This is a genomic window from Pseudomonas koreensis (assembly GCF_036668835.1).
In the GTDB taxonomy this organism is placed as follows: Bacteria; Pseudomonadota; Gammaproteobacteria; order Pseudomonadales; family Pseudomonadaceae; genus Aquipseudomonas; species Aquipseudomonas koreensis_I.
Window position 1 is genome coordinate 633160 of the sequence record NZ_JAZEVW010000002.1, and the last position, 109850, is coordinate 743009.

Below are 109850 nucleotides of genomic sequence, written 5' to 3' on the forward strand. Positions count from 1 at the left end.
TTCGCCTTGCTGAATCTGCAGCGAAGCCTTGCTCTTGTCGCCTTCCTTGTTAGGCGCATCGTTCGAGCCTTCAAAGCAGCCTTGCAGCAGCAACATCGAGCAGAAACCGAGGCATACGCAGAGGGTTTTCATGGGTGTCTCCTGACGGGATTGGGGAACATTCGGCGTTGATTACGCCGTCGCCGGTTTAGCAGTGGTTGCGCCACCGGCACCGGGTTCCAGCTTGACCTTGATCCAGCCGTGCTGATGTTTGTCGAACGCCTTGAACGCCGATATCGCATCGGTCAGCGGTTCGTCCTGGGTGATGACTTTTGCCGGATCGACGCGGCCGGCCAAGGTCATTTCGATCAGCTTGGGGATGTACTTGCGGTGGTGACAGTTGCCCATGTTCAGGCGCAGGTTCTTGTTCATCGCCGCACCGATCGGGAAGCTGTCGAACCCGGCCGGGTACACGCCGATGATCGACACGGTGCCGGCCTTTGCCACCGCCTGCACCGCCCATTGCAGGGCTTGCGAGGGTTCGTCGCCCGGCTGCCATTGCGCCGGTTCGTGGGCGCCGTGATGGGCGTGATTGGCGTCAATGCCGACCGCATCGATGGCGCGATCCACGCCAATGTCGCCGGTCAGGCGGGCGATGGTTTCGAGCGGGTCTTCCTGTTCGAAATTGATGCACTCGGCGCCCAACGCTTGCGCTCGCGCGAGGCGATCTTCGAGGCCATCGATGGCGAACACACGGCCAGCGCCCATCAGCTTGGCGCTGACGATCGCAAACAGCCCGACCGGGCCGCAGCCGAACACGGCGACGGTATCGCCGTCCTTGATCTCAGCCATTTCCGCGCCAAACCAGGCGGTCGGCCAGATGTCCGACATGGCGATGGCCTGGTCGTCGCTGATTTCATCGGGCAGTTTGATCAGGCCGATGTTGGCGAACGGGATACGCGCCTTTTCAGCTTGCAGGCCGTGGAACGGACCGGTGGTTTTTGGCCCGCCGAAGAACGAGGTGCCGGCGGTTTTGCCGTTGGGGTTGGCGACGTCGCACTGGGCGAAATAACCGGCACGGCAGTAGGCGCAGTTGCCGCAGGCGATGGTCGACGGGATCAGTACGCGATCACCGATCTTGAGGTTACGCACGTCACTGCCCAGCGCTTCGACGATGCCGACGCCTTCGTGGCCGAGGATGGTCCCGGGTTGCATGTCGGGGGCGCTGCCGCGGATGAAGTGCAGGTCAGTGCCGCAGATAGCTGAGGCGGTCAGTTTGACGATGGCATCGCTGGGGGCCTGGATTGTCGGCTCCGGCACGTCGTCCAGGCGTATGTCGCCGATTCCGTGAAAGACGATGGCTTTCATTGTCTTCTCCCGTTGGGTGGTGGGTTTATGGGTTGAGGTGCGGTTGGGCGGCAAGGTTTCATTGGGGTTTTGGGTGGGCTGATTAGTGGTCGGGTTTTCGCCTGGGATTTGTGTTGGCGCTGCCCCTCATCGGAACGCCGCCCGCCCAGCCCTCTCCCCCTGGAGAGGGAGCTGATGTGGGTTGGTCTCAGAGTTTTCGTACGACTCGGTATCGCAGGCTGGCATACCTGGCCCAATCACCGCGATCAGTCCCCTCTCTCTCCGGGAGAGGGCTAGGGTGAGGGGCTTTTGATCTTTGGGCACCGACCATCGGTAAACTCATTGGAATTTTTTCCGTACCCCCTGACTCCTTTGGCTATGAGCCTAAGGAGGAACTCATGAGTCGTACGGATATTTTCACCATTGAATACTTGCTGCACGGTCAACCCCGGACGTTTGTCATCCGCACTAAAAGCATGAGCAATGCGGATGCGTGGCATTGGGCGAGTTGTGATGCGGGTATTGCGCCGATCCCCAAACCGGGAAAACCGCCGCTGAAGGCCATTTCAAAACCGCAGGCAGAACGGTTTGGCATCACCGAGGTTAAATGGCGCGAGACCACCGCTTTGGTGTGGACGGAGGCTTCATCATGATTTCAACGACGTCATCGGCTGGCTTTTCGCGTGAGGGTGAGGACGACGAACCGGCGCGGATCAACGCCTTGTTCTACGAAGCGGACCGCCTCGAGGAAATCGCCTACCGGCTGTTCGATGAGAGCAGTCGCAATGCGGCGATGTGGGAGCATTTCAACCAGGCCAAAGCTGTGGCCGATGCCAAACGAACCGAGGCGTATCAGGCATTCATGCAGTTGCGCAGACGCTCGCGAGAGTGACCGTTTCAAATGCTGAAACAACAACACCCGCCATTCGACGGGTGTTGCAGGTATGCCGATCAGCCCTTGCTGTGTTCCGGCGATGACGGCCCTTCCTTGACGCCGCGCGGGCCGGCGATGCCCCAGACGATCAGGCCCAACACCGGGAACACGATCAGGCCGATGGCCCAGGCCGCTTTGGTGCCGACGCTTTTCTCGCTGCGAAACACGCTGACGATCGCCCACAGGTCGACCAGCAGAATGATCACCGCGACCGCTATCGAAAAGTAACTCGTTGCCTCGTTCATGGCGCACTCCTCCAATGACTGGTATGCATTGGGTTGTGCGATCAGATCAGCGTTCAAAAAATCCGCCGCCGGCCTGATCGCCGTGCACTGTTATTGGCATATCGCGTTCATGACCCGGTAACCGTCAACCAGCGGCGCCTTGCTGACGTCCAGTTCGATACGGCAACCCTGCCCCGCTTTCTCGCCCCATTTCATGCTGTAGACCTTGCCCTCACCCACCGACAACAACACCTGACCGGCCTGGCCGACCACACCGGCGCTGGCGCCTTTGTCGTCGGTGACGGTGGTGCCGAACGGCGGCAGCTTGCCGTTCTGGAGGCGTACGTTGAGCAAGACCTTTTCCGAGCGGCTGGCGGCGAAGCTGGCCTTGACCACGGCACCGCGGCGCGGCACAACGTTGGTCACGCCTTCGGCGATATCGATGTCGTTGTCCAGTTCACTGGTGTCCAGCGAAACGCGGTTTTTGCGGTACGGCGTGACGTACGGCACCAGCGCGTAACCCTTGGCGTTGGTCTTGGTCCCTGGCGCGTTGAGGATGCCGACGTCCTTGGTGTCCTTGACCTCGACCAGCGCCACGGTTTCGCCCAGGGTCTGACCGAATTCCACGCCGTCGCTGTGGCCGAGCACCGAGCCGGCCGCGCTGACCGAGGTCTGGCGGTAACCGCTGCCGACGCTGACGCCAGCGCCCAACTGGGCGAACGGTGCGCGATAGCCGATCAGGGCCGAGCCGTTGTTCCCGGCATTGTCGGAGCGGTTGGCGTTGACGTTGTAGTTGAGGTTGCCGTCGCGACCGCTCAGGCCGGCACGCTGATCGAGGCTGCCGTCATTGTTGCGCGTCACGGTGTAGGTGCCGGTGCTGCGGGTCTGGCCGATTGGCATCGACACGGTGAACACCACCTGATTGTTCTGGCCGAAATTGTTGGTCAGGGTCTTGCTGGCGTAGACGCCGTAGGTCACGCCTCTGTGCTGGGTGTTGAAGCCCAGCTGCATCTGTTTGTCTTCACGCGAGGTGCCCCAGTAGTTCTGCTTGCTCACGTTCAGATAGAACGAGCCGTAGCTGTCGAGCGCCTGATTGACGCTGGCCTCGACCTTGCTGCGCTTGGAGAAATTGTTGAAGTCATTCGGCTCTTGCAGGGCCACGGCCTCATCGAAGTCGCGATAGCCTTCGGTGGAATAGCGATAGCCAGCGAAGCGCACCGAGGTGCCGGTTTCGAACGCCTTGCCGTACTGCACGCCGAAACTCTGGCCCTTTTCCTTGCCGGCCTTGCTCACGGTGGTCGTCGTGCCTTGCGGTACGTCGGTCTGCGCCTGAGTCACGTCAAACGACACCGCGCCGAGGCTGCCCAGGCTTTTGCCGACACCCACTACACCGGCGCGATAGAAATCGGCACCGAGCAAACCGCCGTACAGCGTCAGGTCGAACGGCAAACCATAGGCCAGCGACGCCTGGGCAAACGCCGGGCGCTGGCCACCATCGACGGCGTTGTACTCACCGGCGGTGACGCTGTAGCGCCAGGTCTTCTCGCGCAGCATGTTCGCCAGCGTGGCGTACGGCTGGGTAAAGCGACGCTCGCGGCCGTCGGCTTCGGTGATGATCACTTCCAGGTCGCCACTGCCCGACGCGGCGTTGAGGTCGTCGATTTCAAATGCGCCCGGTGCCACATAAGTGGTGTAGAGCGAGTAGCCGTTCTGGCGCACTTCGACTTTCGCCTGGGTTTCGGCGATGCCGCGAATGATCGGCGCGTAACCCTGCATCGAGTCCGGCAGCATGCCCATGTCGGAGGCAATCTGCGCACCGCGAAAGGGAATGCTGTCGAACACATCGCCCGGCGTGAAGCTTTCGCCCAGGGTCAAGGTGCCCTTGATCGCGGTCAGGTCGCGCTGTGCGTAGGTGTTGCTGCGCTGCCAGTCCTGCTGGCCGTCTTCGTCCTGACGGAACGAGGAGCTGGAGCGAAAGCGCCAGTCGCCAAGGTTGAAGCCGCCGTTGGCGTAGAGGTTGTATTGCGTGCCATTGCCCCGCGCATCGCTCTGGGTGTTGGCTGCGGAGAACTGATAATTGAGCATCGCCGCGTTGATACCACGGTCCCATTCCTGGGGCGCCACGTAACCGGCAGCATCACGACGCAAAGCGATCTGCGGCACGCTGATGTCCAGCGCCAGGCGCCCGGCATCGAAGCTCACCGAGGCGCCTTCGATCAGCTCGGCGAGGTTGATGCACGCCGGGAAGGTTTCGCCCGGGGTCAGAAACGCATCGACCTTGACCCCCATCTCCTTGAGAAACGCTTCGGACAGGCAGACGCGCACTTCGCCGTCCTTTTCGTCCTTGGCGAAGGTCATGTCGCGGCGATCGAAAAAGCTCTGATTGAGGCGGATCACCACCGGGTAGGTGCCCGGGCCGATCGAGCCGCTGTTGGCGATCGCGTCCAGATCGAGATTGGGCCCGGCGCTGGCGCCGCCGAATGACTGCATGAAACTGGCGTCAAACTTCGCTGGTTCAGCAGCGCTTGCCACACTGCTCATCAGGGTCGCGAGGATCGCGACGGACAAGCGCAATGGGGTGAAAGGCACGGTGACGCAGTGAAGGTTCGAGGCATCGGTTCGCATGACAAATACTCAATACGCTGCCGCCACGCTGCGCAGGCAGCGCGTGGACTCGTTCGCAAGGAAAGGGATGAAAACGTTAAGGCGCGCTGCTTGCGGCGACTTTTTTCGGCGCGGTGTAGCCGCCGTAATCGTTGATGGCGGAGAACTCCACCTCACCGGAACTGGCTTTGAAGCCCGGCAGCGGATAACGCTGACTGCTCATCGGCGCGACCATTTTCGGCTCGTTGACTTCCAGGCTCTGGCCACCCGCGGCGACTTTTACGCCGATGAAGGACACGTGAAACACCGACGGGTTGTTGACCACCAGCACGGTCTTGCCCTGCTCTTGCGCCAGACTCCAGCGCAGTTGATCCGGGGCTTCCATGGCGCTGCCCTTAAGGCCGGCCGGGCGATAGAACAGTTTGATCCGCGTGCGCATGGCAATTTTCAGCGTGTTGGCGTCTGCCTTGCCGGCCAGCGGGATTTCCTGGGCGTTGAAGTAGAAAACCGATTCGCGGTCCTGCGGCAGATCGCCAGGGACTTTCTGGATGCGCACCATCTGCTCTTTGCGCGGGTCCAGGCGGAACAGCGGCGGCGTCGCGACAAACGGCGTGGCGGTGTTGCTGTCGTCGGCCTCGGTGTTGACCCAGGCCTGCACAGCGTAGGCCTCGGGCGTGGTGTTGCTGACCGTGATCGAAGCATCACGCTTGCTGCCCTCGTACACGATTCGCGTGCCGCCGAGCATCACCCCGGCCTGGCTGAAGCTGCTGAGCAAGGTGCTGCCGAGCAACATCGCGGCGATCGCGGTGGTCTTGAAGGGGGTGGTAAACATCGTCATTGCATTTTCCTCAAGTCAGCACGGCATCAGCGCCGTGGCGAGGGGAAGGACAGCCGGGACCCTAAGGTCCCGGCCGTTGACCGGACTTATTGGTAGTCGACGGTAAACGCAGCCTTGGCATTGGCCGGACCGGATGTCGCTGCACCGGTGGCGATGTAGTTGGCGGTAAAGCGCAGCGGCTGGGTCAAGTCCAGGTACGGCGCGGAATCCAGGCCGATCTGCACGTCTTTGCCGGTGGCGTCCTTGATCTGCACCGCGACGTTGGTAGCGACGCCAGCTTCCGGCAGCAGGCCGATCCACTGGCCGCTGGAACCCGCGTTGCCGCTCAGCGAAAGGAACTTGACCACGGCTTTCTTGCCAGTGACGTTGCAGCCTGGCGCAGTGGTGTCGATGGTCAGGGTGAACGCGCCGCCACCAGCGATCTGACCGGCCGAGGCCAGCGAAGTAGCCGGCACGCTGCCGAGGGTGACATCACCGGCACCAGCCGAACCGTTCAGGTCGGAAACAATCACCGGGCAAGTGTTATCGGTCACGCTGCCGACGAAGTTGATTTCACCGTCAGCCGCCAGAGCAGCCTGCGAAGCAGCAGCCATGACCAGCGCCAGAGACAAACCTTTGAGAGCAAAATTTTTCATGATCACATCCAGAATGATGATGGAATGTCCTTCGCCTCAAACAGGCTTCGGGACGGATAAACGACGCGCTCTCGACTGTTTATGTGTAAGTCACAACGCGTTTCGTCTGGGTCCATTATCGAGATCCGACAGGGTTGGCTATGTAGGCAAATTCCGTGCGTTTGTAGGACTTTTCCTACTGAAGAGGTAATGACAGGCAGCCATTTCCGGCCTTCGGCAAGTGGGCTGTCACAGGTGTTTTATGAGGGGTTGGGAAAGTGTGTGCGAGTACATCAGTGAGAGGCGGTCAGCCGAAAGGCCGCCATCGCTGGCAAGCCAGCTCCCACAGGGCCGAGTTTCAACTCGACTGCTGTTGATCACCGGTGACATAGACGGCTGAGGCTTGGAATCAGCCTGAAAATCAAAAACCCCTCACCCTAGCCCTCTCCCGGAGGGAGAGGGAACTGACCGTGAGGGATGCGAGAGATACGCCAACCTGCGATACCGAGTCGAACGCAAGTTTTGAACGGCCCACAAATCGGCTCCCTCTCCAGGGGGAGAGGGCTGGGGTGAGGGGCGAATCCACCGAAAATCTCCAGCCATGCGGCGCTTCTAACCACTCAACAATGAGCGTTAGCTCGAGTGCCCTTGATCTTGATCTTGCCTAACCAGCGACATCGGAAGGCTGAGTGGAGGGATTGATCCGGGCGTGGGAGCGCAGCGACCGTCTGGCGCAGCCAGACACAGCGGAAGGAGGTGCAGCGCAGCAAACCGTAGCCGCTGCGCCCGGATCGATCCCGGAGCGAAGGGACCCGAGCCTGCGAGGGCCGAACGCAGGAGCAAAGCCTTTTGGTTCCTTTTTGGCGTCTGAAAAAGGGACTCGCCGTAAGGGCGAAACCCTAAGCAGCCGTTACCGCAGCAACGGATATGTACCCGGTCTGTCAACGATAAGTCACAGTAAAACTGGCATAACCATTGGCCGTCCCCGGCTGCGGCGTCGGCCCCTCACCCGTCTGAATATAACGCGCCTTCAACGGCACCGAAGTCACCCCATTGACGATCCGCGTCAGCCGCACCGGCTGCCCCAGGTTCATCGGCGTACCGTTATCCTGCAGAACCTGAATCGCCACACCCTGCGCCGTCGAATCGCTCGACAAACTCAACACCCCGTTGGCCGCGTCGATGATGGTCGAAGTCTTGTTGCCATCGATCTGAATATTGGCGTAGTTACCGGAAAAATAACCGTTGGTATTCCCTGGATAGTTACTGCCAGCAATGCACGAGTTCAGCGTAATTGCGAACGACTGCGCCTGGGTCGTGGAATTCTTGCCGTTGAACACACGCTTTTCCCAGTTACCCATCGGCACGTTGATCTGGTTGCCCGGCGAGGCAGGCATGGAACAGCCAGCAAGGGTCACGGTGGCAGTGAACGTCAAATCGAACATCGGCCCCATGTCCGACGTCCCCGTAGCCACCAATTGATTGATGGTGTGGGTGCCCGGGGCAATGTCACCGGTCTTGATCAGTGCATAACGCATCATCGCCTGATTCATGACCGCCGTGCTGGCATTGCTACGGTTCATATTGAAGGGGATGAAACGACTCGGGTTACCCGGCGGCGGATTCCACGCAGCGGAGAAACCGGTCATATAGATCGCCAGGCCGATGCCGGGAACATTGGTCTGCAGCAACGCATTGGCCGGAACTCTCAAAACGTCCACCGGAATGTTGGCTGCCACCGGACCGATCAACGTCGTGTTGTAGAACGACGTGCCGTAACACTCCAGCGAGTCACCGAAATTGAGCTGACGCATGGTGCCATTGGTGTTCAACGTCGTGCCGATCGGCACGTCACGCGGCGCAAACACCGTGCCGCCGGCCAGCGTCAACTGCTTCACGGAATTGTTACCCGAGGCCCATGCGCACTCCGCCATTGCGGGTGCTGCCACCAACATCAACGCCGCGGCGCCAACACCGCCCAGCATCTGTAAACCGATCTTCATTGAAGTTGCCCTGCTGAGAAGGAAACGGCCGCTGAATGCAGGCTGACTGCACCCGGACGTTGTTGGCGTTTGCCAACGATGGGCGTGATTATGGGTAGCAGAAAGCGCTCATCGAAGAGCCGGCTTCCCGTTGACTTGTAGGAATTTTCTCAGGGATCGCGCCGTATTCGCCCACCCTTCCCTAGCGTCCAGTAGGCCCTCGTCCAAGTGTCAGCTCGATTGCTGTTGATCTTGATCACCAGCGCGTTGGAGGATTGGAGGCTGAAAATCAAAAGCCCCTCACCCTAGCCCTCTCCCCGAGGGAGAGGGGACTGACCGTGGTGAATGTGGGAGATACACAGACCCGGGATATCGAATTGAATCCAGCAATTGAAAAGCACACCGATCGGCTCCCTCTCCCTCGGGAGAGGGCTGGGGTGAGGGGCGAATCCAAAACAAATCCCAAGCCATGCGACGCTTCTAACCACTCAACAATGAGCGTTAGCTCGCGTGCTTTTGATCTTGATCTTGCCTAACCAGCGACATCGGAAGGCTGAGCGCAGGGATTGATCCGGGCGTGGGAGCGCAGCGACCGTCTGGCGCAGCCAGACACAGCGGACGTAGGTGCAGCGCAGCAAACCGTAGCCGCTGCGCCCGGATCGGTCCCGGAGCGAAGGGACCCGAGCCTGCGAGGGCCGAACGCAGGAGCAAAGCCTTTTGGTTCCTTTTTGGCGTCTGAAAAAGGGACTCGCCGTAAGGGCGAAACCCTAAGCCGCCGTTACCGCAGCAACGGATATATACCCGGTCTGTTCGATACAGAATCAACGATAAGTCACAGTAAAACTGGCATAACCATTAGCCGTCCCCGGCTGCGGCGTCGGCCCCTCACCCGTCTGAATGTAGCGCGCCTTCAACGGCACCGAAGTCACCCCATTGACGACACGCGTCAGGCGCACCGGCAGCCCGAGATTCATCGGCGTACCGTTATCCTGCAGAACCTGAATCGCCACACCCTGCGCCGTCGAATCGCTCGACAAACTCAACACACCGTTGGCCGCGTCGATGATGGTCGAGGTCTTGTTGCCATCGATCTGGATGTTGGCATAGTTGCCGTTGAAATAACCGTTGGTGTTCGACGGGTAGTTGCTACCGGCAATGCACGAGTTGAGCGTGATCGCGAACGACTGCGCCTGGGTCGTGGAATTCTTGCCATTGAACACACGCTTCTCCCAGTTACCCATCGGCACGTTGATCTGGTTGCCCGGCGAGGCAGGCATGGAACAGCCGGCCAGGGTCACGGTGGCAGTGAACGACAAATCGAACATCGGCCCCATGTCCGACGTCCCCGTAGCCACCAATTGATTGATGGTGTGGGTGCCCGGAGCGATGTCACCGGTTTTGATCAGCGCGTAACGCATCATCGCCTGGTTCATGGCTGCCAGGCTCGCGGAGCTGCGACTCAGGTTGAAAGGAATGAAGCGACTCGGGTTGCCAGGCGGTGTACTCCAGCTGGAGGCGAAACCAGTCATGTAGATGGCCAGGCCGATGCCGGGAACATTGGTCTGCAACAAGGCATTGGCAGGCACGTTGAGGGTATCGACCGGAATGTTGACCGCCACCGGCCCCACCAGCGTCGTGTTGTATGTGGCTGTTCCGTAGCATTGCAGCGTATCGCCGAAGTTGAGCTGGCGCATGGTGCCGGGAGTATTCAACGTACTGCCGACCGGAACGTCTCGCGGCGCGAAGACCGTACCGCCGGTGAGCCTCAACTGCTTCACGCTATTGTTGCCCGAGGCCCACGTGCAAGCTGCCATCGCTGGCGCGGCCGCCGTCACAAGCAAGGATGCGCCGAGCCAGCCCAGCAGTCTTGATCCAATGTGCATCGCCGATGCCCTCGTGAATGAAGCCGTACGCATGCATCGCGCAAGGCTCCTGAACGTGGAGATTTGACTGGCAGCGTTGCCAGCAGAGGGCGGATTATCAGAAAACGAAGGGAATGAGCCTGTAGCTTGCTTCCCACCGACTTGTAGGAAATTTCCTAGCGACCAGCGTTCTGAATACCGGCCTTTCTCAGCTGAATGAAACTTCCCTCTACGCAAGACGATCTCCTGAACATCACAAAACCGGGAGAACACCCATGAAATGCTACCTGTGCGGACTCGAAGCCCAGAAGACCGACGAGGCCCATGGCGGCCAACTCGTCGACTGTGCCGATTGCGGCATTTACCGGGTTTCAGGCTTGGTACTAAAAGAGTTGGGCGCTAAAGGATTCAATTTCGCCAAGATGCGCGATGACTTGCATCGGCAGCGCCAGTTCAACGCCACGCTGGTCGCTGAGATCAATACCGAGACCGCGATCTGGGCGTAAAAAAGCCCGGTTTCCCGGGCTTGCCGTCAGCCATGCTTGACCAGATTCAGCGCCGGTAGCGGGCCGCCGGGGAACTGTGCCAACAGGCCCTGTTGAACACCGCCCAGATCGATGCCGTAAAAGCCAAGGTCGGCGATCAGCGCCGCAACGCGCTCTTTGCTGGCGGCGTGTTCACCGGAGTAAAACAGTACCCGTTTGCCGCCCTCCGCAGCCGGGTCGCTCAGCAAAGCCGCCAACAGATGATTGAAGGCCTTGACCACGTGCGCGCCGGGCAGCATCTGCGCAACCACTTGCGAGGACGGTACGCCGTGCAGATCAACCGGCTGAAACAGCGGCGCTTCGATCGGGTTGTTGGTGTCGATCACGATGCGCCCGTCCCATGGCCCCAGGTCGCGAACCGCCTCGGGGATTTTCGACCAGTTCACCGCAAGGAAAACCATATCCGCCCGGCTGGCTTCCCGCGCCGTCACCGGTCGCGCCAGCGGCCCCAACTCGTTGGCCAGGTCGGTAAGGCTCTGCGGGCCGCGGCTGTTGGCGATGCTGACCGGCAGACCGGCGTTGACGAGCAATCGTGCGATGGCCGAGCCGATGGCGCCGGTGCCAATAATGCTGATCGTGTTCATGTTCGAGCCTCGTATTCGTATGTGAAGTTGATGAGGCTATGAGACGCTTTTTGATCTTCCACAAATAGTAGGGGGTGACTAGAATCACTTTCAATCGATGCTTGAAGGTGTGGATATGGAAACGCTGGGCAATCTGCTGTCGTTCGTTCGCAGCGCCGAGTCGGGCAGCTTTTCCGCCGCTGCGCGACGCCTGGGCCTGAGCCCTGCCGCAGTCAGCCGCAACGTCGCGCAGCTGGAAAGCAATCTGGGGGTGCGCCTGTTTCAGCGCAGCACCCGCAAACTCACCCTCACGGAAGCGGGCGAGCGTTTTCTGGCGAATGTCGGTTCTGGGCTGGACAGCGTGCAAGCCGCGATTGCCGATGTCGCCGGCAATGCCGGAGCGCCTTGCGGCATTTTGCGTCTGAGCGCGGCGCCGGGGTTCGCCAAAGATTTTCTGCTGCCGCTGATGCCCGATTTTCTCCAGCGATATCCCGCAGTGATCCCCGAATGGCAGGTCGACAACCGTCAGGTCGATCTCATCGCCGAAGGTTTCGATGCGGCCATCGGTGGTGGCATCGAGCTGGCCCAGGGCGTGGTCGCCAGAGCCATCGCTCCGGCCCATTTGATGCTCGTGGCGTCGCGCCAATATCTGGCCGATCACGGGCGTATCGAGCGTCTGGAGCAACTAGCGACGCTTGATCACCTGGCCATGCGCTCGGTGCAGACCGGCAAGGTTCGCAGCTGGATGCTGCAGAGTTCCGACGGGCAACGCGCGCCGCTGGAGATCACCCCACGCCTGCTGGTCAATGATCCGCAGGCGTTGTGTCAGTGTGCCCTGCTGGGTTTGGGCGTCGCGCTGCTGGCGGTGCCGGATGTGTTGCCGTACCTGCAGGACGGCACGCTGGAACGGGTTTTGCCGGATTGGCATGTCGACGCCGGGCAGATCTACCTGTACTTCTCCAGCCAGAAATTATTGCCGGCCAAGACCCGGGCATTCGTCGATTTTCTGGTCGAGCGTGCCCGCGCAGATTGCTGGCAAACCCGGCTCGATGCTCGCCAATCGTCAGCACACGCCAGTGCTCACATCCGGTAATGCTCCAGCAGAAAGTCGACGAACAAGCGCACTCGCGCCGGCATCGCCGGACCGCCGACGAACACCGCATGGATCGGCTCGTCATCGCCTGGATTCCAGCTTTCCAAGAGTGAAATCAACTCGCCACGCTGCAGATCCTCTTTCACGCTGAACTCGCCGATCCGCGCGATGCCGGCGCCGCCCCGCGCGAGTTGCGCCAGCGCTTCACCGCTGTTGCATTCGATGCTGCCGCTGACCTTCAAGGAAAACACCTGACCGTCGCGAATGAACGGCCAGTTGGGTTCGGCGCGGCGAAAGTTGAAGCGCAGGCAGTTGTGCCGCAGCAAGTCTTCCGGTTCCTGCGGGGTGCCGTGGCGCTCAAGATAGTCGGGCGAAGCCACCACCACCTGACCGGTGACGCCGAGTCTGCGCGCGGTCAACGGGCTGTCCGGCAAATGCCCGAAGCGCACCGCGACGTCGGCCTGGCCACCGAGAATGTCGACGACCTCATCGCCCAGGGTGAGGTCGACCACGATGTTCGGGTAACGCGCACTGAAGGCGGCAACCAACGGCACGATCGCCAGCCGCCCATGAACGAGGGCGGCGCTGACCCGCAAGCGGCCTCGCGGCACGCCTTGATCGGCGATGGCCTCCTCGACCTCGGCCATGTCGGCCAGAATACGCCGCGCGCCACGCAGAAACGCCTCGCCTTCGGCGGTAAACGTGAGCGCTCGAGTGGTGCGCAACAGCAGGCGCGTGCCCAGACGCTGCTCGGTGCGCGCGATGATCCGGCTCACCGCCGAAGGTGTCAGCCCCAAAGCGCGCGCGGCAGCCGACAAGCTGCCCTCTCGCGCCACCGTGACGAACACGTCCATTTCGCCTGATCGACCACCGACGTCCATTTGTGATTCCTGCGCAAAGGTGATTGCCAAAATCGCGGTCTACCGCCGCAAACGCTCGCATCGTAGCATTGGCGGCATAGATGAGGAGACTTTCCATGCGTATCAATCCACCCCTTGTTGCACTCGCCATTGGTGCCTTTGGCATCGGCGTTACCGAGTTCGCGCCCATGGGCATGTTGCCCGGCATCGCTGCCGATCTCGGCGTTTCCATTCCGGCTGCCGGGCTGCTGGTCAGTGCTTATGCGCTGGGCGTGCTACTCGGCGCACCGCTGATGACCCTGACCACCGGCAGAATCCCGCGACGCTATTTGCTGATCGGGCTCATGGCGATTTTCACCCTTGGCAATCTGATGTCGGCGCTGGCCACCGACTACTACAGCCTGATGGCCGCGCGGGTGGTGACGTCACTCAATCACGGTGCGTTCTTCGGGGTCGGCTCGGTCGTCGCTGCCAGCGTGGTCGCTCCGCAGAAACGCGCGGGCGCGGTGGCGGCGATGTTCATGGGCCTGACTCTCGCGACCATCGGCGGCGTGCCGCTGGCCGCGTGGTTTGGTGAAATGTTCGGCTGGCGCACGGCGTTCTGGGGCATCACCGGCCTCGGCGTGATCACCATGGCCGCGCTGTGGTTCGCCCTGCCCAATCTGCCGGCCCCAAAAGGCGCCGGAGCACTGGCGGAAATTCGCGTGCTCGGTCGTGGCCCGGTCCTCGGCGCGTTAGCCCTGACCGTGGTCGGCTCGAGCGCCATGTTCACCGTGTTCACCTACATCGCGCCGATCCTCAGCAGCGAAACCCACGCCTCCACCGCTTACATCACCGCGATGCTGGTGCTGTTTGGTGTCGGACTGACGCTGGGCAACATGTGGGGCGGCAAGGCTGCGGACCGCTCGATCGATCGCACCCTGATCGTTGCGCTGAGCGCGCTGATTGTCGTCCTGCTGGCGTTCACCGTGCTGATGCGCTGGCCGCTGCCGGCCGCCGTCGCCATCCTGATCTGGGGCATCGCCAGCTTCGCTCTGGTGCCACCGCTGCAAATGCGCGTGATGGAAGCCGCCAAAGACGCACCCAACCTCGCCTCGGCGGTCAACATCGGCGCCTTTAACTTCGGCAACGCCATCGGTGCGGCGCTGGGTGGCGCGGTGATCAACGCAGGGCTGGGTTATCCGGCGATCTCGCTCGCCGGTGCAGCCATGGCGGGGCTGGGGTTGTTGATGGTGTTGGGGGTTGTCTGGCGGTCCCGAGCGGCTGCGGCCGCAGTAGCGTAAAGAAGCAGCAGGCTGGCTACCGCACCGGATCCGTCATCGACACGAATTCCCTGTCGGAGCCAGCCTGCTGGCGATGGCCGGCTTGACCGGCACTTGCCGCCGCATGCAAAAAACGGCGACGCCAACTTATTCTCGCTTCAGCTCCAGCAACTCACCGCCCTCTTCACCCAGACGCCGCAGATACCCAGCGGCATCCAGCAACTGATAAGGAAAATACAGGCCTGGTGCAGTGGGTGCTGATCCATCAAGCCCGATCAGCCGCTCGAGCAGCATCGCCACGCTCAGCCCCGTCAGCGCTGCAGCGCCGGCTGGATGCACGAGGGCATGACGGGTATGCAGCGCTTGCCCGTTGCGCCCTTTCCCGGCCATTTCGATGAGAATTTCCGTCGACATTGGCTTGCCCGCGCGCCGGGAGGAACTGACGCCGCTGGCGAGGTTGAACTGAACGTTGGCTGCGTCGGTAGCGGCTGCCAGGCCTGCGACGTCGATCGACGAGAAGCCGCTGGCCTGCATGAGCCTACCGTCGAGCGCGCGGAAGCTGACGTTCGCCTCTTCGCCCTCACGCCATATATACGCACCCTCGCGGCGGGTCAGTGCAGCGGGGAGCATGCGGTTCAGGTGTTCGAAGTCAGTTGCCACGGTTGGCCCGCCACCGTCCTGCTCGTCGACCAAGGCATCGATGCGAATATCGCGCACCCGCGCAAAGGCTTTGCCAAGGTGCAGCGTCGCCACCGTTGTGGCACCGACCATCCATTCGTAACCGAGCACGATCGGCGCCGCATCCGGGGCATGGATATAGCGGGCGATTTGCGGCGCCATTTCGAATACGCCAGAGGAAATGCTCAGGTGCGGCACTTTGCGCGTCTGCGCGAAACGCAGCCCGGCCAGCGAGTGATCCATATAAAAAACCGCCACAGCGCTGAGCGGGCGATCGCCCAGCCCCAGGTCATCAGCGGTGGGATCGATGACCACACCCTCGGCGCCGCCCATTTCTTCAGCGGCTTGCTGAGCCTTGGCCAGATCCCGCCCGCCGATCAGTAACGGCACCTCGGGATGGGCCGCGCGCAAGGCTTTGGCGGAACGATGGCCGATGGCGCCGGAACCGCCCATGAACAGAATTGGATGCGTTGACATTGGAATCCCTCCGCGTGTTTGTCGGGTTGCAGCTTAGGGTTGGTGCGCTGCCCGGCCATCAGGGTTCCAATGCGTTGGGTTTGTTGCGAGGCTAACCGACGCATGGCCGCCACCTGCGTTCGAACGACCTGACTCACATAGAACGTTTTTCTACCCAGCGCCGATATTGCCGCGTGCGAAACGCCATACCGATCTGCTGCAAAATCAGCGCGCGCAAAGGTGACACGGTCGGATCAGGCTTTTTTGCCCGACTGAGTCGGCGCAGCTGAAACTTCACCACTGCCATGTTCGCCAGAGCGGCTATCGCTTTGTTTTTCCAGGTGATTGACGGCAGTTGTGGAGCATTGTCCTTGCCCTCCAGCCAGTCACGCGGCAGCTGCGGATCGATGGCCAGTGCCGTGCCGATACCGACCATGTCGACGCCGCTCTGCACAACGCTTTCGGCCACTGCACGACGACGGATGCCACCGGTGACCATTACCGGCATGTTCGCGACGGTTTGTATATCGCGGGCAAACTCAACGAAATAAGCTTCGCGGGCCAACGTCCTGCCATCGCGCGCCACGCCCTGCATGGCTGGCGCTTCGTAACTGCCACCGGACAGTTCCACCAGATCCACACCTGAGCCGTTGAGCAGTACAACCACCTTTTTCGCATCCTCGGCGGTGAAGCCGCCACGCTGAAAATCGGCGGAGTTGAGTTTGACCGCAACCGCGAACTCGGCCGAAACCACGTTCCTCACAGCCTTGACGATTGCCAATAGCAAGCGTGCGCGATTCTCCAGCGAGCCGCCCCACTCGTCCGTTCGCTGGTTGGTCAACGGCGACAGAAACTGGCTCAACAGATAGCCATGGGCGGCGTGGATTTCTACCCCGGTGAAGCCGGCCTGCTCGCCGAGCCGTGCCGTGTTGGCGAAGCGCTGAATAACCTCTTCGATCACGCTTTGGGTCATCGCGTGAGGCGTAGCGAAACGCTTGGACAGCTTGCCCAGATCCAACGGCACCGATGACGGCGCCCAGGTTTTTTGCCCAAGGCTGGACTGCATCTGACGCCCCGGATGATTGATCTGCAACCAGAACTGCGCGCCGCCGGATCGACCGATTTGCGCCCAGCGTTTGAACTTGTCCAGCTGTTGATCATCCTGCAACACCACGCCGCCGGGCCCGGTCATGGCGCGCCCGTCGACCATCACGTTGCCGGTGATGATCAGCCCGGCGCCCCCGTCGGCCCACGCCTGATACAGACGCATCAGTTCAACCGAAGGCGCCTGGTCGGCGTCCGCCATGTTTTCTTCCATGGCGGCTTTGGCAATGCGGTTCTTGATGGTCGAACCGTTGGGCAGGAGCAGCGTATCGAACACGTTCATGGAGCAAGTCCTCAACTGGGAATGAGGCCAGCATAAGTTTGAAGTCAACTTTAAGGTCAACGGCTTTTTCAGGGCGCATCGAGACTGATCGCACCGCACACAAAACGGCTATTGACCTTAAAGTGAGGTTTAAGGTGAGCATGCGCCGACCTGCTCGATTTGAAGATATCCCGATGATGCTTAAGACCCTTGTTTCCTCTGCGCTGGTATTGATAGGTGGTGCTTTCATGACGTTTGCAAATGCTCAATCGGCTGTCAGCAGCGATCGCCAGATCCTGGTGATCATGACCAATCACGCAAGCTATCCCTCGCGAACCGATACCACCGGGTTGTGGCTGACAGAGTTGACCCACTTCACCGATGTCGTGGAAGCAGCCGGCTACACCACGGTTTTCGCCAGCCCGAAAGGCGGCGCGGTGCCGCTGGACGAGCGCAGCCTCGGCTGGCTCTACATGGACAAGGGTGCCCGCCTGCATCTGCAGTCGCCGGCCTTTCGCGCCCGGCTGCAACACACGCTGCCGATCAGCGAAGTCGACCCGTCGCGGTTCAGCGCCATCTATTTCACCGGCGGCCATGGCGTCATGTGGGACTTCCCCGATAACCCGGACCTGCGCCGCGTCGCTGAAACGATCTACAACCAGGGTGGCATCGTCGCAGCGGTGTGCCATGGCGTGGCCGGTCTGCTGGATCTCAAGGATGAGCAAGGCCAGTTGATCATCAAGGGCAAGAACATCACCGGTTTCTCCGACCGCGAAGAGCTGTTCTCGGGCATGAAAAATCAGGTGCCGTTTTTCCTTGAGGATCGCTTGATAAGCCAAGGCGCTCGCTACCGCAAAGCCTGGCTGCCATTCACTGCCTTTGCCATCACCGATGGCCGGCTGGTCACCGGGCAAAACCCGCAATCGCCCAAAGCCGTGGCACACGCCGTGATGGCCGTGCTCAACGCTGGCGAAGGCACGCGCTGAAAGTTCATGTAGATCACACTAGCCGGAGGAAGTCCCATTGAAACCCGCAAGCGCCGTTATGACAGGATTGCTGTTCAACTCACTGGCCAACGCTGCGTTGGCCCAGACGCCTGAGCCGCCGAGCCCCACCGGCACCGCCATAATCGATATCGGCGGCCATCAAGTGCCCGTGGTCAAAGATGGCCTCTATGACCGGTTTCGCTCCAACCCGCCGTTGTCGGTGATTGCCACAGAAGTCCCGGGCGTTGATCTGAGCTGGTTCAAGGGCCTGAACAAGACCAGGGTCGATATCGGCTTCGAGTCGTACTCACCCAATTTCTACTACCGGAACAGCCGCGTGACCGCCATTTATACGGCCGACCTCGAGCGCCTGCGCGCACTGATGCCGGCCGAAGTACTGGCAACCGTGCAACCGCTGCAAGTCTGGCCGGGGCGCGGCCTGATCGCGTTCACTGCCTACACCTACGAGCATTGCGATAACGATGCGTATAACGAGGTGGCCGTGTCGATCGTCACTAACCAACCCGGCAAAGCGAATCTGGGTCCGTTCACACTGGTTGGCCAGTCGCTGTCGCAAGACTTCTGGGGTTATGTGCTCAAGTTGCCAGTCAATACCGAGCTGGCGCGGGTGCGCGGTGTCGTCGGTTACAACCTGCCGAAATGGCTGACCGGCATCGACCGCCAAGAGGATGCGCAATCGGTGATCTACACCATCACTGACAGTCAGACCGGCAAGCCGGACGTGACATTCACGGCGAAGAAACTCGACACGTTGTCCCGCGATGTCGATCTGATCACCAGCAGTTTCACCAACCTCGATCATCAGGGCCAATTGGCCTATGGCTACGCTGTCTCCCGCGAGCTCAGCCATGCTTCGAGCCGTGACGCCGAGTCCGCCACTCTGACGCTGGGCGACGGCGACTTGTCGAACTACCTTCGCTCGCTGGGGCTGGGAAAAATGTTGAAGTACGAATACGTGCCTGAGTTCCAAAGTGCGCTGTATGCGCCAAAACCACTGGCGACGCTGGTGGGCGAGCGCTGAAACCCGTTGCGCCCCTCAGGCCCGGGAAGCCCGGCGGGCGGTTGTTTTCTTCACCACTGCGGCCGCACTTTTGCCTGACGCGCCCGCCACGCCCTCCTCGCGCAGACGATTGATCAGCAGTTGCGCATTGTCTGCACAGGCCATGCCGTCGGGTTTGCTTTCGATGCCCTTGATCACCTGCAGCAGTTGCTGCTTGTTGCGGGCCAGCCGTTGCTGCAGAACTTCGATTTCCGCAACCTTTTGCTTGAGGCCGCCGAGCAACTGGTCATGCTGCCAGCCACTGGCGTTCATCGGCATCAATTGGCGGATTTCATCGAGAGAAAATCCGGCAGCTTGCGCGCCGGTGATGATCTCCAGTACCCACTCGGTGTCGGGGGCGTAATCGCGATAGCCGTTGGCTTTGCGCGCCACCGACCTGATCAGGCCGCTCGCCTCGTAGAAGCGGATGCGTGACGGTGCCAATCCGCTGATTTTCGCCAGTTCGCCGATTCTCATGCCGCACTCCCAAAATGCCCTAGACCTTAAAGGTGACTTTAAGCCTGAAGTCGCCTTTAAGGTCAAGCGCTCGGGTTGCAATGCTCCGTCGTTACGACCAAAACCCCTTATGCGGCTCAGCCGCCTCACTTTCCAGCATCGGCCCCAACACACTGACCTTGCGCTGGCCCTTGGCAAATACCTCGCGGCACGGCAAGGAGAACGTCGGGTTTTCCGGATGGTCACCGGTCAGACCCAACAACGCATGCTCCGACAAGGCATAAACCACCCTCCCGATGCCAGTCCAATACACCGCGCCGGCGCACATGCAGCAAGGTTCGGCGCTGGTGTACAACGTGCACAGTTCCAGTTCCTGCGGGGTCAGCAGCCTGGCCGCCGCAGCTGCCGCCACCAGTTCCGCGTGCTGGGTCGGGTCACCCTCCGGCGGCATGGAATTGTTCCCCGCCTCGACAATTACCTTGCCGTGACGGTCGGCGACCAACGCGGCGAACGGATGGCGACCGCGCTGTTTCGACGCCTCGGACAAGGCGATGGTCTGGCGCAGCAACGCCAGATCCAGATCGCTGACGCCGGCAGGGACGAGCTGAATGTATTGATTCATGGGTAACTCCTGGGCAGTGGAAAAACAACAGGTCAGTCGGCCAGTTCAGCCGATGTCGCGCCGATGGTTTCGGTCGATTTTTTTTCGTTGTTGAGCAGAACATTGAGCACGATGGCGGTGATCGCCCCGAGGAAGATTCCGCTGTCGAGCACCAGTTTCAGCGTCGGGCCGACGTGTTCGAACAGCGCCGGGAACGACATCGGCAGCACGCCGACACTCACCGACACGGCGACGATGATGCCGTTGCGCGTGCCCTCGAATTGCACCCGCGAGAGTTCCTGAATACCGGCCACCGTGGTCATGCCAAACATGACGATCGCGCAGCCACCGAGTACCGGTGTCGGCACCGCCGCAATCAGCGTGCCGAGTTTCGGGAACAGCCCCATCAGCACCATGATTGCCCCGGCAGCGGCCACGACGAAGCGGCTCTTGACGTTGGAAAGCGCAATCAGGCCGGTGTTTTGCGTGAACGCGTTGTAGGGAAAACTGTTAAAAAAACCACCAAGCATGGTCGACAGGCCATCGGCGCGGAACGCGTTGCCCAGGGTCTGTTGCGTGGTCGGTTTGCCGGTCAATTTACCGATCGCCAGGCAGTTGCCGGTGGTCTCGGCCATGATCACCAGCATCGCCAGGGTCATGATCAGAATCGGCACCGGCGCAAATTCCGGCGCGCCGAAAGCCATCGGCGCACTCAGCTCGAACCACGCCGCTTCACTGACCCGACTGAAGTGGGTCATGCCGCACGCCGCCGCAATCAGGCTGCCGACGAACAGGCCGATCAACACGCTGAGGTTGCCGACAAAGCCTTTGCATTTGGCGTAGATCACCAGCGTCACGCTGACCGTGGCCAGGCCCAGCAACAGGTTGGCCGGCTTGCCGAAATCCGCCGCGTCGGGATTGCCACCGCCCAGCCAGATTGCCGCCGCCGGCATCAACGAGATCCCGATGATGGTGATCAGGCTGCCAATCACCACCGGCGGAAAGAACCGCAGCAATCGGCTGAACACCGGCGCCAGGGCGATGGTGATGAAACCCGCCGCGATCACCGCGCCAAAGATCTGGCTGAGGCCGAACTCTTTACCGATCATGATCATCGGCGCCAGCGCAATAAACGAGCAGCCCTGAATCAACGGCAAACGCGCACCGAATTTCCAGAAGCCCAAGGTCTGAATCAGCGTCGCGATGCCCGAGGTCAGCAGGTTGGCGTTGATCAGCAACACCACCTGCGCCGAGGTCAGCCCCATCGCGCTGCCCAGGATCAACGGCACCGCCACCGCCCCCGCATACATCACCAAAACATGCTGCAAGCCAAACGTGGACAACTGTCGCAGCGGCAAAACCTCGTCCACCGGATGAATGCGTTGTGTGGTCATTTCACACGCTCCTGAAGGTGCGGCATCTGTTGAGATCGCGGGCATCTCAGGGGCGTTTGAAGGTCAATGCGCCCCGAGGTCGTTGATTGCGGGGCCATGGTCGAACGTTTATTACGATGAAACAAATGAGCAACCATCGCTTTTTTCGATGGCGAAAAATCGGCACACTCGGCGCTTGCTGATCCTTCTTCGATTCGGGAGTACACCGCTTGCGCTTCTCACTCGAGCAACTGTCGATGTTCGTCCAGGTCGTCAAGAGCGGCTCGTTCTCCGCCGCCGGGCGCAAGCTTGGCAAGACCCAATCAACCATCAGCGCGGCGATTGCCAACCTCGAAACCGACCTCGGCGTCGAGTTGTTCGACCGCAGCAACCGCAGCCCGGCGCTCACCGCCGCCGGCCACAAACTGCTGATCCAGGCCGAAGCCGTGCTCGAACGCTGCATGACCTTCGAAGCGCATGCCGACTGCCTCTCGGACAACGTCGAGCCCAGCCTGACGCTGGCCATCGAAACACCGTACGGGCCGATCATGCCGGCGCTGAAAGCCTTCGAGCAGGCGTTCCCCTTCGTCGACCTGATCATCCGCCACCCGGTGTACGGCGACGTCAGCGAACTGGTCAGCAGCGGCGAGGCGGTGCTCGGTGTCGCCTTCTCACAGCCCGGCTACCCCAAGGAACTGGCGTTCCAGCAACTGGGTAAACTGATCATGCTGCACGTCTGCCACCCCGACCATCCGCTGGCGCAACTCGACGATGTCAGCTTCGATGACCTGCACGTTCACCGGCGCCTGGCCTTCAGCGCCCACGCGAGCAAACTGCCGAGCAGCGAATACTTACGATCCACGCAGTTGTGGCAAGCGGAAAACTATCTGGCGTTACTGGAAATGGTCCGCGCCGGACTCGGCTGGGCCACCCTGCCCCGGCAGCTGATTCAGCGGGAACTGGCCAAGGGCGAACTGGTGGAGTTGCAACTCACGGCGTACCCGCACACCGACTGGCAGATTGGCGTGGATCTGTTATGGGCGCGGCAGCGTCCGCTGGGCAAGGCGGAGCGTTGGCTGAAGGAAAAACTGCAGGGCAACAAGGTGTTTGAACACGATCGCAATGGGCAGATCACCACGCTTTGAACCAGCGTTTCGCCGCCTTTGAACATGCTCCGCCGGATGACCGGTTCGGCAACATGAAAGTTTTCCTGCAGGCGAGATGATACTTGTACGATGTCCTACCACGATGTATTACTAGGTCTCCCAAAAATAATAAATCCACGGAGATCGTTACATGGACTCATCCCTGTCCGCCCAGCCTGACAGCCTTGACCTAGCGCAGGGCAGCACCCGCCGCAGTTTCCTGAAAAAGTCCCTGGCGGTTTCCGCCACGCTCGCCGCCGTCGGCAGCGGCGCCCTGAGCCGACTCGCCGATGCCGCCGAACCGTTGAGTCAACGCTACCCCGACCCGCTGATTCACATCCTCGACGACAGCTTCATGGAGCTGCGGATTTTCAACGCCAGCGTCGAAAAACTCGCCACCGGCATGCGCTGGGCCGAAGGGCCTGTCTGGGTCGGTGATGGCCGCTATCTGTTGGTCAGCGACATCCCCAACAACCGCATCATGCGCTGGGACGAAATCACCGACACCTTCAGCGTGTACCGCGACCACTCGAACTTCTCCAACGGCATGTGCCGTGATCGCCAGGGACGACTGATCGTCTGCGAAGGCTCGACCACCACCAACGAAGGCCGGCGCATCACCCGCACCGAAGCCAATGGCACGATCACCGTGCTGGCCGACAGCTTCGACGGCAAGCCCTTCAACTCGCCCAACGACGTCGTCTGCAAAAGTGACGGATCGATCTGGTTCACCGACCCGCCCTTCCAGACCAGCAACAACTACGAAGGCCACAAAATCACCCCGACCCAACCCCACGCCGTGTACCGCATCGACGGCGAGAGCAAAAAAGTCACCCGAGTGATTGACGATCTCAACGGCCCCAACGGCTTGTGCTTTTCTCCCGATGAAAAAACCCTCTACGTCGTCGAAGGCCGCGCCAAACCCAATCGCCTGATCTGGGCGATTGCCGTGAAGGACGACGGCACCCTGGGCGAACGCCGCAAGCACATCGAAGGCCTGGACTACGCCGCCATCGACGGCATCAAGTGCGACGAAGCCGGCAACCTGTGGTGCGGCTGGGGCGGCAACGGCGACCCGAAAGCCGACCTTGAAAAGCTCGACGGCGTGCGCGTGTTCAATCCGCAGGGCAAAGCTATCGGGCACATTTCGCTGCCGGAACGCTGCCCGAACCTGTGCTTCGGCGGGCGCGAAGGCAATCGCCTGTTCATGGCCAGCAGTCACTCGATTTATTCGCTGTTTGTGAATACGCGGGGGGCTACGTTTGGGTTGTAGAAACGCCGCGTTTAGATAATTTGCGCTGCCGTTTAAGCGACACGCCGCGTTACTGGCGCGAGGCTACAACGTCTTGCGCCATTGCCTACGACTACGCCAGAATCCGCCGGCTTGTGCGTCTGGAGGCCCGTCGGTAACTTGATCGCGTCACTGATATCCAGTGATCGGGTTTAGTAGCCCGCGGTAAATGAAGGTGTACAAGCGACCATCGAAAGGTATTCACGTACCTGCGCTATGGCGGCTGTGCGTAGGGCGCTCTCGAGCGCGCCGGCTTTCTTCTTTTCCCCGGTCTACTAACCTGCGTACAGCTGCCACCCCCTGTTTAGTAGCTCGGCGCGGCAGCCATAAAACAGGAAAAAGAAGAATGTTCAAAATCACACCTAACCCGCCCGAAACCGATTCAGTCTCACCCTACAAATCTCCCGATTCAAAGAAATTCCACGAAGCCGCCGAACGCGCCCTCGACCACTACCTCAAACCCGCCGACCAGATCATGGCGACGCCTTACCAACCCAGCACCATGTTTCTCACCAACTCAAAAACCGCGACGGAAGAATTACTGGTCAATGCCACCGAATCGCTGGGCTCGGCCTCGGTGATGCTGGCTAACGTCATCGGCACCGTTGAAGGCCCGACACGCAAGACGCTGCAAGGGATTGCACAGGTGGTGATGTTGGGGGAATTGGCGGTGAATCAAGCGCTGGATAATGTTGTGCCGGTGGATTGACGAGTGAGTTCTTTGTGGCAATGATTAGGCTGTTGCCACGGAGGGAAAGATTGCGTGACGTACCTTTTTTGCCGTTCACTCACCAACTAGCCGAGCGGTAATTACCATTTGACCTGCGCATCTATTAACAGCCTTGAAGGGCTCGGTTAATTACAGCGAAGGAATTACCAACCCCAAGCGATAAAGGAAGTCGACCATGAGTATTAAACCTGGCCCTAAAAGAACAAACGAGGACGGCACTCCTGACAAACGGCAAAGAGTCACGCCGGACAAGCAAAAAGAGCATCCAGACCTGAAACCTCATAAACATAAAAAGGGTGAATAATCTATGAAAAGCAGCTTTTCGAGCTGCTTTTTTATTCATATATCCGCCAGTTTGCGGATATTCGCCTTTCTTTTTAGCTTTTCAACCACCCTTTCCTTCCTACTCTCGGTCACCAATCTTGTTCCCGAGCGCGATGTCGAGCTGGTAAAGAATCCGATCCGCCTGATCGAATGGCAGGCGTTCCGATACTATCTCGTGCATCGCATCGAGGTATTTGAAATAGATATCGACTGAGTTTGCCAGGTATCGATCAAGGCGCGCACCATTCGCGGGTTTGCTCGGGTACAAGGGCTCGCCTGGTCGAAGCACACGATAAGCCCGATCATCGATTATTTGGAAAACTGCAGGATTGAGAAACCGGAGGATCGTCGATGCCATAGGGAGACGGATACCTGGAGATGCCAACAATTTGCGCAGCAAAGCATCTGCATGCCTGTGCGCCTTGGGCTCGAAATCACCAATACCTTTTAGCTCCTCCAGTAAGCTGGGCTCCAAGCGCGGAAATCTATTCAATTTCCACAGTACGATTTCTAACAAAACCTGGTGATCAAAATCTTTAGCGTTCAACGCATCAAGCTTCTCAGTTAGCTCGGGCTGAAAATGGTACTGCTTGATCAGACTGCTAGGGTCATCACCCCAAACGTCGCTGTAGCGTTTGATTATGTCCTCCATGCTTGATGCCCCTCTGGCTCACCTGTGTGCTATCCCGCCGCTATAACTCGAGGCTGAACGACCGCGAATGACTGAAAAAACCACGCCCCAATTTCGGTCGAAGCAGCGCTATAGCAACCCCACATCCAAAGTCAACTCCAAGCTTTTGATCCACTCCTCAGACGCGGAATATCTTGCATAATAAGCGGTTCTTTCAGCTGGACTTAATGACGAGAAAAACGGAAAGAAATAATTGTCGTTGTAGAAACCCTGAGCACCCTGCATGTCACCGCCCCACCAAGACGCCTCGTATCCATCGAAGACCAACCACGGAGGAGGAGCCGCAATTTTTTTTTCGTTTAACAGGCTTAATAGCTCAGAACTGTTGGTGATCAGCCGAATCGTAGCGCTATTGAATTCTTTGTATGAAATAGAAAATATAAGCTGCTCATTACTTAATCGATGTTGAAAGCGGGTTACGACCAATCCATTGAACGCTCTTTCATTGATAGGTGAGAACCGTTCGTTAATGAGGTTTTCAAGACCAGCTGCCTCAGCTTTGTCAATGACAAAGCTTGAGTAATAGGCCTGTATTCCTGCAGGAGTCAACGCTGAGTAAACAGGGTAATTTCGATGTCCTGCTACACTCTCAGTGATCGAAATTCCAAAGATGGATTTTAACTCTACCACCGAATAACCAACGATCTGCTCCTGAGGGGTAGTCTTGAACGCGTTCTTAATGAGGCCTAACCAGCTCATATATTTTCTCACTCTTGTAAATAGTCAGCGAGCCAAGTTGCGCCCAAGTACCCTGCAGTGCCAAATATTATTCCACCAATTGCACCACTTACAAATGCACCAGGTCCGGTTTCTATACCAACCGCAGCACCTGCAACGAACCCTATCCTTGCACCGGCCATCGCACCTCCCCAGCCACCTGCTTGTTTCACAACTTCGACAGAAATAGGTTTTACGCTTTTTTGCTTAATGGATTCTTCTGTGGCTAATTTTAAGTCGTACGCAGTGAACCCAATGGCGAAAACCCTCACGACTCTTGCACCCTTCATCAGAGCGTTGGTCACTTGATAAGACTTTGGTGTAAAAATCGCATTAGCTGGCACTTTTTCTGCTTTTACCAATACTTCTTTGTCGATATCCCTAACCCAGCTAGCAATCTGGTCGATTCTCGCCGAGTTTTTCGGAGCTATTTTTTTATAATCTTCTAAAGATTTAAGGATCTCTTCCGTTGTAACTAATTTTGCTCCAGCTGCTTTGGCTTTCTCAATATCGATATAGACGACTTTTCCGTCGAACCTTGGAGAGCCGCCGGGAAACTCGGAGCTTGTTGAAAGATAGCTTGATGGATATTTCCTGCTGCTAAACACGTGTTCTGCTACGGTCGCATTTGAGTTCGGAGCGACGGAGCGCATCCCATATTTTTCGGGCCAGACTTCGTGTTTCATCTGGAATTCCGGTAAATTTTTTGCAACAAGGTGAGGATTGTCGGGAGACGAGTAGATTTTTCTAACTAAAAATCCGTCTTTCCCGATTTCATCCACGGCGACGAAAAGATGGATGTTTGCCGGCATTGCATAGCCAGGTACATTGCTTACCGATCCGGCGTCCTTATTTGTGGGTACCTTGCAAGAAAACTCCGTCATGCTTCACCCCATTTCTCAAGCGCCGCAACTCCTGTAGTAATTTCAAGAGTTTCTTGTTTGCTCGTAGCAATTCTCGGGGTACGTCCTGACTCATCTGAAAAGCCCGTATAGACCATCCCTGACTCATCTTTGATGTGGTAAGGAACGTTAGCTAGTGGCTGACCATCAGTACCAACGATACGAAACTGCTCATCGAAGACAAGCGCCCAAAGGGGCATTGCGGAAGGAGGTGTGAAATCCGCTGGAGTATGCGAGTTACCAATTATTACGGTACCGGAGCCAGCGATGACGTTATTCCCATGGGCGCCAGTGCTACCAACGGTTGCTGCAGGTAATCCATTGATGAGCACCGTCGAAGCCACATCTCCGACGACAGGGCTGCCACATGCGCTTTTATCAGTTTGGCGAGCGGCAGCTAGCCCATCGAAGAAAACGTTTGGAGATCCAGAGGCAATAGGATTAACGCCATGGCCGGGCAGAGGGCAAGAAGTAGGATCGGTAACGCGAGCGGCAGGTTTGCCTGACATTTTTAACATCCTTGTAAAATTAATCAGAGGAATTTTGGCATAAAAGAAGGGTCGCCAACCATATGTACACCAGATGGGGCGTCGGGCGGAGGCAGTGAAATGCGCCATTTGCTTTGGCATCAGCCTTGTTTCAACGGCTGCTTCTGGCCCGATTGCTGCCGCTCACTTGTGACCGCTTTCGGCCAACAGCGAATGTTCGGGTCCGAGTTTCGATTGGCTTAGCCTCCAAAATTGAATCTACTGACCCAGACGAAAAAGGCGCCAGATTGGCGCCTTAACACTATCAAGCGATTTTGATCACGACCTTTCCAAATGCTCCCCTTGCAAGATGTTCGTAAGCTTCTCGTGCTTTCTCGAACGGATACACCTGATCAATAACGGGACGGATCTTGTGCTGATTGAGAAACTCGTTCATCCGGTCAAAGGATGAACGCGGCGCCACGGCGATTCCGCGAATGGTTGTCTGGCGGAAGATCAGTGGCATCAGATTGAGTTCAACGGTTTGTCCTGTCAAAAAGCCGATCTGCGCAATACGCCCCGATGCCTTGGTTGCTGCTACCGATTGATTGATGCCGCTGCCACCGGCCACATCCAGTAGCAAATCCACGCCCTTGCCGTCGGTTAGCTTCAGCACCTCGTCCGCCCAATTCGGGGTTGTTCTGTAGTTGATTCCCGCCACAGCCCCGAGCGCCTTTACGGCTTGCAGGTTTTGGTCGCTACTCGACGTTGCGATTACCTTCGCGCCAAGCGCTGTAGCGATCTGCACGGCAAATATTGATACGCCCCCGGTGCCTTGAACCAATACGGTCTGGCCCGACTGGATTTGTCCGAAGTCGACCAGCGAATACCAGGCCGTAAGTGCAGCAATAGGCAGTGTTGCCGCCTCTATGTCGCTCATGTTGTCCGGGGCACCGACGGCGCTGTCCTCGTGAATGATCATGTATTCGGCCAAACCGCCAGGCAACGGCGAACCGAAGCAGTAATCGGGTTCGTTCGGCCCTGGCTCGCCATCCAGCCAACGCGAGTAAAGATGCGAGTTGACGCGATCACCGACCTTGAAGCGCGTGACGTTGTCGCCAATGGCTACCACCGTGCCGGCTGCATCGCTCACGGGAATCAGCGGTTTGGGCACCAAGTGCGGTTCATAAATGCCGTCGACGATAGCCTTGTCGCGAAAGTTGAGCGAAACAGCACCGACCTTCACTAATAATTCGCCAGCCTTGGGTTGCGGGGTCGCCACCTCCTCCAACTGCAGATTGTCGAGTCCGAAATCTTTCAATAACCACGCCTTCATTACGAATCTCCCAATACATATCAATGGTCATGAACCAAGCCGGTTCAGCCTTGGGGGGATTCTTCGCCTTTGACGATCCGCAATAAATGCATGGATAAAGACATGATTGTTCTATTCTTGGGTAACAATCACCTTCGACTTCATGCGTCAGACGAACACACAGGAAAGCGTCATGGATTTGCTTCAATCAATGCGACTGTTCGCCAGGCTTGCTGAACTCGGCAGCTTTACCAAAGCTGCAGAATCCCTGGACATCGGGCGACCTCAAGTCACTCGGTACATTCAGGAGCTGGAGACGTCATTAGGCGTGCGCCTGTTCCAGCGCACCACGAGGAAAGTGGCACTGACCGCCGAGGGTGAGAGGTTTTATGAGCGCGTGCAGGAAATCCTGGCGGGAATTTCTGCTGCGACCACGATGTTCGACCGATCCGGAGCAACCCTCGCAGGCCGGCTACGCGTCGATATCCCGACCGCTTTCGCGCAACTGGAATTTATCAAAAGCCTCAAGGAATTCACCGCCTCGTACCCGGGTATCAACATGGTTCTGGGTGTAACTGACCGGGCCGTCGACTTGATCGGTGAAGGTATCGACTGTGCGTTGCGTATCGGCGATCTAAGGGACTCGTCCTTGATCGCTCGCCCTGTCGCGACGGCGACCATGGTGACGTGTGCAGCGCCCGAGTATCTGCGCGAGCATGGCGAACCCAAGACGCTCGACGATCTGGCCTCCCATCGAGGCGTCAACTTCTTGTCCGGTCAAAGCAACAGGACATTGCCTTGGCATTTCTCGGTAAAGGGTCAGGATCGAACATTTGTCAGTAGCGCCGGTATCACCGTCACCGAGTCGAATGCCTACGTTCAGTGCGGCGTTTCGGGCTTTGGAATCATTCAGGCGCCAGGAATCACCGTGGCCGAGCATCTGGACAGTGGCGCCCTGGTGGAAATCCTGAAGCCCTATCGACCAGCGCCTCGCTCTGTGTCGTTGCTGTATCCAAGCCGGACCCATCTGGCGCCACAGGTTCAGGTCTTTATTGAGTGGCTGCAACAGCGTTTTCCGCATCTTTCTCGCTGGCTGGATCCTAGGAATTTTTGAAACAGGTCTATCGCGCAAACGCACCGCGTCGTCGACAGTGCTACCCGTGTGTCTCGCAGGTATGGCCCTTTGCAACGGTTTTGCACGGGATTACCTCTGTCAGACAAATTACCGCTCGTCGCCTCGATACAGCCAGTAAGCGAAACGCTCGGGAATGCAGTTTTCGATTGGTCTGAATGTTTTACAAATTCACGAGCGCTGTACAGAAATTCTTCAACCTATTGATCTTTAGAAGATTTATTAGGTCTTTTGAGCATCCGGTCTGAAGCCTTTCCAGCTGTCCAAAGCCTGAGCTTGTCATTACTCACGATAAAGTTTGTTTCATTTGATTTCTGGAAAAAGCGGAGTTTTTACTGGCCAATTGCGAATTCCTACTACCTTCAAATGGGCTTGATCGTGCGCTTTAGGCTTAGCGCATTCCTACTATGAAGGAGCGTAGAAGATGGCCTTGGAAATTCATTCGACAGTGAAACGCCAACCACAAGGGGAATGGCGGTCGTTGAAACTGGCTGGTGCCGCGTTTTCTCTGGTGGCGGCCATAGGATTGGCTTCGCAAACCTTCGCGGCTGACGGCGAAAAGCCCAAGCCGGCTGCGCAAGTCACCAAGGCGGCGAACAATGCGTTGCTCAATGAGCTGCCGTTCAATGACAAGACCTCGTTCGAACTGGCACACAAAGGCTTTATTGCTCCACTGCCGTCGACCGTCATAAAAGGCAGTTCGGGCAATGTCATTTGGGACCCGGCCAAGTATGCCTTTATCTCAGTTGATGTCGGTCTGCGGTAACGATTCAAAACGCTGCCGCAGACCCGCGTCACCCGTATTTCGACAATGGAGCGTTCTCATGCGATTCAAGGCACTCGCTTTACCGTTGTGTGCGCTGTCTCTGGCCCTTTCCGGCTGTGCCAGCAAGTACGTCGACCCCGAGCAGTACTCCGGATTTCTCGGCGACTACAGCGTCCTGAAAGAGGAGAAATCTCCTTCGGGTGCAGCCGTCATGCGCTGGATTGATCCGAAAGTCGATGTCAGCCAATTCACCAGCGTATACGTCGAACCCAGTCAGCTCTTTCCCAAGCCGCAGCCTACCGCGAAGATTCCGCAAAAGACCCTCAATGGCATCACCCAGTATTACGATCAAACGTTGAAAAATGCGTTTTCCAGTGCGCTTCCGCTCGCCAGCGGCCCAGGGCCGGGCGTGCTGGTGGTCCGTCCGGCGATCACCGCGGCCAGTGCCAAGACCAAGGGGCTGCGTGCGTATGAAGTGATTCCGATTGCCCTGGTGGCTGCGGGCGTCAGCGCCGCCACCGGCATTCGTGATCAGGACACCAGCCTGGCGACCGAAGCCGCGTTTCTCGATGGAAGTGACAACCGACTGGTCGCCGAAGTGGTGCGCAAGGGCGCCGGCGCTGACCTCGACAACTCCGCGCAGGTGCTGCAGGCCAATGACTTCAAAGCGGTGCTCGATGTCTGGGCGCGAGACATGGTCAAGTCTTATGAACAGTTGAAAAAATAGCGCTGATCACGGCCACCTGACCTTCGCTCGCCGAGACGGGTGGCCGTTCTAACGAAAGGCGTTTTGGTCAAGGTTTCGCAGAGGACGCGTCATGCACACAAGCCGCTACGCTCGCCGGTTCCATGTTTCTTGCCTGGCATTCAGCCTGGGCTTGCTCAGCGGCCATACCTGGGCCGGGGGCATTCTGATTTACGAGGCTGGCCAGGAAGGTAACGGTCTTGCCAATGCGGGGGCGGCCGCATTGGCCACCGATCCCAGCGTGCTCATGAGCAACCCCGCCGGCCTCACCGAGCTGAGTGGCACGCAGATCAGCGCCAATGGGCAGTTGATCCTCGGTGACATGCGGTTCTCCCGGGACAGCAACAACCAGTTCGATGGCAACGAAGGCGGCAACGCCTTGCAGTACTTGCCGGGCGCCAGTTTCTTCGTCAGCCACCAGATCGATGATCGCTCGGCCATCGGCTTCGGCATGTACGGCAACTTCGGCCTAGCGCTGGATTACGATGACGATTGGGCCGGCCGCTACTTCAACCAGGAAGCGGCGATTATTGGTGTGTCGTTCCAGCCGACATTGGCGCACAAGTTCACCGATGATCTGTCCGTGGGCATCGGTCCGCGCATCATGTACGCCTATTACCGCAACGAAACGGCGATCAACAATAACCTGCTCGGACTGCGCGACAGTCCAGATGGTCAGCTTGAATACAAGGACACCGACGTCGGTGCCGGCATCAATCTTGGCCTGCTCTATCGCTTGAGCGAACGCACGCAGATTGGCCTGGCCTACACCAGCAAGATCGATCTGGAATTCAAGGACAGCCCGAGTGTGCGCAAAGTCGATAATCCGATCATCAATGCCGCACTGCAGCGTCTGGATGTCGACTCACTGGATCTGGACATGTCGGTGCCGCAAACCGTGCTGCTCAGTGTCGCCCACGACCTTGATCCACAATGGAAACTTCTCGCCAGCCTCGGCTGGCAGGACTGGAGTGAGTTCGGCGAAATCGGCGTGGAGGTCGACGCCAGTGCCACCGACGTCAGTCGAACCGCCAACCGCCAGTACAAAGACACTTGGCACGCCTCGATCGGTACTCAATATCAGGCCACGCCGCGCCTGCGCTGGAGCGTGGGTCTGGGCTATGACAGCTCGGCCGTGGATGACAAGGACCGGACCGTCGATAACCCGATGGGCGAAGCTTGGCGAGTGGCGACCGGAATCAATTACCAGATCGATGAAGGACTGGACTTACACGCGGCTTACACACTTGTGTGGCTGGGCGACATGGACGTGGATCAGACCAAGTCGCGTTCGGGCACGACTTTATCGGGCACCTACAAAAACGCCGCGTTGCACATCATCGGTGGTGGCGCGACGTGGCGGTTCTGAGAACGATTGAAAAATTACGCCTTGAGTGCTGGAACACTTCTCGTCTTGGCAAACCGGATGTTTTGATTAGTAAAGGAACGCCGAAATGAACGCGATGATGAACAAGGTCAAACATGAATTCATGAAGGTGCTTCCGCCCACCGTTTTCTTCTTCGTTATCTTGCATATAGTCGCGTTGATCCGTTCACTCATGATCAAGGGCTCGGGGGTCGATCTTCCGGTTTCAGCCTCGGTGCTGATCGCATCCCTGATACTTGGAAAGTCGGTACTGGTCGCGGATATGCTGCCGTTCATCAACCGCTTCCCCAATAAACCGCTGATCTGGAACGTCATCTGGAAGACGCTCATGTATGCATGGGTGGCGCTGATCGTCCACTATCTGGAGCGGCTTTACGACTTCTGGAAAGAAGCGCCGAACCTCATGGAAGCGAACTCGCTGCTATGGGCCTCGATGAACTGGCCGCGTTTTTGGGCGGTGCAAATATTGCTCATCACGCTGATATTCATGTATTGCGTAATCGCCGAGTTGGCTCGTGTCATCGGAAAGGATCGGCTAAAGGTGATGTTCGTGGGGCCGCTTGCGCCTATACAGCGGTAAATCTCGAACGGCTTACGGCGCATCACTGCTCGACTCCCTCGGCGATGGGTGGACGATTGGGGAAGTTACAAGTCGAAATAGAACGAGGAAATCAGGCAAGCTGTCAGGCGGCGAATAGTTGTCAGCCTTGCGAGCGCTTTATGGCATCGGCGAGCTGCGCGGCATAACAGCGTAATTTATCGAATCTTTGGTTCAACTCAACGTGGCCAGGCTTCCAGGAAAACACGCCACCGTCATAGCTCTGTCCGAGAACGAGATCATTGAATGAACCCATGCCTCCGTAGGCTGACAACAAGTAGGTAATCCCCGAATAATCAGAGTCCAGCAGACGTGCCTGTGCCTTTCGCATCCACAGACTCCAATGGGTAGCTCCATCGTTTTCAAGCAGAGTTGCGAGCTGCTCAAGAACGCTGATCAGTTCCTCGGTTTTCGGTCCCATTCTGTTTATCAACCCCGTCCAATCAGATTACGGATCATCCATGTGCCCCAGGTCCAGACGCCGGAACGCTCTGACGCACATAATAATTATCGAATTCACTGCTTTCGACGAACTGGAAGCCATGGCGGATATAAAAGCGATTAGAAGCGCTTTCTTTGAGAGCCCCAACTTTGATGGGGAGCGCAGCCGCATCCGCCACTTTGAAAATCTGAGTGAGAACGACAGAGCCTATACCCGATCCTTGCGCGCTCGGTCGCACATATAAGTGGTCGAGCGAGATTTCATTGTGGTTATGCTTGACCACTACAAAACCAACCCTCTCTCCGGATACCTCGATGTAGTGCGTGTTGCGAGCTTCAAAACCGCTAAGAAACCGCTCACGCGCACGCACCGGATCAAATCGCCCAACACGCTCCAGACTTTCGCGCATAGCCTCAATCCGGATAGCTACAAGATTGTCCAAGTCGCTTTGTTTAGCCAGGACCAAAGTGACTGGGGAATTTTGATTGGGCATATTTTGCGCTCTATTGATCATCCTGAAAGGCCAGTATAGAGAGCCCGATTCATAGGGCCCAGTTTTTGGCTTAACCGTCCAAACTCAGGTGACCGTCGCAAATGTGAATGAAGGGGGTCTTGAAAAAACCTGCGATCTCGCCACCCTACCCCCTCAAAACCAACGCCCCATCCACATACCGTTCACACAAAAAATCCACAAACGCCCTCACCTTCGGCGCCGCCAATCGCCTCGACGTGTGCAGCACCCACAACTCAGGCTCTCCCCCCGTTACCACGCCCCACTGCACCAACTCCCCACGCGCCAGTTGCACCCCGGCAATCGACTGCGGAATCAGCGCCACACCCGCGCCGGCAATGGCCGCATCGCGGACCATCAATAACGAGGAAAAGCGCATCTTCGCGACCGGCTCCAACTCCAGCACGCCATCATCGAGGCGCCAACGTGTCGGCTGGAAAGTCGTCGTCACAACGGCTGGCACGGGGCTGATGGTGCCGGGCAGCGGTTTCGCCAGATCGGGCGCGGCGACGACGACCAGTCGGTCTTTGACGAAGCAGCGGCCGACCAGGCTGCTGTCGGGTTTGGGGTTGACGCGGATGGCGATGTCGAAGCGCTCTTCGATGAGATCGACCTGGCGATCGTCCGCGACGACTTCGATTTCCACTTCAGGATAGAGCGCGCAGAACTCGGCGCTGATGCGGCCCATCGCCAGTTGCGAGAACAGCACGGGGGCAGCGATGCGCAGACGGCCGCGCGGTGTCGCGACGCCTTCACGGACTGCGGACAGGGCTTCGCTCAGTTCGCTCAGCGGACCTTCGGCGCGGCCCATCAGCAGTGCGCCGGCCTCGGTGAGTTTGAGGCCGCGCGCGCTGCGTTCGATGAGCCTGACGCCGAGTTGTTCCTCAAGGTCGGCGATGCGTCGCGACAGGGTCGCCTTGGACGTGCCGCTCGCCCGGCTCGCCTTGCCGAGCCCTTCATTGGTGGCGATGAGCATGAAATCGATCAGGGCGTTGAGGTTCATGGTGTTCCACTTTTGAAACGAAGTGTCCGCATATTGGTATCTGCGCTTTATCGGCGCAACACCTTATCTTCTGGTCATCGACAGATTCTTAACGCAGGAGATTGAACATGAGCATTCTGGTTATCGGTGCCACGGGCACCATTGGTTCATTGGTTACCGCTGGTCTTGTTGAGGCGGGCGCCGATGTCCACGCCCTGGTGCGCCAGGCGGGCAAGCGCGAGTTCCCGGCGGGCGTGACGCAAGTGGTCGCCGACCTCACCGACGTGCCATCGATGCGCGCTGCATTGGTACCGGTGCGTACCCTGTTTCTGCTGAATGCGGTGACGCCCGATGAGGTCACGCAAGCGCTGATCACGCTGAACCTCGCTCGCGAAGCGGGCATCGAACGCATCGTTTACCTCTCGGTGATTCATGCCGACCGCTTCACCAATGTGCCGCACTTCACCGGCAAATGGGCGGTTGAGCGGATGATCGAAAGCCTCGACGTGCCGGCGACGATTCTGCGCCCGGCCTACTTCATGCAGAACGATCTGATGGTGCAGCCAACCATCGAGAACTACGCCCTCTACCCGATGCCCATCGGTGCGGCTGGCGTCGCGATGATCGACGCCCGGGACATCGCCGACGTCGCCGTCGCCGAGCTGCTGCGCCGTGATCAGGCTCCCGCGGCGCTGGAGCGCATTACGCTGGAATTGGTCGGGCCACGCCCGCTCACCGGCGAATCGGTAGCGCAGGTGTGGAGTTCGGCACTGGGTCGCCAGATCACTTATGGCGGCGACGATGTGGCCGCGTTCGAAGCGCAACTGGCCACCTACGGCCCCGCGTGGCTGGCGTATGACATGCGCTTGATGATGTCGGGGATTCAGGCATTCGGCATGCGCGCCAGCGAAGGCGTTGAACGCCGACTGGAGTCGATCATCGGCCATCCGTTGCGCACGTATGAGGATTTCGTGCGCGAGGCGCTCGCCGGGGTTTAACCCTTAACGACGGGGCAGGCTTGGCACCGGCCTTGCCCCGACGTGAAGCGTCTGTTCACTCGGTGACAAGAGCGATCAACCCCGCCTCGACATAACTGCCGATCAACTCATCAAACAAACCAATATCTCCTCGACTGCGCGCTATCAATTGCGCACCCGCCACAGCCGCGTAAATCGCCCTGGCACGCGCTTTACAGCGTTCTTCATCCGCCGAACCACCGCTGACGAACACCTCGGTGAGCCACTCAATATTCGCCTCGGCAAACCGTTTGACCTGCGCTTTGACCGCGTCCGGCAGGTCTTCATATTCGGCGGCCATGAAGCTCGCCAGGCACAGCCGGTTGCCGCTTTCCAGCGAGGTGCGAAAGATCGACGGATACAGCGTCAGGCAGCGCTGCGCATCGGGATTGGCGAGACGAATGCCGTCGAGCACTTGCGCCGCATCCTGCCAATAGCGCTCGGCAACGGCGGCGCCCAGATCGGCCTTGCTCGGGAAGTGGTAGTAGATGCTGGCGTTCTTGATGCCCACCACTTCGCCGATGCTGCGGAAATTGATGCCACTGTAGCCATGCAGCTGCGCGGCAGTTTTTGCCGCCTCCAGAATCGCTTCGCGCGCGTTCACGCTCATTTTCAGGTCCTCAATGCGTTCGATCATGGCGTGGAGTGTACGCGCAGAATGTTTACCTGCCAATTGGAAGGTAGGGGTTGACACGCCGCAAGTCTGACTTCAATCTTTCACCTACCAAATGACAGGCAGGTAACCCGAAATGACTGATTTAAATGCTGTGATCGACCCTGCTTCGCTGCCGATGATGAAGATCTACGATTGGTACAACGGCCCCTACCCCGCCCGCGTTCGTATCGCACTGGCAGAAAAATCGCTGCTGTCGCGCATCGATTTCGTGTCGGTCAACTTGTGGACCGGCGAGCACAAGCAACCTGAATTCCTGCGCCTTAACTACTCCGGCACGCTGCCGCTGCTGGCGCTGCAGGACGGTACGCTGATCGCCGAGTGCACGGCGATCACTCAGTACCTCGACAGCCTCGATGACAACCCGACGCTCACCGGTCGCACGCCGGTGGAAAAAGGCCTGATCCACATGATGACCAAACGCGCCGAGATCGAATTTCTCGATGCGGTCAGCGTGTACTTCCACCACGCCACGCCGGGCCTCGGCCCACAGGTCGAGCTTTATCAGAACGCCGAGTGGGGCCTGCGCATGCGCGACAAGGCTGTGCGCGGCATGCGCTACTTCGACAACATTCTGCGGGATCGGCCCTATGTCGCTGGCGAGGACTTTTCCATGGCCGACATTGCTGTGCTGGGCGGGATGATTTTCGCGGCGCTGGTCGATCTGCCGGTGCCTGATGAATGTGTCGCGTTGAAGGCCTGGCATGTGCGGGTGCAGGCGCGGCCAAGCGTGCAGCAATGGCGGGCAATGGTTGAGCAAGGAGATGCGCAACACCGATAACTCCATAGTTGCCGCCCCGCTTCAGGGGCGGCAACGCTCAATCCTTCCGACACATTCTGCGAGCGAATGGCCTACGCTCTAGCGCAATCCTCTTGAATGCTTGCCTGATCCTCTGGACTTGCACCGCCGTGGATACCCAACGCGCGCGTGACGCCATACAGTCCGATAACAATCGCAACCGCGCCCACACGCATGCGATGCGGACTTCACAGCGCGCCAACCGCAGTGACAAACACGCTCACTGGCGCTGCGGCCCATGCTTATAAAAATGCACGTCAACCGATGATCAGGCGGGTGAACCCATGGAACTACGAATCAACCAGAAGACCGTTCAGGTCGATGCCGACGCCGACACGCCCTTGCTCTGGGTGTTGCGCGATGACCTCGGCATGACCGGCACCAAATATGGCTGCGGCCTGGCCCAGTGTGGCGCCTGCTCGGTGCTGGTGGATGGCAATGTGGTGCGCTCGTGCGTCACACCGGTGGCCGGTGTGGTTGGCCGCGACATCACCACCATTGAAGCCATCGAGTCCGATGAGGTGGGCAAGCGTGTGGTCGCGACCTGGGTCGAGCTGCAAGTGGCGCAGTGCGGTTATTGCCAGTCCGGACAGGTCATGGCCGCGACCGCGCTGCTCAAAAACAATCCCGCGCCGAGCGATGCGCAGATCGAAGCGGCGATGGTCAACCTGTGTCGCTGCGGCACTTACAACGCCATTCATGCCGCGGTGCATGAGCTGGCTGGCAAGAGGGACGCCTGATGAAAGTTTCCAGCGAAACCACCGCTCAATCCTCGTTGCCTGACCTGACCACGCCGATCAACCTTTCCCGCCGCCGCTTTCTCACCGGCACCGCCGTCGGCGCGCTGGTGCTGGGCTTTGGCCTGCCACTCGGTACACCTCGGGCATTGGCCGCCGCTGCGGCGGCCACGACCAGCGAACGCGGTACGCAAGTGCCGGCGTTTCTGGAGATCCGCCCGGACAACCGCGTGCGCCTGATGTGCCCGTTCATGGAAGGTGGCCAAGGCACCTTCACGGCGATGGCGCAGATTGTCGGCGAAGAACTCGACGCCGACCCGTCGACGTTTCTGGTCGAAGCCGCGCCGCCCGGCGAGGCGTATGTGGTGATGGACAACGGCATGCGCATCACCGGCGGCAGCATGTCGGTGCGCATGAGCTATCCGGTGATGCGCCGCCTCGGCGCCCTCGCCCGCGCCATGCTCCTGCAAGCGGGCGCCGAACGCCTCGGCGTGCCGGTGAGCGAACTGAGCACCGAACCGGGCAAAGTGCTGCACGCCGCATCCGGCCGCTCGCTGACCTACGGTGAATTGGCCGAACGTGCAATGGACCTGCCAGTGCCAGACCCGGCCAGCGTCAAGCTGCGCGATCCGAGCCAGTTCCGCTGGATCGGCAAGCCAGTCAAGCGCATCGACGCTTACGACAAGTCCACCGGCAAGGCGCTCTACTGCATCGATCTTGCGGTCGACGACATGCTCCACGCCGCCGTTCAGCACGCGCCGCGGCTGGGCATGACCGTGGGCAATCTGCGCAACGAAGAGCAGGTCAAGGCCATGAAAGGCGTGCATTCTGTGCACCGCCTGCCCGGTGCCGTGGCGGTGCTCGCCGAGCGTTGGTGGCACGCCAAACGCGCGGTCGAGGCGATCCAGGTCGACTGGCAAGAACCGGGTGCCGACAGCCCGGTGCGGGTGATGCCGGCGGATTTTTCCAGTGATGCGTATTTCAAGCGTCTGGCAGCGGAAAAAGGCCCGGCCCGTGACGATGAAAACGAGGGTGACGTGGCCGCGAGTCTGGCCAACGCGAAAACCCGCGTCGATGCGACGTATCACAACCAGTATCTCAATCACGCGCAACTCGAGCCGCCGTCCGCGCTGGCGCGTTTCAATGCCGATGGCTCGCTGGAAGTCTGGCTGCCAAATCAGGCACCCGACCTGTATCGCGCCGACATCGCCAAACGCACCGGTCTCGAACTTGGGCAAATCACTTTGCACTCGCCGCTGTTGGGCGGGTTCTTCGGTCGGCATTTTCTCTACGACTCGGCCAGTCCGTACCCGCAGGCCATCGAGCTGGCGAAGGCGGTCGGGCGTCCGGTCAAACTGATCTGGAGCCGTGAAGAAGAATTCCTGCGTGACGTGCTGCGTCCGGTGGCTGCGGTCAACTTCCGCGGTGCGTTGGACAACGATGGCTGGCCGTTGGCAATCGAAGCCATCAGCGCCACCGAAGGCCCCACCGAAGCCATCGCCGGCAAGCAAGGCGAAAAGCTTGACCCGACGGCGCTGGAAGGCTTGTCCGGCAAGTCCTATGCGATCGCCAACAAGCGCATCGCGCAGATCTACGTCAAAGGCCCGGCCATGCTTGGTTACTGGCGTTCGGTGGGCAATTCACTGAATGACTTTTTCTACGAATCGTTCCTCGATGAACTGGCTGACAAGGGCGGCAAGGACCCGTTCGACTTGCGCCTGCATCTGCTGCGTGACAATGCTCGGCTGACCACCCTGCTGCAAGCGGTGGCCGAGTTGTCGGGCGGCTGGAAGCGCGGGCCGTTTACTGCCGAGGATGGCAGCCGGCGTGCGCGCGGTGTGGCGATGGCGTCGCCGTTCGGCACCGAGACGGCGGTGATTGCCGAGGTGTCGATCGAAAACGGCCAGGTCAAGGTGCACGACATCTGGCAGGCGATCGACCCCGGCAGCATCGTCAACCCGGCAATTGTCGAGGCGCAGGTCAACGGCGCTGTGGCGTTGGGGCTGTCGCAGACGCTGGTCGAGGAAGCCGTGTGGCTCGATGGCAAACCGCGCGCGCGCAATTACGACCTGTATCCGATCCTGCCGCCTGCGCGCATGGCCAGGGTGCATGTGCGTGTGGTCGAGAGCGGTGAAAAAATGGGTGGCATCGGTGAACCGCCACTGCCCGCCGTCGCGCCGGCCGTCGCCAATGCGGTGGCCGCACTGACCGGGCAGCGAATTCGCAGCCTGCCCATGAGCCGCCACACTTTTAGCTGATCAGCGCCGGAGCGTTTATGAACAACAGCCGATTCGCAAGAACCGCTGGCTGGCTGGCCGTGCCGTGTCTGATCGCGGCAGGTCTGCTGGCCTGGTATGTCACCCGCGAGCCTGTCTCGCCTCTGGAAAAGCCACCGTTCAGCGTCGCCGACATCGACCCGGCGCTGGTCACTCGCGGCGAATACGTCGCCCGCCTCAGCGACTGCGTGGCCTGCCACAGCGTACAGGGCGGTGCGCCGTTCGCCGGCGGCCTGGAAATGGCCACACCGCTGGGCGTGATCCATGCGACCAATATCACCCCGGACGCAGACACCGGCATCGGCCGCTACAGCCTCGCCGATTTTGACCGCGCCGTACGCCATGGCGTAGCGCCGGGTGGTCGGCGCTTGTACCCGGCCATGCCCTATCCCTCGTATGCCAAGCTCAGTGATGACGACGTGCGTGCGCTGTATGGGTTTTTCATGAAAGGCGTGGCGCCGGTCAAGCAGGCCAACCAGCCGAGTTCGATCCCCTGGCCGCTGAACCTGCGCTGGCCGATTGCGATGTGGAACGGCGTGTTTGTCGACGCCGAACCCTACGCCAGCAAACCCTCGCAGGATGCACAGTGGAACCGCGGCGCCTATCTGGTCCAGGGCGCCGGGCATTGCGGCAGTTGCCACACGCCACGCGGTTTGGCGTTCAACGAGAAAGCGCTCGATGAATCCGGCCAACCGTACCTTGCCGGCGCCTTGCTCGATGGCTGGTACGCGCCGAGCCTGCGCGACGATCACAACACCGGACTCGGGCGCTGGAACGAGGCGGAAATCGTCCAGTTCCTCAAGACCGGGCGCAACCGGCATGCGGTGGTTTACGGCTCAATGACCGAAGCGTTCAACAACTCCACGCAGTTCATGAGCGACGAGGATCTGGGCGCCATCGCCCATTACCTGAAATCGCTGCCCGGCGACCCGCAACGTGATGGCCCGCCCTGGCAGTATCAGCAAGCGTCTGCCGCACCAAGCCTGGACACGCCCGGCGCGCACACTTACGCAACCCGCTGCGCGTCATGCCACGGTGTCGACGGCAAAGGCCAGGCCGAATGGATGCCGCCGCTGGCGGGTGCCACTTCGGCGCTGGCGAAGGAACAGGCATCCGCGATCAACATCACCCTCAACGGCTCACAACGGGTCGTCGCAGCGGGCGTACCGGACGCCTATCGCATGCCGGCGTTCCGCGAACAACTGTCGGATCAGCAGATCGCCGAAGTCCTGACGTTCATGCGCAGTACCTGGGGCAATCAGGCCAGCGCGGTCGATCCCGCGTCGGTCGGCAAACTGCGCGAACACACGGATCCGGCGAGCAGCAGTCCGATCATTTTGCAGATGCGTTAGGAACGTTGTAACTGGAATTGCCGGTCCCGCCTGGGACCGGCGATTTTTCTCAACCCATCAATGCGGACTGGCCACCGGCCGCACGACAATCTCACTGACATCCACATCGTCAGGCTGGTCAATCGCGTAAACCAACGCTCGCGCAATCGCATCGGCCTCCAGCGCTACGCTGCGGAACGCGCGCATTTCCTCACGCGCTACCTCATCGGAAATCGAATCGGCCAGTTCGGATTCGACCACGCCTGGGCAAACCACGGTCACGCGGATCTTGTCCGTCTCCTGGCGCAGGCCGTCGGAGATGGCTCTGACTGCGAATTTGGTCGCGCAATACACGGCGGCGGTCGGCGATACCGCGAGGCCGCCAATCGAAGAAATGTTGACGACCTGCCCGAAGCCTTGCGCTTCCATCCCCGGCAACACCGCGGCGATACCGTGCAGCACGCCACGCACGTTGACGTCGAGCATCTGGTTCCATTCATCGACCTTCAGCGCCGCCAGGGGCGACAGCGGCATGACCCCGGCGTTGTTGATGATCACGTCGACCTTGCCGTGCTGCGCCTTGGCGAATTCAACGAAGGCCTGCATCGAGTTCATGTCGGTCACGTCGAGCGCACGGGCGCTGGCCGAGCCGCCTTCGCTGCGGATCTCGCCGACCAGTTTTTCCAGGCGTTCGGTGCGGCGGGCACCGAGTACGACGTGGGCACCTTTGGCTGCGATAAGTCGCGCGGCGGCTTCACCGATACCGCTGCTTGCGCCGGTGATCAATACGACTTTGTTGTGGATGTTCGACATATCCGTTTCTCCTGCTCTGTGCATGGGAAATCAGCCGCGCCGCGGGGTGCGGGTGTTGGCTGGGTACGTCGAAAAGGTTAAGCGCGCAGGCCCGGCGAGCGCGTGCCGAAAGCTGCGTGAGGTTTGCCTATTCGTGTCTGAATGCGCGGTGATGATTTATCGACGCCACTTTCAAGTACCGCGAAACTCGCTGGGCGTGACGCCCACCTCACGACGAAACACCTGCGAAAAGTGACTGGCGCTGGAGTAGCCGACCTCCAGACCGATGTCGATAATGCTGCGCTGCGACTCGAGCAACAGTTGCCGGGCGCGGGCCATGCGCAAACGGATGAAATACTGCGAAGGCGCCAGACCGGTGGCGCGTTTGAACAGGCGGCTGAAGTGGTATTCGCTGAGCTCGGCGAGCGCTGCCAGTGTTGCCAGGCTGAATTCTTCGTCCAGATGCGCGGTCATCGCGTCGGTGACTTTGCGCAGTTTGTAAGCTTGCAGCGCGTTGACGCGACGCCCCGCCTGGTTCTCGGCTGGATAGGTACGCAGCAGGTGCACGGCGAGGGCCTGGGCCAGCGACTGCGCGAACAGGGCGCTGGGCGTGCGTTGCTCGATCAGTTCGCTGCGCAATTGCTGCAGGACAAAGGCGACGTGCGAATCCCGTGCCCCTGAAACATCGCGCAAGCGTAGCGGCGCGCTAGCTTGCCCGGACAGCTCGCGCGAGGCACGTTCGATCAGCGGCAAGCCCAGATAAAGGTGCATGACTTCAAAGGTTTCGCCATCGTGGGTCTGCCAGCGCATTTCGTAAGGCTCATCCGACTGGGGGAGAAAAAAGTCGCCTGCCTTGACCTCGACCGCCTCCCAATCGCCACCCGGCGCCCGTTCTTCCACCCGCGCCGCGCCTGCCAGAATCAACACCAGCAACGGCTCTACCACCGCCGGCACCGTGATTGGCTCACTGACAGTGCGATGGCAGAACAGCTGAATCACGACATCGTCGATTTGCGGCCGCGAAGTCAGCGCGAGGGGTTCACCCGGCAGGTAATCAGCCATGGACTCACCTGTTATGCGCATCTGAGTGGTATTCGCCATGAAACGACCCTTTCATTTTCCGTGGTTGCGAAACCTGACAATAGCCCAGCTCTGAGCATATTTGGCGCAAAACTCCGACAGCCACGGCAAGCCCGCGAAAGTTGGCACCCGCGCATTGCGAGACAGTTGAACCGTCGCCGATGCCAAACGTTGCTGGCAAGGCTTTCCCGACTGGATCACAACGTGGAGAAAGATCATGAGCGAGATCAACAACAGCACACCAAACGAAGTGATGGGCAAAGTGGCCCTGGTCACCGGTGCAGCCAGCGGTATCGGCAAGGCGATCGCCTTGTTGCTGCACGCACGTGGCGCCAAAGTCGTCGCCGAAGACCTCAACCCCGCCGTGCAGGAACTGGCCCGCCCCGGCCTGGTGCCGCTGGTGGCCGACATCACTGAAGATGGCGCGGCCGAACGTGCGGTAGCGCTGGCGGTCGAGCAGTTTGGTCGGCTGGATATTCTGGTCAACAACGCCGGGATCATCATCAACAAACTGGTGGTCGACATGACCCGCGACGATTGGGAGCGCATTCAAGCCGTCAACGCCACCGCCGCTTTCCTGCACAGTCGCGAAGCGGTCAAAGCGATGATCCCGAACAAGTCCGGGGCGATCGTCAACATCGCCTCCTATGCGTCGTATTTCGCCTTCCCGACCATCGCCGCCTACACGGCCTCGAAAGGCGCGCTGGCACAACTGACCCGCACTCTGGCCCTGGAAGTGATCGGCCATGGCATCCGCGTCAATGCGGTCGGCGTCGGTGATGTGGTGACCAACATTCTCAACGACGTGGTGGACGATGGCCCCGCGTTTCTCGCACAACACGGTGAAAGCGCGCCCATCGGCCGCGCTGCCCAGCCGGAAGAAATCGCCGAAGTGGTCGCGTTCATCGCCTCGGATCGCGCCAGTTTCATGGTCGGCGCGGTGGTCATGGCCGACGGTGGCATGACCGTCACCGCTGGCTGACACGACAACGGGCGCAGGCGAAAATGTCCGGCACGCGCAGCAGGATCAGGCAGATCTGCGGCAGTATCGGCGTAACACTGCGCCCTCCGCGCTGTGTAATCTGAAGATCAGCGACGAGTGCCGCCTTGGCCCACGAATCTTTATGAGAGTTTGCTATGCAACCGAGCGATGCTTCCCTCTTGCAAAACACCACCCTCTATCGCACTGAATTGATCCGTGCGCTGACCCAGCGCTTTGCCGAGCCGGGCATCTACGAGACCGCCATCGCGCCGCTGCATGTGATTCGCATGGACCAGCCCACCGAGCTGATCCACACCGTGCATAAACCGGCGCTGTGCCTGATTTTGCAGGGGCGAAAGGAAGTCGGCCTCGGCGAGGACTGCTACCGGTACGACCCGCTGAATTATCTGGTGGTGTCGGTCACGCTGCCGGTGTCCGGTCGGGTGTTGCAGGCGAGTCCGGAGGCGCCCTATCTGTGTATCCGTCTGGATTTCGAAGCCACTGACCTTGCGCAGGTGATCGCCGATGCGCCGCCGACGGGCGTGCCGGATGAGCCCGAGCGTGGGATGTTTCTGGAAACCATCGACGTGCCGCTGCTGGAAACCATGTTGCGTCTGGTGTGCCTGCTGGAGACCCCGCGCGACATCGGCATGCTCGCACCGCTGGCCCTGCGCGAGATGTACTACCGCCTGCTGCGCGGCGTCCACGGGCGTCGCCTGTATGAACTGGCCATGGGTGATTCGCAAGCGCGCCGCGTGTCGCGGGCAATCGACTGGCTGAACAGCCATTACACCCAGCCGCTGCGCATCGAAGAACTGGCACGCATCGCCAACCTCGGCAGCTCAACCTTGCATCACCGCTTCAAGGCAATGACCGCGATGAGCCCGCTGCAATACCAGAAGCAATTGCGCCTGCAGGAAGCCCGCCGGCTGATGCTCGGCGAGGGGCTGGATGTGGCGAGTGCCTGTTATCGCGTGGGTTACGAAAGCCCCTCACAATTCAGCCGTGAGTACAGCCGCCAGTTCGGCTCGCCGCCGTCGAAAGATATCAGCAGTGCGCGGCGGCCGGCGTGAGCGCCTGCTGGAAAAGCTGCAGCACGCACTTCGTTTCGCCGTTCGGCAGATAACAAAACGCCCCCGCAAAAGCGGAGGCGCACTTGCTCAACAGGAGGCTTACTCCTTGGTCGAGAAAAGTCCGGTTGGCAATTCTTTGCCATGTTCGTTATAGGCAGCTTTGACGCTGATGTAGGACTCCATTTCGTCAATGTAACCATCCTTGTTGGTGTCCTTTTTCGCAAACGCTGCTTGCTGGTTCGGCGCGACTACAAGGAACTCAGCGAGCGACACTTTTGCATCATGATTGGTATCGATCGAATTGAAGATCGCATCACCGCATTTGCCCTCTCCGCATTTACCTTCTGCAGCAGTCACTTTAGGGGCTGTTGCGCCGGCTTCGCTCGAACCACATTTGCCTTCACCACACTTGCCTTCCGAGGTCTTGTCGGCTGCGGCCAGTTGGTAGCCCTGGGGCAACGCTTGCACAGCGAAAGCCGACGATGACGCCAGACCGATGCCTCCGCTCAGAGCGATAACGGCCAGGCCAAGGCCGGTTTTTTTTGAATAGGAGTGGGACATGGTATTTCTCCGAATTAATGTGCGCGGCTGATCGCGCAAGACAAGCCTGAAAAACAAAACACTGGAAACGGCTAAAGACAGAACGAGCAACGCCGGTGAACCCGGCGTTGATTCGAAGCATCCTTTATTCGGTCAGGCAGTGTGATTTCAGGCAGGGCCATTTAGCCGAGGCCATGTGTCCGGGGTGTATCGGTAAAAACAGGATTTGTAAGGCAATACCGAAAAACTTCGTGCGGATACATTGGCATACAGACGGAATGAACCAGCAAACGCTGCCTGAATTGCGCGCAAAAAAAACCCGGAGACGGAAAGGTCTCCGGGTTGTGATCGAGCCGAATACAACGCTGGATATCAAGACAGGGCGACGGATTCGTCGGCGCTTATCATTCGGTCGCAGCAGCTGCCGCGCAGTTACACGTCTGCTGTATCAGTCGCCTAACGCAACCTTCAAGGCGCGATTTTTATGGGCGAGCATGATTCGGAACATCAGGAAACCGGCCACGGCGAAAGCAGCATTCAACGCGACCATTGCAAAGGCCGTGTCGTCCTGCAGACGGCTGAGCAACAAACCGGAAACGGTCGCACCGGCCATTTGCGCAAAACCAATGAAACCTGCGGCCAGCCCGGCACGGGTGGGATTGGGAATCACCGCACCGGCGACGGAACCGGGCAGCACCATCCCCGCTCCCAGCGTCAGCAAGACCTGTGGCAGCATCAAACCGGTCACCGATGGGCCTGCGAACTGGTGAATGATGAAGGACAGAGTGGCGCCTGCCGCAACCAGGCCGGTGCCGAGGGCAACGATCTTTTCCGGACCGGATTTGATGATGGTGCGGTTGGTGTAGATCGCACCAGCAATCAACCCAGAAACGATGCCGCCGAACAGTAGCCCATACTGGGTCGGACTCAAGCCGAGCTGGCCCACGAACACCCGCGATGAGCCGGCGATAAAGCTGAACATCGCGCCATAGGTGCAAGCGATGGCAACCGAAAAACTGCGCACAGACGAGCCTTTGAGCAGCGCCGCGTAGTTGCCCATCAGCGTTTTCAGGCGCCCGGCCTGCGGGTCACGTTGCAGATGGGTCTCCTTGAAAAACAGCGAGGCGATCAGCGCCAGTGCGCCGAACAATACCGTCGCCATGACCACCGCGCGCCAGCCGCCGGCGTGGGTCGCGATCAACCCGCCGATGACGGGTGAGAGCATGATGGTACTGAGCATGCCGATCACTGTGATGGCCATGATCGGTCCGGCGCGCTCTTTCCAAACATCCCGCACAATACTGCGCGCCACGACCAGCGCTGCGCAGGCGCCCAACCCCTGCAGAGCACGGCCGACGATGAATTCGTCCATGCTCTGCGCATACGCCATCCACAGCGAAGCCAGCACATAAGTGCCAACGCCAGCGAGCAATAGCGGGCGCCGCCCGAGGCGATCAGAGAGCGGGCCGAAGAACAACTGACCCAGACCAAAAGCGGCGACAAACATCGACAACGCGGCCAGCGAGGCACCCGGTGCAGCGCCAAGGCCTGACTCGAGTTCGCGCAGGCTGGGAATCAGCAACTGAGTGGAAATTTCCCCGAGGCCGCAAAGCCCGATCAGGAGTGCGAGCAATACGCTGGAACGAGTGGATGTGTGCATGGCTGTATCCGAAGTGGATGGGAAGAAAAATGCCCCGATCCATTTGGGGTCCCGGTTGTATCAATCACCCTCGCGCGCAATCCAGGACAGCAGCCAACGACTGCACCGAGGGCGCAGCATTATGATCATAATAATTTTCGCCTGTAAATATGACGCTCGTAATTTCAGTAACCGTGCAGCGCTGACACGCGTTCAGCTCACAGGCACAGCAAACACCGCACTGGCGCGCGCCACCGTGCGCTCACCGACATGCAGACTGACCGCCGCGAACGCCAGTTGCCGACCTTTTTTCGAATGCTCGAGACGCACCTCCAGCCATTCATTGATCTGCACGGCACCGAGATAATCCAGAGTCATGCTCGCCGTGATCAACGGCTGCGGAGGGTCGCTGGAAAACGCCATGGCGTAGCCCATACCCACATCCGCCAACGTCGCCAACACACCGCCATGCAACGTGCCACGGCCGTTGGCGTGCCTGGCGTCGGTCAACAATCCGAGTTCCAGTTGCAGACCACTGCCGCGTGCGTAGATTGGGCCCAGCAAATCGAGTAATGGACTGCTGCGGGTGAACAGCGTGAAACCTTCGGGGATTACAGTCGCGTTCATGCTTGCTCCCGTTGCTGGTGATACACCGATGATGTTGACCTGCTGAGTTCGGTTGTATGTGCAGAGGGATAATCGGGCCAGAACTATACGGACATGGAATATGCTGGGATAAGTCGCCCGTGCTGCACGGCCGACACTGTAAAAGGAGCGATGCGAGTGGTCTACGCTTCCCTGGGCTTCAGAAAAATCCGCGACGAGCATTATCAATCGGAGCGTACGATCCTCATGGCCAAAATGCTCATGCCGTAATGTTTGCTATTACCAAAAGGCAACGCGGCGCTATGCTGGCAACACCAGCCCTGCCCTGGAATCTGATTGGATGCCAAGCCCGAACACCCGCCCTACCCCCGCGCCGCTTCTCATACCCGGCGAAACCGTGGTTCTGTTCGACGGTGTCTGCAAGCTCTGCAACGGCTGGGCGCGTTTCCTGATTCGCCACGATCACCAGCGCCGCGTGCGCCTGGCTGCCGTGCAATCCCCAGAAGGCCAGGCGCTGCTGGCGTGGGCCGGGTTGCCGGTGGATCAGTTCGACACCATGGCGGTGATTCGCGATCGGCATTATTGGGAACGTTCCGATGCGTTCCTTGAAGTGATCCGCCAATTGCCAACCCGCTGGCATCCGCTGCGCCTGTTGCGCGTCTTGCCTATACACCTGCGAGACTGGGCGTATGACCGCATCGCGCTGAATCGCTATCGGCTGTTCGGCAAGTACGATACCTGCCTGCTACCCAATGCGGACCATGAGCGGCGTTTTTTGAAGACGTTCGCGCTGCCATTCAGCGAAAAATAGCAGTCACAGGCATCGAAACTCTTCCTTCAAAAGATCGGCAAACCTGTCTTTTGCGCGATGCAAGTCAACGTTCTTGTTCGATATAAAATAGTTAGTGACTGGCAGCAAATCATCAAACGTAAAAGCGCTTATGCTGCCGATCCTTTTGAACTGCTCAAAAATACCTTTAGGAACTAACGACACACCGGCACCAGAACTGACGCAACCGAGGATGGTGCCATAACTGGCTATACTGGTTACGGCACTTTCTACGCCATGCTTTTTCAGCCAACCAAGCAGTGCACCTCGATAAGGGCAACCTTCAGGCCACATGAATATATCGACCGCAGCCAGATCCTGCGGTTTGTTTATCCGCCCCGCAGCCGGAGAGGCAATCAGCACCAACTCTTCCTCGTATATTTCAATAACATGTAGATCCGGGTGTTCGGGCCTTACCGCAACGATTGCGCCATCCAGTTCATGCTTGACTACATCGTTTGATAACTGCGACCAGTCTGCTGTGCGAAATTGCATTTGCACGGCTGGATAAAGTTGATGAAATTTCGATAACAGCCTCGGCAATCTACCCGTGGCAGAAGACTCTATAGCGCCGATTTTCAATATCCCTGAAGGCGCAGCTGATGGGTCCAGGACTCGTTGTGATTCCGCGCACAACGACAGGATCTTGTTAACGTAGCCGAGAAACAAACTCCCGGATGGGCTGATGACTAGCCCCCTGCCTTGCCTGATGAACAACGAAACCCCTAGCTCCCGCTCCAGTGCCTTGATCCGGTTGGTGATGTTGGAAGGGACACAGTGCAACAACTCAGCAGCGCGTACGATGCTTCCTTGATCGGCAACCGTCTTGAACATCGTCAGCTGAGACAACTCCATGTCATTACTCATCGAAAGTGAATGATGCGCACACTATAAGTCACTTGTTGCAAGCCCTCAAATCAGTTATTTCGTTGTCTACAGAAACAAACGCAAGTTCGCCCATCTCGCAAAACCAACAATCGTACGTCAAGGAGTGCTGGCAATTGGAATTAAACAAAGTTCTTCACCATGTCCATTGAGCAAGCTTTGATAGCGCTGGGTTTTTTCGCTTTTTGCGGGGGCTTGATTGATGCTGCGGTTGGTGGCGGTGGGCTTGTTCAGTTGCCAGCACTGTTGCATGCGCTGCCCCAGCAAAGTCTGGCCACGGTTTTCGGCACTAATAAACTGGCTGTTCTGGCAGGAAACTTATCTTCCATATTCAGCTATGTGAAACGCATAAAAATCCTTTGGCGCTTGATGCTGCCGACCATGTGCTCGGCTTTTGTATTTGCGTTTCTTGGCGCCTTCTCCGTTTCAATCGTGCCGAAAAAACTCATGGAGTTCGCTGTCTTTTTTATCCTCATAGCCATGGCCATTTATACGTTCTGCGAAAAAAAGTTAGGGCTGACGAGTTCAAATATTGAATGTGGTCCGAGGGAAATCGCATTAGGCGTTTTCTTTGGCGGCCTTATTGGTTTTTACGACGGCGTCTTTGGCCCCGGTAGCGGTAGCCTGCTTCTTTTCGTATTCGTTAAAGTGTTTGGATTCGATTTTCTCAACGCCTCGGCCTCGGCAAAACTGGTCAACCTGGGGACCTTCGGCGCATCACTGTTATTTTTTGTTCCGTCCGGCAATGTGTTGTGGACCGTCGGCGCTGTCGTCGCCCTGTGCAACATGTTGGGTTCCGTGACCGGAGTGGTCCTTGCCCTACGCTACGGAAGCGGGTTCATCCGGGTGTTTTTTTTGATTTTGCTGGTTTTTTTGATCGGCAGAATGGGCTTGTCACTATTCTCTTAGGAACCGACGCTGGCGTTTGCCAGCCCCGTATCACCGACGGCGTTTTCGAAAAAATGGATTCAACCGCTACAGCAAATTCCCCAGCAACTGACCCGGCGTCATCTTCGTCACCATCATCAGCACAATGACAAACATCCCGGCGAACCCCAGCACGCCCATCCAGAACCACGCGCGGTACACGTTCGCATAGCGCACATCGAGGACGGCGCCCGCCTCACTGGCCTGCATGGCCATCTGCCAGAGTCGTTTCTGCAGCAGCAGAACCGGCAGCCACAACGCGCCGACGCAGACGAAGATGATCAGCGACGTCAGTACCCAGTCGGTGCTGATGGGCAACCCGGAAAGACGCAGCAGCCCATAGCCAGTGATGATCTGCACAAAGCCTGCCGGCGTGGTGATCCAGGTGTCGAAGCGCACCACCATGCGCGCGACGTGGGCGATGACTTGCGGGTTGGCCGTGCGGCTGGCGGCGATCAGGTAGAGGTAGGAGCCCATACCGAACCCGAAGAGGAAAATCGCCGCAATGACATGCAGGTATTTCAGGCACAGATAGAGCATCAGCGCTGCCCGTCCGAGAACTGCACCGACAGGCTCAGGTTATGCGGATCGTTTATCGCAGTCAGGTATTCGTCAACGCTGATTTCGCCCACGCAAGGGCGTGCGCCCGTGGACGGTACGTAGCCTTGGGCCATTTTGCTCGCCAGCGCGACGGCGGCGCAGCTGGGGATTTCCGGGCCTTTGTCGTTAAGGGCGGTGAGCTGCGCGGTCATCGACAACGGTCGGCCATCAAGGCCCAGCCCCTTAACGTCGATGTACATCGCACTTTTGCCGTCGCCGAATCGCTCGAAACGCGTGCCCAGACGATGCAGCCGCGCGGCCCATAGCGCATGGTCGCGCACCAGGCCGAGTTTCAATGCCTGCGCCAGCAAACCATTGGCGAGGCCGCCGAGCTTGAGCCCGGCGCCGGCCTTGAAGCGCAAGGTCTGCGCGCCATAACGAGCGGCGAAAATATCCATGTCCGGGACGTCGACATTGGCCAGCAGGCGCGTGCCCAGTTGTGGCATCTTGCGCAAGGTCAGATCGAGCCAGCCGGAGACTTCGTGGACCTTGCCGTTTTTCAGTTGCCTGATCGGTTTGCCGGCGTAGGCCAGCACGCCTTCGATGGTCGACAGCCCCGGCATTTTCGCCGACGAGGAAATCCCGTGCTCGATCGAGTCGATCCGCGAAAAGCGCTGGCGTTGCTCGTCGATGATCGCTGACGACAGCGTCGGCACCGAGCTGCAGCCGCTGAGGATCGCCACGCCCGCCTGTTGCGCCCGCGCATCGAGCACGCCGATGCCATTGACGAAGGTGCGGCAGTCGGCGAGGCCGCAATAATTTACGCCGGCCGCGATGCAGCTTTCCGCCACCGCATACGACTGCCCCTGAAACGGCCCGCCGGTGTGCACCACCAACTGGATATTCAGCGCGCGCAATGCGTCGCTGAACGCCGTACCCATCGCATCACCGCACCAGCCCTCGCACACCGCGCCGGACTGCGCCTGCAACTGAACGACCTTGTCCTGCAACTTGCGCGGATCCCGTCCCGACAGCACCAGACCGATGGCCGGCATCGAGATCAGATGCCGGCAAACGATGCTGCCAAAGTTTCCGTAACCACCGACCACCATCACCCTGAACGGCATGCAATTCTTCCCAAGTCATTCGTCACACAGCGGGCAGGATATAGGGCTGATGATCGACGGGCCATGGCGAGGAACGATAAAACCTGTGGAAGATTGTGTCAGGTCAGGCAGCACTCAGTCCGCATCGCCAGCAGGCTGGCGATGGCGTCGTGTCAGGCCCCCCATTCAGAAATTGATCTTGAACCCCAACATCGCGTCATACCCATGGCTGTCGCCATCGAACCCCTGACGATAGCCGGCCGATGCGGTCAATGTGGTACGGCGGTTGGCCTGATAGTCCAGCCCGACGTTGACCTCACCCCATGTGCCCTGGATGTCCGACTCGAACGGGATATAGCCCGATTCCGAGGAGAACTCGGTCTTTGGCTGCCCCTTGAATTCGTGCCATACGCTGGGCCGGATCCATGCGTTGGTGCGCCGCGCGCTGTGGTCGACGCCTTCGCTGTCCCAGTCTTTGGCGATGCGTACGCCGGCGCGGCCGATCAGCGAGTCGACATCGCGAAAGCGGATGCGCGCCCCGGCATCATCGCTGTTGTCCAGATCGACGTAGCTGTAGATAGCCTGCACTTGCGGTTCGACGTACCAGTCCTTGTCCACCTCGATGGGGTAGCCGTTTTCCAGCGACGCGGTGTATCCCCAGCCACGGGTTTTCAGTTTGGCCAAGTCGTTGGGACTGGCTTCGATGTCGAAACGATTGACCTGCAGTACGCCGTCCAGGTACCAGCCGGACGGACCGAAGTGCGTCCAGTAGGCGCCGATGCCATAGGCGCGCAAGGTGTCTGCGCCGGCAGCGCGGCGAGTGTAATGGCTGACGCCGGCATCAAGGGTGCCCGCCGACAATGACAGCCCGGCCTGTTCGTGACTGCCATCGGGCCTGACCTTGCGGTAAAGGTCGGTGCCGACCTGGAACGCGGTCAGGTCGTAGTTGTATTCAGGCGTGCTGCCCAAGGCATTTTCGCCATCGCCATCCTGTTTGCCGCTGCGGTAGATCACCCGTCCCCAGCCCATCGACGGCGCCAGAGTCGACTCGTCCTCTTTGGGCAATGGCTCGCCGCGGTTCAGCCGTTCCTCGCCGACCCGTTCGTGCAGCGTATCGACCAGCGTCCGACTGTAAACCAGCGCCAGCGCCGGGATTGCGCCATACAGCGAGACTTCCGGCCGGTAATTGGGCTCCGGTGCAGGGGCCGGATCGGGACCCGGGCCCGGACCTGGCGGACCGTCCGGCGGTAGGGCGTCGGAACGCAGAAACCAGGTGTCAGTGGCGCTGCCATCCTCGGCGCCGCGTTGCAGACGATATTCGTACGGGCCAGCCACGACCCGGCGAGCCAGCGAAAAGGCATTGGCGTCGCTGGCGCCCTCGGTTTTGTTCAGCAACTCGACCACGGCAATGCCGTTGCCCTGGGTCAGTTCGCCCTGGCCGCCGACATTGCGCACGACGAGCCCGGTTGCGCCATCATCGCCGATGGTCGTCGAGTCCACCACCAGCATGTCGGAGAGGCTGTTGCTGCCGCCGCTGTTCAACGTGGTATTGAGCAGCACTCGCCCGCCATTCGATACATATGCCCCGCCGCCATCAGTCCCAGCCGTGGTGGCGCCGCTGATCAGCAACACATTGCCGACGGTGTTGCTGCCAGCGGCAAGGTCGAGCGTGCCGCTGTTGACGAAGCGGTTGACCCCGAGTAACTGGCCCTGCACCGCCCCGCCTGCCGTCGGCGTGTTGGCGGTCTGCCCCAGCGGCAGATAAGCGCCGCTGGCGTCGAAGCTGACGATGCCAGTGGCCGGTTGCACGGCCAGGCTGATCACCCCGCGGTTATCGATACTGTTAACACCCGACGAGCCCAGATCACTGATTGCAACGCCCCAGGTATCACGGCTGCCGCTGCCCGTGCTGTCAGTGAAATTGCGCAGCGTCCACGTGCCGTTGTTACTGATCGTGCTGGCCGCGCTCACGGCATTTACCGCGCCTGTCAGTTGGCCGTCATTGTTCAGGGCGAACGTTGTACCCGGCGTAGTCGCGTCAGCACGGACGGCGACATCGCTCAGAGCGGTGATCGCACCTGTGTTGTTCAGCGTCTGGCTCGTACCCCCCAGGGCTACCCCGCTACTGTCAGCGCGGCCGCCCTGAATCGCGGCGCTGTTGCTGACGTCGACGCTGCCGCCCTCGGTCAGCGCATCGATGCCCGATGAACCGATGCCCCGCGTGGTGATTGCGCCGCTGTTGGTGAGCGCCAGATTGGCTGGGCCCGACGCCTGAGCAAGAATGCCCTGACTGTTGCTCGCGCCCAGCGTCTGGATCGCCCCGCTGTTGACCACGCTCTGCGCGCCGCTGACCGACAGCGTCCGAATGCCGCGTTGCTGATTGCCACGGGCAATCAATTGCCCGCTGTTGTTGACGCTGAGCGAGCCCAGGCCAGTCCCCGAGTTGAAGGCATTACCGGCCAGAATTGCCGCGCCCGCTCCATTGACGTCAATCAGCGGACCGCTGAACCTGACGCCGACATCGCCGCCCAGGGTCAGCGCCTGAATGCCGAACGAGCCGATGCCACTGCCATCCCCCGAGCCCGCATCGGAATGAGTGATGATGGTGCCGCCGGACTCGACGTTGACCGTCGCGGTCGGCGACTGCGTCGAGGCATAGATACCGTTGGCGTTGCTGTGCAGGGTTTCGATGCGGTTACCGCGATAGTTGACCTGGACACCGCCCGCCGTCGAATCGAGCCGTATGCCACCCGCGCCAAAACCGCTGGCGAACAGCTCGCCTGAGTAATCGATCAGGGCATTGTTGTTTTCAGCGCTGACGATGATCGCGTAAGCCCGCGTTGTGTTGAGTCCGCCGAAAACATTGATATTGCCGCTGCCGGTGACGGTAACGTCGCCGGTACCGCGCTTGATTACATAGATCGCCCGCGAGCCAGCGGTATTTGCGGTGTCGCCAACATTGAGCGTGGCGTTGTTTTCAATGCTGATCGAACCGCTGGCACCGACGTTGTCGTTGGCATAAATGCCGTGAGCGGCGCCGCCGGTGGTGGTGATCGCGCCCGTATTGACGATGGCAATGCTGCCGGTGGTGGAGAACGAGCGAATGCCGAAACCATTGAGCCCATTGGTGCTGAGCGTGCCGCTGTTGCTCAGACGGGTGTCGCCCGCCCCCCCTTCGGAAAACAGGCCAAAGGCGTTCATGCCGAGGCTCTGCACGTTGGCCGCGTTGATCAGCGTGGTGTTGCCGTTCACCGCGCGGGTGTGCACGCCGGCGTGGTTGCCGATGCCGGCGGTGGGCAAGGTGTCGTCAAGGATGGGCGGGCCGGCCGACAGCGCATCGTCGTTATTGACCAGAATGCTCACGCCGCTGCCGACGTTGACGCTGTTGGCGCCGCTGCCAGTGGCTTTGCTCCAGATACCGTTGCCGCCGAGCAGGGTAATTTGTCCGTCGCCCTGATGGCTGATATTGATCGCCCCGCCGCCGCTGCCATTGATATCGATCCCGTCATGTTCGTTGCCGACCACCGTATTGAGGATGTTCAGCGTAGTGCCCGAACTCACGGAAAACGTCGATGAGCCCGCGCCGGCATTGGTGATCGCCAGGGCGTCAAGACCACTGCCGTTGACGTTGACAGTATTGCTACCGCCGTCCACCGCCAGGCTCGCATTGCCCGTAGAGCCGATGACATTGGAAAACACCGCATTGGCCGCTGTCGGCGCAGTGCTGGTGACGGACGTGCCACTCAGGCTCAGCGTCGAATTGCTGTTATTGCCGCGCACCAGCAGTGACGAACCGGATGTGGTGGTCACCGTCGTGCCGGCTTGCGTGCTGATGGAGGCATCGACTCCGGCAGCCGGCGTACAGGTTTGCGAAACGCTATAGGCGCCAGCAGCCAACGGACCGCACGCGGCGTGGGCGTCCGTTAGTGAAACGGCGTTGGCCATCGCCACCAGCATCGCACTGCGCAACACATGCGGGGCAAACCCGCCATGAGAATGATCGCCGGCGCCGCGCATGGAAACCTCCTTGTTTAGCGTGCTGACACGAAAGATCCGCAACGGTCGACGACGCCACGGACCGTTGGCACTGCGGCGACCGTCATTGACTTTAGTTGCTATTTCGAAAGTTGGTAATCCGCAGTTCGCCAATTCCCGGAAACCCGTGGCGCGCCGCAGCGAGAAAAATTAAATGAACCCGACGACCCCCACACCGCCTAACGCATAGACCATCAGGAGGTAGCCTATGCAAATCGAAACCGTGTGGATCGTACTGGCGGCAGTGCTGGTGCTCATCGAGCTGTGGGCCATCAATCGGGTGCGCAAGAGCGAGGGGAAATCGAGCAACAAAGGCGTGTGGATCGTGCTGATCGTGTTTGTGCCGCTGTTCGGCCTGATCGCCTGGGCATTGGCCGGACCCAAGCATATTCGTCACGACACCGCGTCAAACCCAAGTCGCTGATATTTGTGTTGCTGGCCGCAGTCCGCCCGGATTGGCGGCCAGCGCTTTCAGGATTCCTGACGGATCACCGATATCTTGCCGTTGCGCTCAATGATTGCGAACTTGATCTGATCGATCGTTTCAATGCCCTGGCTCGAGCGCGCCGCTTCCATCACATCCGCCTCCACCAGCCGCGCATGACGCAGTCGGCGGTGCAGCAACTTGCCATTCTCGACGATGATCGTCGGTTCGCCGTCGATCAGGCGTGACACCCATCCCGACCGCTGTTTGAGCAACGAAAAACCGACGTCGATCGCGATCAACGAGACGATCACCAGCAATGAATTGGTCAGCGAAAAATCGTCGCCCAGCAGCGCTTGCTGGGTGGCTTCACCGATGATCATCAGCAAGACGAAATCGAACGTGGTCAGTTCGGCAAGAGAACGGCGTCCGGCGATTTTGAACAGCACCATCAGGGCCAGATACATCGCGACTGCGCGCAATACGGAATCCATGACGTCACCTACGGGAAGATGAATTGAACCAGCTCAACGCCAGCTGAACCGGGCGATTCGATGCGGCTGCGAAACAGCCCGAGGCCGTCGCCGCGCAGGGTCAGGTACAACGTTGCCTGGCCCTGCCCGTCCGCCTGCAACCACAGGCGCATGCCCTGCGCTGAATTGCGCGAGCGCAGCGGTTGCGGCTGCAGGGTTTCGACACTGAAGCCTTCCAACAGCTCGCCACCGATGTCGAGTTCCAGCGTGGCATCGGGTTTGCCGTTCAGGCTGATTTTCATCGCGTTGGTTGAGCCATTGCGATGGAACATTTCGTACTCGGCGCGCAGGTGGCCGTCGTCGCTGCTGACTTCCCGCGAGCTGATCACCCCGCGCGAAAACAATCCCAGCAGCCCGAGCACCACCAACAACACCAGCACGTACCAGCCGCATCTTTCGAAACGCCAGACCTTCGATTGATAAGCCATGTCTTCGCGCACCGGGTAATCCCTGCTTTGCAGATCCGGGTGATCGCGGTCGGTTTTCATCGGATCAGCCTCGCTCGCCGCGCTGGGCTCGTTGATGGAAGTGCGGCAGTTGCTGCAAGGCGAATTCCGAGGCGGTTTGCAGCACCTCCACACGCGAGCCGGGGAACCATTGCTGGCGCGTGAAAACGGCGTGTTGACCGTCCAGCTGGAAGGCCCAGGCGAAGCACACGGTGCCGGCGGCAATTCCGTCGACATCGTCAGGGCCGAGAATTCCGGTGGTCGCGACGGCGACGTTGGCGGTGCTATCACGCAGCGCGCCGACGGCCATTTCCCGCGCGACTTCGACGCTGGTCAGGTTGAAGGTTTCGATGGTGTGCGGGCTGACGTGCAGCAGCCGTTGCTTGGCCTGAGGTGAATACACCACATAGCCGCTCTCGATCAGTTGGCCGCTGCCCGGCACCTCGGACAGCAGCATGACAATGTTGCCGGCGGTGCACGATTCCGCCGTGGTGATGGTCAGCGAATGGTCGCGCAGATAGTCGACCGTTTCCTTGGCGATGGACATGACGTTCACTCTTGGAGTTATTGCCGGTTGACCGCATGCCGCGGTGATCATTCCCACGATCGGCGAGCCCGGCGCCTGCCGGGCTCGCCGGTCCACCTCAAGTGGCGGGCACCAACGGTGGCGTCTCTGCGGTTTCCGTCAGCGGCACGTCGCTGCTGCCTGGCGTAAGGATCACCTTGCGGCAATTTTCCTGTTTCTTGTCGAAGAGCTTGTAGCCCTCGGCCGCCTGCTCCAGCGAGAGTCGGTGGGTGATGATCGCGTCGGGTTGCAGCGCGCCGGTTTCGATGTACCCGAGCAGTTCGGGCAGAAAACGCTGGACGTGGGTCTGGCCCATCTTGAAGGTCAGCCCTTTGTCGAAGGCATCGCCAAACAGGAAGCCATGAATAAACCCGGCATACACACCGGGCACGCTGACCACTCCACCCCGGCGCACGGCGGCGATGCACTGGCGCAAGGCCTTGCCGCTGCTACCTTCGAGCTTGAGCGTGGCCAGTACCGTTTCAGTCGTGCTGCCCTTGGCTTCGAACCCCACCGCATCGATCACCCCATCGACGCCGCGATGGCCGGCCGTCTGCCGAATGATCGTGTCGGCCGGATCGTCGTCCTCATCGAAGTTGATCGGAATCACCCCATAGGTGCGCTGCGCGTATTCCAGCCGATACGGATGGTGATCGACCATGAAGATCTGCTCGGCACCGAGCATTTTCGCGCACGCTGCGCTGAGCAGCCCGACCGGGCCGGCACCGTAAATGGCCACGGTCGAGCCCTTGCCGATCTGCGCGTTGTTCACCGCTTGCCAGGCTGTCGGCAGAATATCCGAGAGGAATAAAACCTTTTCGTCCGCCAGCGTGCCCGGAACCTTGAACGGTCCGGTGTTGGCCTTCGGCACGCGCACCAGCTCGGCCTGGCCACCGGGAATGCCGCCGTACAAACGGCTGAAGCCGAACAACGCTGCCGGTGGCGTGATGGACTTTTTGTTGAGTATGGCACCGCGACCGGGGTTGGTGGTCTCGCACGCCGCGTAGAGTTCCTGCTGGCAGAAAAAGCAGCCTCCGCAGGCGATCACGAACGGAATCACCACGCGATCACCTCGTTGTACCGCAGTCACCTCCGGCCCGGTTTCTTCGACGATGCCCATGAATTCGTGGCCGAAGATATCGCCGTGTTCGACGGTGGGAATCTTGCCCCGATATAGATGCAGGTCCGAGCCGCAAATGGCGGTCGCGGTCACACGCAGAATGATGTCATCGGGGGCTTCGAGCTTCGGGTCCGGCACGGTCTCGACTCTCACATCGTGAGCGCCGTGGTAGGTCATTGCACGCATGGCAAGGTCCTCTTCCTGATCAATGAAATGGCGTGGGTCTCTTCATTTCGGAAGCGCAGCGTTCTGCAGGAGTTCAGTGAAATTTTGCCCCAGCGGATCAATGGCTGCGGTGGCAGCAGGACCGGTTTTATCCGGATTGGTAATCTGCAAGGCGTGCACGATGCGCTTCATGCAGAGTGCACGAAGCGCTTTGCTCACGTCTCTGGCAAAGCCTTGATCCAGCGCGGTTCGGCCGATCATTGCAAGTTGGCACAGCTCATGCGTTGTAGACAGGGAATACACCGCACGGCCCATAGAGGCCTGCGCCCACACCGTGATAGCAGAGGCCAATAAACAATGAACGCCATCGACCTTCTCAAAGCCGACCATGAAAAAGTCAAAGACATCCTCAGCCAACTCAGCGAATCGACTGATCGGGCATTGAAAAAACGCACCGAGCTGTTGGCCAAACTGGAGATGGAAGTCACGATCCATACCCGTCTCGAAGAGGAAATCCTCTACCCCGCGTTCAAGGAAGCGGGGAGCAAGGAAGAGGACGTGATGTATTACGAGGCCAAGGAAGAACACCGCACCGTGGATTCGCTGGTGCTGCCCGATCTGAAGGAAACCGACCCGGGCACGCCTGAGTTCGCTGGCCGGGTGAAGGTGGTCAAGGAGCTGCTTGAGCACCATATCGAAGAAGAGGAATCGGAAATGTTTCCCAAGGCCAAGCAACTGCTGGGCAAGGCCAAGCTCGATGAGCTGGGCGCGCAGATGGAAGCCATGAAGGCCAGCTACAAGAAGGAAATGGCTGCTTAAGGATTACGCGTGGTTTGGCCCGGCTTTGGCCGGGCTTTTTTTTGGCGGGTGCTTAGGCTGATGGCGGCTCGGCTTTGGTTCAGCGGTGAATTTTCCCCTCACCCCAGCCCTCTCCCGGAGGGAGAGGGAGCCGATTGAGGTTGTTTTAGAATTTGCATTCAACTCCATACTCCCGATTGGCAAATATCTCGCATCCACCACGGTCAGTCCCCTCTCCCTCCGGGAGAGGGTTAGGGTGAGGGGCTTTTGTCTTTTCGCTTGTCGCCTGCACTCACAACCCCTTATAACAGCGGCATTCATTTGAAAAAACAAGAGACAGCATTCATGAGCAACGCCTGGAACGAAGGCTATTTCACCGACGAAGGCTACACCTACAGCTACAGCCGGGAGATCAACCCGGTGTTCCAGCGCTACTGCCTGTTGTTGCGCGGTTTTGCCAGTCTGGACAGTACCGACGGCTACCACTGCGAACTGGGTTTCGGTCAGGGCGTGTCGATCAATATCCATGCCACCGCCAATCCGGGCACGTTTGTCGGTACGGATTTTCATCCGGGTCAGGCGGCTTATGCGGTCGAACTGGCGGCGGCGGCCAACAATGGCGCCCGTCTCTACGACGACAGTTTCGAGCAACTGCTGGCGCGCTCTGACCTGCCGCAATTCGACAGCATCAGCCTGCACGGTATCTGGACCTGGGTCAGCCGTGACAATCAGAAGCTGATCGTCGAGTTCACCCGCCGTCACCTCAAACCCGGTGGTCATCTGTACGTCAGCTACAACAGTTTTCCGGGCTGGTCGCCGTCGGCGCCGTTGCGCCAGTTGTTCAGTCTGCATGACCGCTTCGCTAACACCTCTGCACGACCGGATCAGCGCATCGACGCTGCGTTGCAGTTCTCCGAGGCGCTGCTGGCGGCCAATCCAAAATACGCTGCGGCCGCGCCGAGTCTGGGCGCGCGCCTGCAAAGCATCAAAGGCCAGGATCGCCAGTACGTCGCCCATGAATATTTCAATCGCGACTGGAACTGCATGTATTTCGCCGACATGGTCGATGCCCTCGCACCTGCCAAGCTCGACTACGCGACGACCGCAGTGCCACTGGATTCGGTCGACCCGCTGAACCTGAGCGCGGAGGCGATGGATTTCCTAGAAACCATTGAGCACCCGGTCATGCGTGAGCAGGCACGCGACTATTTCGTCAATCAGCATTTTCGCCGCGATCTGTACGTGCGCGGTGCCAACCGTCTGTCTGCGCCTGAACGCCGCGCGCAGATGCTGCATACGCGTTTCGTGCTGCTGCAACCGGCAACGAGCGTCCCTGCAGCCGTCACCGGTCCGGCCGGCGAAGCCTCCTTGCAAGTGGAGATTTACGGCCCGGTGCTGGACGCGTTGGCGGACCAGGCGTATGCCGCAAAATCAATGCGTCAGTTGCTCGCGGCGGCAGCGCCGCTGACTTTCGACGATCTCGAACAAGCGCTTGCCGTGCTGGTCGGCATGGGCGTCGTGGCGCCGTGCCAGAGCGAAGCGGCTGAGTCGCTGGTGCAGGACCGCTGCGCGGCGCTCAATCTGCAATTGTGCAAACGCTCGCTGTTCACCGCCAGGGTTCAGGTCCTGTCCAGCCCGGTCACCGGCGGTGGCGTGACGGTCAGCCGCTTCCAGCAACTGTTCCTGATTTCCATCAAACAGGGCCGAAAGCATCCGGCCGAATGGGCGCAACTGGCGTGGAGTGTGCTCAGCGAACAAAGCGAAGTGCTGGTCAAGGGCGACCAACCGTTGCTTACCGCAGAAGAAAACCTGGCTGAATTGACCGAACAGGCGCAGGCGTTTGCCGAGCAATCGCTGGTGGTACTCAAGGCGTTGAAAATCGCTTGATGTGCAGGATGCGCGGAAGCAGTAGCAGGTTAAACCTGCCGCTGCCAACGCGCGGTTTTTATTGGCTGCGCTGCTTAATCGAAGGCGCCATTGACGATTTCGTAAATCAAACCGGTCGCTAGCGCGACAAGAATCAGATCCGTCCCCACCTGCTGCCATTCGTAGCCGTCGTAACGCGGCAAGTGGCCCAGCAGGCGCCCGTCGAGCTTTTTCGCAATACCGGGTGGGAGCGGTTTGCCCCGCGCCAGATTTTTCTGAATGCCCGGCGGCAGCGCTGGCCCTGGGCTCCAATAGTCCCGATAGCCGCCAACAATTCCAAGAATGTTGCCGCGATCAACACTAGGACCGCCCCCGTGGCCTTGATTGCCCTGCCCACCCTGCTTGCCTTGCCCCCCCTGATTACCCTGGCCTTTCTGTTTACCGTGATCCTGCATGTTCTGCGGATTACCTTTGCCGTTCCCCTGGCCCTTGCCGTTTCCGGGGTCGGCCGAAGCCACCGCAGAAGCGAAAACCAATGCCAGGGAAGACGCCGTGGCAATCCATTTACGAGAGCTGGTCATGGGTACTCCTTCATGGCGGGATGCATCAATGTCATCTGGATATTGAACTTCAGCTTAGTTTATTTCGCCTCGCTGACCATCGGTAAACCAGGCGGCTACGCTGCAGACTGTGCGAGGCTTCACTGTTTTTCCAACAAATTGCCATTGCCTTGGCCCGGCGCTTGGGTCAGGATTCGCGCCTTTTCGACCGTCAGTAGCGCATCTGTCCAACGCGATGCCCAGTCGACACCCAACTTGACCGCCGAGTAAGCCCCATGAATCGCCAGAAGAAACTCAAACAACTGTTCAAGGAAAAGGCCAAGAAGGCCAGTGCCAAACTGGCGCCGAAAAAGCCCAAGTACATCAGCAAGGCTGATCGTTTGAAACTGGCCGCTGAAACCGCTGAACCGGTTGAAAGCGGCGAGAGCGTTGCCTGACGCTCAGGACGCTTTGTTCGCAAGCCACGCCCCCCAGAACAGGCTGCTGAAAAACCGTGTCGCCGCGCCAAACCCGGCCTCGCTCAGCAACGCCTGGACGGCGGCTTCGGAACGCGGCGGGTCGGCCCCTTGGAGAATCTTGCCCAGTTTGGCCTGCACCTCATCAGCACTGGCGCCCTGTTGCCGCCAGCGTTGCGCCCAGGCCTGGAGCAATAACGGCTGGCTGGCGTAAGCGTAGTGATTGCCGGCGACGATCAGCGGCGCGCCTGGCTTCAGCCGGGTCTGGATCGCGCGCAGAATGTCGCGCTTGGGTTGATCACCGTTGAGATGATGAAGCACGCCGATCAGGGTTGCCGCGTCGAATGAGGCATCGGCAGGCAGATCCTCAACATGGCCCAAGTGTATTTGCGTTCTGTCCAGCAAATCATGGGCCTGCAACTGTTGCACCGCGGTATCGAGCATCGGCTCGGACGGATCAACCGCGATAAAACGCCACTGCGGCTCCAGCGCCGCCATCGCAATGATCTCTTGTGCCGTCCCGCCAGCGCCCACCACCAGAACAGAAGCCGCACGGTCCGTGCCAAGGCTGGCCGCCAGCATGCAGGCCGAGAGGTCATGGCAAGCATCATAACCGGCCAGGGCAATGCGCGATTGTCTGGCATATTCATTGGCACGAGAGGTGTCGAATTTTCCGGCGGGACTGGTCGAGGATTGGCTCATGGTATTGCTCCTTGTTTTGGAGCAACGGTACGCTGGCGTTTCGGATAAGAAAAATTCATTGTTTTCATGCCCTGCATTCCTTTGAGGAATGCAGGGGTGTAGCTTTTTCGTTATCTGACCTGCTCGATCAAGCGTCCGAATGCGTGTGGTAGATCTTGCTGACAATCGTCCACTGTCCTTCCACTTTCAGCAGATTGAAAAAGTCGGTGAAACGAAAACCCGAGACGTTGTCGGTATCGACGCGCGCGCTGGCGGCCGTACCGACGATATCGATCCGCACGATCGCCGCCTGAGCTTCGGGCGATGGGCGAAAGGACGTATCGATCACGTCGTAGAGATTCTGGATCGCGCCGCCGACCAGGCGCTCGCCGTCGATGCCAAACATCGTTGCTTGCGGATTGAATGCCGGTTTCATCAGCGTGCTGTCAGCCTGCGCGCCGCCTTCGTTGTACTGGTTGAGGACGGCGACAATCGCGTTGTATTCCTGCACGTAAGTTGGAGTGGTCATGGTGGGGTTCCTGTTTTGAGTGAAAGGCTGCCGCAAGCCAACACGGACGCGGCAGCGGATGGTGATCAGGCGCTGGCGGTGGGCCAGTCGATGTAACCTTTGGCGCCGCCGCCGTAGTAGCTTTCACGGGGCGCGATGGTCAGTTCGGTACCGCGACGCAGGCGCTCGACCAGGTCGGGGTTGGCGATGAACAAGCGGCCGAACGCCACCGCATCGATATGTCCTTGGGCACGTCGTTCGAGGGCCATTGGCAGGTCGTAGTTGTTGTTGCCAATGAACGGGCCGGTGAACTGCGCGCTCAGCGCATCCAGATCAACGCCTTCCGGCACGCTGCGCGACGTCGCTGTCGCCCCTTCAACGAAATGCAGGTACGCCAGATTCAACGGATTGAGCTGCTGGATGAGGTAGCCGTAAGTCGCCATGACATTGCTGTCGGGCGGCGTGTTGCCGGCATCAGGGGTAACCGGCGAGAGACGAATACCGACGCGGTCGCTGCCCCACACGTCAATCACCGCGCGGGTGACTTCCAGGGTCAGGCGCGTACGGTTTTCGATGCTGCCGCCGTATTGATCGCTGCGCTGATTGGTCGAATCTCGCAGAAACTGGTCGAGCAGATAGCTGTTGGCCGAATGCACTTCCACGCCATCGAAACCGGCCTGTCTGGCGTTCTGCGCGGCACGTTGGTATTGCTCGATGATCCCGGCAATCTCCGATGTTTGGAGTGCGCGCGGCATCGACACGTCGACGAAGCCTTTTTCGGTGTAGGTGCTGCCCTCAGCCTTGATCGCCGAAGGTGCCACAGGTGCCTGGCCGTTGGGCTGCAACTCGACACTGGAAAACCGCCCGACGTGCCACAACTGGCAGACGATTTTGCCGCCGGCGGCGTGCACCGCATCGGTCACCTTTCTCCAGCCGGCAACCTGCTCCTGGGTCCAGATACCCGGCGTCATCGCATAGCCGCGGCCCTGCGCAGAGATATTCGTCGCCTCGGCAATGATCAGTCCGGCCGTTGCGCGCTGGGCGTAATAGGTCGCGTGCAGGTCATTGGGCACGCCGTCGTCGGCCATTCGGCTGCGCGTCAGTGGGGCCATGACGATGCGATTGGCCAAGTGCAGCGCGCCCAGGGTTACGGGTGAAAAAAGGTCGGTGTCAGCGGCGTGATCAATCATTTAACCTCCAAAACATTAGACTGGTCGTCTAGCAACCAGCGTTAAAAAAACGCCCCTGAGCCAGCGGGCGGTTGCTTGTTTCAAGTGTCCGTTCAGTGGACTTTCAATGGCAGGGCAGCGGCGATTCGTGTTTGACACTTGCCTCGACGGCACCCGGTTGCAGCGCGATTTTTTCCCACTTGGCAATCACCAGTGGCGCGATGGCATTGCCCAGTACGTTCAGCGTCGTGGTACCGCTGTCGATGATCCGGAAAATCCCCGCGATCAGCGCCACGCCTTCCAGCGGCAGGCCGGCCGACGCCAGCGTCGCGGAAAGAATGATGATGGCGAACCCCGGTACGCCCGCTGCGCCCTTGGACGTCAGCACCATGGTCACCACCAGCAATATCTGCTGCGACAGCGACAGGTCGATGGCATACAACTGCGCGACAAAAATCGTCGCGACGCCGAGAAAAATCGATGCACCATCAAGGTTGAACGCATAACCCACCGGCACCACGAAACTGACGATCCGCCGCGGTACACCGTACTGCTCAAGTCGACTCATCAACTGGGGCATGACCGCCGCCGACGCGGCACTGGAAAACGCCAGAATCAGTTCGTTGCGGAAGTAGCCGATCAGCTTGAAAATGTTTTCGCCGATCAAGTAGCAGATCCCTCCGAGTATCACCAAGGCAAAGACAATCAGCGCCAGATAGACCACGCCGATCAACTTGAGCAACGGCAACAGTGAGGCAAAACCAAACGTCGTGACCGTCGCGCCGATCATGCCGAACACGCCGATGGGCGCGTAGGCCATGACAATGGAAACGACCTTGAACATCGCATCGGAAATGCTCTGCACCAAAGCGATGGCGGGCGCACTCTTGTCTTTGGGCAGTGCATTCAACGCCAGACCAAATAACACCGCAAAAAACAACACCGAGAGTAACTTCGCCTCCGACATGGCCACCAGCACATTGTCCGGGACGATGTTCTGCAGGATCACCAGAGCGCCTTTGGACGGTTCCAGTTTGATCGCGGCGGCATTGTGCGAAATGCCGGAAATATCGGTGCCTGCGCCCGGCTCGAACAGGTTGGCGAAACACAATCCGATAACGATCGCCAAAGCCGTGATCGCGAAGAAATAGCCCAGCGACTTGGCGCCCATACGACCGAACGATTGGTTATCGCCACCGCCGGCAATCCCCAGAATCATGCAACAGAACACGATCGGCACGACCACCATCTTCATCATCTTGATAAAGATGTCGCCGAGGGGTTTGAGGATTTCCGCGCTGACCCACGTCTGATACTGCGGATGGGTATTGAAATACCAACCGACGAGCACGCCAAGCAACAGCCCGGCAACGATTTGCCACACCAGGGGAATACGTTTCATGTCTAGCCTTCTTGTTGGAATGAACGGTCTGCGCAAAAGGCAGTTGCTAGAGTCATGAGCTTCCAGCTCACTGTGAGAAATGGCACAACGCCGTTGTGCCATGGCGGTTGTTACTTGGCGAAGAGCTGGCTCATATCCTTGAATGCCTTGAATTCCAGGGCATTGCCGCAAGGATCGAAGAGAAACATGGTGGCTTGTTCACCGACCTGGCCCTGAAAGCGAATGTACGGTTCGATCACGAACTGCGTGCCGAACGATTTCAGGCGTTCGGCCAGTGCCTCCCATTGTTGCCAGCCGAGAATGATGCCGAAGTGCGGCACCGGCACGTCATGGCCGTCAACCGGGTTGCTGTGCACGCTCTCCTGAGAGGCGGTTTTCGGATGTTCGTGAATCACCAGTTGATGGCCGTAAAAGTTGAAGTCGACCCATTGAGCGCTCGAGCGTCCTTCTTCAAGGCCAAAGACTTCACCGTAAAAAGTGCGCGCCGCAGCCAGGTCGTAAACAGGGATAGCGAGGTGAAAAGGCGAGAGATTCATCAGAACTCCAATATCGTTCTTGTTGGTTGGCGAACAGGTCTTACCGACATCGACGTTTTCGGTTCAGCCGAGGTCGGGATGAAAAACATCCTAGGACGAAAAACCCAACATAAAAATCAATATATATTTCTCAGAATCACAACTAATATTTGTGAATGATCAAAGAACTGAAAACCCTCATTGCCGTGGCGCGCGAAGGCACCTTCGCGGCGGCCGGTAACCGGATCGGCCTGACCCAGGCCGCCGTCAGCGCGCAGATGCAGCGTCTTGAAGCCGAACTCGGCTTCGAAATCTTCGACCGAAAGGGCCGCACGGCGCACCTGAACAAGATGGGCCAGCAGATCCTGCTGCAAGCCCAGGACTTGCTCAGGCTCTACGACAACCTCGGTTCGACTGCGGTGGGCCTGCCGCCCAGTGTGCTGGTCAACCTCGGCGCGATTGCCTCGGTGCAGCGTTCCTATCTGCCGGATGCGCTGGCACGCTTTCACCAACAGTGCCCGTACTGCCGGACCCGGGTGATCCCGGGCCTGTCGATGGAACTGGTGAATCTGGTGGATACCGGCGAGATCGACATGGCCGTGGTGATTCGCCCGCCCTTCTCGCTGCAGAGCGATTTGCGCTGGACCACCCTGGCCCTTGAGCCGTATCGGTTGATCGTGCCGCGCGATATGGCGGGCGATGACTGGACGCAATTGCTCTCCAGCCAACCGTTTATCCGCTATGACCGCTCCTCTTTTGGTGGCAGACAGGTCGACCGCTTTTTGCGCCAGATGCATTTCAACCTGCGCGAGGTCTGTGAGCTGGACGAACTGGAGGCGATCATCAAACTGGTTGAAAACGGCGTCGGCGTGGCGCTGGTGCCGCAGACCTCGCCCGACTTCGCATGGCCTGCCGGCGTCCGCGCTTTCGACCTTGGGCCGCACACTTTTCACCGCGATATCGGCCTCGTCCACCGAGCACGCGAGACCTTCACCGAGCCAGTACGTGTCCTCGCCGAGTTGATCAGCACTCAGCTCAAACCCGGCGGCGCGCTGGCTTGATCGATAGCATCATTAAGCGCGTCAATAACAACCATTAATTCAATGAAGTTCTCTTATCAGTGCTGCGGCGTAAGATCGGCTCCAGACCCAACCACTACCCATCGGAGCACAGCATCATGAAACGCCAAGCCCTTCTCAGCATTGCTTTCTCGATCTTCGCACTGAACGCATTCGCCGCTACCCCTGCGCAGCCGCTGGTTGCCGAAGGCGGTTCCGACCGTTTGCTGGAACAACGCACCGCTGCGGCCACGCAAACTGATCCACTGTTCAGCGATGCCGTCGCCGCTACCGAAACCGACCCTCTATTCAGCGATGCCGTTGCCGCTACCGAGACCGACCCGCTGTTCAGCGATGCCGTAGCCGAAGGCGGTTCTGACCGGCTGATCGAACGCCGCGCCGTCTGAATGCCGCGTTTCACTGCGGTCACCGAAGAAAAGCCCGACCTCGCCGTCGGGCTTTTTGCGTTCGGGCTTGCGCAATAACGCACGCAACCGCCGGCGCTCAACTAATCTTGAGTGACCTTACGCGCGAGCAAACAAACCATGTCCCTCGCTATCCGATTTCTGCTCGCCCCGACGGCTTCATTGCTGCTGGCCATGAGCGCCGATGCGCAAACCGAGGTCGACCCGCAGCAGCCACCCGCCCTGCTCCCGCTGGCTTCCGAAGCCGCGCCCATGCTGATTGCCTACCCGCCGCTCGCCGAACCGCTGGCCCGTGGCGTGGTGATCATTCAATACCGCACCGAACACACGCGGATCATGCCGGTGTTCGGCAAAGCGGCGGTGCCGGTGTCGCCGCGCCTGGGGCATCTGCACGTCACCGTTGATGACTGGCAAGGCACCTGGGCTCACACCAGCGAAGACCCGATTATCCTGGTCGGATTGACGCCGGGTGCGCACAAGGTGCTACTGGAAATCGCTGATCCGACGCACACCGTGCTGACCCGCACGACGGTGAACTTCGTCGTGCCCGCCAAGCAGCCCTGAGCGAGGTCCACGGCCGGCGCGCAAACTTTTCCACCGCACTCGGGTTGATCACCTACCCTCATAGACTGTCTGGTCGATGCGAGCCGCCCCTCCATGCGCGACACTTTGAAATGGATGTTGTTGGTCGCCCTCACGCTGCTCGGTAGCAGCAGCCTTGCGCTGTGGGCGGAAGATTTGCCAGCGCCAGCGGCGAGTGCCACCGCGCCGTTGCCGGTGATCGCACAAAGTGATCTGCAAGCTCTGCAACAACGCCTCGACGGGCTCAAGCAGCAAATCTCTGCGGCGAACAACTACAACCAGCTCGAAGGTCCGCAGGATCGGGTGCAGGCGTTCATTCTCGATATCGATCGATTGTCGGCTGCGCTGTTGCCGCAGCAGGCGCAACTGGCGGTGCAACTGAGCGTGTTGGGGGCCGCGCCAGACACCGAGGTGGCCGCCGAACAAGCCGACATCATCACTCAGCGGGCCACGCTGACGACGCAGAAAGCCAGGCTCGACAGCACCCTGAAAAGCCTCGCCGCGCTGAAGCAGAACGCGGCGGACCTGATCACCCAGATTGCCGGCATCCGCCGTTCGCTACTGGAAAGCGAACTGACCCTGGGTACTCACAGCGTGCTGAATCCAGGCTTTTGGTCGCCGTTGCTCAATCCAGGCGCGGACGATCGCCAGCGGTGGCATTTTTTCGTCGATCAGGTACGTGCGTCGTGGGCCAGCGTGTGGGTGCCAGGCGAGCGTTTGCATACCAGCGCGCTGGTGGTGCTGGCCTTGATTATCTGGACATTCGGACGTCGGCTGGCCGAACACGGCCTGACCTGGTTGTGCATTTATCGCGTCCCCGAGGGACGGCTGCGGCGCAGCGCACTGGCCTTCGCCTCGGCGCTGGCGACCATCGCCACCACCGCCATCGCCCTGCAAATTCTGTTCTATGCCTGCACCCGCCATCAGCCGTTATCGCCAGTGCTGCAAACCTTCTCAGAAGAGTTTGAAAAGGTTGTGTATGCCTGCGTGCTGATTACCGGTCTGAGCCGCGCGCTGCTGTCAACCGAGCATCCTTCGTGGCGCTTGCCAGCGATTGCCGATCCGGTGGCGCAGGCACTCAAGCCCTATCCGCGAGTTCTGTCCTGCGCTTTGCTGGTGCTGGTCACGCTGGTGCAGGTCAGCAACGCCACCGGTATGAGCAGCCAGATCGTGATCACCGGGCGCGGGATCATTGCGATGGTGGTGTTGGCGATTGTGCTGACCTTGCTGCTGCGGGTCGGCAAGGTACGCAAGGCGCTGGTTGCGGCCAACGATGCGGCGGCGACCAACAGCACGTTAGCCGGCATCATCTACACCGTCGCCAGCGTTTCGATTCTGGTTTCGGCGCTGGCCCTGCTCGCCGGCTACGTATCGCTGGCGCGGTTCATCAGTTACCAGTTGGTCTGGGCCTTCATTGTCTTGTCCGGTTTCTATCTGCTGATTCAGCTGGTCAAGGACGTTTGCGAGCATGTGTTTTCCGCCAGGCATGCGAGCGGCAAGGCGCTCAAACAGTTACTCGGCATCGGCGATCGGCGCCTCGATCAGATATCGACCCTGCTGTCGGGTTTCAGCCGTGCCGCGCTGATGCTGCTGGCGGTGATCAGCCTGTTCGTCGGCGGCATCGGCACCACGCTCGGGCAGTTGCTGAGCAACATCATGGTCATCCTCGGCGGCGCCGGGTTGCGCAAGTTGAACATTGTCCCCGCGCACCTGCTTAACGCCGTTTTGGCGTTGATCATCGGTATCTGGCTGATCCGCACGCTCAGCCGCTGGCTGGACCACGAGTTCCTGCCCAAGACCGAGATGGACCCCGGCATGTGCGCCTCGCTGAGTACGTTGTTTTCCAATATCGGTTACGCGCTGGTGATTCTGCTGACCCTGTCGTCGCTGGGCGTGCAGTGGACCAATCTGGCGTGGATCGTCAGTGCCTTGTCGGTGGGCATCGGTTTCGGTTTGCAGGAGATCGTGAAGAACTTCGTTTCCGGGCTGATTCTGCTGACGGAGCGGCCGGTGAAGGTCGGCGACCTGATCAGCATCAGCGGCGTCGAAGGCGACATTCGCCGGATCAACGTGCGCGCCACCGAAATCCAGCTCAGCGACCGCTCGATCGTCATCGTGCCCAACTCGCAATTGATCTCGCAGAACCTGCGCAACGTGACCCTGGGCGGCAGCGCGCAAGGCGTGGCATCGCTGGAGCTGATGTTCCCGCTGGACATCGACCCTGAGCAGGTGAAAGAGCTGCTACTCGATACCTACCGCGAGCACGAGACTCTGCTGGATAAACCGGCACCGTTCGTGCGCTTCAGCAAGCTGTCGCCGGACGGAATTACCCTGACGGTGACCGGGTATGTGGCCAGCCCGAGGATTGTCGGGGTGACCAAGAGTGATTTGCTGTTTGAAATCTTGAAGCGTCTGGGTGCGGCGGGCATTGCGCTGGCGAAACCGCCGGCCGCGAGTTGATGAAGCCCGACCCGGCACTCAGGCTTTGCGCGTGACCACCCGTCGATGGCAGTCGGCCGGCGTCAGCACCTTGCCCGACGTCGAGCGCACAGCGATGGTCTCCACCGGTTGGGCTGAATCGTTGTCGAGCAGCACCGAGTGGCTCTCGCCTTCGCTGTACAGGAAGCGCTCCCCCCACTGGCGCATGCTGACCACGATCGGAAACACCGCGCGACCCATTTCGGTCAGCACATATTCCTTGTAGGCGCTGCCATCGGAGGCCGGCTGGATCTCCAGCACACCCAGCTCGACGAGCATTTTCAGTTTCACCGTGAGGATGTTTTTCGCCAGCCCCAGGCGTTTCTGGAATTCGCTGAAGCGGCGGACATCGTCGAAGGCGTCGCGGATGATCATCAGCACCCAGCGATCGCCAATGGCCTCGAGTGTTCTGGCAACCGGGCATTCGCTCTGTGCCAGTAATTTCTGTCTGGCCATGACGCTCCAGTGGGCAGATAGGAAGGAAGAAAAACGATCTAACGTCAGACGAAAATGTTTTGCAAAATGTGGTTGTATTTAACAACTTGATTTGATAAAAATCAACGCATCGGTTTTGTTTCGAAACCACATATTCCAAGGATTGGATGAATGCCGTACACGCCTCATGCCCCGGTAAAAATGGACGCCGAAGCCGAAAAGGCGACCGGAGGACATTCACAGACCTCCCGGTCTGCCAGCACCTCGACCCTCAGCCGCTATCAAACCCTGCTCTTCGCAATCACCTGCGCCATGGCCGTGGCCAACGTCTACTTCGCCCAGCCATTGCTGGAGTCCATGGCGTCGAGCCTGGCCGTTTCGCCGGGCACGATCGGCATCGTTGTCACCGCGACTCAGGCCGGCTATGCCGTAGGGTTGTTGTTCATCGTGCCACTGGGGGATTTGCTCAATCGCAAGAAACTCATCCTGACGCAGATGCTGATGTCGGCCGTGGCCTTGTGTGCGGTGGGACTCGCCGGCAACTGGGGCATGCTGCTTGGAGCCATGGTGCTGGTGGGCCTGATGGCTGTGGTGGTGCAGGTCGTCGTGGCCTACGCCGCCTCGCTGGCCAGCCCGGAACAGCGCGGCGCAGCCGTCGGTACGGTCACCAGCGGCGTGGTGCTGGGCATTCTGCTGGCGCGCTTTGTGTCGGGGGCAGTCGCCGATCTGGCCGGCTGGCGCGGCGTTTACTTTGTCTCGGCCGCGCTGATGATCGGTATGGCGCTGGTGTTGTGGCGAACCATGCCAGCCTCCGCTGCCCCACCGGCCAAAGGCAGTTACTGGCAGTTGTTGCGGTCGGTGTTCCAGCTGTACCTGACCGAGCGCACGCTGCGGGTCAGAGGCACCTTCGCCCTGCTGATCTTTGCCGCCTTCAGTGTGCTGTGGACGTCGATGGTACTGCCGCTGAGTGCGCCACCGCTGTCGCTGACGCACACGCAGATCGGCCTGTTCGGCCTCGCCGGTGTGGCCGGTGCGCTGGCTGCCGCACGGGCCGGCCGTTTGGCGGATCAGGGACGTGGCAATCGCACGACCGGCATCGCCCTGGCGCTGTTGACCCTGTCATGGCTGCCCACGGCATTTGTCGAAAGCTCATTGCTGGCCATGGTCGTGGGTGTGGTGCTGCTGGACTTCGCCGTACAAGCGGTGCATGTCACCAATCAAAGCCTGATTTTCGCGGCACGCCCGGATGCGCAAAGCCGTCTGGTCGGCGCGTATATGTGTTTCTACTCGGTAGGCAGTGGCCTGGGTGCGATTGCCGCTACTTACACCTATGCGCACTTTGGCTGGGTCGCTGTTTGTATTCTGGGTGCGGCCATCAGCGCCGTCGCCCTGCTCTACTGGTCATATCTGGGGCTGACCTCCAACTAAGCTCATAACTTTCAAGAACTTCTCACTGTCGTTTTCAAACGCTGGCGTGAAATCGTGTGCCTGCCACACGAACTTTAATATTTAACCGAGGTAAGTATGGCGTTGCACACACTCACCATTACTTCGCATCAACTTGAATTTCAGCTGCCGGCCAACTCCGCGATTACCGACATCGAGTGGGAAGCCGGCGGCAAGAACGTGATCCCGCTGGGCTGCCGGGTCGGCGCTTGCGGCGCATGCCTGATCAAAGTCAGTTCGGGCCTTGAGGCGTTGAATCCTCGGGACGGTGACGAGGAAGCGTTTATCGAGGTACTGGGTTACAGCGGAGAAGAATACCGGCTGGCCTGTCAGTGCCTGATAAGAGGTGAATTGGCCATAGAAGTGATTGGCTGATAGTTACAGTTAAAGTCTGGTCATTATCAACGCGTTAAAACAAACCCAAAATAGAGGCTTGAATATGCTTAACCGTGTAAAGAATGTTGGCTATGGTGATCGCACCCCTTTCCTCAATGCTGCCGCTTCGGTAAATCTGCGTGGGGAAATTGACCGGATAATCGACGGCCAGGTAGAACAATGGTACGAAACCGTGCCTCAAGCTGCGCACCTGGAAGGCAAAGACGTCAACAGTGCCTATTACAAACGTCACCTGGTCGAAACCGCATGGCGCATCCGTCTGCTGCGCGTGGCCGAAGCCAAGGCGCTGGTCGAGGTTGCCAAGGTCAGCCCGGAAGCGGCGCAGATCTGGGCTCACTACGAACAGGAAGAAATGCTCCATGACGACCTGTTCATTCAGGATCTGCAACGCGTCGGTGTGAGCCGTGAAGAATTCCTCGCCACCGAACCCTACCTGTCGACCAAACTGCTGGCCGGTTTCTTTTCCTACCTGCTGGACCACGAAGGTCCACTGGGCGTGATCGCCTATTCCTACCTGGTCGAGTACGTCAACGTGAAGCTGGAGCCGCGCAAGCTCGAAGCGCTGAAAGCTTCGGTTGGCGAAAAGAACATCGTGGGCCAAGTGTCACACTCCCACACTGACATCAACGATGACCATCCGGGTGAAGTCTGGGCAGCCCTGCGCTTTCTGATCAAAGGCGAGCAGGACATCGCCGCACTGAAGCGTTACCTGGCCGAGCACCAGAAAATCCTCGCCATGTATTTCAGCGAGCTGTACATCGACACCCTGGCCACGCCGCAAGACAAGGCTGCTTAAGCCATGGAGCAGGCAATGAATTCGAATCGACCCGGTGTTCTGATCCTGAGCCACTGTGGCTTTTCTTTCCTGGAGGACTTGAAGGAGCAGCTGCAACGGCGCCAGCTCCGGTGTTTCGTGCTGACTTCATTGCCGCTCGCCGAGCATGTGCCGGCTCGCCTGGAGCAGATCCAGGTCTGGGCGGACCGGCTCTACACCGCCGACTCCCTCCAATTGAAACTGGAGGACGTCAACAATGCCCTGCAAACCCTGCACAAGTCGGGCGAACAGGTCAGCTGTTGCATCAGTGTGTGGGAAGGCTATCGGCACTTGATGGCGGCGGCGAACGCAGCGCTCGGCACGTATGACATCGACGCGCAGCAGGCCCTGGCATTGCGCAACAAGCTCAATGTGCGCAATCAACTGGCCGATGCCGGTTTGTCGCAAGCCCGTGCGCACGCGCTGACCGCACCGGTATTGCAAACGCTGCAAGCGCAGAACGCGCGTTATTTCATCAAACCGATTCACGGAATTGCGTCCTACGCGGCTTTTCCGCTGCGTGAGGACACCACCTGGAAGGCACTTGAAACGCTGCGCCTGGCCTCGGTCGAGGACACGGTATACGCCTCGGCATTCAATGACGGGCTGCAGTTCATGGCCGAGGATTACATTGCCGGCCAGGAATTCAGCTTCGAGACCTTGTTGATCGACGGCCAGGCGCATGTCGTCGCCCTCCACGAAAAATACGAAGTGACCGAAACCGCTGACACGGTCCTTGAGGACAGTTGCACCACGCCCCCAGCGAGCCTCGGTCAGGCACAGATCGCGGCAGGCCTGCAGTGGCTGGAAAACGTCTTGAAGTGCATGGCGCTGCGTTGGGGTTGCTATCACATCGAGGCCCGTTTTACCGGGCAGCACTGGGATCTGATCGAGATCAATCCACGCGTGGGTGGCAGCCTGATTTCCCACAGCGTCGAAGCCGTCACCCACGGCCACAGCATGCTGTCGCTGTGGCTGGATCTGTTGCTGGCCAGCCAGGACGATCACGCGCCACGCGATGCCCTCGCGCAACAGCTGAACGCGTTCCAATGGCAGGCGGATGGCACCAGTGCACAGTCGGTGGCGACGTTCTTCCGGGTGTATTTCGCCCAACCGGGAACGTTGAGTTCGGTGGCGCTGAACGAGCTGCCTCTCGCCCCCACCGTCGAGCACATCCTGCTCAAGGCCGGCGATGTGATTCCAGCCCATGCCCGAGAGGTGTTTCTCGGCCAGTTGCTGTGGACCTTCGATCGCAGCCGCCAGGCCCAGGAGCTAGAGCGTCTGGCGCACCTGTCCGCAACGGCGCTGGATATCCGCTACGAACCCGGCACCCCTTGAATACGCCAGGCAAGCGCCTGGCACAGCCTTGCTGTCCATGAACACTGACAAGTATCGAGGATGACCAACATGCCGCTGCGTGCGCCTGTATTGCTGATAGTGGATTACAACCTGAGCCGGATCGGCGATGTCCTGCATATGCGCAACCATGCGCGCGAGCGCTGGGGAGCCGAAACCTGGCTGATCCGGGCCAACCCGCAAGACCATGACCTGCAGATCAGCGACCGGGTGATCGACGCCGACCCGCTGGCCTCCGACTTCGTCGCTCAGGCCTTGCACCGGCTGGCCGGTGACGCGGCCCGGATCAGCGCCGGGCTGGTGTTCTCCGACAACGCGGTGGCCAGCGGCGCGGCGCTGCTCGAAAGGCTCGGCCTGCCGGTGGACGACGCCGCACGAGCGCTCGCGGCCTTCGACAAGCTCGCTTACCGCGAGGCCGAGCGAGCGATTGCACCGCAGCTGGAACGTCTCGGGGTGATGCTGCCCGACTTTCAGCCGATCGAATGCGTCAATGACGTGCGCAATTTTGCCTTGCGCCAGGAGCGCGGATTTGTCATCAAACCCGCCTGTGAAGGCAACAATCGCGGTGTGGTCATGGTTGCTCCGGGCGGTGACTGCGAAGACGCGTTTGCCGAGGTCGCACCGTACCTGGACGGCGGCGTGCTGGCCGAAGCTTTTATCGCCTATACCCGCGAGTATTCCTACGATGGGCTCGGCGAGCTGTGGTTCATCACCGAAAAAGTCAGCGCCACCGGGCGCTATCCGGTCGAGGTCGCGCAGATTCTGCCCGCCCGCCTCAGCACGCAGGAACGTCAGGCGATCCGGCTGACCGGCGAGCAGGTCAATCGGCTGGTGGGCCAGCGTATCGGCCCGTTTCACAACGAGATCAAGCTCAGCGACAGGGATTACCACACGGCCGTCATCGAACCCAACCGGCGGCCGGGCGGCATGAAAATCTGGACACTGGCCAAAGCCGTGTACGGCCTGGACCTGTACGCGGCGTGGGTCGATTCGGTATTCGCCGCTGCTGTTGCGCGCGAACTGCCCGATGCTTCTTGCAGCGCGGCCACCGTGATGTTCGGCGTGCCGCAGGACATGACTCTGGATGTCAGTGGACTCGGCGCGATTGACAGCCTGGTCGAGGACACACTGACCCGTGCCTCACAAACACTCGCCATGGCCAGCGCCGACATCACGCTACTGGAATGTGCATGGATCGCCGGGGAGTCGCGATTGATCCACGCGATCCCGAGAGACAACAGCGATTTCGTTGCCCACGCCTGCGTCGCCTTGCATGACCCGCGCATAGACATTCGCGATCTGGTGACGGTGCTGCGCGAACAATGGCAGGTGGTGCTGGACCTGAGCCTGGCCTGCGAGCACCCCTTGAAAGTCGCCTCCTGAGCCTTATTTCACGCGTCGAGACCACTGGCATGAAAATTCTGATTCTCCACCGAGTCCCCTACCCGCGCATCGACTACCACCGTGGCATCGATCACGAACGGCATGATGTCACGTACCTGGGCAAACAATCGGCTATCGACACCCTGCCGTCAGAGCTGCGCTGCACGCGCGCGGTCCGGCCGGGCCTGAGCAACGCCTGTGACGAAACCCTGGCGTGGCTGGCGCAGCATCCGCAGAGCTTCGACCGGGTCATTTCGATGTCCGAGTACGAACTGCTGGATGCGGCGCGCTTGCGCGAAACCCTGAACATCCAGGGTGCCTCGCTCAAGGCGGTCACGCTGGCCCGCAACAAACTGGAAATGAAAGCCGCGGTGCAGGCACGCCGGCTGCGCGTGCCGCGCTTCATGGCGCTTGAGCGCTACCTGGCTCTGCAAGGGCGAGTGCCCTGGACCAGCGCCACCGTGCTCAAGCCGCACAGTGGCGCATCGAGCATGGACGTCAGCATCCACTCACAACCGGCGCAAGCCTTCGATGAAATCCGCCACAAGATCAGTGAACTGGCGCTGCCCATCGACGACTTCCAGGTCGAAGAATTCATCAGCGGCCCGATCCGTCATTTCGATGGACTGGTACTCAATGGGCGCATCCTGACCCTGCTCTCCAGCGAATACGTCGGCACCTGCCTGGACTATATGGAGCGCGGCAGTGCGCTGGGTTCCTGGCATCTGCCGACCACCGAGGCCATGCACGCCTGGGTGGGCGCAGCGTTGCAGGCCGTACAGATCGACAACGGCGCCTTCCATCTGGAGGCGATCATGGATGGCGACGAACCGGTGTTCCTCGAAGTCGGCAACCGGGTCGGCGGCGCAGATGTGGTCGCGACCTATGAATTGGCGACCGGCATTCATCTGCCGTCGCTGGAACTGCGCATCCACGTCGATGGCGAGCTGGATATTGCGCCGTTCGCCACGCAGCCGCCGGACCTCGGTTTTGGCTGGTTTGTGTTCCCTGGCCACACCCATGCACAGCGCATCTATCAGGGTCTCAACGGCGCCGAGGAACTGCGTGCAAGCCCGCATATCGTGCAGTGGAACGAACTGCAGCCAGGTTCGCTGCTGCCAGAGCACGTGACGTATTCGGCGTTCGAAGCGCCGTTGGCCGGCATCGTCAAGACCGCCGACCCGCAACAGACCCGTGCGCTGCTGCAAACGCTGTTTTCCCGGGTGAGCCTCGCCCATGACCTGACGTCCGTTGCGTGACGTCGCCTTCGACCTTCAAGGCCATTCATCCATGAAACCACTGCACGTAGTGTTGGCTGTATTGATCACGGCGATCTGGGGTGTGAATTTCTCAGTCATCAAACTGGGGCTCGCCACCGTCGACCCGTTCATCCTGGCGGGTATCCGCTTCAGTCTCTGTGCGTTACCGGCGATCTTTTTCATCCGCAAGCCCGATGTGCCATGGCGCTACATCATCGGCTACGGCCTGGTGTTCGGCATCGGCCTGTGGGGCGTGGTCAATCTTGGCATCAAGGCCGGTCTGTCCGCAGGCATCGCTTCGCTGGTCCTGCAATTCAGCGCCTTTTTCACCATTCTGCTCGGCGGCTGGGTGTTCAAGGAAGCGCTGACCCGCTTCCAGATTCTGGGCATGCTGATCGCACTGGCGGGGCTGTTATGCATCATCAAAATCAGCGACGGTTCGGTGAGTGTGCCCGGGGTGTTGCTGGTGCTGGTGGGGGCCGCTTCGTGGAGCGTGGCCAACGTCATCAACAAGAAGGCCAGCACCAAGGATGTCTTCGGCTTTCTGGTGTGGTCGAGTGCCTTTGCACCGATCCCCCTGTTCGCCCTCGACTACGCGGTCAACGGCAGCGCCGGCTACACCGCGTTCGTCCAACAGGTGGACACGACCGCCGTGCTGTCGATCCTTTTTCAGGTGTATCCAAACACACTGTTCGCCTACTGGATCTGGAACTCGCTGCTCAAGACCTACCCGGTTTCCACGGTGGCACCGCTGTCATTGCTGGTGCCGATCTTCGGCATGCTCGGCTCGGTGGTGGTGTTCAACGAAAGCGTGCCGGCGAGCAAGATCCTCGCGGTGGTCTTCATTGTCCTCGGGCTGGCTGTCGGGCTCTATGGCCAGCGTATTTTCAATGCTATGTTCGCGCGTCCTGCGCGCACTTCACTATGAATCGACAGGGAATCGGTATGAGTCTGGGAAGACGTGATTTTATGGGCGCCACTGTCGGGGCGTCCTTGATTGGAGGCAGCATGATTGCAGGGTTGGCAAGCGCACAGGCGGCTCAGGCACCGGCGCACAATGACACCACCACGCCGTTCGATCCGGCCGACTGGGCATCGGTTCGCGCGCAGTTCACGCTGTCGCCGCAGTTCGTGCACATTTCCAATTTCTTTCTGGCCTCCAACCCCAAACCCGTGCGCGAGGCCATGGCGCGCCACCGCCAGGCGTTCGATGAGAACCCCTACACGTACCTGGAAGACAACATGTTCGCCAGGCCCGACGACATGGTCTGGCGCAAGGTTTGCGCCGCAGCTGCCGAATACACCGGCGGTCGCGCCGAGGACATCGCGCTGACCACCAGCACCACTCAGGGTCTGGCGATGATCTACAACGGTCTGAAGCTTGAGCCCGAACAGGAAATCCTCACCACCCACCACGAGTGGTATACCCACGACGAAGCCATGCGCCTGGCCGTCGTCAAATGGGGCGGCAGCATTCGCCGCATCGATCTGTATGAGGGCCCCGAGGATGTCAGCGTCGACGCGATCGTCGCCCGCATCGAAACCGCCATCAGACCGACCACGCGAATCCTCGCAATGACCTGGGTGCACTCCGGTACGGGTGTGCGTTTGCCGGTCAAGGAAATCGGGGCGCTGGTAGCGCGGATCAATCAGGATCGCGCCGAGGCGGACCGGATCATCTATGTGATCGACGGTGTGCACGGTTTCGGTTGCTCCGAAGCCCAGGTTGCCAGCCTCGGCTGTGATTTTTTCAGCGCCGGCACCCACAAGTGGATCCTCGGCCCGCATGGTACGGGGCTGGTCTGGGCGCGCGAAGGCCAGTGGGCGCAGATCGTCCCGACCATCCCCACCATCATGTCCGCCGAGCCCGGCAATGCCTGGCGTGAGCTACGCGATCCGCGAGGCGAAACGCAGGCGGCCTGGGTCAGCCCGGGCGGATTCCTGGCATTCGAAAACCAATGGGGCGTGATCGAAGCGTTCGAATTCATCAAGAAAATCGGACGCAAGCGCATCGCCGATCGTGTGGCCGAACTCAACGGGCAACTCAAGGAAGGTCTGGCCGCGCTGCCCAATGTGTACTTGCACACGCCGCGCGCCGCTGAGTGTTCCGCGGGCATCGTCTGCTGTGACGTCAAGGGTTCGACGCCCAAAGACGTCGTGGCGAAATTGAAGGCGCACAACATTATCGCCAGCGCCACCCCCTACCGGCATTCAACGGTGCGATTCTCGGCCGGCATCATCAACACCGCGCAGGACATCGACAGGACCCTCGAGGTCATGCGAACGCTGGTCTGACCCCGACCCGAACAGCCATCACCCTGGCAGCCCGCCACCCGGGCGCCGGGGCTGACTTCGGCCATCCATCCAAGCATCGTGCGTGCCCAAGGGCAAGGATCGATCTAATGAATGAACAACAAAGTACCTCGAAGGAACTGGCGGTTTTCCTGTTCTGCTCGACGGTTTATCGACTGTTTTCCGGTGCACTGCTGGTATCGCTGACCTGGACCATTCTCAAGCAGAACGACGACGATTACCTGCCGTTGGCGCTGGCGATCTTCTGCTCGTTCATACCGGCCTTCATCACACCGGTGATGATCAAACGCTTGTCACGCCGCATGGACGGTCGCCAGATGAGCGCCTGGTTCGTCTTGTGCCTGACCGCACTGGCGTTGATCTCTGGCCTGTCGCGCAATGTCACGGTCGGCCTGCTGGTCACCAACCTGTTCGTCTGGCTGATGATCTTGTCGCTGGAGGCCAGTCTGGACATGTGGTTTACCCAGTTGCAACGAGGCATGGATCAAACCACGGTGCGGCGGATCAGCGGCGCCACCACGGCGACGAGCCAGGCCGCGCTGATGGTCGGACCGTTGCTGGCCGCAGGTCTCATGCCGATATTGAACGGGATGGGGTTTTCGCTGGTGCTTGCCGCCGGCTTTCTGCTGGTCGCAGGCGTCTGTCATAGTCGTCGCAGCCTGCCGGTGGCAGTTCAGGAGACCGGCAAGGTCGTGGCGCCGGCGCGCTTGCCGTTGACCTTGTTTGTGCCGATGGTGCTGATCTGGCCCATTCTCGGCGCCTTCAATTTCATGCTGCCGGTGTACGTATCGAACCATGGCTGGTCGCTGTTCGAACTCGGTGTGCTCGACGCCGTATTTGGCCTGGGCATGGCCCTGATCGGCGTGCTGGTGATCATTGCCAATACCGGACGGAACCTGCTCGCCTACCTCTGCGCATTGATCGCTCTGGCCGTTATTTCCACTTCGATGTGGTGGCTGATGCCTGACACACTACTGCTCAAGGCGCTGAGCCTGCTGATTCTCGGCATGGCATTCGGCGGTGCACGAGTGCACATTCGCGTGGCGATCGCCTATCGCTACAGCGAAGCCGCCGTGGGCCTGTACGTGAGCAAAGCCAACGCGCTGGCCACGCCGGTGCTGCTGCTGATACTCAGCCTGCAACTGGCGATCATCGAAAACGCCTGGCTGTTGCCTTTCCTGTTGGTGTCGTTGACAGTGGCCCTGTTGCTGCAAACTTCGGCCACTCGCTTTGCGCGAGGACAGGCGCCGGTGGAGGCAATCAGCATCTGAGTATCGCGCAGAGCGGCGTTCAGAAGATCGCTTGAAGAAAAAACCGGCTGATTACGCCGGTTTTTTTTCGTCGCGGCAAAATGTCATGCCAATGCGCCCGGCGGGTTGCAGGCGTGTTCTGCACAAATGTTCTAAACGCCTCAAGCCATTGCGCGGTATTTTATCCAGCCGTACTTCGCCAATCCGAACCCTGGAGCCTTCGTGGATAAACGCAACTGGATCGAGCTGTCCCAGGATGTCGACACCGGGATCGAATCGATTCGCGCCCATTTTGAAGGGCATGCCTACGACCCGCACTGGCACGACAGTTTTCTGGTCGGCGTCACCGAGCAAGGCGTGCAGCAATTCAATTGCCGGCGAATGCGCCATCGCAGTACGCCGGGTCAGGTGTTTTTGCTGGAACCGGGGGAAATTCATGACGGCCATGCGCCGACCGAGGACGGTTTCACCTATTCGATGCTGTACCTCGACCCGCACTGGCTCGAGCGCGAAGTGCATGCCCTTTACGAAGACGCACCGTTGAACAGTCAGCCGGGATTTACCGACACGCTGAGCCACGACCCGCGCCTGGCCACTGCCATCGTTCAGGCCTTTCATGCCCTGCACGACGGCGATCTGCGCATCGTCCGCCAGACCGCCATCGACGGGCTGCTGGGTTCGTTGACTCGCCACCTCGACTGGCGCAAGCGTCAACCGATTGATCCGCGCTTGCCGCTGGTGGCGCAGGTCGCGCGTGATTATCTGCACGCGCATGCCTTTGAAGACATCGGCCTGGATGATCTGGCGAAGATCTGCGGGGTCGACCGGTTTCGCCTGAGCCGCGCGTTCAAGGCTGCTTTTGGCCTGGCCCCGCATGCCTATCTGATCCAGTTGCGCCTGGCCAAGGCACGGCAGTTGCTGGCGCGCGGCGAGACGCCGGCCGAGGTCGCCTGTGTGCTGGGGTTTGCCGATCAGAGTCATCTGGGTCGCTGGTTTCGCCGCGCCTACCAATTGACCCCGGCGGACTACCGCAAGCGCTGCTCAAACCTTCCAGACTGAGGCGCGTCGACTGGCGATCATGCAGGCCTGTTTTGCATTTTCAGGAGCTGCGCATCATGGCCTCATTACTGCCCTTTCTGCTGTTCGCTTTCGTGGCTTCGATCACGCCCGGCCCGACCAATATTCTCGTGCTGAGCCACAGTTCCCGGCAGGGACTGCTCGCCACGCTGCCAATCATCTTCGGCGCCTGCACCGCAGCCGCGCTGATTGTGCTGGCGGTAGGGCTGGGCGCCGGCGAAACGCTGTTGCGGTATCCGCGGGTGCAGCACGCCATGGCCTGGGGTGGCGTGCTCTGGCTGAGCTGGCTGGCCTGGCAGATCTTCCGCAGTCCGCCGCCGTCGCTGGACCCGGCTCAGGACCAGACCCCAGGCATCAGCGTCTTCGGCGCCGCGCTGCTGCAATTGGTCAATCCCAAGGTATGGATGATGGCCGTGGCGGTGGTCAGCGTGTTCGTCGGCGGCGGCGACAAGACCTTGCGTCTGCTGGTGTTGTCACTGGCCTTTCTGTTGGTCTCGCTGCCGTGCATGACCTTCTGGGCGCTGCTCGGAGTGGGCAGCGCGCGGTTGTTCGGCTCCGCACGGGGGTATAAGCGCATGAATACCGCGCTGGCGCTTTTGCTGCTGATTTCGGCGTGGCTGGCGGTGTGGCTGTGAGGTCTGATGATCGTTCCCACGGTCTGCGTGGGAACGATCAGTAAGGACAGGGCACAATGCTAATTGCCTGTCGCCTGCCGATACTCTCGTGGGGTGAACCCGGTCGAGGCCTTGAACTGGCGGGTGAAGGCGCTGTGGTCGGTGTAGCCACATTGCAGCGCCACGTCGGTGATCGGCAAATCGGTGTGCAGCAAGCGGTGCGCGTGTTCCAGGCGGACATTCTGGATCATCTGCCGCGGGGTCAGATGGAATACGCGTTTGCAGTAGCGCTCCAGTTGCGCCACCGAAATGCCGGCGATGCGGGTCAGTTCGCCCAGCGTGACCCGGCGATTGAAGTTGGCGCGGATGTGTTCATCGACCGCCGCCAGCCGCTCGAATGCAGGGTGAGTTTCGCTGGCTGATTGCAGGTCCACGGAAATCCCGACCAGGCCGATGATTTCTCCGTCACGGTTGTACAGCGGCTGTTTGTGCGTCAGGCACCAGCCCGGTTCGCGGCTGCCATACAGATGCAGTTCGAGCTGATCCAGCAGCACAAATCCTTCCTCCAGCACTTTGCGATCCTGCTCGGTGTAGCCCGGCCCCAGTTGCGCCGGGAACACCTGCGCACTGGTCTTGCCAAGCAACGGGCGCAGATCCTTCAAGCCGCAGCGCTGCACCAGCGTGCGATTGGCGAGGACATATCGGGCCTGCAGATCCTTGATGAAAATCGCCGCGTTGGGGATCACGTCGAGCATCGGTAACAGCAGCGCGGCGCTCGCCACCAGGTCTTCGAGGGTCTGCGGGCGCTGGCCGTTGCCGCCTTGAGCCAGAATCGAAAGCGCGCTGTGCATCAAAGAGTGTCCTCGGTTCGTGGATCGGCCAGGTGCCCGACCTGCGGCGGTCGCGTGCAGATTGCAACATCGCCCGTAGCCTGTCGAGCGTGGTGTTCCAGCAGCGCCATTGTGCTGAATTCGTCATCGATGGCGCGCTAAAACATCAATCGCAGCTCCATCGATAAGTGCAGAGTCAGGCCAAGCGAAGTCGCCGCCTCCACCATTCGCGCCCGCTCGGCGCCTACTGAAATCATCTACGGGACATGCCCATGAAACGACTGCACGTGATCGATTCGCACACCGGCGGCGAACCCACCCGGCTGGTGATGGACGGTTTTCCCGCCCTGCCCGGCGCGACCATCGCCGAACAACGCGATGCCCTTCGCAGCCAGCATGATCAGTGGCGCCGCGCCTGTCTGCTGGAACCGCGCGGTAACGAAGTGCTGGTCGGCGCGCTGTATTGCCCGCCAGTCTCGGCGGATGCCACCTGCGGGGTGATCTTCTTCAACAACGCCGGTTATCTGGGCATGTGCGGCCACGGCACCATCGGTCTCATCAACTCGTTGCAGTACCTGGGCAAGATCCAGCCCGGCGAACATAAGATCGACACGCCGGTAGGCCGGGTCAGCGCCACCCTGCACGTGGATGGCAGCGTGACCCTCGGCAACGTGCCCGCCTACCGCTACCGCAAGCAGGTGGCGGTAGACGTGCCGGGTTTTGGCCAGGTACGCGGCGACATCGCTTACGGCGGTAACTGGTTTTTCCTGGTTTCCGAGCACGGCCAGACGTTGACCATGGACAACGTCGAACACCTCACCGCGTACACCTGGGCCATGCTCAAAGCCCTCCAAGACCAGGGCATTTATGGCGAGGACGGCGCGGTCATCGATCACATCGAACTGTTTGCCGATGACGCCAACGCCGACAGCCGCAACTTCGTCATGTGCCCCGGCAAAGCCTACGACCGCTCACCGTGCGGCACAGGCACCAGCGCCAAACTCGCCTGTCTCGCTGCCGACAACAAGCTGCAGCCCGGTGTGCCCTGGGTGCAGGCGAGCATCACCGGCAGCCAGTTCGAAGGCCGCTTCGAGTGGGCGGGCGAGCGCATTCGCCCTTTCATCACCGGCCGCGCCTACATGACCGCTGACAGCACCCTGCTGATCGACGAACAGGATCCGTTCGCGTGGGGCATCTGAGCCGCCACGCTGGTTTTTCCTCTCACATTGAATGCTGTGCCAAGGAGTCAACACCATGAGCGACACCACCTTCACCGGTTGCATGCCGGCCCTGATGACCCCGTGCACCGCCCAGCGCACCCCGGACTTCGACGCGCTGGTGGCCAAGGGTCGCGAGCTGGTCGACATCGGCATGAGCGCGGTGGTCTATTGCGGTTCGATGGGCGACTGGCCGCTGCTTACCGAAGCCGAGCGTCAGGAAGGCGTGGCGCGGCTGGTCGCGGCCGGCGTGCCGACGATTGTCGGCACCGGCGCGGTGAATTCCCGCGAGGCGATATCCCATGCCGCACATGCCGCCAAAGTCGGCGCTCAAGGCTTGATGGTGATTCCGCGAGTGCTCTCGCGTGGTGCTTCGGCCGCGGCGCAAAAGGCGCATTTCTCGGCGATTCTGCAAGCCGCGCCGAACCTGCCGGCGGTGATCTACAACAGCCCCTACTACGGCTTCGCCACCCGCGCCGAGCTGTTCTTCGAACTGCGTCGCGAGCACTCGAACCTGATCGGCTTCAAGGAATTCGGCGGCGGCGCCGATCTGCGTTACGCCGCCGAAAACATCACCTCCGAGGACGATGACGTGACCCTGATGGTCGGCGTCGACACCCAAGTAGTGCACGGTTTCGTCAACTGCAACGCCACTGGCGCCATCACTGGCATCGGCAACGCCCTGCCGCGTGAAGTGCTGCAACTGGTGGCGCTGAGCAAGCAAGCGGCCAAGGGTGACGCCAAGGCACGGCGCCAGGCGCGGGAGCTGGAGTCGGCGCTGGCGGTGTTGTCATCGTTCGATGAGGGCTGCGATCTGGTCCTGTATTACAAGCATCTGATGGTGCTCAACGGCGACAAGGAATACACCCTGCACTTCAACGAAACCGACGCCTTGAGCGACTCGCAACGGCGTTACGCCGAGCAGCAATATGCGCTGTTCCGTCACTGGTACGAAAACTGGTCGACGCAGCAGGACTTCGCCTGACCTGCGCCATTGCACCTGCCGTGCAGCCTTAGGGCTGACGGCAGTTTCTTCTCTATTTTCAGGGACACACCATGGTAAATAACCTCGCGCATGACATCGCCGTGGTCGGTGCCGGCATCATCGGTGTTGCCTGCGCGCTGCGTCTGGCCGGCCAGGGTTTACGCGTGGTCGTGATCGATCAGCAGGCGCCCGGCCATGGCGCTTCGTTCGGCAACGCCGGGCATCTGGCGACCGAGCAGGTGTTCCCGATTGCCGACGTATCCATCCTCAAACGCCTGCCGGGCATGCTGCTCGACCCAATGGGACCGTTGCGTCTGGACTGGCGGTACCTGCCGCGCGCGATGCCGTGGTTCACCCGGCTGCTGCTGAATCTGCGTGCGCAGCCGTTCGACAATACGGTCGCCGGTTTGCGCGCATTGAACGAAAGCAGCCTGGCCGCATGGCAACGTGTGCTTGGCGATATTCAGCGCAGCGATTTGCTCAGGGTCGACGGTTCGTTGCTGGTGTATGAGCGCGGCGAATCGCGTCAGGCGATCGAGGCGTTGCAACAACGATTGCATCAGCAGCAAGTGCCGGTGGACTTCTGGCAAGCCGGCGCCATTCGCGACACCGCGCCTCAGCTGAGCGAACAGATTCAGGGCGGTTTGTTCTTTCCGCGCACCGGGCATTTCATCGATCCCTACCGCGTAGTCACTGCGCTGGTTGAAGCGGCCAAGGCTGGTGGCGTGAGCTTTCTGCAAAACCGCGTCGAGGGTGGTCAAGTACAGGACGACGGCGTTAGCCTGCACACCGACAACGGGCCAATCAGCGCCCGCCGCGTGTTGATTGCGTGCGGCGCACACTCGGCGTCACTGACCACCGCCCTCACCGGCAAAAAGGTCCCGCTGGACACCGAGCGCGGTTATCACCTGATGCTGCCCCATGAAACCGGGCGACTGCCCTTCCCCGTCACCTCGCTGGAACGCAAGTTCATCATGACCCCCATGGCTGACGGCTTGCGCCTGGCCGGCACGGTGGAATTCGCCGGCCTGCACAAGCCAGCCAATATGCAGCGCGCCTGGCAATTGCACCGTTTGAGCCAGGGCCTGTTTCGCCACGATCTGAACGCCGAAGCGGCAACACCCTGGATGGGCTTTCGCCCGTCGCTGCCGGACTCGCTGCCAGTGATCGATCAGGTCTGCGGGGGCAAAGTGTTGCTCGCGTTCGGTCATCAGCACTTGGGCCTGACCCAGGCGGCAGTCACCGCCGAAATGCTGGCGCAAATGGCCTGCCCGGCTTCGAATCCGGCGCCTGATTTACCGAATGGCGATCGTTACCGACTGGCGCGTTTCTGATGGAGCGCGTCAGTTAACGCGCTTGAGCGCCTCGCCATGGTGCATGGCCAGGTGACCGGTCTTGTCGCTCTTGACCTCGTACTGCGGCGAGTCTTTCGAAGCCGGCCGATGACGGCCCATGAACTCCGTATCGCGGGTGTGCACTTTGACCACCTTACCGTGAATTTCCCCGGCCTCGGAGTTCCAGCGCACCGCATCGCCGACCTTGAATGAAGCGCTCATGTCGATTTCCTTGTGTCGGGTTGTTGTCTGTTGATCAGCCTTCGTCGGAGAAAATTCAACAAAGCGTGTTTCCACGGCTGAGCCGACCACCGGCACGTGGAAAAATCGAACGGCACAATTTCCCGACACCTCCAACCTGTACGCCGATAAAACAGCGCACAACCAGAGGTGTGAAATGAACAATGACCCGAACCTGCAAGGCGGTAGTGGTGAGCATGATCCGCTGCCGACAACTCCCGATCCGTTAAGCCCGGGCCGCACCGAAGTCGATCCGATGAAGGATCGCGGCATCGATGAACTGCCTGACAACGAAGGCGAGATTCCGCTGGACGATGACAGCACCGGTCTCGACCCGGAACGGGTGCGCAGGGAAACCGACAATGCGGAGATGGATGATCAACCGAACCCGCGTTGAACCGGCGTGGCAGCGCTGTGGTTATGCAGCGCTGCCACGAAGCGCGCGATTCTGACGACTAGTCGTAAAACGCCTCAACCGCCACCCGGCTGCCGACAAAGAAACTGTCCGCCACCAGGCGCAACGGCTGCACGTCCAGGTCACTGGCCTTGTCGCCGATCAACTGCTGGAAGTGTCGATACACTGCGGCGTATTCGCCCTCTTCCGACACCGTCTGGCGCACGCCGTCGATGCTCAGCAGCGCACCGCCGTTGTCGAGGCGCAGTACGCCCTCGGCGCAGCGCACTTCGATGCTCCACAGTTCGTCATGACCATGGTCGAAGTCGAATTCGGCGCGGACGTCGAGGTGGTTCGCGTCGGACATTTTGATCGAGGCGGCAATCGGCGATTGGCAGTTGTTCGGCACGCGCAACTCGGCGGCTTCGACAAACAGTGGCAGCGCCAGCAGGTGGGTGACGATCGACAACGCGTTGATGCCCGGATCGAATACGCCGAGGCCGCCGGGTTGCCAGATCCACGTCTGGCCGGGGTGCCATTTGCGCACGTCTTCTTTCCAGTCGATCTGCACGCTTTGCAGGGTACGCGAGGCCAGCCAGTCGCGGGCGGCTGCGATGCCGGGGGCGTAGCGCGAGTGCCAGGCGAACAAGGCACTGACGCCTTGCGCCTGCGCCTGATCGACCAACGCCAAAGCCTCGCCCAAGGTGGCGCAGGGCGGCTTTTCGACCAGCACGTGTTTGCCCGCGGCCAAGGCTTCCTGGACCAGTGCAAAGCGACCTTGCGGTGGCGTGCAGAAGGCGATCGCATCGACCGTCGGGCCGTTGGCCAGCAGCTCGGTCAGCGATTGGAAGTTCTCGACGCCGGCGCAGGGTTTGCCCTGGGTAGCGACCGATACCAGCTGGAATCCGGGATTGGCGGTGATCGCCGGTACGTGTTGATCCTGGGCAATCTTGCCGTAGCCCACCAGACCGAGACGGATTGGTTGCATCAATGACTCCGCTTTTGTTTTGTTTTGGTCAGCTGACGCGTTTCAGTCAGCGCGTCGGCAGATTACCTGCAAATCGCTTGAGCGTCTGTCGGCGCAACGTCACAAACTCACAAGGCCACTGGTACCTCGCAGGATCAGGCAAGCATCGCACAGGATTGCACCATGACCGGACACGCCAGACCCGCAAGAATAACCTCACGATAAACCGATGGAGGATGTTCCCATGCTTGTCCACGCCTACGGTGCCCACGCCGGCGACCAACCCCTTGAGCCGCTGCAGATCAAGCGCCGCGCGCCGGCTGCCCACGACGTACAGATCGACATTGCCTTCTGTGGCATCTGCCACTCCGACCTGCATCAGGTGCGCGCCGAATGGGCCGGTACGCAATTCCCTTGCGTACCGGGTCATGAAATTGTTGGCCGGGTTTCGGCGGTGGGTGCGCATGTCGCGGACTTCAAGGTCGGCGATCTGGTCGGCGTTGGCTGCATCGTCGACAGCTGCAAGCATTGCGACGACTGTGAAAGCGGTCTGGAAAACTACTGCGACAGCATGATCGGCACCTACAACTTCCCGACCCCGGACGAACCCGGCTGGACCCTCGGCGGCTACTCGCAGAACATCGTCGTGCACGAGCGCTATGTCCTGCGCATCCGTCATCCCGAGGCACAACTGGCGGCCGTCGCGCCACTGCTGTGCGCCGGCATCACCACCTACTCGCCGCTGCGCCACTGGAACGCCGGGCCGGGCAAGAAAGTCGGTGTGGTCGGCATCGGCGGGCTCGGGCACATGGGTATCAAACTGGCTCACGCGATGGGCGCGCATGTCGTCGCCTTCACCACTTCCGAATCCAAGCGCGAAGCGGCCAAAGCCCTCGGTGCCGATGAAGTGGTGGTGTCGCGCAACGCCGAAGAAATGGCCGCGCATACCAAGAGCTTCGATTTGATCCTCAACACTGTCGCCGCGCCGCATGAACTCGACGCGTTTCTGGTTCTGCTCAAGCGTGACGGCGCCCTGACACTGGTCGGCGCGCCCGCCTCGCCACATCCGTCACCCAACGTGTTCAACCTGATCACCAAGCGCCGCACCATCGCCGGTTCAATGATCGGCGGGATTGCCGAGACTCAGGAAATGCTCGATTTCTGCGCCGAGCGCGGCATCGTTTCGGACATCGAACTGATCGGCGCCGAGCAGATCAACGACGCCTATGAACGCATGCTCAAGGGTGACGTGAAATATCGCTTCGTGATCGACAACGCAACCCTGGCCGGCTAACCCCGCGCGCCCATCGTTAGCCTGGCGCTGACGATGGGCGCAACGATTCTGTCGGCGCGATTTGACAGCTCAAGCGCGGCTCGCCAGAGTCGCACCCCTTTGCCTGCCGTCGAGCCGCAGGCTGGTGTTGAAAGGGGTTGCCGTTGAACGAACAGACATTGTCCCTGCGCCTTGAGCGCGTGGCTGCACACGTGCCGGTCGGTGCGCGGCTGGCCGATATCGGCTCGGATCACGCTTATCTGCCGGTCGCCTTGCTGCGCCGCGGCCTGATCAGCGCAGCGGTGGCGGGTGAAGTCGCATTGACGCCGTTCCACGCGGCGCAACGCACGGTGCGTGAAAACCACCTGCAGGCGCACATCAGCGTGCGTCGCGCCAACGGTCTGGCGGCGATCAGCGCTGACGACGGCATCACCGCCGTCAGCGTCTGCGGCATGGGCGGCGAAACCATCCGCGACATCCTCGAAGCCGGCAAGGCCCACCTCAGCGACCGCGAACGCCTGATCCTGCAACCCAACGGCGGCGAACAACCCTTGCGTCAATGGCTGATGGAGCACGATTACCGCATCCTCAGCGAAGAAGTGCTGCATGAAAACCGTTTCGACTACGAAATTATCGTGGCCGAGCGCGACGGCCCGGTGAGCTACACCGACCAGCAACTGTACTTCGGCCCGGTGCAGATGCAGACGCGCAGTCCGGCGTTCATCCGCAAATGGCAGCACCGACTGCGCCTCAAGCAGAAAACCCTGACCCGCCTCACCCATGCGCGGCAGACCGTGCCGCAGGAAACGCTTGAAGCCCTCGCGCAACAGACGCGGTGGATCGAAGCACTGCTGGGCTGAAATCCTCCCCGCTCGAACCGTGATCAGCACGCTTCGATTAGATACACCGCATCACAAATGATGTACCGCAAGCCCCATTTATCAATTCAACCCCACCGCCTAAAGTTCATTCCAACAGCGGCCCTTCACTCCGACGGGCCAGCGACTGGAGATAGCTCACATGCCTTTCATCAGCGTTCGTATCACCCGAGACGGCGTCACCCGCGAGCAGAAAGCCCAGGTCATTCAGGAAATCACCGAGACCATGACCCGGGTGCTGCACAAGGACCCGCACCTGACCCACATCGTCATCGAAGAAGTCGACACCGATAACTGGGGCTACGCCGGTATCAGCACCACCGAGTACCGCAAGCAACTGGCAGATTCGCAGTCATGAGCCGCACGGTAAAAATCGATTTCATCTCGGACGTCGTCTGCCCCTGGTGCGCCCTTGGCGCCACCGCGCTGGAACAGGCGATCAGCAATCTGGCCGGTGAAGTCAAGGTGCAACTGACCTACAAACCGTTCGAACTGAACCCGGACATGCCCGCCGAGGGCGAACACGCCATTGCCCACATGATGCGCAAATACGGGCGCAGCGCCGAGCAAGTGGCGGACCGCAACGCGATGATCATCGAGCGCGGCACGCAGATCGGTTTTCATTTCGACCTGGAAAAACGCAGCCACTTTCACAACACCTTCGATGCCCATCGCCTGCTGTTGTGGGCCACATCACAGGGACTGCAACGTCAACTGAAGCAAGCGCTGCTCAAGGCTTACTTCAGCGATGGCCGGAACCCGAATGACCACACCACGCTGGTCACTCTGGCCGGCGCTGTCGGGCTCGACAGCCAGCGTGCGCAAGCCGTGCTGGCGAACGGGGAATTCGCTGAAGAGGTGCGCGAACTTCAACGGTTTTACCAGCAGCGCGGCATCGACTCGGTTCCGGCCATGGTCATCGACGACCAACAGCTGATCCCCGGTTCGCAGTCCGTTGCTTATTACGAGCAAGCGTTACGCCAGGCCGCGCAGGTTCCGGCGCACGCCTGAGAATTTGCAAGTCGTTATCCAACCCATTCAGATTGCATAGAGGAAACATCATGAACACGTCCAACAAAGTTGTGGTGATCACCGGCGCCTCGCAAGGCATTGGCGCAGGTCTGGTAAAAAGCTTCCGCGAGCGCGGTTACAAAGTGGTCGCGACCTCGCGTTCGATCCAGCCTTCGACAGACCCGGACATTCTCGCCGTCGTCGGCGACATCGCCGACCCGCAAACCGCCGAGCGCGTTATCCGTGAAGCGGTCGCCCGTTTCGGCCGGATCGACACGCTGGTCAACAACGCCGGGATCTTCGTCGCCAAACCGTTCACCGAATACAGCCACGCCGACTATGCGCAGGTCGTGGCGACCAACATGAGCGGCTTCTTCTACATCTCGCAACTGGCCGTTGCCGAAATGGAAAAAAACGCCAGCGGCCACATCGTCAGTGTCACCACCAGCCTGGTCGATCATGCGATTGACGGCGTGCCGTCGGTCCTCGCTTCGCTGACCAAGGGTGGCATCAACGCAGCGACCAAATCCCTGGCCATCGAGTACGCCAAGCGTGGCATTCGGGTCAACGCGGTGTCGCCTGGCATCATCAAAACGCCGATGCACGGCGAAGAGACCCACGCCGCTCTCGGCAGCCTGCACCCAATGGGCCATATGGGCGAGATCGATGACATCGTCCAAGCGATTCTGTACCTCGACACAGCGAACTTCGTCACCGGCGAAATCCTCCATGTCGACGGCGGCCAAAGCGCTGGCCACTGATCGCGCCCCGCTTCACCGCCGGTGTGTACCGGCGGTGTGTACCGGCGGTGCCGCTTCGTGAGATAACACCGAGGATCACATGTCCGGCAAACCTCGGTGTACCCACATGAAGCGCCATTTTGATGACCTGCAACTGGGCAGTATCGAGCTGTTCTGCCTCGCCGCCGAGGCCGGCAGTTTCACCGCTGCTGCGCAACTGGCCGGGGTCACCCCCGCGGCTGTCAGCCGGTCGATTCTGCGTCTGGAAAAACGTCTGGGCTCACGCCTGTTTGCCCGCACCACACGGAGCATTCGCCTGACCGAGGCCGGGCGCAACTTCTTCCTCCAGTGCAGCCAGGCCCTGACTCAACTGGTCGAAGCACAGCAGGAAGTCATGGGCGCACAGACCACGCCGTCGGGCTTGTTGCGCATCAGCCTGCCGACCACCTACGGCCACCATCGCATCCTGCCGCTGCTGCCAAAATTCCGTGCGTTGTACCCGCAGGTCAGCGTCGATATCCATTTGGGCAACCGCAACATCGACTTCGTCGGCGAAGGCTACGACCTCGCTATCCGCGTCCGCGCCCAGCCCGATTCAAGCATGGTCGCGCGCCTGCTCGAAGACGCGAAACTGGTGGTGGTCGCCTCCCCTGACTACCTCGAAAAAGCCGGCATACCGCAAACCCTTGAAGACCTGGTGCAACACGATTGCATCCAGTTCGAGCTGCCGAGCAGTGGCCGACGCATTTCCTGGCTGTTTCAGGAAAACGGTGAAGACCGCGAAGTCATGTCTGACGGCGGTTACTCCTGTTCCGACGACGTACTCGGCGGCGTGACCCTGGCCAAGCACGGCGCCGGGGTGTTTCAGACCTACAAGTTCATCGTCGAAAAAGAGCTGGCCGAGGGCAGCCTGATCGAGGTGTTGCAGTCCTACGCCGGACGCTCACGGCCTTACACCCTGCTCTACCCGCACGGGCGTTATGTGCCGCAGCGAGTGCGCGCGTTTGTGGATTTTCTGTTGCTGTATCGGGAAGAGTGGGCGAGCGCCTAGGCCGAACGGATTCAGCACGCAAATCAGCTAGCCCCCGGTCCGATCAACATGCTTTCGATCTCGGCGCCCGGCATCATTTGTTGCAGGCCTTCGATGAGTTTGTCGCCGGCTTCGGTCAGTGCTTCCAGCGGCATCTCGGGCAGGCTTTCGAGGATGAACCACATTTGCTGCGCCTCGGCGTCGAGGCGGGTCCTGACGCCCTGGCGCCAGTTCCAGCGGCGGCAGGTCACGCCTTGGTCGTCGCGCCAGACCACTTCGCCGGCGTCGGGAAATTCATGGGCCGGGGCGCCCTCCTTCATGGTGTCGAACGGCTCGTTGCCGTCGGCCACCACCAGACGCGGCGCGCCGACGTAGGCCTGAGCATTTTCGCCGCCGACCGGGATCGCGTAGGCCAGGCTGATGGCGTTATACAGATCAACCACCGGGTCGATGCTCGGCAGGCTGCCGTCGCGCAGCACGCGTTTGCGCAGGGCTTCGGCCGAGCACGGCGTACGCTGCGGCTTGGCGCCGAAACGGCGGAACACCTCGGCCCACGCCTGCAAGTGCGCCGCCGCCCAGTGCGGACCGCCCGCCGTCACCGTCTGACAGGCGTTGGCCAGCGCTTCACCGGCCATCAGCGGGCGGGTAATCGGAGCCGCTTGCACGACAATACTCAACGCTCTGAAGCCCGGCGCCAATTGCGCAACAGCCGGATCGATTGACGGCGTGACAGACAGCATCCCAGAATCCCCTTAAATCTGAATTTCAACCGATGCTAGCGACCAATGACCAAAAAAGTCAATATATCGACCGAGGCCGGCGCCGACGTGCATAGCGTGAGCGAAGCGGTGGCACGCACCCTCAAGCACGCCCGCAAACAACAGAACATGACCCTCGACGAACTGTCGCGCCGCGCCGGCGTAAGCAAGGGCATGGTAGTCGAAATCGAGAAATGCGCGGCCAATCCGAGCATCGCCATTCTGTGCAAGATCGCCGCCGCGCTGGGGCTTTCCGTGGCGGACTTCGTCAACGTCGCCGACACACCCGCGGCGCATTTGATCGACAGTCAGGACATTCCCACGCTGTGGCACGGTGAGCTGGGCGGCTCGGCGCGCTTGCTGGCCGGCACCAGCGGGCCGAACATGCTCGAATTGTGGCGCTGGGAAGTTTTTCCGGGTGAAAGCTACAGCTCCCCCGGCCACCCGCAAGGCACCACCGAACTGTTTCACGTCGAGAAAGGCACGCTGCGGCTCAAGGTTGGCGAGACTGAACTGATCATCGGCCCGGGCTGCTCGGCGGTGGCCAGGACCGATGTGCCGCATGAGTATGCCAATCAGGGGAAATCGAAGCTGGTGTTTACGATGTCGGTGACGGAGATTCATCAGCCTGTTCGACTGTGAGTTATCTATCTGACGCTGATCGTTCCCATGCTCCTGCGTGGGAATGCCTCTTGTGACGCTCTGCGTCACGCTTTGGACGCGGAGCGTCCGGGGCTGCATTCCCACGCGGAGCGTGGGAACGATCATCAATCTGTTATTGCGGCTTTGGATGCTCCTGCGAAACCGAGTTCGTCGCGTCGACGTCCGCCATGTCTTCATCTACCGGCGCTTCGTCATCGGCCGGCAACGGCACCTCGGGATTATTGCGCGGGGAATCGCGCCCGGCCTCGTTGTCTGTCGGGCGTGTTGCGCCTTGCTGCGACTGATTGCCCGGTGCGTTTTCGTCAATGTCCATGTTTGCTCTCCGTAGTGATTCACAGGGGTTAAAACTGAGAAAAGCCCAGGCCGGGCAAGTGCCCAACGCTGGACGAACGGTGCACCGCCGGGCAGGCAGCCGTCCGCTCAGTCCGATGGAACCGCTGTTTGCTGCGGGTTTTCCAATGCACAACCCTCCACGGAGAATCCGCACATGGACACTCTGGTCTCGACCCTCAAGGAGTACGCCGAACCGCTGCCGAATGTTGGCAGCGACGCCTTTGCCGACCTGTTCGACCGCTACGCCGATGCCCAGGTGGTGCTGATCGGTGAAGCCAGCCACGGCACTCATGAATTCTACGAAGCACGCGCGGCGATCACCCGGCATCTGATTGCCCATCATGGTTTCACCATTGTCGCGGTCGAGGCTGACTGGCCGGACGCCGATCAGCTTGATCGCTGCGTGCGCGGCCGGAGCAAAGGGGCGTGGCACGATCCGGCGTTTGCGCGCTTCCCGACGTGGATGTGGCGCAACACCGACGTGCAGGCGTTTACCCGCTGGTTGCAGCAATACAACCAGGCGCAGCCGGCCGAGCAGCGCGTGGAATTTCGCGGACTCGATGTGTACAGTTTGCGCAGTTCGATTCGCGAGGTGCTGGGCTACCTACAAGACACCGACCCGGTCATGGCCCGCGAAGCACAACAGCGCTACGCATGCCTGAATCCCTGGCACGATGACCCGGCGCTCTACGGACATTTCACTGAAGTCGGCGGCATGGCCACTTGCGAACGCGCCGTGCTCGAACAACTTCAGGCCCTGTTGAGCGAACGCCTGAGCCTGATGGAAAACGACGGCGAAGCGCTGTTCAACGCCACCCAGAATGCCCGCGTCGTGCGGGCCGCAGAACAATATTATCGGGCGATGTATCGCGGCAGCCGCGAGTCGTGGAACCTGCGCGACCGGCACATGTTCGAGACCTTGCAAGCGTTGCGCACGCGCCAGGCGCACGAGGCGAAAGTGATCGTCTGGGCGCACAACTCGCACATCGGCGACGCCCGCGCCACGCAAATGGGCGACAGCGGCCAACTGACCCTCGGCCAGCTGTGCCGACAAGCCTTCGGCGCAGATGCGGTGCTGATCGGCATGGGCACCGATCAGGGCCGCGTGGCAGCTGCCGACGACTGGGACGCGCCGATGCAGATCAAAAACGTCCTCCCCGCCCTGCCGCGCAGTTGGGAGCGCGCCTGTGTCGAGGCCGCTTGCCCGATGGCGTTATATGACTGGCGCGCGACGGATCGCGCCGAGTTGCGCGAAGCCCTCACCCGGCGCCTGCTGGAACGCGCGATCGGGGTGATCTACCGCCCGCAGACCGAACGACAAAGCCACTACTTCGACGCCACCCTGAGTGAGCAATTCGATGCGTATTTATGGTTCGCGCAGACCACGGCAATTACACCGCTGTCGAGCCCGGGTTCATCGAGCCATGAAGAGGACACGTTTCCGTTTGGGGTGTGAACGGTATCGGTAGCACAATGTAAAAAGCGAGTGGCGAGTGGCTTGCCAGAGAGTCGTTTGTACGACTTTTTACCAATTTTTTCCTATCCCTGGGCAAATGCCGAAAGCTCTCGCCGCAACCTCCGTTGCGTCCTACAGCCAGCCTGAATGGATAGTTCTATGGTGAAGGCCTTGTTCAATCGAAAGAACAGCGAGGCGAAAGTGCATAGAGATATTTTTTCCAAATGGGCTGAAAGCGCCGAGGGATTGGCAGCTCCAAAATATTCTGGCTATATTTGTCCAGAATATTGGAGTGAACTGATGATCATCGTTCCGCTGGCCGAAGCTAAAAACAACCTATCCAAACTTGTCGATGATGCCGCCGCCGGACAGGTCATCACAATTGCCAAGCATGGCCGGGCGATGGCTCGCCTCGTTCCTGCAGGAAAACCGACCGCACAGCGTATTGGTGCAATGAAGGGCAAACTGGTGCTGCCTGCAGATTTCGACTCACCATTGCCCGATGACATGCTGGATGCATTCGAAGGCACTCAGGCATGAGGCTACTGCTTGATACCCATATTCTGCTCTGGACGCTCAGTGATGACGCCAGATTGTCTGGTAAAGCCAGAAAGCTGATTGAAAACGCTGCCGACATCTACATCAGTGCCGCCACTTTTTGGGAAATGGCTATCAAGGTTGGGCTCGGTAAGTTAGATGTTGATCTGGATGACGTCCGCCAACATTGCCTTGATAGCGGGTTTATCGAATTGCCGGTGACCACGGAACACGCCATTGCTGTGAAGGATCTTGAACACCATCATCGGGATCCGTTTGATCGCATTATCGTTGCCACAGCCATGACTGAACCGATGAGGTTGCTTACGGCCGATCCGTTGGTCGCTCGATATTCCGAACTGGTGGTTCTGGTTTAACCCGATGCGTGGCTTTCTTACAATCGCGCTTCGTCATTCGAAATCCATATTGAATGTCGGGCCGCCATCGCTTGCAGGCAAGCTCCTACAATTTGTTCGTGGTTCTTCAATTGAAATGCGGTCCACTGTGGGAACGGTGTGTTCGAGATGGCAACGACAAAAGCCCGCTTTCAAAGCGGGCTTTGTTGTGCAGCGATACCGATTACTTCTGCTGTGCGGTCAACGCCGAGTAGCTATTCATCAGGTTGCGGTAGTTGGGAATACGCTGCGACAGCAGGTTGCCCAAGCCTTCGATGTCGTTGCGCCAGTCGCGGTGCAGTTCACAGGCCACCGAGAACCAGTTCATCATTTGTGCGCCAGCCTGGGTCATGCGGCTCCATGCGGCTTGTTGCACGGTGGTGTTGAAGGTGCCCGAAGCATCGGTGACCACAAACACATCAAAGCCTTCGGCCAGTGCCGACAGCGTCGGGAACGCTACGCAGACATCAGTGACCACGCCGGCAATGATGATCTGCTTGCGGCCGGTGGCCTTGATCGCTTTGACGAAGTCTTCGTTGTCCCAGGCGTTGATCTGGCCTGGGCGAGCGATGTACGGCGCGTCCGGGAACATCTCTTTCAGTTCCGGGACCAGCGGGCCGTTCGGGCCTTGTTCGAAACTGGTGGTGAGGATGGTCGGCAGGTTGAAGAACTTGGCCAGATCGGCCAGGGCCAGCACGTTGTTCTTGAACTCGTTGGGCGAGAAGTCCTGCACCAGGGAAATCAGGCCGGTCTGGTGGTCAACCAGCAGCACGATGGCGTCGTCTTTGTTCAGGCGGTTGTAAGTTGGAGTAGTCATGGTGTCAGTCCCTTTTCAAGTTTGAAGTTTGTTGTTGCGTTCAAGTTGGGTACAGATTACTGACCCAGCGAAAAGGGATAAATCGGCTGAAACGCGTTTCACTGTCCACTCAAAACGGACAATGCTTATTCGCTTTGTTCGGCCTCATCCTCAGAAGCCAGCGGCAGTGACGCCAGCATCTGCGCGTGACACACCGCGAGAATTTCATTGGCCAGCTTCGAATCATCTGGGCAGGCCCGAGACAACATGACCGCGCCCACCGCTTGCGCCAGCAGTCCAATCATCTTCAAACGCGCCGCGTCCGGCGCTGCTGCGGCGTCAGTCGGGTACTTGGCGCCCAGCGTCTGCAAGGTGCGCTCGATGCCGTCGGCGAATGTGGCTTTCAACTCGTCCGGCTGGCGGGCGGCGTCACCGCAAAGCGCCGCCATGGTGCAGCCGTCACCGCGTCCATCGCGGTGCTCGCGCGATACATAGAGGTCGATGAAGCCTTTGACGTCGAGGGTTTCGGCGGTCGCCAGTGAACGGGCGAGGCTGTTGGCCGAGGCTTCGGCCATCAAATCGGCCTTCGAGCCGAAGTGCTTGTAGAAGCCGCCATGGGTGAAACCGGCCGCCGCCATCAGATCAGCCACACCGACGCCGTCAAACCCTCGCTCACGAAACAGCTCGGACGCCGTCTCGACGATGTGTTCACGGTTGGCCTGTGCCTGAACTTTGCTGACTCGCATGAGCGGTACCTCTTTACGCAAAAAAACATCCGTCGATGATACATAGATGTTGGCCATAATCAAAACCGTTGACAGTTTAGATTTAGATCATCATCCTAAATCCACTTTCTGCCATCCGGCGTTTATCCCAACCGATGCATTCGCAAAGAGATGAATCAATGACCACTCGCCCTGCTGTCCTGATCACTGGCGCTTCCACTGGTATCGGCGCGGTTTATGCCGAACGTTTCGCCCAACGCGGGCATGATCTGGTGCTGGTCGCTCGCGATGCTGCGCGCCTCGACACACTGGCGGCCAAACTGCGCAGCGAGCACAGCGTTGCCGTCGATGTGATCCCGGCCGACCTGACCCGACTCAGCGATCTCTCCACCGTCGAAACGCGCCTGCGTGATGACGCGCGCATCGGCATCCTCGTCAACAACGCCGGTGCCGCGCAGTCCGGCAGCTTTATCGAGCAGAGCACCGACAGCGTGGCCAACCTGGTGGCCCTCAACACCACCGCCCTGGTGCGCCTTGCCAGCGCGATTGCGCCGCGTCTGGCCAAGGCCGGTGACGGTGCGATCATCAATATCGGCTCGGTGGTCGGATTGGCGCCAGAGTTCGGCATGTCGGTTTACGGCGCGACCAAGGCGTTTGTGCTGTTCCTCTCGCAAGGCCTGAGCCTGGAACTGACGCCGCTGGGCGTGTACGTGCAAGCCGTGCTGCCCGCCGCAACCCGCACGGAAATCTGGGACCGCGCCGGCATCGACATCAACACCCTGAGCGAAATCATGGAAGTCAGCGATCTGGTCGACGCCGCCTTGGTCGGTTTCGATCGCCGCGAGCCGGTGACCATTCCACCGCTGCACGAAGGCCAGCGCTGGGATGACCTGCAAACCGCACGTCAGGGTTTGCTCGGGCAGATTCGCCAATCCGCGGTTGCCCAGCGTTACCTGCCATGAAAGCTTTCCTCATCGACCGCTACGGCCAACACAGCGGGCGCATCGGCGAGGTCGCCGAGCCCGCGCTCGGGCCGCACGATGTATTGATCGAGGTGCACGCGGCCAGCGTCAATATGCTCGATTCGAAGATCCGCCGCGGTGAATTCAAGTTGATTCTGCCGTATGCAATGCCGCTGGTGCTCGGCAACGATGTCGCCGGTGTGGTGGTCTCGACCGGCGCCGCGGTCACGGCTTTCAAGCCGGGTGACGAGGTCTATGCGCGGGTGCCGGAACAGCGCATCGGCACCTTTGCCGAGCGGATCGCCGTCGATCAGCATGCGGTCGCGCGCAAGCCTGCCAACCTCGATATGGAACAAGCCGCGGCAATTCCGTTGGTGACGCTGACTGCGTGGCAAGTGCTGGTCGACATTGGACAGTTGCGCGCCGGGCAGAAAGTGCTGATCCATGCCGGTTCCGGCGGTGTCGGTACGGTCGCGATTCAACTGGCCAAGCACCTCGGCGCGTTTGTCGCGACTACCACCAGCACAGCCAATATCGAGTGGGTGAAAGCACTCGGCGCAGACGTGGTGATCGACTACAAACACCAGCGTTTCGAGGACGAGCTGCACGGTTACGACGTGGTGCTCAACAGCCTCGGTGCCGATGTGCTGGAGAACTCACTGAAAGTGCTCAAGCCCGGTGGCCAGCTCATTTCCATCTCCGGCCCACCCACCGCCGACTTCGCCAAGGCGCAAGGTCTGGCCTGGCCGCTGCGGCAAGTCATGCGCCTGTTGAGCCTGAAGATCCGTCGCAAGGCTCGCCGGCACAACGTCAGTTACAGCTTTCTGTTCATGCGGGCCAATGGCGCGCAACTGCGCGACATCACGGCGCTGATCGAGGCCGGCAAGCTGGCGCCGGTGCTGGATCGCAGTTTTGCGTTTGAGTCGACGGCTGAGGCCTTGGCTTATGTCGAACAAGGCCGCGCCAAGGGCAAAGTCGTTGTGCGAGTCAAATAGCGGGTTACCCGCACTCAGGTATTCAACGGCGTTTGCGGCGTGTCCGGGTTCAGTTGGCGCCGGCGGAACTGCCCCGGCGGCTGGCCGTGAATCTGCCGGAATCGCCGGGAGAAATACGCCTCGTCGGCAAACCCGCACAAGCGCGCCACCTCGCCCACGGAGCGGGTGCTGTTGAGGAGGAAATTGCGCGCCGCGTGCATCCGCCGTTCGAGCACCAGTTCGGTGAAGGTCTTGCCGATTTCCTTGCGCAGCCAGTGGGTCAGATAGGTCGGTGACAGGTACGTCGCTGCCGCTACTTTGATCAGGTTGAGATCCGGGTCGGCGATGTTCTTGCGCAGGTATTCGAACATGCGGCTCAGCGCATCGCGTCGGCTGACCTCGGCGGCGTTTTCTTCGGCCAGGCGCTTGAGCGGCTCGGCGTACAGAAAACACACGCTGCCGATCAACTGCAGCAGCAGGCCTTTGAGCATCTCCCGCGTGCCGAACTGGCGATTCTCGTCGAGGCGGCGCATCTGCTCGATCAAAGCACAGACCCCGGCAAAATCCGCGTCTGCGAGAATGAAATCCAAATGTTCCTGAAAGCGGAACGGCGACAGCTCCGGCGCCAGCAGGATCGACACCTCTTCAAGGTCCATCGGGTCGCACTGCAAATGCGGCAACAGGAACGTCTGGGAGAAATTGATGACGATGAAATTGCTCTCCGCCGGGTGCGGGATCACATGCACACGGTGCGGCAGGATGAACGCCAGGGTGTTGCGCGGGAACGGACGCTCGACGTTGCCGATGTGCTGCACGGTGTCGCCGCCGAGATTGATCTGGATCTGAAAGTATTCGTGGCGATGCGGCGCGGTTTCGGCGCGGCGGCCCTTTTTGTCGCGAATGTAGAAGTCGGTCAATTCGCTGCGTTGCTGCATGACGTAGGTGGGAATCCGGTGCGGTGACGACATCGGCGGAGGGTCCTCGGCAGGTACGTGGGGCGCGAATCATCTTGCAGGCAAGCCAGCGGCGCAGCAAGCAGTCATACGACGACCTTAGCCTCGTTGATTTTTTCCACGCGGAAGTGGCAGTTCGCCTGTCCAAAAAACCTGAAGCCGAAACAAAACGTATTTATCAGTGATTTCAACATCTTAAACTGCATATACGGTTGATTCTGCAACGTCGCACGCAGATTTTTTTCTTGGACAGGTTTAACCAGCCCCCACGTCATAAGAAAAAACGTTCTAACACCTGGCTTGATCTGACGAAGTTGTACGACCACTGTAATAGCCAACGCAGCCCAGCCTCCTCCAAAAACAATCAAAGGTGTGCACGTCATGATCCTGCTATTGCCCCTCGCCGCCCCTCCCGATCCCGCCGAACCGGCCTGCCGTGAGACGTACCTGAACGTCTGACGCCAGGCCTTCGTGCCGTCGCTTTTCAACGCCGATCTGTCTGCCCCGACGCTTGTGGGCAAGGCCTTCGGCTGCGCGAAAACCTCTCGACCCTTCTAACAATAACGAGGTCTGACCATGTCCAATTCCCATGCTTCTCAAGCCACTGTGCCGCCGGTAATTGCCGGCGCACGCGACGCCGTGGTGCCGCAACGCCTGCCCTCGCGGCGGCGCTGGTTCATGCTGTCGCTGTTGCTGATCGCGACCATCATCAACTACATCGACCGGGTCAATATCTCGATCGCCGCACCGTTCATGGCCAAGGACCTGGGCCTGGACAAGATCGAGATGGGCCTGATCTTCTCCGCGTTTGCCTGGACCTATGCGCTGGCGCTGGTGCCGGCCGGGTTCATCGCCGACCGCTTCGGTTCGCGTTTCACTTACGGCGTGTCGCTAATCAGTTGGTCGACGGTCACGGTGTGCCAGGGCTTCGCCACGGGATTCGCTTCGCTGTTCGGCTTGCGCCTGGCAGTAGGTGCCATGGAAGCGCCGGCGTTTCCGGCCAACAGCCGCGCAGTGACGGTGTGGTTTCCGGCGCGCGAACGCGGTCTGGCGAGCAGCATTTATGTTTGCGGCCAGTACCTCGGCACGGCGCTGTTCACCGGCGCGCTGCTGTGGCTGGCGACAACCTTCGACTGGCGCCACGTGTTCTACAGCACCGGCGCACTGGGCATCGTTTTCGGTGTGTTGTGGCTGTACCTGTATCGCGATCCGCTCAATTGCAAAAAGGTCAGCAAGGCCGAATTGCAGTACATCGAAGCGGGTGGCGGCCTGGTCAAAAGCAGTCAGGAACGCACCCGTTTCAACTGGCGGCAGATTGCTGAGCTGTTCAGCTATCGCCAGGTCTGGGCGATCTGCATCGGCAAGTTCGCCAGTACTTCGGCGCTGTATTTCTTCCTGACCTGGTTCCCCACTTACCTGATCGAAGAACGCCAACTGACGATGATCAAGGCGGGAGTCTTCGCCGTGTTGCCCTTCGTTGGCGCCACCGTGGGCATTCTTCTCGCCGGGATCGTCTCCGACGGGCTGATTCGCCGAGGCTACTCGATGTCGTTCGCGCGCAAGCTGCCGCTGGTGGTCGGGTCGATGCTGGGCATGTCGATCGTGCTGGTGAATTTCACCGACTCGAACACGATCTGCATTGCCGTGCTGACCATCGCCTTTTTTGCTCAGGGCATCGCCTCGTCTTCGTGGGCGGCGGTCTCGGAAGTCGCGCCCAAGGAACTGATCGGTCTCACCGGCGGTATCACCAGTCTGGCGGCGAACATCGGCGGCATCGTCACGCCGATCGTGATTGGCGCCATCGTGCATGCCACCGGCTCGTTCGCCTGGGCGTTCTGGTTCATCGGCGGCGTGGCGCTGATCGGCACCCTCTCCTATTCGCTGTTGCTCGGCCGTTTGTATCGCATCGAATTGAAGCCGCGCTGAGCGCAACAGCACCGTTTTCTCCAAGCCGAGGCGGCATTCGTCCAACTACACCGACGCGCGCCGCCGTAGGCTGATCTCACACACAGGACCTCACAGGATGAACATGACTGAATACGTTTTCACTCCGGATCTGCCCGCGACCTTGCCGGTGGTGGGCAGCGCGCAACGCTTTCCTGTCGGTCGGGTGTTTTGTGTCGGCCGCAACTATCCGTGGCCGGACAGCCAGGGCCAGTCGCGCCAGCCACCGGTGTTTTTCATGAAGCCGGCGAGCAACGTCATCGATGCCGTCGGTGAAGTGGCCTACCCACCGTTGACCGAAGAGTTCGTCCATGAAATCGAACTGGTGGTGGCGATTGGCGAAGGCGGCGCGAACATCCCCGAAGACCAGGCGCTGGCCTATGTCTGGGGCTACGCCGTCGGCCTCGACCTGACCCGCCGCGATGTGCAACTGGCGGCCAAGAGCAAGGGCCTGCCGTGGGAAGGCGCCAAGGTTTTTGATGGTGCCGCGCCGATGACCGCGATCGTGCCGGTCAGCCGCGGCGGCCATCCCGAGGGCGAGTTGTGGCTCAACGTCAACGGCGAGGAACGCCAGCGTGACAGCCTCGACAATCAGATCTGGTCGGTCAGCGAAGTGATCAGCCGCATCTCCCGTTCGGTCGCGTTACGCGCCGGCGATCTGATCATGACCGGCAGCCCGGCCGGCGTCGACGCGCTGCAACCCGGCGACCTGATCAGCGCTGGCATCGACGGCATCGGTCAATTGGAAATGCGCGTCGGCACTCGCCCTCAGCCATTTGCATAAGGAGTACCCGAGCATGTCCAATTCTTCACCGCTAAAAGTCGCGCTGGTCACCGGTGCCGGCAGTGGCATCGGTCGCGCCGTGGCCCTGGGTCTGATGGCCGACGGGTTCACCGTAGTTGCCGCCGGGCGCCGTGCGGAACCTTTGCAAGCGCTGGTCGAACTGGCGGCAAGCGAAGGCCACCAAGCGCTGGCAGTGCCCACCGACGTGCGCGACCCGAAGAGTGTCGACGCGCTGTTTGCGAGCATTGCCGAGGTCTACGGGCGCCTCGACGTGGTGTTCAACAATGCCGGGGTCAATGCCCCTGCCGTGCCGCTGGATGAACTGACCTTCGAGCAGTGGCGCAACGTCATCGACACCAACCTCAACGGGGTTTTCCTCTGTGCCCGTGGTGCCTTCGGCCTGATGCGCCGCCAGCAGCCACAGGGCGGACGCATCATCAACAACGGTTCAATTTCCGCGCACACGCCGCGCCCGTTCAGCAGCGCCTACACCGCCAGCAAACACGCGGTGCTGGGCCTGAGTAAATCGCTGGCGCTGGACGGTCGCGAATTCAACATCGCCTGCAGCCAGATCGACATCGGCAATGCGTTGACCGAGATGTCCGAGCGCATGACCCGCGGCGTGCGCCAGGCCAACGGCAGTATCGCCGTCGAGCCGATGGTCGACGTCAAGCACGTCGCCGAGGCCGTGCGCTACATCGCTGGCCTGCCGCTGTCGGCCAATGTTCTGAACATGACCGTCATGGCCACTGCCATGCCGTTTGCCGGCCGCGGTTGAGCCGGCCTTTTTATTCGGTAAGTGAGGTTTACATGAAGCCCGAAGTCTTGCAGTTGAGCCCGATTCTGATCCCTGAAATCAACGCCCGCCTGGATGAACTGTTCACCGTCAGGCGCTATTTCCAGCAGGCCGACAAAGCCGCTTATCTGCGTGAGCACGGCGCCAACATTCGCGGGGTGATCACCGGCGGGCACACCGGTATCAGCCAGGCCTTGATGGCGCAATTGCCGCAGCTGGAAGTGGTGGCGGTCAATGGTGTTGGCACCGACGCGGTCGATCTGGCCTACGCCCGTGATCGTGGCATCCGCGTGACGGCAACCATTGGCGCGCTGACCGAAGACGTCGCCGACCTCGCCATCGGGTTGCTGATCGCGGTGTGTCGCGGGTTGTGCACCAGTGATCGCTACGTGCGCTCGGGTGAGTGGCCGCACAGCCCGACGCCGCTGGCGCCGCTGCCACTGGCGCGACAGGTATCGGGCATGCGCATCGGCATCGTCGGCATGGGCCGGGTCGGCCGTGCAGTGGCCAGTCGCGCCGCCGCGTTTGGCTGCCCGATCAGCTACACCGATCTGCAGCCGATGAGCGATGTCAGCCACACCTTCGTCGCCGATCTCAAGCAGTTGGCGTGCGACAGCGACGCGCTGATTCTCGCCGCCGCCGCCGACAAGGCTGAAGCGATTATCAACGCCGACGTCCTGCAAGCGTTGGGCAAGGGCGGTTATCTGATCAACGTGGCGCGCGGCAAACTGGTCAACGAAGCGGACCTGCTGGCGGCGCTGATGGCCGGCGAGATCGCCGGGGCCGGGCTGGACGTGTTCGTCGATGAGCCGAATGTGCCAGAAGCCTTGTTCACCAACGAACAGGTGGTGCTGCAACCGCACCGCGCCAGCGCCACCCTGCAGACGCGTACGCGCATGGGCGAAATGGTGGTTGCCAGCCTGCTTGACAGCTTTGCCGGCAAGGTGCCACAGGGGTGTGTCACCGGGTAAGCGCCGGGGCTGAAATGGCAGCCCCTCACCCTAGCCCTCTCCCGAGGGAGAGGGAACCGATCCGGGGATATTGGCGAATTACGCCGATCTGAGCGAGTGATGGTGAATCCGTAACCG

At 60.1% G+C, this 109850-nt stretch carries 117 protein-coding genes (1 of these 117 running past the window's edge); 64 read left to right on the forward strand and 53 right to left on the reverse strand.

The genetic code is table 11. The annotated features are described in order from the left end of the window. Together V6F91_RS07770 and V6F91_RS07775 are read right to left on the reverse strand one after the other, a co-directional pair. On the reverse strand, positions 1 to 132 hold the 5' portion of the coding sequence (locus tag V6F91_RS07770; protein ID WP_157720699.1) for a hypothetical protein. 21 nt of this gene lie to the left of the window's left edge; 132 of the gene's 153 nt are visible here — the first part of the coding sequence; its start codon is at positions 130 to 132; the stop codon falls past the left edge of the window. A 39-nt stretch (positions 133 to 171) separates the two neighbouring features. Then, positions 172 to 1347 carry a zinc-dependent alcohol dehydrogenase gene (locus V6F91_RS07775; protein WP_332763314.1) on the reverse strand — a complete coding sequence of 392 codons (1176 nt, stop codon included), beginning with the start codon at positions 1345 to 1347 and terminating at the stop codon, positions 172 to 174. A 377-nt stretch (positions 1348 to 1724) separates the two neighbouring features. Between V6F91_RS07775 and V6F91_RS07780 the strand changes: the two genes are divergently transcribed. After that, complete coding sequence (locus V6F91_RS07780) at positions 1725 to 1979, forward strand: DUF6555 family protein (RefSeq protein WP_332763315.1); 255 nt, start codon at positions 1725 to 1727, stop codon at positions 1977 to 1979. Beyond that, on the forward strand, positions 1976 to 2218 hold the full coding sequence (locus V6F91_RS07785; RefSeq protein ID WP_332763316.1) for a hypothetical protein: 243 nt from the start codon (positions 1976 to 1978) through the stop codon (positions 2216 to 2218). The genes V6F91_RS07780 and V6F91_RS07785 overlap by 4 nt, the downstream gene beginning before the upstream one ends. Positions 2219 to 2277: 59 nt before the next feature. On the opposite strand, the gene V6F91_RS07790 is transcribed toward V6F91_RS07785, so the two are convergent. The 6 genes from V6F91_RS07790 to V6F91_RS07815 form a co-directional block, all read right to left on the reverse strand. Further along, positions 2278 to 2505 carry a PLD nuclease N-terminal domain-containing protein gene (locus V6F91_RS07790; protein WP_090283861.1) on the reverse strand — a complete coding sequence of 76 codons (228 nt, stop codon included), beginning with the start codon at positions 2503 to 2505 and terminating at the stop codon, positions 2278 to 2280. Positions 2506 to 2595: 90 nt separating this feature from the next. After that, positions 2596 to 5109, reverse strand: coding sequence for a fimbria/pilus outer membrane usher protein (locus V6F91_RS07795; protein ID WP_332763317.1), 2514 nt, complete (start codon positions 5107 to 5109; stop codon positions 2596 to 2598). 76 nt (positions 5110 to 5185) lie between these two features. Beyond that, positions 5186 to 5926 carry a molecular chaperone gene (locus V6F91_RS07800; protein WP_332763318.1) on the reverse strand — a complete coding sequence of 247 codons (741 nt, stop codon included), beginning with the start codon at positions 5924 to 5926 and terminating at the stop codon, positions 5186 to 5188. An 86-nt stretch (positions 5927 to 6012) separates the two neighbouring features. Then, entirely contained in the window at positions 6013 to 6561 is a 549-nt protein-coding gene (locus V6F91_RS07805; RefSeq protein ID WP_332763319.1) for a fimbrial protein, read from the reverse strand. Positions 6562 to 7481: 920 nt separating this feature from the next. Next, positions 7482 to 8543, reverse strand: coding sequence for a fimbrial protein (locus tag V6F91_RS07810; RefSeq protein WP_332763320.1), 1062 nt, complete (start codon positions 8541 to 8543; stop codon positions 7482 to 7484). An 800-nt stretch (positions 8544 to 9343) separates the two neighbouring features. Further along, positions 9344 to 10300, reverse strand: coding sequence for a fimbrial protein (locus tag V6F91_RS07815; RefSeq protein WP_332763321.1), 957 nt, complete (start codon positions 10298 to 10300; stop codon positions 9344 to 9346). Between the two features lie 359 nt (positions 10301 to 10659). On the opposite strand from V6F91_RS07815, the gene V6F91_RS07820 reads away from it, so the two are divergent. Then, positions 10660 to 10890, forward strand: coding sequence for a hypothetical protein (locus V6F91_RS07820; protein WP_332763322.1), 231 nt, complete (start codon positions 10660 to 10662; stop codon positions 10888 to 10890). A gap of 26 nt (positions 10891 to 10916) precedes the next feature. Here the strand turns inward: V6F91_RS07820 and V6F91_RS07825 are convergent, their stop codons facing one another. After that, the gene (locus tag V6F91_RS07825; protein ID WP_332763323.1) at positions 10917 to 11513 is read right to left on the reverse strand and encodes an NADPH-dependent F420 reductase; all 597 of its coding nucleotides are present in this window, start codon (positions 11511 to 11513) and stop codon (positions 10917 to 10919) included. A 115-nt stretch (positions 11514 to 11628) separates the two neighbouring features. Between V6F91_RS07825 and V6F91_RS07830 the strand changes: the two genes are divergently transcribed. After that, on the forward strand, positions 11629 to 12585 hold the full coding sequence (locus tag V6F91_RS07830) for a LysR family transcriptional regulator (RefSeq protein WP_332763324.1): 957 nt from the start codon (positions 11629 to 11631) through the stop codon (positions 12583 to 12585). On the opposite strand, the gene V6F91_RS07835 is transcribed toward V6F91_RS07830, so the two are convergent. Continuing rightward, the gene (locus V6F91_RS07835; RefSeq protein WP_332763325.1) at positions 12573 to 13466 is read right to left on the reverse strand and encodes a LysR family transcriptional regulator; all 894 of its coding nucleotides are present in this window, start codon (positions 13464 to 13466) and stop codon (positions 12573 to 12575) included. The genes V6F91_RS07830 and V6F91_RS07835 overlap by 13 nt on opposite strands. 95 nt (positions 13467 to 13561) lie before the next feature. On the opposite strand from V6F91_RS07835, the gene V6F91_RS07840 reads away from it, so the two are divergent. Next, positions 13562 to 14728: an MFS transporter gene (locus V6F91_RS07840; protein WP_332763326.1), complete on the forward strand. Its 1167-nt coding sequence runs from the start codon at positions 13562 to 13564 to the stop codon at positions 14726 to 14728. 126 nt (positions 14729 to 14854) lie between these two features. On the opposite strand, the gene V6F91_RS07845 is transcribed toward V6F91_RS07840, so the two are convergent. Together V6F91_RS07845 and V6F91_RS07850 are read right to left on the reverse strand one after the other, a co-directional pair. Continuing rightward, complete coding sequence (locus V6F91_RS07845; protein WP_332763327.1) at positions 14855 to 15862, reverse strand: NAD(P)-dependent oxidoreductase; 1008 nt, start codon at positions 15860 to 15862, stop codon at positions 14855 to 14857. A 133-nt stretch (positions 15863 to 15995) separates the two neighbouring features. Next, positions 15996 to 17228, reverse strand: a complete 1233-nt coding sequence (locus V6F91_RS07850) for an NADH:flavin oxidoreductase/NADH oxidase family protein (RefSeq protein WP_332763328.1) — start codon at positions 17226 to 17228, stop codon at positions 15996 to 15998. A 173-nt stretch (positions 17229 to 17401) separates the two neighbouring features. Here V6F91_RS07850 and V6F91_RS07855 point away from each other — a divergent pair, with 173 nt between their 5' ends. Further along, positions 17402 to 18193, forward strand: a complete 792-nt coding sequence (locus tag V6F91_RS07855; protein WP_332763329.1) for a type 1 glutamine amidotransferase domain-containing protein — start codon at positions 17402 to 17404, stop codon at positions 18191 to 18193. Between the two features lie 37 nt (positions 18194 to 18230). Beyond that, positions 18231 to 19235, forward strand: coding sequence for an acetoacetate decarboxylase (ADC) (locus tag V6F91_RS07860; RefSeq protein ID WP_332763330.1), 1005 nt, complete (start codon positions 18231 to 18233; stop codon positions 19233 to 19235). 15 nt (positions 19236 to 19250) lie between these two features. Here the strand turns inward: V6F91_RS07860 and V6F91_RS07865 are convergent, their stop codons facing one another. From V6F91_RS07865 to V6F91_RS07875, 3 genes are all read right to left on the reverse strand, one after another. Next, a complete protein-coding gene (locus tag V6F91_RS07865) occupies positions 19251 to 19730 on the reverse strand; it encodes a MerR family transcriptional regulator (protein ID WP_332763331.1) in 480 nt (159 codons plus the stop codon). Between the two features lie 91 nt (positions 19731 to 19821). Further along, the gene (locus V6F91_RS07870; protein ID WP_332763332.1) at positions 19822 to 20331 is read right to left on the reverse strand and encodes a nucleoside deaminase; all 510 of its coding nucleotides are present in this window, start codon (positions 20329 to 20331) and stop codon (positions 19822 to 19824) included. A gap of 32 nt (positions 20332 to 20363) precedes the next feature. Then, positions 20364 to 21704: a nucleobase:cation symporter-2 family protein gene (locus V6F91_RS07875; protein ID WP_332763333.1), complete on the reverse strand. Its 1341-nt coding sequence runs from the start codon at positions 21702 to 21704 to the stop codon at positions 20364 to 20366. Positions 21705 to 21913: 209 nt separating this feature from the next. On the opposite strand from V6F91_RS07875, the gene V6F91_RS07880 reads away from it, so the two are divergent. The 4 genes from V6F91_RS07880 (at position 21914) to V6F91_RS07895 (ending at position 25153) form a co-directional block, all read left to right on the forward strand. After that, positions 21914 to 22828 (forward strand): LysR family transcriptional regulator, encoded by a 915-nt coding sequence (locus tag V6F91_RS07880; protein ID WP_332763334.1) that lies wholly within the window; start codon positions 21914 to 21916, stop codon positions 22826 to 22828. 151 nt (positions 22829 to 22979) lie between these two features. Then, on the forward strand, positions 22980 to 24101 hold the full coding sequence (locus V6F91_RS07885) for an SMP-30/gluconolactonase/LRE family protein (protein WP_332763335.1): 1122 nt from the start codon (positions 22980 to 22982) through the stop codon (positions 24099 to 24101). Between the two features lie 364 nt (positions 24102 to 24465). Further along, positions 24466 to 24828, forward strand: coding sequence for a DUF6124 family protein (locus V6F91_RS07890; RefSeq protein WP_332763336.1), 363 nt, complete (start codon positions 24466 to 24468; stop codon positions 24826 to 24828). 196 nt (positions 24829 to 25024) lie between these two features. Further along, on the forward strand, positions 25025 to 25153 hold the full coding sequence (locus tag V6F91_RS07895) for a hypothetical protein (RefSeq protein ID WP_332763337.1): 129 nt from the start codon (positions 25025 to 25027) through the stop codon (positions 25151 to 25153). 99 nt (positions 25154 to 25252) lie between these two features. On the opposite strand, the gene V6F91_RS07900 is transcribed toward V6F91_RS07895, so the two are convergent. The 5 genes from V6F91_RS07900 to V6F91_RS07920 form a co-directional block, all read right to left on the reverse strand. Further along, positions 25253 to 25825 (reverse strand): hypothetical protein, encoded by a 573-nt coding sequence (locus V6F91_RS07900; RefSeq protein WP_332763338.1) that lies wholly within the window; start codon positions 25823 to 25825, stop codon positions 25253 to 25255. Positions 25826 to 25933: 108 nt separating this feature from the next. Next, complete coding sequence (locus V6F91_RS07905; protein ID WP_332763339.1) at positions 25934 to 26563, reverse strand: hypothetical protein; 630 nt, start codon at positions 26561 to 26563, stop codon at positions 25934 to 25936. 8 nt (positions 26564 to 26571) lie between these two features. Continuing rightward, positions 26572 to 27465 carry a glycine zipper family protein gene (locus tag V6F91_RS07910; protein ID WP_332763340.1) on the reverse strand — a complete coding sequence of 298 codons (894 nt, stop codon included), beginning with the start codon at positions 27463 to 27465 and terminating at the stop codon, positions 26572 to 26574. After that, the gene (locus V6F91_RS07915) at positions 27462 to 27992 is read right to left on the reverse strand and encodes a PAAR domain-containing protein (RefSeq protein ID WP_332763341.1); all 531 of its coding nucleotides are present in this window, start codon (positions 27990 to 27992) and stop codon (positions 27462 to 27464) included. Before V6F91_RS07915 ends, V6F91_RS07910 begins: the two co-directional genes overlap by 4 nt. Before the next feature lie 283 nt (positions 27993 to 28275). Beyond that, positions 28276 to 29286: an NAD(P)-dependent alcohol dehydrogenase gene (locus V6F91_RS07920; RefSeq protein ID WP_332763342.1), complete on the reverse strand. Its 1011-nt coding sequence runs from the start codon at positions 29284 to 29286 to the stop codon at positions 28276 to 28278. 172 nt (positions 29287 to 29458) lie between these two features. On the opposite strand from V6F91_RS07920, the gene V6F91_RS07925 reads away from it, so the two are divergent. From V6F91_RS07925 to V6F91_RS07945, 5 genes are all read left to right on the forward strand, one after another. Next, positions 29459 to 30379 carry a LysR family transcriptional regulator gene (locus V6F91_RS07925; protein ID WP_332763343.1) on the forward strand — a complete coding sequence of 307 codons (921 nt, stop codon included), beginning with the start codon at positions 29459 to 29461 and terminating at the stop codon, positions 30377 to 30379. Between the two features lie 442 nt (positions 30380 to 30821). Then, positions 30822 to 31163, forward strand: a complete 342-nt coding sequence (locus V6F91_RS07930; protein ID WP_332763344.1) for a hypothetical protein — start codon at positions 30822 to 30824, stop codon at positions 31161 to 31163. Between the two features lie 58 nt (positions 31164 to 31221). Next, complete coding sequence (locus tag V6F91_RS07935) at positions 31222 to 31890, forward strand: DUF3313 domain-containing protein (protein WP_332763345.1); 669 nt, start codon at positions 31222 to 31224, stop codon at positions 31888 to 31890. A 91-nt stretch (positions 31891 to 31981) separates the two neighbouring features. Next, the gene (locus V6F91_RS07940) at positions 31982 to 33277 is read left to right on the forward strand and encodes an OmpP1/FadL family transporter (RefSeq protein WP_332763346.1); all 1296 of its coding nucleotides are present in this window, start codon (positions 31982 to 31984) and stop codon (positions 33275 to 33277) included. Between the two features lie 85 nt (positions 33278 to 33362). Continuing rightward, positions 33363 to 33875 carry a hypothetical protein gene (locus tag V6F91_RS07945; RefSeq protein WP_332763347.1) on the forward strand — a complete coding sequence of 171 codons (513 nt, stop codon included), beginning with the start codon at positions 33363 to 33365 and terminating at the stop codon, positions 33873 to 33875. A 121-nt stretch (positions 33876 to 33996) separates the two neighbouring features. On the opposite strand, the gene V6F91_RS07950 is transcribed toward V6F91_RS07945, so the two are convergent. The 3 genes from V6F91_RS07950 to V6F91_RS07960 all read right to left on the reverse strand — a co-directional run bounded on the left by V6F91_RS07950 (position 33997) and on the right by V6F91_RS07960 (position 35849). Continuing rightward, positions 33997 to 34314: a DUF6966 domain-containing protein gene (locus tag V6F91_RS07950; protein ID WP_332763348.1), complete on the reverse strand. Its 318-nt coding sequence runs from the start codon at positions 34312 to 34314 to the stop codon at positions 33997 to 33999. A gap of 34 nt (positions 34315 to 34348) precedes the next feature. After that, on the reverse strand, positions 34349 to 34828 hold the full coding sequence (locus V6F91_RS07955) for a GNAT family N-acetyltransferase (RefSeq protein ID WP_332763349.1): 480 nt from the start codon (positions 34826 to 34828) through the stop codon (positions 34349 to 34351). Positions 34829 to 34973: 145 nt separating this feature from the next. Further along, positions 34974 to 35849, reverse strand: a complete 876-nt coding sequence (locus tag V6F91_RS07960) for a LysR family transcriptional regulator (RefSeq protein ID WP_332763350.1) — start codon at positions 35847 to 35849, stop codon at positions 34974 to 34976. 107 nt (positions 35850 to 35956) lie between these two features. Here V6F91_RS07960 and V6F91_RS07965 point away from each other — a divergent pair, with 107 nt between their 5' ends. Next, complete coding sequence (locus V6F91_RS07965) at positions 35957 to 36826, forward strand: NmrA/HSCARG family protein (RefSeq protein WP_332763351.1); 870 nt, start codon at positions 35957 to 35959, stop codon at positions 36824 to 36826. Between the two features lie 55 nt (positions 36827 to 36881). Here the strand turns inward: V6F91_RS07965 and V6F91_RS07970 are convergent, their stop codons facing one another. Then, positions 36882 to 37454, reverse strand: coding sequence for a TetR/AcrR family transcriptional regulator (locus V6F91_RS07970; RefSeq protein ID WP_332763352.1), 573 nt, complete (start codon positions 37452 to 37454; stop codon positions 36882 to 36884). A gap of 184 nt (positions 37455 to 37638) precedes the next feature. On the opposite strand from V6F91_RS07970, the gene V6F91_RS07975 reads away from it, so the two are divergent. The 4 genes from V6F91_RS07975 (at position 37639) to V6F91_RS07990 (ending at position 42681) form a co-directional block, all read left to right on the forward strand. Next, positions 37639 to 38298: a glutathione S-transferase gene (locus tag V6F91_RS07975; RefSeq protein ID WP_332763620.1), complete on the forward strand. Its 660-nt coding sequence runs from the start codon at positions 37639 to 37641 to the stop codon at positions 38296 to 38298. 302 nt (positions 38299 to 38600) lie between these two features. Further along, positions 38601 to 39056 (forward strand): (2Fe-2S)-binding protein, encoded by a 456-nt coding sequence (locus tag V6F91_RS07980; protein ID WP_332763353.1) that lies wholly within the window; start codon positions 38601 to 38603, stop codon positions 39054 to 39056. Next, positions 39056 to 41311 carry a xanthine dehydrogenase family protein molybdopterin-binding subunit gene (locus V6F91_RS07985; protein ID WP_332763354.1) on the forward strand — a complete coding sequence of 752 codons (2256 nt, stop codon included), beginning with the start codon at positions 39056 to 39058 and terminating at the stop codon, positions 41309 to 41311. Before V6F91_RS07980 ends, V6F91_RS07985 begins: the two co-directional genes overlap by 1 nt. 17 nt (positions 41312 to 41328) lie before the next feature. Beyond that, complete coding sequence (locus tag V6F91_RS07990; protein ID WP_332763355.1) at positions 41329 to 42681, forward strand: cytochrome c; 1353 nt, start codon at positions 41329 to 41331, stop codon at positions 42679 to 42681. Positions 42682 to 42738: 57 nt separating this feature from the next. Here the strand turns inward: V6F91_RS07990 and V6F91_RS07995 are convergent, their stop codons facing one another. Together V6F91_RS07995 and V6F91_RS08000 are read right to left on the reverse strand one after the other, a co-directional pair. Then, positions 42739 to 43473, reverse strand: coding sequence for an SDR family oxidoreductase (locus tag V6F91_RS07995; RefSeq protein WP_332763356.1), 735 nt, complete (start codon positions 43471 to 43473; stop codon positions 42739 to 42741). Between the two features lie 171 nt (positions 43474 to 43644). Continuing rightward, positions 43645 to 44514 carry an AraC family transcriptional regulator gene (locus tag V6F91_RS08000; protein WP_332763357.1) on the reverse strand — a complete coding sequence of 290 codons (870 nt, stop codon included), beginning with the start codon at positions 44512 to 44514 and terminating at the stop codon, positions 43645 to 43647. Between the two features lie 235 nt (positions 44515 to 44749). Here V6F91_RS08000 and V6F91_RS08005 point away from each other — a divergent pair, with 235 nt between their 5' ends. Continuing rightward, positions 44750 to 45514 carry an SDR family oxidoreductase gene (locus V6F91_RS08005; RefSeq protein ID WP_332763358.1) on the forward strand — a complete coding sequence of 255 codons (765 nt, stop codon included), beginning with the start codon at positions 44750 to 44752 and terminating at the stop codon, positions 45512 to 45514. Between the two features lie 155 nt (positions 45515 to 45669). Next, positions 45670 to 46587, forward strand: a complete 918-nt coding sequence (locus tag V6F91_RS08010) for an AraC family transcriptional regulator (RefSeq protein ID WP_332763359.1) — start codon at positions 45670 to 45672, stop codon at positions 46585 to 46587. Between the two features lie 99 nt (positions 46588 to 46686). Here the strand turns inward: V6F91_RS08010 and V6F91_RS08015 are convergent, their stop codons facing one another. From V6F91_RS08015 to V6F91_RS08025, 3 genes are all read right to left on the reverse strand, one after another. Beyond that, entirely contained in the window at positions 46687 to 47148 is a 462-nt protein-coding gene (locus V6F91_RS08015) for a hypothetical protein (RefSeq protein WP_332763360.1), read from the reverse strand. Between the two features lie 427 nt (positions 47149 to 47575). Then, the gene (locus tag V6F91_RS08020) at positions 47576 to 48787 is read right to left on the reverse strand and encodes a multidrug effflux MFS transporter (RefSeq protein WP_332763361.1); all 1212 of its coding nucleotides are present in this window, start codon (positions 48785 to 48787) and stop codon (positions 47576 to 47578) included. Between the two features lie 192 nt (positions 48788 to 48979). After that, positions 48980 to 49393: a PaaI family thioesterase gene (locus V6F91_RS08025; protein WP_332763362.1), complete on the reverse strand. Its 414-nt coding sequence runs from the start codon at positions 49391 to 49393 to the stop codon at positions 48980 to 48982. A 319-nt stretch (positions 49394 to 49712) separates the two neighbouring features. On the opposite strand from V6F91_RS08025, the gene V6F91_RS08030 reads away from it, so the two are divergent. Continuing rightward, on the forward strand, positions 49713 to 50183 hold the full coding sequence (locus tag V6F91_RS08030; protein WP_332763363.1) for a thiol-disulfide oxidoreductase DCC family protein: 471 nt from the start codon (positions 49713 to 49715) through the stop codon (positions 50181 to 50183). A 3-nt stretch (positions 50184 to 50186) separates the two neighbouring features. Here V6F91_RS08030 and V6F91_RS08035 read toward each other — a convergent pair whose 3' ends face one another. Continuing rightward, the gene (locus tag V6F91_RS08035; protein WP_332763364.1) at positions 50187 to 51056 is read right to left on the reverse strand and encodes a LysR family transcriptional regulator; all 870 of its coding nucleotides are present in this window, start codon (positions 51054 to 51056) and stop codon (positions 50187 to 50189) included. Between the two features lie 171 nt (positions 51057 to 51227). Between V6F91_RS08035 and V6F91_RS08040 the strand changes: the two genes are divergently transcribed. Continuing rightward, the gene (locus tag V6F91_RS08040) at positions 51228 to 51995 is read left to right on the forward strand and encodes a sulfite exporter TauE/SafE family protein (protein WP_332763365.1); all 768 of its coding nucleotides are present in this window, start codon (positions 51228 to 51230) and stop codon (positions 51993 to 51995) included. A gap of 66 nt (positions 51996 to 52061) precedes the next feature. Here V6F91_RS08040 and V6F91_RS08045 read toward each other — a convergent pair whose 3' ends face one another. From V6F91_RS08045 to V6F91_RS08055, 3 genes are all read right to left on the reverse strand, one after another. Continuing rightward, positions 52062 to 52553: a DUF2269 domain-containing protein gene (locus V6F91_RS08045; protein WP_332763366.1), complete on the reverse strand. Its 492-nt coding sequence runs from the start codon at positions 52551 to 52553 to the stop codon at positions 52062 to 52064. After that, positions 52553 to 53680: a saccharopine dehydrogenase gene (locus tag V6F91_RS08050; protein WP_332763367.1), complete on the reverse strand. Its 1128-nt coding sequence runs from the start codon at positions 53678 to 53680 to the stop codon at positions 52553 to 52555. Before V6F91_RS08050 ends, V6F91_RS08045 begins: the two co-directional genes overlap by 1 nt. 165 nt (positions 53681 to 53845) lie before the next feature. Then, positions 53846 to 57676: an autotransporter outer membrane beta-barrel domain-containing protein gene (locus tag V6F91_RS08055; RefSeq protein WP_332763368.1), complete on the reverse strand. Its 3831-nt coding sequence runs from the start codon at positions 57674 to 57676 to the stop codon at positions 53846 to 53848. A gap of 226 nt (positions 57677 to 57902) precedes the next feature. On the opposite strand from V6F91_RS08055, the gene V6F91_RS08060 reads away from it, so the two are divergent. Next, on the forward strand, positions 57903 to 58118 hold the full coding sequence (locus tag V6F91_RS08060; protein ID WP_332763369.1) for a PLD nuclease N-terminal domain-containing protein: 216 nt from the start codon (positions 57903 to 57905) through the stop codon (positions 58116 to 58118). Between the two features lie 47 nt (positions 58119 to 58165). Here V6F91_RS08060 and V6F91_RS08065 read toward each other — a convergent pair whose 3' ends face one another. The 5 genes from V6F91_RS08065 to V6F91_RS08085 form a co-directional block, all read right to left on the reverse strand. Then, positions 58166 to 58612 (reverse strand): DUF421 domain-containing protein, encoded by a 447-nt coding sequence (locus V6F91_RS08065; RefSeq protein ID WP_332763370.1) that lies wholly within the window; start codon positions 58610 to 58612, stop codon positions 58166 to 58168. An 8-nt stretch (positions 58613 to 58620) separates the two neighbouring features. After that, on the reverse strand, positions 58621 to 59139 hold the full coding sequence (locus V6F91_RS08070; protein ID WP_332763371.1) for a hypothetical protein: 519 nt from the start codon (positions 59137 to 59139) through the stop codon (positions 58621 to 58623). Between the two features lie 4 nt (positions 59140 to 59143). Beyond that, the gene (locus tag V6F91_RS08075; RefSeq protein WP_332763372.1) at positions 59144 to 59644 is read right to left on the reverse strand and encodes a CinA family protein; all 501 of its coding nucleotides are present in this window, start codon (positions 59642 to 59644) and stop codon (positions 59144 to 59146) included. Positions 59645 to 59741: 97 nt separating this feature from the next. Then, positions 59742 to 60968 (reverse strand): zinc-dependent alcohol dehydrogenase, encoded by a 1227-nt coding sequence (locus V6F91_RS08080; RefSeq protein WP_332763373.1) that lies wholly within the window; start codon positions 60966 to 60968, stop codon positions 59742 to 59744. Positions 60969 to 61010: 42 nt separating this feature from the next. Beyond that, complete coding sequence (locus V6F91_RS08085) at positions 61011 to 61442, reverse strand: hypothetical protein (RefSeq protein WP_332763645.1); 432 nt, start codon at positions 61440 to 61442, stop codon at positions 61011 to 61013. On the opposite strand from V6F91_RS08085, the gene V6F91_RS08090 reads away from it, so the two are divergent. Next, positions 61353 to 61766: a hemerythrin domain-containing protein gene (locus V6F91_RS08090; RefSeq protein ID WP_332763621.1), complete on the forward strand. Its 414-nt coding sequence runs from the start codon at positions 61353 to 61355 to the stop codon at positions 61764 to 61766. The genes V6F91_RS08085 and V6F91_RS08090 overlap by 90 nt on opposite strands. Before the next feature lie 324 nt (positions 61767 to 62090). Further along, on the forward strand, positions 62091 to 63632 hold the full coding sequence (locus V6F91_RS08095) for a class I SAM-dependent methyltransferase (RefSeq protein ID WP_332763374.1): 1542 nt from the start codon (positions 62091 to 62093) through the stop codon (positions 63630 to 63632). A 74-nt stretch (positions 63633 to 63706) separates the two neighbouring features. On the opposite strand, the gene V6F91_RS08100 is transcribed toward V6F91_RS08095, so the two are convergent. After that, positions 63707 to 64192 (reverse strand): anti-virulence regulator CigR family protein, encoded by a 486-nt coding sequence (locus V6F91_RS08100; RefSeq protein ID WP_332763375.1) that lies wholly within the window; start codon positions 64190 to 64192, stop codon positions 63707 to 63709. Between the two features lie 254 nt (positions 64193 to 64446). Between V6F91_RS08100 and V6F91_RS08105 the strand changes: the two genes are divergently transcribed. Continuing rightward, positions 64447 to 64608 carry a DUF2986 domain-containing protein gene (locus V6F91_RS08105; RefSeq protein WP_332763376.1) on the forward strand — a complete coding sequence of 54 codons (162 nt, stop codon included), beginning with the start codon at positions 64447 to 64449 and terminating at the stop codon, positions 64606 to 64608. A gap of 3 nt (positions 64609 to 64611) precedes the next feature. Here V6F91_RS08105 and V6F91_RS08110 read toward each other — a convergent pair whose 3' ends face one another. From V6F91_RS08110 to V6F91_RS08130, 5 genes are all read right to left on the reverse strand, one after another. Further along, positions 64612 to 65328, reverse strand: a complete 717-nt coding sequence (locus tag V6F91_RS08110; RefSeq protein ID WP_332763377.1) for a class I SAM-dependent methyltransferase — start codon at positions 65326 to 65328, stop codon at positions 64612 to 64614. A gap of 127 nt (positions 65329 to 65455) precedes the next feature. Continuing rightward, positions 65456 to 65836: a nuclear transport factor 2 family protein gene (locus tag V6F91_RS08115; RefSeq protein WP_332763378.1), complete on the reverse strand. Its 381-nt coding sequence runs from the start codon at positions 65834 to 65836 to the stop codon at positions 65456 to 65458. A 65-nt stretch (positions 65837 to 65901) separates the two neighbouring features. Next, a complete protein-coding gene (locus V6F91_RS08120) occupies positions 65902 to 67005 on the reverse strand; it encodes an alkene reductase (protein WP_332763379.1) in 1104 nt (367 codons plus the stop codon). Between the two features lie 103 nt (positions 67006 to 67108). Beyond that, entirely contained in the window at positions 67109 to 68386 is a 1278-nt protein-coding gene (locus tag V6F91_RS08125) for a cation:dicarboxylate symporter family transporter (RefSeq protein WP_332763380.1), read from the reverse strand. Positions 68387 to 68496: 110 nt separating this feature from the next. After that, on the reverse strand, positions 68497 to 68922 hold the full coding sequence (locus V6F91_RS08130; RefSeq protein ID WP_208940848.1) for a VOC family protein: 426 nt from the start codon (positions 68920 to 68922) through the stop codon (positions 68497 to 68499). A 155-nt stretch (positions 68923 to 69077) separates the two neighbouring features. Between V6F91_RS08130 and V6F91_RS08135 the strand changes: the two genes are divergently transcribed. The 4 genes from V6F91_RS08135 (at position 69078) to V6F91_RS08150 (ending at position 73426) form a co-directional block, all read left to right on the forward strand. After that, complete coding sequence (locus V6F91_RS08135) at positions 69078 to 69962, forward strand: LysR family transcriptional regulator (protein ID WP_332763381.1); 885 nt, start codon at positions 69078 to 69080, stop codon at positions 69960 to 69962. A gap of 116 nt (positions 69963 to 70078) precedes the next feature. Beyond that, positions 70079 to 70366: a hypothetical protein gene (locus tag V6F91_RS08140; RefSeq protein ID WP_332763382.1), complete on the forward strand. Its 288-nt coding sequence runs from the start codon at positions 70079 to 70081 to the stop codon at positions 70364 to 70366. Positions 70367 to 70504: 138 nt separating this feature from the next. Further along, complete coding sequence (locus V6F91_RS08145) at positions 70505 to 70948, forward strand: DUF6130 family protein (RefSeq protein ID WP_332763383.1); 444 nt, start codon at positions 70505 to 70507, stop codon at positions 70946 to 70948. 93 nt (positions 70949 to 71041) lie between these two features. Next, positions 71042 to 73426: a DUF3772 domain-containing protein gene (locus V6F91_RS08150; RefSeq protein WP_332763384.1), complete on the forward strand. Its 2385-nt coding sequence runs from the start codon at positions 71042 to 71044 to the stop codon at positions 73424 to 73426. A gap of 18 nt (positions 73427 to 73444) precedes the next feature. On the opposite strand, the gene V6F91_RS08155 is transcribed toward V6F91_RS08150, so the two are convergent. Next, positions 73445 to 73900: a helix-turn-helix domain-containing protein gene (locus V6F91_RS08155; RefSeq protein ID WP_332763385.1), complete on the reverse strand. Its 456-nt coding sequence runs from the start codon at positions 73898 to 73900 to the stop codon at positions 73445 to 73447. Between the two features lie 150 nt (positions 73901 to 74050). Between V6F91_RS08155 and V6F91_RS08160 the strand changes: the two genes are divergently transcribed. The 11 genes from V6F91_RS08160 to V6F91_RS08210 all read left to right on the forward strand — a co-directional run bounded on the left by V6F91_RS08160 (position 74051) and on the right by V6F91_RS08210 (position 85808). After that, the gene (locus V6F91_RS08160; protein ID WP_332763386.1) at positions 74051 to 75307 is read left to right on the forward strand and encodes an MFS transporter; all 1257 of its coding nucleotides are present in this window, start codon (positions 74051 to 74053) and stop codon (positions 75305 to 75307) included. 96 nt (positions 75308 to 75403) lie between these two features. Next, positions 75404 to 75700 carry a 2Fe-2S iron-sulfur cluster binding domain-containing protein gene (locus V6F91_RS08165; RefSeq protein WP_332763387.1) on the forward strand — a complete coding sequence of 99 codons (297 nt, stop codon included), beginning with the start codon at positions 75404 to 75406 and terminating at the stop codon, positions 75698 to 75700. A 64-nt stretch (positions 75701 to 75764) separates the two neighbouring features. Then, positions 75765 to 76517 (forward strand): hypothetical protein, encoded by a 753-nt coding sequence (locus V6F91_RS08170; RefSeq protein ID WP_332763388.1) that lies wholly within the window; start codon positions 75765 to 75767, stop codon positions 76515 to 76517. A gap of 15 nt (positions 76518 to 76532) precedes the next feature. Next, complete coding sequence (locus tag V6F91_RS08175) at positions 76533 to 77873, forward strand: ATP-grasp domain-containing protein (RefSeq protein ID WP_332763389.1); 1341 nt, start codon at positions 76533 to 76535, stop codon at positions 77871 to 77873. A 69-nt stretch (positions 77874 to 77942) separates the two neighbouring features. Continuing rightward, positions 77943 to 79274 carry a biotin carboxylase gene (locus V6F91_RS08180; protein WP_332763390.1) on the forward strand — a complete coding sequence of 444 codons (1332 nt, stop codon included), beginning with the start codon at positions 77943 to 77945 and terminating at the stop codon, positions 79272 to 79274. Positions 79275 to 79303: 29 nt separating this feature from the next. Next, complete coding sequence (locus V6F91_RS08185) at positions 79304 to 80533, forward strand: ATP-grasp domain-containing protein (protein WP_332763391.1); 1230 nt, start codon at positions 79304 to 79306, stop codon at positions 80531 to 80533. Between the two features lie 31 nt (positions 80534 to 80564). After that, positions 80565 to 81461, forward strand: a complete 897-nt coding sequence (locus V6F91_RS08190; protein WP_332763392.1) for an EamA family transporter — start codon at positions 80565 to 80567, stop codon at positions 81459 to 81461. A gap of 80 nt (positions 81462 to 81541) precedes the next feature. Then, a complete protein-coding gene (locus V6F91_RS08195) occupies positions 81542 to 82828 on the forward strand; it encodes an aminotransferase class V-fold PLP-dependent enzyme (protein ID WP_332763393.1) in 1287 nt (428 codons plus the stop codon). Positions 82829 to 82935: 107 nt separating this feature from the next. Beyond that, complete coding sequence (locus tag V6F91_RS08200; protein WP_332763394.1) at positions 82936 to 84117, forward strand: MFS transporter; 1182 nt, start codon at positions 82936 to 82938, stop codon at positions 84115 to 84117. Between the two features lie 201 nt (positions 84118 to 84318). After that, a complete protein-coding gene (locus V6F91_RS08205) occupies positions 84319 to 85155 on the forward strand; it encodes an AraC family transcriptional regulator (RefSeq protein ID WP_332763395.1) in 837 nt (278 codons plus the stop codon). 56 nt (positions 85156 to 85211) lie between these two features. Then, entirely contained in the window at positions 85212 to 85808 is a 597-nt protein-coding gene (locus V6F91_RS08210; RefSeq protein ID WP_332763396.1) for a LysE family translocator, read from the forward strand. 59 nt (positions 85809 to 85867) lie between these two features. Here the strand turns inward: V6F91_RS08210 and V6F91_RS08215 are convergent, their stop codons facing one another. Beyond that, positions 85868 to 86638 carry an AraC family transcriptional regulator gene (locus V6F91_RS08215; RefSeq protein ID WP_332763397.1) on the reverse strand — a complete coding sequence of 257 codons (771 nt, stop codon included), beginning with the start codon at positions 86636 to 86638 and terminating at the stop codon, positions 85868 to 85870. Between the two features lie 251 nt (positions 86639 to 86889). Here V6F91_RS08215 and V6F91_RS08220 point away from each other — a divergent pair, with 251 nt between their 5' ends. The 3 genes from V6F91_RS08220 (at position 86890) to V6F91_RS08230 (ending at position 90153) form a co-directional block, all read left to right on the forward strand. Next, entirely contained in the window at positions 86890 to 87816 is a 927-nt protein-coding gene (locus tag V6F91_RS08220; protein WP_332763398.1) for a 4-hydroxyproline epimerase, read from the forward strand. A 55-nt stretch (positions 87817 to 87871) separates the two neighbouring features. Beyond that, the gene (locus tag V6F91_RS08225) at positions 87872 to 88819 is read left to right on the forward strand and encodes a dihydrodipicolinate synthase family protein (protein WP_332763399.1); all 948 of its coding nucleotides are present in this window, start codon (positions 87872 to 87874) and stop codon (positions 88817 to 88819) included. Positions 88820 to 88890: 71 nt separating this feature from the next. Then, positions 88891 to 90153 carry an FAD-dependent oxidoreductase gene (locus tag V6F91_RS08230; RefSeq protein ID WP_332763400.1) on the forward strand — a complete coding sequence of 421 codons (1263 nt, stop codon included), beginning with the start codon at positions 88891 to 88893 and terminating at the stop codon, positions 90151 to 90153. Positions 90154 to 90162: 9 nt separating this feature from the next. Here V6F91_RS08230 and V6F91_RS08235 read toward each other — a convergent pair whose 3' ends face one another. Further along, positions 90163 to 90375, reverse strand: a complete 213-nt coding sequence (locus V6F91_RS08235; RefSeq protein ID WP_332763401.1) for a DUF2945 domain-containing protein — start codon at positions 90373 to 90375, stop codon at positions 90163 to 90165. 175 nt (positions 90376 to 90550) lie between these two features. Between V6F91_RS08235 and V6F91_RS08240 the strand changes: the two genes are divergently transcribed. Further along, positions 90551 to 90790: a hypothetical protein gene (locus V6F91_RS08240; RefSeq protein WP_208940832.1), complete on the forward strand. Its 240-nt coding sequence runs from the start codon at positions 90551 to 90553 to the stop codon at positions 90788 to 90790. Positions 90791 to 90848: 58 nt separating this feature from the next. On the opposite strand, the gene V6F91_RS08245 is transcribed toward V6F91_RS08240, so the two are convergent. Then, positions 90849 to 91775, reverse strand: coding sequence for a Gfo/Idh/MocA family oxidoreductase (locus tag V6F91_RS08245; RefSeq protein ID WP_332763402.1), 927 nt, complete (start codon positions 91773 to 91775; stop codon positions 90849 to 90851). Between the two features lie 223 nt (positions 91776 to 91998). On the opposite strand from V6F91_RS08245, the gene V6F91_RS08250 reads away from it, so the two are divergent. The 6 genes from V6F91_RS08250 to V6F91_RS08275 all read left to right on the forward strand — a co-directional run bounded on the left by V6F91_RS08250 (position 91999) and on the right by V6F91_RS08275 (position 96707). Continuing rightward, positions 91999 to 93048 (forward strand): NAD(P)-dependent alcohol dehydrogenase, encoded by a 1050-nt coding sequence (locus V6F91_RS08250; protein WP_332763403.1) that lies wholly within the window; start codon positions 91999 to 92001, stop codon positions 93046 to 93048. A 143-nt stretch (positions 93049 to 93191) separates the two neighbouring features. Continuing rightward, positions 93192 to 93887, forward strand: coding sequence for a tRNA (adenine(22)-N(1))-methyltransferase (locus V6F91_RS08255; RefSeq protein ID WP_332763404.1), 696 nt, complete (start codon positions 93192 to 93194; stop codon positions 93885 to 93887). A 160-nt stretch (positions 93888 to 94047) separates the two neighbouring features. Then, positions 94048 to 94263: a tautomerase family protein gene (locus V6F91_RS08260; protein WP_208940829.1), complete on the forward strand. Its 216-nt coding sequence runs from the start codon at positions 94048 to 94050 to the stop codon at positions 94261 to 94263. Beyond that, positions 94260 to 94916, forward strand: coding sequence for a DsbA family oxidoreductase (locus V6F91_RS08265; protein WP_332763405.1), 657 nt, complete (start codon positions 94260 to 94262; stop codon positions 94914 to 94916). The genes V6F91_RS08260 and V6F91_RS08265 overlap by 4 nt, the downstream gene beginning before the upstream one ends. A 50-nt stretch (positions 94917 to 94966) precedes the next feature. Then, on the forward strand, positions 94967 to 95677 hold the full coding sequence (locus tag V6F91_RS08270) for an SDR family NAD(P)-dependent oxidoreductase (RefSeq protein ID WP_332763406.1): 711 nt from the start codon (positions 94967 to 94969) through the stop codon (positions 95675 to 95677). A 106-nt stretch (positions 95678 to 95783) separates the two neighbouring features. Next, complete coding sequence (locus V6F91_RS08275) at positions 95784 to 96707, forward strand: LysR family transcriptional regulator (RefSeq protein WP_332763407.1); 924 nt, start codon at positions 95784 to 95786, stop codon at positions 96705 to 96707. 23 nt (positions 96708 to 96730) lie between these two features. Here V6F91_RS08275 and V6F91_RS08280 read toward each other — a convergent pair whose 3' ends face one another. Continuing rightward, on the reverse strand, positions 96731 to 97426 hold the full coding sequence (locus V6F91_RS08280; RefSeq protein WP_332763408.1) for a B3/4 domain-containing protein: 696 nt from the start codon (positions 97424 to 97426) through the stop codon (positions 96731 to 96733). A gap of 45 nt (positions 97427 to 97471) precedes the next feature. Here V6F91_RS08280 and V6F91_RS08285 point away from each other — a divergent pair, with 45 nt between their 5' ends. Next, complete coding sequence (locus V6F91_RS08285; protein WP_332763409.1) at positions 97472 to 98086, forward strand: XRE family transcriptional regulator; 615 nt, start codon at positions 97472 to 97474, stop codon at positions 98084 to 98086. A gap of 133 nt (positions 98087 to 98219) precedes the next feature. Here V6F91_RS08285 and V6F91_RS08290 read toward each other — a convergent pair whose 3' ends face one another. Beyond that, positions 98220 to 98420, reverse strand: coding sequence for a hypothetical protein (locus V6F91_RS08290; protein WP_332763410.1), 201 nt, complete (start codon positions 98418 to 98420; stop codon positions 98220 to 98222). Positions 98421 to 98594: 174 nt separating this feature from the next. Here V6F91_RS08290 and V6F91_RS08295 point away from each other — a divergent pair, with 174 nt between their 5' ends. From V6F91_RS08295 to V6F91_RS08305, 3 genes are all read left to right on the forward strand, one after another. Continuing rightward, the gene (locus tag V6F91_RS08295; protein ID WP_332763411.1) at positions 98595 to 99896 is read left to right on the forward strand and encodes an erythromycin esterase family protein; all 1302 of its coding nucleotides are present in this window, start codon (positions 98595 to 98597) and stop codon (positions 99894 to 99896) included. Positions 99897 to 100055: 159 nt separating this feature from the next. Continuing rightward, the gene (locus tag V6F91_RS08300) at positions 100056 to 100436 is read left to right on the forward strand and encodes a type II toxin-antitoxin system prevent-host-death family antitoxin (RefSeq protein ID WP_423815318.1); all 381 of its coding nucleotides are present in this window, start codon (positions 100056 to 100058) and stop codon (positions 100434 to 100436) included. Further along, positions 100433 to 100810, forward strand: a complete 378-nt coding sequence (locus V6F91_RS08305; protein WP_332763412.1) for a type II toxin-antitoxin system VapC family toxin — start codon at positions 100433 to 100435, stop codon at positions 100808 to 100810. Before V6F91_RS08300 ends, V6F91_RS08305 begins: the two co-directional genes overlap by 4 nt. Before the next feature lie 202 nt (positions 100811 to 101012). On the opposite strand, the gene ycaC is transcribed toward V6F91_RS08305, so the two are convergent. Both ycaC and V6F91_RS08315 read right to left on the reverse strand, forming a co-directional pair. Then, positions 101013 to 101645: an isochorismate family cysteine hydrolase YcaC gene (gene ycaC / locus V6F91_RS08310; protein ID WP_008081401.1), complete on the reverse strand. Its 633-nt coding sequence runs from the start codon at positions 101643 to 101645 to the stop codon at positions 101013 to 101015. A gap of 125 nt (positions 101646 to 101770) precedes the next feature. Continuing rightward, a complete protein-coding gene (locus tag V6F91_RS08315; RefSeq protein ID WP_332763413.1) occupies positions 101771 to 102370 on the reverse strand; it encodes a helix-turn-helix domain-containing protein in 600 nt (199 codons plus the stop codon). Positions 102371 to 102528: 158 nt separating this feature from the next. On the opposite strand from V6F91_RS08315, the gene V6F91_RS08320 reads away from it, so the two are divergent. Next, a complete protein-coding gene (locus V6F91_RS08320; protein ID WP_332763414.1) occupies positions 102529 to 103311 on the forward strand; it encodes an SDR family oxidoreductase in 783 nt (260 codons plus the stop codon). Then, positions 103308 to 104306, forward strand: coding sequence for an NADP-dependent oxidoreductase (locus V6F91_RS08325; RefSeq protein WP_332763415.1), 999 nt, complete (start codon positions 103308 to 103310; stop codon positions 104304 to 104306). Before V6F91_RS08320 ends, V6F91_RS08325 begins: the two co-directional genes overlap by 4 nt. Positions 104307 to 104320: 14 nt before the next feature. Here the strand turns inward: V6F91_RS08325 and V6F91_RS08330 are convergent, their stop codons facing one another. Next, positions 104321 to 105253 carry a helix-turn-helix transcriptional regulator gene (locus V6F91_RS08330; protein WP_093100961.1) on the reverse strand — a complete coding sequence of 311 codons (933 nt, stop codon included), beginning with the start codon at positions 105251 to 105253 and terminating at the stop codon, positions 104321 to 104323. A 561-nt stretch (positions 105254 to 105814) separates the two neighbouring features. Between V6F91_RS08330 and V6F91_RS08335 the strand changes: the two genes are divergently transcribed. From V6F91_RS08335 to V6F91_RS08350, 4 genes are all read left to right on the forward strand, one after another. Next, positions 105815 to 107164 carry an MFS transporter gene (locus tag V6F91_RS08335; RefSeq protein WP_423815319.1) on the forward strand — a complete coding sequence of 450 codons (1350 nt, stop codon included), beginning with the start codon at positions 105815 to 105817 and terminating at the stop codon, positions 107162 to 107164. Positions 107165 to 107261: 97 nt separating this feature from the next. Further along, positions 107262 to 107966 carry a fumarylacetoacetate hydrolase family protein gene (locus tag V6F91_RS08340; protein ID WP_332763416.1) on the forward strand — a complete coding sequence of 235 codons (705 nt, stop codon included), beginning with the start codon at positions 107262 to 107264 and terminating at the stop codon, positions 107964 to 107966. A 13-nt stretch (positions 107967 to 107979) separates the two neighbouring features. Next, positions 107980 to 108744: an SDR family oxidoreductase gene (locus tag V6F91_RS08345; RefSeq protein WP_332763417.1), complete on the forward strand. Its 765-nt coding sequence runs from the start codon at positions 107980 to 107982 to the stop codon at positions 108742 to 108744. Between the two features lie 32 nt (positions 108745 to 108776). Next, positions 108777 to 109733, forward strand: a complete 957-nt coding sequence (locus V6F91_RS08350) for a 2-hydroxyacid dehydrogenase (protein WP_332763418.1) — start codon at positions 108777 to 108779, stop codon at positions 109731 to 109733. Positions 109734 to 109850 lie beyond the last annotated feature (117 nt).

Excerpts from the sequence above, each read along its gene's own strand:
- V6F91_RS07775 (WP_332763314.1), bottom strand. The coding sequence starts at position 1,347 with ATGAAAGCCATCGTCTTTCACGGAATCGGCGACATACGCCTGGACGAC.
- V6F91_RS07780 (WP_332763315.1), top strand. The coding sequence starts at position 1,725 with ATGAGTCGTACGGATATTTTCACCATTGAATACTTGCTGCACGGTCAA.
- V6F91_RS07785 (WP_332763316.1), top strand. The coding sequence starts at position 1,976 with ATGATTTCAACGACGTCATCGGCTGGCTTTTCGCGTGAGGGTGAGGAC.
- V6F91_RS07790 (WP_090283861.1), bottom strand. The coding sequence starts at position 2,505 with ATGAACGAGGCAACGAGTTACTTTTCGATAGCGGTCGCGGTGATCATT.
- V6F91_RS07795 (WP_332763317.1), bottom strand. The coding sequence starts at position 5,109 with ATGCGAACCGATGCCTCGAACCTTCACTGCGTCACCGTGCCTTTCACC.
- V6F91_RS07800 (WP_332763318.1), bottom strand. The coding sequence starts at position 5,926 with ATGACGATGTTTACCACCCCCTTCAAGACCACCGCGATCGCCGCGATG.
- V6F91_RS07805 (WP_332763319.1), bottom strand. The coding sequence starts at position 6,561 with ATGAAAAATTTTGCTCTCAAAGGTTTGTCTCTGGCGCTGGTCATGGCT.
- V6F91_RS07810 (WP_332763320.1), bottom strand. The coding sequence starts at position 8,543 with ATGAAGATCGGTTTACAGATGCTGGGCGGTGTTGGCGCCGCGGCGTTG.
- V6F91_RS07820 (WP_332763322.1), top strand. The coding sequence starts at position 10,660 with ATGAAATGCTACCTGTGCGGACTCGAAGCCCAGAAGACCGACGAGGCC.
- V6F91_RS07825 (WP_332763323.1), bottom strand. The coding sequence starts at position 11,513 with ATGAACACGATCAGCATTATTGGCACCGGCGCCATCGGCTCGGCCATC.
- V6F91_RS07830 (WP_332763324.1), top strand. The coding sequence starts at position 11,629 with ATGGAAACGCTGGGCAATCTGCTGTCGTTCGTTCGCAGCGCCGAGTCG.
- V6F91_RS07835 (WP_332763325.1), bottom strand. The coding sequence starts at position 13,466 with ATGGACGTCGGTGGTCGATCAGGCGAAATGGACGTGTTCGTCACGGTG.
- V6F91_RS07840 (WP_332763326.1), top strand. The coding sequence starts at position 13,562 with ATGCGTATCAATCCACCCCTTGTTGCACTCGCCATTGGTGCCTTTGGC.
- V6F91_RS07845 (WP_332763327.1), bottom strand. The coding sequence starts at position 15,862 with ATGTCAACGCATCCAATTCTGTTCATGGGCGGTTCCGGCGCCATCGGC.
- V6F91_RS07850 (WP_332763328.1), bottom strand. The coding sequence starts at position 17,228 with ATGAACGTGTTCGATACGCTGCTCCTGCCCAACGGTTCGACCATCAAG.
- V6F91_RS07855 (WP_332763329.1), top strand. The coding sequence starts at position 17,402 with ATGATGCTTAAGACCCTTGTTTCCTCTGCGCTGGTATTGATAGGTGGT.
- V6F91_RS07865 (WP_332763331.1), bottom strand. The coding sequence starts at position 19,730 with ATGAGAATCGGCGAACTGGCGAAAATCAGCGGATTGGCACCGTCACGC.
- V6F91_RS07870 (WP_332763332.1), bottom strand. The coding sequence starts at position 20,331 with ATGAATCAATACATTCAGCTCGTCCCTGCCGGCGTCAGCGATCTGGAT.
- V6F91_RS07875 (WP_332763333.1), bottom strand. The coding sequence starts at position 21,704 with ATGACCACACAACGCATTCATCCGGTGGACGAGGTTTTGCCGCTGCGA.
- V6F91_RS07885 (WP_332763335.1), top strand. The coding sequence starts at position 22,980 with ATGGACTCATCCCTGTCCGCCCAGCCTGACAGCCTTGACCTAGCGCAG.
- V6F91_RS07890 (WP_332763336.1), top strand. The coding sequence starts at position 24,466 with ATGTTCAAAATCACACCTAACCCGCCCGAAACCGATTCAGTCTCACCC.
- V6F91_RS07895 (WP_332763337.1), top strand. The coding sequence starts at position 25,025 with ATGAGTATTAAACCTGGCCCTAAAAGAACAAACGAGGACGGCACTCCT.
- V6F91_RS07900 (WP_332763338.1), bottom strand. The coding sequence starts at position 25,825 with ATGGAGGACATAATCAAACGCTACAGCGACGTTTGGGGTGATGACCCT.
- V6F91_RS07905 (WP_332763339.1), bottom strand. The coding sequence starts at position 26,563 with ATGAGCTGGTTAGGCCTCATTAAGAACGCGTTCAAGACTACCCCTCAG.
- V6F91_RS07910 (WP_332763340.1), bottom strand. The coding sequence starts at position 27,465 with ATGACGGAGTTTTCTTGCAAGGTACCCACAAATAAGGACGCCGGATCG.
- V6F91_RS07915 (WP_332763341.1), bottom strand. The coding sequence starts at position 27,992 with ATGTCAGGCAAACCTGCCGCTCGCGTTACCGATCCTACTTCTTGCCCT.
- V6F91_RS07920 (WP_332763342.1), bottom strand. The coding sequence starts at position 29,286 with ATGAAGGCGTGGTTATTGAAAGATTTCGGACTCGACAATCTGCAGTTG.
- V6F91_RS07925 (WP_332763343.1), top strand. The coding sequence starts at position 29,459 with ATGGATTTGCTTCAATCAATGCGACTGTTCGCCAGGCTTGCTGAACTC.
- V6F91_RS07930 (WP_332763344.1), top strand. The coding sequence starts at position 30,822 with ATGGCCTTGGAAATTCATTCGACAGTGAAACGCCAACCACAAGGGGAA.
- V6F91_RS07935 (WP_332763345.1), top strand. The coding sequence starts at position 31,222 with ATGCGATTCAAGGCACTCGCTTTACCGTTGTGTGCGCTGTCTCTGGCC.
- V6F91_RS07940 (WP_332763346.1), top strand. The coding sequence starts at position 31,982 with ATGCACACAAGCCGCTACGCTCGCCGGTTCCATGTTTCTTGCCTGGCA.
- V6F91_RS07945 (WP_332763347.1), top strand. The coding sequence starts at position 33,363 with ATGAACGCGATGATGAACAAGGTCAAACATGAATTCATGAAGGTGCTT.
- V6F91_RS07950 (WP_332763348.1), bottom strand. The coding sequence starts at position 34,314 with ATGGGACCGAAAACCGAGGAACTGATCAGCGTTCTTGAGCAGCTCGCA.
- V6F91_RS07955 (WP_332763349.1), bottom strand. The coding sequence starts at position 34,828 with ATGCCCAATCAAAATTCCCCAGTCACTTTGGTCCTGGCTAAACAAAGC.
- V6F91_RS07960 (WP_332763350.1), bottom strand. The coding sequence starts at position 35,849 with ATGAACCTCAACGCCCTGATCGATTTCATGCTCATCGCCACCAATGAA.
- V6F91_RS07965 (WP_332763351.1), top strand. The coding sequence starts at position 35,957 with ATGAGCATTCTGGTTATCGGTGCCACGGGCACCATTGGTTCATTGGTT.
- V6F91_RS07970 (WP_332763352.1), bottom strand. The coding sequence starts at position 37,454 with ATGAGCGTGAACGCGCGCGAAGCGATTCTGGAGGCGGCAAAAACTGCC.
- V6F91_RS07975 (WP_332763620.1), top strand. The coding sequence starts at position 37,639 with ATGAAGATCTACGATTGGTACAACGGCCCCTACCCCGCCCGCGTTCGT.
- V6F91_RS07980 (WP_332763353.1), top strand. The coding sequence starts at position 38,601 with ATGGAACTACGAATCAACCAGAAGACCGTTCAGGTCGATGCCGACGCC.
- V6F91_RS07985 (WP_332763354.1), top strand. The coding sequence starts at position 39,056 with ATGAAAGTTTCCAGCGAAACCACCGCTCAATCCTCGTTGCCTGACCTG.
- V6F91_RS07990 (WP_332763355.1), top strand. The coding sequence starts at position 41,329 with ATGAACAACAGCCGATTCGCAAGAACCGCTGGCTGGCTGGCCGTGCCG.
- V6F91_RS07995 (WP_332763356.1), bottom strand. The coding sequence starts at position 43,473 with ATGTCGAACATCCACAACAAAGTCGTATTGATCACCGGCGCAAGCAGC.
- V6F91_RS08000 (WP_332763357.1), bottom strand. The coding sequence starts at position 44,514 with ATGGCTGATTACCTGCCGGGTGAACCCCTCGCGCTGACTTCGCGGCCG.
- V6F91_RS08005 (WP_332763358.1), top strand. The coding sequence starts at position 44,750 with ATGAGCGAGATCAACAACAGCACACCAAACGAAGTGATGGGCAAAGTG.
- V6F91_RS08010 (WP_332763359.1), top strand. The coding sequence starts at position 45,670 with ATGCAACCGAGCGATGCTTCCCTCTTGCAAAACACCACCCTCTATCGC.
- V6F91_RS08015 (WP_332763360.1), bottom strand. The coding sequence starts at position 47,148 with ATGTCCCACTCCTATTCAAAAAAAACCGGCCTTGGCCTGGCCGTTATC.
- V6F91_RS08020 (WP_332763361.1), bottom strand. The coding sequence starts at position 48,787 with ATGCACACATCCACTCGTTCCAGCGTATTGCTCGCACTCCTGATCGGG.
- V6F91_RS08025 (WP_332763362.1), bottom strand. The coding sequence starts at position 49,393 with ATGAACGCGACTGTAATCCCCGAAGGTTTCACGCTGTTCACCCGCAGC.
- V6F91_RS08030 (WP_332763363.1), top strand. The coding sequence starts at position 49,713 with ATGCCAAGCCCGAACACCCGCCCTACCCCCGCGCCGCTTCTCATACCC.
- V6F91_RS08035 (WP_332763364.1), bottom strand. The coding sequence starts at position 51,056 with ATGGAGTTGTCTCAGCTGACGATGTTCAAGACGGTTGCCGATCAAGGA.
- V6F91_RS08040 (WP_332763365.1), top strand. The coding sequence starts at position 51,228 with ATGTCCATTGAGCAAGCTTTGATAGCGCTGGGTTTTTTCGCTTTTTGC.
- V6F91_RS08045 (WP_332763366.1), bottom strand. The coding sequence starts at position 52,553 with ATGCTCTATCTGTGCCTGAAATACCTGCATGTCATTGCGGCGATTTTC.
- V6F91_RS08050 (WP_332763367.1), bottom strand. The coding sequence starts at position 53,680 with ATGCCGTTCAGGGTGATGGTGGTCGGTGGTTACGGAAACTTTGGCAGC.
- V6F91_RS08055 (WP_332763368.1), bottom strand. The coding sequence starts at position 57,676 with ATGCGCGGCGCCGGCGATCATTCTCATGGCGGGTTTGCCCCGCATGTG.
- V6F91_RS08060 (WP_332763369.1), top strand. The coding sequence starts at position 57,903 with ATGCAAATCGAAACCGTGTGGATCGTACTGGCGGCAGTGCTGGTGCTC.
- V6F91_RS08065 (WP_332763370.1), bottom strand. The coding sequence starts at position 58,612 with ATGGATTCCGTATTGCGCGCAGTCGCGATGTATCTGGCCCTGATGGTG.
- V6F91_RS08070 (WP_332763371.1), bottom strand. The coding sequence starts at position 59,139 with ATGAAAACCGACCGCGATCACCCGGATCTGCAAAGCAGGGATTACCCG.
- V6F91_RS08075 (WP_332763372.1), bottom strand. The coding sequence starts at position 59,644 with ATGTCCATCGCCAAGGAAACGGTCGACTATCTGCGCGACCATTCGCTG.
- V6F91_RS08080 (WP_332763373.1), bottom strand. The coding sequence starts at position 60,968 with ATGCGTGCAATGACCTACCACGGCGCTCACGATGTGAGAGTCGAGACC.
- V6F91_RS08085 (WP_332763645.1), bottom strand. The coding sequence starts at position 61,442 with ATGGATCGTGACTTCCATCTCCAGTTTGGCCAACAGCTCGGTGCGTTT.
- V6F91_RS08095 (WP_332763374.1), top strand. The coding sequence starts at position 62,091 with ATGAGCAACGCCTGGAACGAAGGCTATTTCACCGACGAAGGCTACACC.
- V6F91_RS08100 (WP_332763375.1), bottom strand. The coding sequence starts at position 64,192 with ATGACCAGCTCTCGTAAATGGATTGCCACGGCGTCTTCCCTGGCATTG.
- V6F91_RS08105 (WP_332763376.1), top strand. The coding sequence starts at position 64,447 with ATGAATCGCCAGAAGAAACTCAAACAACTGTTCAAGGAAAAGGCCAAG.
- V6F91_RS08110 (WP_332763377.1), bottom strand. The coding sequence starts at position 65,328 with ATGAGCCAATCCTCGACCAGTCCCGCCGGAAAATTCGACACCTCTCGT.
- V6F91_RS08115 (WP_332763378.1), bottom strand. The coding sequence starts at position 65,836 with ATGACCACTCCAACTTACGTGCAGGAATACAACGCGATTGTCGCCGTC.
- V6F91_RS08120 (WP_332763379.1), bottom strand. The coding sequence starts at position 67,005 with ATGATTGATCACGCCGCTGACACCGACCTTTTTTCACCCGTAACCCTG.
- V6F91_RS08125 (WP_332763380.1), bottom strand. The coding sequence starts at position 68,386 with ATGAAACGTATTCCCCTGGTGTGGCAAATCGTTGCCGGGCTGTTGCTT.
- V6F91_RS08130 (WP_208940848.1), bottom strand. The coding sequence starts at position 68,922 with ATGAATCTCTCGCCTTTTCACCTCGCTATCCCTGTTTACGACCTGGCT.
- V6F91_RS08135 (WP_332763381.1), top strand. The coding sequence starts at position 69,078 with ATGATCAAAGAACTGAAAACCCTCATTGCCGTGGCGCGCGAAGGCACC.
- V6F91_RS08140 (WP_332763382.1), top strand. The coding sequence starts at position 70,079 with ATGAAACGCCAAGCCCTTCTCAGCATTGCTTTCTCGATCTTCGCACTG.
- V6F91_RS08145 (WP_332763383.1), top strand. The coding sequence starts at position 70,505 with ATGTCCCTCGCTATCCGATTTCTGCTCGCCCCGACGGCTTCATTGCTG.
- V6F91_RS08150 (WP_332763384.1), top strand. The coding sequence starts at position 71,042 with ATGCGCGACACTTTGAAATGGATGTTGTTGGTCGCCCTCACGCTGCTC.
- V6F91_RS08155 (WP_332763385.1), bottom strand. The coding sequence starts at position 73,900 with ATGGCCAGACAGAAATTACTGGCACAGAGCGAATGCCCGGTTGCCAGA.
- V6F91_RS08160 (WP_332763386.1), top strand. The coding sequence starts at position 74,051 with ATGCCGTACACGCCTCATGCCCCGGTAAAAATGGACGCCGAAGCCGAA.
- V6F91_RS08165 (WP_332763387.1), top strand. The coding sequence starts at position 75,404 with ATGGCGTTGCACACACTCACCATTACTTCGCATCAACTTGAATTTCAG.
- V6F91_RS08170 (WP_332763388.1), top strand. The coding sequence starts at position 75,765 with ATGCTTAACCGTGTAAAGAATGTTGGCTATGGTGATCGCACCCCTTTC.
- V6F91_RS08175 (WP_332763389.1), top strand. The coding sequence starts at position 76,533 with ATGAATTCGAATCGACCCGGTGTTCTGATCCTGAGCCACTGTGGCTTT.
- V6F91_RS08180 (WP_332763390.1), top strand. The coding sequence starts at position 77,943 with ATGCCGCTGCGTGCGCCTGTATTGCTGATAGTGGATTACAACCTGAGC.
- V6F91_RS08185 (WP_332763391.1), top strand. The coding sequence starts at position 79,304 with ATGAAAATTCTGATTCTCCACCGAGTCCCCTACCCGCGCATCGACTAC.
- V6F91_RS08190 (WP_332763392.1), top strand. The coding sequence starts at position 80,565 with ATGAAACCACTGCACGTAGTGTTGGCTGTATTGATCACGGCGATCTGG.
- V6F91_RS08195 (WP_332763393.1), top strand. The coding sequence starts at position 81,542 with ATGATTGCAGGGTTGGCAAGCGCACAGGCGGCTCAGGCACCGGCGCAC.
- V6F91_RS08200 (WP_332763394.1), top strand. The coding sequence starts at position 82,936 with ATGAATGAACAACAAAGTACCTCGAAGGAACTGGCGGTTTTCCTGTTC.
- V6F91_RS08210 (WP_332763396.1), top strand. The coding sequence starts at position 85,212 with ATGGCCTCATTACTGCCCTTTCTGCTGTTCGCTTTCGTGGCTTCGATC.
- V6F91_RS08215 (WP_332763397.1), bottom strand. The coding sequence starts at position 86,638 with ATGCACAGCGCGCTTTCGATTCTGGCTCAAGGCGGCAACGGCCAGCGC.
- V6F91_RS08220 (WP_332763398.1), top strand. The coding sequence starts at position 86,890 with ATGAAACGACTGCACGTGATCGATTCGCACACCGGCGGCGAACCCACC.
- V6F91_RS08225 (WP_332763399.1), top strand. The coding sequence starts at position 87,872 with ATGAGCGACACCACCTTCACCGGTTGCATGCCGGCCCTGATGACCCCG.
- V6F91_RS08230 (WP_332763400.1), top strand. The coding sequence starts at position 88,891 with ATGGTAAATAACCTCGCGCATGACATCGCCGTGGTCGGTGCCGGCATC.
- V6F91_RS08235 (WP_332763401.1), bottom strand. The coding sequence starts at position 90,375 with ATGAGCGCTTCATTCAAGGTCGGCGATGCGGTGCGCTGGAACTCCGAG.
- V6F91_RS08240 (WP_208940832.1), top strand. The coding sequence starts at position 90,551 with ATGAACAATGACCCGAACCTGCAAGGCGGTAGTGGTGAGCATGATCCG.
- V6F91_RS08245 (WP_332763402.1), bottom strand. The coding sequence starts at position 91,775 with ATGCAACCAATCCGTCTCGGTCTGGTGGGCTACGGCAAGATTGCCCAG.
- V6F91_RS08250 (WP_332763403.1), top strand. The coding sequence starts at position 91,999 with ATGCTTGTCCACGCCTACGGTGCCCACGCCGGCGACCAACCCCTTGAG.
- V6F91_RS08260 (WP_208940829.1), top strand. The coding sequence starts at position 94,048 with ATGCCTTTCATCAGCGTTCGTATCACCCGAGACGGCGTCACCCGCGAG.
- V6F91_RS08265 (WP_332763405.1), top strand. The coding sequence starts at position 94,260 with ATGAGCCGCACGGTAAAAATCGATTTCATCTCGGACGTCGTCTGCCCC.
- V6F91_RS08270 (WP_332763406.1), top strand. The coding sequence starts at position 94,967 with ATGAACACGTCCAACAAAGTTGTGGTGATCACCGGCGCCTCGCAAGGC.
- V6F91_RS08275 (WP_332763407.1), top strand. The coding sequence starts at position 95,784 with ATGAAGCGCCATTTTGATGACCTGCAACTGGGCAGTATCGAGCTGTTC.
- V6F91_RS08280 (WP_332763408.1), bottom strand. The coding sequence starts at position 97,426 with ATGCTGTCTGTCACGCCGTCAATCGATCCGGCTGTTGCGCAATTGGCG.
- V6F91_RS08285 (WP_332763409.1), top strand. The coding sequence starts at position 97,472 with ATGACCAAAAAAGTCAATATATCGACCGAGGCCGGCGCCGACGTGCAT.
- V6F91_RS08290 (WP_332763410.1), bottom strand. The coding sequence starts at position 98,420 with ATGGACATTGACGAAAACGCACCGGGCAATCAGTCGCAGCAAGGCGCA.
- V6F91_RS08295 (WP_332763411.1), top strand. The coding sequence starts at position 98,595 with ATGGACACTCTGGTCTCGACCCTCAAGGAGTACGCCGAACCGCTGCCG.
- V6F91_RS08300 (WP_423815318.1), top strand. The coding sequence starts at position 100,056 with ATGGTGAAGGCCTTGTTCAATCGAAAGAACAGCGAGGCGAAAGTGCAT.
- V6F91_RS08305 (WP_332763412.1), top strand. The coding sequence starts at position 100,433 with ATGAGGCTACTGCTTGATACCCATATTCTGCTCTGGACGCTCAGTGAT.
- ycaC (WP_008081401.1), bottom strand. The coding sequence starts at position 101,645 with ATGACTACTCCAACTTACAACCGCCTGAACAAAGACGACGCCATCGTG.
- V6F91_RS08315 (WP_332763413.1), bottom strand. The coding sequence starts at position 102,370 with ATGCGAGTCAGCAAAGTTCAGGCACAGGCCAACCGTGAACACATCGTC.
- V6F91_RS08320 (WP_332763414.1), top strand. The coding sequence starts at position 102,529 with ATGACCACTCGCCCTGCTGTCCTGATCACTGGCGCTTCCACTGGTATC.
- V6F91_RS08325 (WP_332763415.1), top strand. The coding sequence starts at position 103,308 with ATGAAAGCTTTCCTCATCGACCGCTACGGCCAACACAGCGGGCGCATC.
- V6F91_RS08330 (WP_093100961.1), bottom strand. The coding sequence starts at position 105,253 with ATGTCGTCACCGCACCGGATTCCCACCTACGTCATGCAGCAACGCAGC.
- V6F91_RS08335 (WP_423815319.1), top strand. The coding sequence starts at position 105,815 with ATGTCCAATTCCCATGCTTCTCAAGCCACTGTGCCGCCGGTAATTGCC.
- V6F91_RS08340 (WP_332763416.1), top strand. The coding sequence starts at position 107,262 with ATGAACATGACTGAATACGTTTTCACTCCGGATCTGCCCGCGACCTTG.
- V6F91_RS08345 (WP_332763417.1), top strand. The coding sequence starts at position 107,980 with ATGTCCAATTCTTCACCGCTAAAAGTCGCGCTGGTCACCGGTGCCGGC.
- V6F91_RS08350 (WP_332763418.1), top strand. The coding sequence starts at position 108,777 with ATGAAGCCCGAAGTCTTGCAGTTGAGCCCGATTCTGATCCCTGAAATC.